The organism is Xanthomonas sp. NCPPB 901 (assembly GCF_056725085.1).
In genome coordinates this window covers 3,936,665-4,047,085 of sequence record NZ_CM161511.1, presented here as the reverse complement: position 1 = coordinate 4,047,085, position 110,421 = coordinate 3,936,665, and the positions used below count along the sequence as shown (strand labels likewise).

Annotated in this window: 104 protein-coding genes (1 of these 104 running past the window's edge); 38 read left to right on the top strand and 66 right to left on the bottom strand. The window is 70.5% G+C overall.

Annotated features, from left to right (window positions below):
- Window positions 1-159 precede the first annotated feature (159 nt).
- From AC1PME_RS17175 to AC1PME_RS17160, 4 genes are all read right to left on the bottom strand, one after another.
- A complete protein-coding gene (locus tag AC1PME_RS17175) occupies window positions 160-2,535 on the bottom strand; it encodes a glycoside hydrolase family 98 domain-containing protein (protein ID WP_481096507.1) in 2,376 nt (791 codons plus the stop codon).
- 596 nt (window positions 2,536-3,131) lie between these two features.
- On the bottom strand, window positions 3,132-5,252 hold the full coding sequence (locus tag AC1PME_RS17170; protein WP_481096506.1) for a TonB-dependent receptor: 2,121 nt from the start codon (window positions 5,250-5,252) through the stop codon (window positions 3,132-3,134).
- A gap of 171 nt (window positions 5,253-5,423) precedes the next feature.
- Window positions 5,424-6,380, bottom strand: a complete 957-nt coding sequence (locus AC1PME_RS17165; RefSeq protein ID WP_481098137.1) for a ribokinase — start codon at window positions 6,378-6,380, stop codon at window positions 5,424-5,426.
- Window positions 6,381-6,447: 67 nt separating this feature from the next.
- The gene (locus AC1PME_RS17160) at window positions 6,448-7,746 is read right to left on the bottom strand and encodes a NupC/NupG family nucleoside CNT transporter (protein ID WP_254459066.1); all 1,299 of its coding nucleotides are present in this window, start codon (window positions 7,744-7,746) and stop codon (window positions 6,448-6,450) included.
- A gap of 214 nt (window positions 7,747-7,960) precedes the next feature.
- On the opposite strand from AC1PME_RS17160, the gene AC1PME_RS17155 reads away from it, so the two are divergent.
- From AC1PME_RS17155 to AC1PME_RS17135, 5 genes are all read left to right on the top strand, one after another.
- A complete protein-coding gene (locus tag AC1PME_RS17155) occupies window positions 7,961-8,932 on the top strand; it encodes an aldo/keto reductase (RefSeq protein ID WP_254459065.1) in 972 nt (323 codons plus the stop codon).
- A 194-nt stretch (window positions 8,933-9,126) separates the two neighbouring features.
- Window positions 9,127-9,327 (top strand): hemin uptake protein HemP, encoded by a 201-nt coding sequence (gene hemP / locus AC1PME_RS17150; protein WP_254459064.1) that lies wholly within the window; start codon window positions 9,127-9,129, stop codon window positions 9,325-9,327.
- A 178-nt stretch (window positions 9,328-9,505) separates the two neighbouring features.
- Window positions 9,506-11,719: a TonB-dependent hemoglobin/transferrin/lactoferrin family receptor gene (locus AC1PME_RS17145; RefSeq protein WP_481096505.1), complete on the top strand. Its 2,214-nt coding sequence runs from the start codon at window positions 9,506-9,508 to the stop codon at window positions 11,717-11,719.
- 6 nt (window positions 11,720-11,725) lie between these two features.
- Window positions 11,726-12,319 (top strand): Hemin transport protein, encoded by a 594-nt coding sequence (locus AC1PME_RS17140; RefSeq protein WP_254459062.1) that lies wholly within the window; start codon window positions 11,726-11,728, stop codon window positions 12,317-12,319.
- Window positions 12,320-12,371: 52 nt separating this feature from the next.
- On the top strand, window positions 12,372-13,310 hold the full coding sequence (locus AC1PME_RS17135) for a DUF6607 family protein (protein WP_481096504.1): 939 nt from the start codon (window positions 12,372-12,374) through the stop codon (window positions 13,308-13,310).
- 130 nt (window positions 13,311-13,440) lie between these two features.
- Here the strand turns inward: AC1PME_RS17135 and AC1PME_RS17130 are convergent, their stop codons facing one another.
- The 6 genes from AC1PME_RS17130 to AC1PME_RS17105 all read right to left on the bottom strand — a co-directional run bounded on the left by AC1PME_RS17130 (window position 13,441) and on the right by AC1PME_RS17105 (window position 20,597).
- Complete coding sequence (locus AC1PME_RS17130) at window positions 13,441-14,310, bottom strand: ABC transporter permease (RefSeq protein ID WP_254459060.1); 870 nt, start codon at window positions 14,308-14,310, stop codon at window positions 13,441-13,443.
- Window positions 14,307-15,188: an ABC transporter ATP-binding protein gene (locus AC1PME_RS17125; protein ID WP_481096503.1), complete on the bottom strand. Its 882-nt coding sequence runs from the start codon at window positions 15,186-15,188 to the stop codon at window positions 14,307-14,309. Before AC1PME_RS17125 ends, AC1PME_RS17130 begins: the two co-directional genes overlap by 4 nt.
- Before the next feature lies 1 nt (window position 15,189).
- Window positions 15,190-16,248, bottom strand: coding sequence for an ABC transporter substrate-binding protein (locus AC1PME_RS17120; protein ID WP_481096502.1), 1,059 nt, complete (start codon window positions 16,246-16,248; stop codon window positions 15,190-15,192).
- Between the two features lie 70 nt (window positions 16,249-16,318).
- Window positions 16,319-17,215, bottom strand: a complete 897-nt coding sequence (locus AC1PME_RS17115) for a TauD/TfdA dioxygenase family protein (RefSeq protein WP_481096501.1) — start codon at window positions 17,213-17,215, stop codon at window positions 16,319-16,321.
- Window positions 17,216-17,514: 299 nt separating this feature from the next.
- Window positions 17,515-19,998, bottom strand: coding sequence for an ABC transporter permease (locus tag AC1PME_RS17110; protein WP_481096500.1), 2,484 nt, complete (start codon window positions 19,996-19,998; stop codon window positions 17,515-17,517).
- A complete protein-coding gene (locus AC1PME_RS17105) occupies window positions 19,995-20,597 on the bottom strand; it encodes an ABC transporter ATP-binding protein (RefSeq protein ID WP_481096499.1) in 603 nt (200 codons plus the stop codon). The genes AC1PME_RS17110 and AC1PME_RS17105 overlap by 4 nt, the downstream gene beginning before the upstream one ends.
- 125 nt (window positions 20,598-20,722) lie before the next feature.
- Here AC1PME_RS17105 and AC1PME_RS17100 point away from each other — a divergent pair, with 125 nt between their 5' ends.
- From AC1PME_RS17100 to AC1PME_RS17090, 3 genes are all read left to right on the top strand, one after another.
- Window positions 20,723-21,382, top strand: coding sequence for an arylesterase (locus AC1PME_RS17100; protein WP_307552257.1), 660 nt, complete (start codon window positions 20,723-20,725; stop codon window positions 21,380-21,382).
- Window positions 21,383-21,474: 92 nt separating this feature from the next.
- Window positions 21,475-22,188 carry a response regulator transcription factor gene (locus AC1PME_RS17095; RefSeq protein WP_003481607.1) on the top strand — a complete coding sequence of 238 codons (714 nt, stop codon included), beginning with the start codon at window positions 21,475-21,477 and terminating at the stop codon, window positions 22,186-22,188.
- A gap of 107 nt (window positions 22,189-22,295) precedes the next feature.
- Complete coding sequence (locus AC1PME_RS17090; protein WP_254459052.1) at window positions 22,296-23,576, top strand: sensor histidine kinase; 1,281 nt, start codon at window positions 22,296-22,298, stop codon at window positions 23,574-23,576.
- Window positions 23,577-23,711: 135 nt separating this feature from the next.
- Here the strand turns inward: AC1PME_RS17090 and AC1PME_RS17085 are convergent, their stop codons facing one another.
- From AC1PME_RS17085 to AC1PME_RS17065, 5 genes are all read right to left on the bottom strand, one after another.
- A complete protein-coding gene (locus AC1PME_RS17085; RefSeq protein WP_481096498.1) occupies window positions 23,712-24,881 on the bottom strand; it encodes an efflux RND transporter periplasmic adaptor subunit in 1,170 nt (389 codons plus the stop codon).
- Window positions 24,871-28,083: an efflux RND transporter permease subunit gene (locus AC1PME_RS17080; RefSeq protein ID WP_481096497.1), complete on the bottom strand. Its 3,213-nt coding sequence runs from the start codon at window positions 28,081-28,083 to the stop codon at window positions 24,871-24,873. Before AC1PME_RS17080 ends, AC1PME_RS17085 begins: the two co-directional genes overlap by 11 nt.
- 186 nt (window positions 28,084-28,269) lie before the next feature.
- On the bottom strand, window positions 28,270-29,679 hold the full coding sequence (locus tag AC1PME_RS17075) for a sensor histidine kinase (RefSeq protein ID WP_481096496.1): 1,410 nt from the start codon (window positions 29,677-29,679) through the stop codon (window positions 28,270-28,272).
- Window positions 29,657-30,343, bottom strand: a complete 687-nt coding sequence (locus AC1PME_RS17070) for a response regulator transcription factor (RefSeq protein WP_254459048.1) — start codon at window positions 30,341-30,343, stop codon at window positions 29,657-29,659. The genes AC1PME_RS17075 and AC1PME_RS17070 overlap by 23 nt, the downstream gene beginning before the upstream one ends.
- Window positions 30,344-30,451: 108 nt before the next feature.
- Entirely contained in the window at window positions 30,452-31,168 is a 717-nt protein-coding gene (locus AC1PME_RS17065) for an SGNH/GDSL hydrolase family protein (protein ID WP_307552225.1), read from the bottom strand.
- A 189-nt stretch (window positions 31,169-31,357) separates the two neighbouring features.
- On the opposite strand from AC1PME_RS17065, the gene AC1PME_RS17060 reads away from it, so the two are divergent.
- The 8 genes from AC1PME_RS17060 (at window position 31,358) to AC1PME_RS17025 (ending at window position 37,942) form a co-directional block, all read left to right on the top strand.
- On the top strand, window positions 31,358-31,738 hold the full coding sequence (locus AC1PME_RS17060; protein WP_254459046.1) for a diacylglycerol kinase: 381 nt from the start codon (window positions 31,358-31,360) through the stop codon (window positions 31,736-31,738).
- Window positions 31,739-31,777: 39 nt separating this feature from the next.
- Entirely contained in the window at window positions 31,778-32,527 is a 750-nt protein-coding gene (locus AC1PME_RS17055) for a TerC family protein (protein ID WP_254459045.1), read from the top strand.
- Between the two features lie 74 nt (window positions 32,528-32,601).
- Window positions 32,602-33,234, top strand: a complete 633-nt coding sequence (locus tag AC1PME_RS17050) for a LemA family protein (RefSeq protein WP_307552222.1) — start codon at window positions 32,602-32,604, stop codon at window positions 33,232-33,234.
- Between the two features lie 117 nt (window positions 33,235-33,351).
- Window positions 33,352-34,254, top strand: a complete 903-nt coding sequence (locus tag AC1PME_RS17045; RefSeq protein WP_307552220.1) for a TPM domain-containing protein — start codon at window positions 33,352-33,354, stop codon at window positions 34,252-34,254.
- Window positions 34,254-34,745, top strand: a complete 492-nt coding sequence (locus AC1PME_RS17040) for a TPM domain-containing protein (protein WP_254459042.1) — start codon at window positions 34,254-34,256, stop codon at window positions 34,743-34,745. Before AC1PME_RS17045 ends, AC1PME_RS17040 begins: the two co-directional genes overlap by 1 nt.
- Before the next feature lie 898 nt (window positions 34,746-35,643).
- A complete protein-coding gene (gene lgt / locus AC1PME_RS17035; RefSeq protein WP_307552217.1) occupies window positions 35,644-36,552 on the top strand; it encodes a prolipoprotein diacylglyceryl transferase in 909 nt (302 codons plus the stop codon).
- Window positions 36,549-37,343 (top strand): thymidylate synthase, encoded by a 795-nt coding sequence (locus AC1PME_RS17030; RefSeq protein WP_254459040.1) that lies wholly within the window; start codon window positions 36,549-36,551, stop codon window positions 37,341-37,343. The genes lgt and AC1PME_RS17030 overlap by 4 nt, the downstream gene beginning before the upstream one ends.
- A gap of 92 nt (window positions 37,344-37,435) precedes the next feature.
- Window positions 37,436-37,942, top strand: coding sequence for a dihydrofolate reductase (locus AC1PME_RS17025; RefSeq protein ID WP_307553035.1), 507 nt, complete (start codon window positions 37,436-37,438; stop codon window positions 37,940-37,942).
- A 40-nt stretch (window positions 37,943-37,982) separates the two neighbouring features.
- Here the strand turns inward: AC1PME_RS17025 and AC1PME_RS17020 are convergent, their stop codons facing one another.
- From AC1PME_RS17020 to AC1PME_RS16975, 10 genes are all read right to left on the bottom strand, one after another.
- Complete coding sequence (locus tag AC1PME_RS17020) at window positions 37,983-38,906, bottom strand: IS110 family transposase (protein ID WP_254460678.1); 924 nt, start codon at window positions 38,904-38,906, stop codon at window positions 37,983-37,985.
- Window positions 38,907-39,207: 301 nt separating this feature from the next.
- Window positions 39,208-40,131 (bottom strand): symmetrical bis(5'-nucleosyl)-tetraphosphatase, encoded by a 924-nt coding sequence (locus AC1PME_RS17015; RefSeq protein ID WP_254459039.1) that lies wholly within the window; start codon window positions 40,129-40,131, stop codon window positions 39,208-39,210.
- Window positions 40,131-40,514 (bottom strand): Co2+/Mg2+ efflux protein ApaG, encoded by a 384-nt coding sequence (gene apaG, locus AC1PME_RS17010; protein ID WP_254459038.1) that lies wholly within the window; start codon window positions 40,512-40,514, stop codon window positions 40,131-40,133. Before apaG ends, AC1PME_RS17015 begins: the two co-directional genes overlap by 1 nt.
- A 310-nt stretch (window positions 40,515-40,824) precedes the next feature.
- Window positions 40,825-41,619: a 16S rRNA (adenine(1518)-N(6)/adenine(1519)-N(6))-dimethyltransferase RsmA gene (gene rsmA, locus AC1PME_RS17005; protein WP_307552214.1), complete on the bottom strand. Its 795-nt coding sequence runs from the start codon at window positions 41,617-41,619 to the stop codon at window positions 40,825-40,827.
- Between the two features lie 125 nt (window positions 41,620-41,744).
- Window positions 41,745-42,725 (bottom strand): 4-hydroxythreonine-4-phosphate dehydrogenase PdxA, encoded by a 981-nt coding sequence (pdxA, locus tag AC1PME_RS17000; RefSeq protein WP_481096495.1) that lies wholly within the window; start codon window positions 42,723-42,725, stop codon window positions 41,745-41,747.
- Window positions 42,726-42,728: 3 nt separating this feature from the next.
- Window positions 42,729-44,090, bottom strand: coding sequence for a peptidylprolyl isomerase (locus AC1PME_RS16995; RefSeq protein WP_481096494.1), 1,362 nt, complete (start codon window positions 44,088-44,090; stop codon window positions 42,729-42,731).
- Window positions 44,087-46,432, bottom strand: coding sequence for an LPS-assembly protein LptD (lptD, locus tag AC1PME_RS16990; RefSeq protein ID WP_254459034.1), 2,346 nt, complete (start codon window positions 46,430-46,432; stop codon window positions 44,087-44,089). The genes AC1PME_RS16995 and lptD overlap by 4 nt, the downstream gene beginning before the upstream one ends.
- Window positions 46,433-46,662: 230 nt before the next feature.
- The gene (locus AC1PME_RS16985; RefSeq protein ID WP_254459033.1) at window positions 46,663-47,568 is read right to left on the bottom strand and encodes a histone deacetylase family protein; all 906 of its coding nucleotides are present in this window, start codon (window positions 47,566-47,568) and stop codon (window positions 46,663-46,665) included.
- A 24-nt stretch (window positions 47,569-47,592) separates the two neighbouring features.
- The gene (locus AC1PME_RS16980; protein ID WP_254459032.1) at window positions 47,593-48,147 is read right to left on the bottom strand and encodes a cob(I)yrinic acid a,c-diamide adenosyltransferase; all 555 of its coding nucleotides are present in this window, start codon (window positions 48,145-48,147) and stop codon (window positions 47,593-47,595) included.
- 5 nt (window positions 48,148-48,152) lie between these two features.
- Window positions 48,153-48,737, bottom strand: coding sequence for a hypothetical protein (locus AC1PME_RS16975; RefSeq protein WP_481096493.1), 585 nt, complete (start codon window positions 48,735-48,737; stop codon window positions 48,153-48,155).
- Between the two features lie 145 nt (window positions 48,738-48,882).
- On the opposite strand from AC1PME_RS16975, the gene ubiH reads away from it, so the two are divergent.
- The 3 genes from ubiH to comJ all read left to right on the top strand — a co-directional run bounded on the left by ubiH (window position 48,883) and on the right by comJ (window position 51,854).
- Window positions 48,883-50,097 carry a 2-octaprenyl-6-methoxyphenyl hydroxylase gene (gene ubiH / locus AC1PME_RS16970; protein WP_481096492.1) on the top strand — a complete coding sequence of 405 codons (1,215 nt, stop codon included), beginning with the start codon at window positions 48,883-48,885 and terminating at the stop codon, window positions 50,095-50,097.
- The gene (locus AC1PME_RS16965) at window positions 50,094-51,272 is read left to right on the top strand and encodes a UbiH/UbiF family hydroxylase (RefSeq protein WP_481096491.1); all 1,179 of its coding nucleotides are present in this window, start codon (window positions 50,094-50,096) and stop codon (window positions 51,270-51,272) included. The genes ubiH and AC1PME_RS16965 overlap by 4 nt, the downstream gene beginning before the upstream one ends.
- Before the next feature lie 96 nt (window positions 51,273-51,368).
- The gene (gene comJ / locus AC1PME_RS16960; protein ID WP_481096490.1) at window positions 51,369-51,854 is read left to right on the top strand and encodes a competence protein ComJ; all 486 of its coding nucleotides are present in this window, start codon (window positions 51,369-51,371) and stop codon (window positions 51,852-51,854) included.
- A 228-nt stretch (window positions 51,855-52,082) separates the two neighbouring features.
- On the opposite strand, the gene AC1PME_RS16955 is transcribed toward comJ, so the two are convergent.
- The 4 genes from AC1PME_RS16955 to AC1PME_RS16940 all read right to left on the bottom strand — a co-directional run bounded on the left by AC1PME_RS16955 (window position 52,083) and on the right by AC1PME_RS16940 (window position 54,889).
- The gene (locus AC1PME_RS16955; protein ID WP_254459027.1) at window positions 52,083-52,403 is read right to left on the bottom strand and encodes an EF-hand domain-containing protein; all 321 of its coding nucleotides are present in this window, start codon (window positions 52,401-52,403) and stop codon (window positions 52,083-52,085) included.
- A gap of 340 nt (window positions 52,404-52,743) precedes the next feature.
- Window positions 52,744-53,139 (bottom strand): EF-hand domain-containing protein, encoded by a 396-nt coding sequence (locus AC1PME_RS16950; RefSeq protein ID WP_481098136.1) that lies wholly within the window; start codon window positions 53,137-53,139, stop codon window positions 52,744-52,746.
- A gap of 46 nt (window positions 53,140-53,185) precedes the next feature.
- A complete protein-coding gene (locus AC1PME_RS16945; protein WP_481096489.1) occupies window positions 53,186-53,908 on the bottom strand; it encodes a hypothetical protein in 723 nt (240 codons plus the stop codon).
- Between the two features lie 81 nt (window positions 53,909-53,989).
- Window positions 53,990-54,889 (bottom strand): SMP-30/gluconolactonase/LRE family protein, encoded by a 900-nt coding sequence (locus tag AC1PME_RS16940; protein WP_481096488.1) that lies wholly within the window; start codon window positions 54,887-54,889, stop codon window positions 53,990-53,992.
- 125 nt (window positions 54,890-55,014) lie between these two features.
- Here AC1PME_RS16940 and AC1PME_RS16935 point away from each other — a divergent pair, with 125 nt between their 5' ends.
- On the top strand, window positions 55,015-56,136 hold the full coding sequence (locus tag AC1PME_RS16935) for a Gfo/Idh/MocA family protein (protein WP_481096487.1): 1,122 nt from the start codon (window positions 55,015-55,017) through the stop codon (window positions 56,134-56,136).
- Window positions 56,137-56,261: 125 nt separating this feature from the next.
- Here the strand turns inward: AC1PME_RS16935 and rlmM are convergent, their stop codons facing one another.
- From rlmM to AC1PME_RS16895, 8 genes are all read right to left on the bottom strand, one after another.
- Window positions 56,262-57,308, bottom strand: coding sequence for a 23S rRNA (cytidine(2498)-2'-O)-methyltransferase RlmM (gene rlmM, locus AC1PME_RS16930; protein ID WP_254459022.1), 1,047 nt, complete (start codon window positions 57,306-57,308; stop codon window positions 56,262-56,264).
- Window positions 57,309-57,357: 49 nt separating this feature from the next.
- Entirely contained in the window at window positions 57,358-57,906 is a 549-nt protein-coding gene (locus AC1PME_RS16925) for an N-acetyltransferase family protein (RefSeq protein ID WP_481096486.1), read from the bottom strand.
- 14 nt (window positions 57,907-57,920) lie between these two features.
- Window positions 57,921-58,478, bottom strand: a complete 558-nt coding sequence (locus AC1PME_RS16920; RefSeq protein ID WP_481096485.1) for a nucleoside deaminase — start codon at window positions 58,476-58,478, stop codon at window positions 57,921-57,923.
- Complete coding sequence (locus tag AC1PME_RS16915; RefSeq protein WP_481096484.1) at window positions 58,478-58,885, bottom strand: hypothetical protein; 408 nt, start codon at window positions 58,883-58,885, stop codon at window positions 58,478-58,480. Before AC1PME_RS16915 ends, AC1PME_RS16920 begins: the two co-directional genes overlap by 1 nt.
- Before the next feature lie 59 nt (window positions 58,886-58,944).
- Complete coding sequence (locus AC1PME_RS16910) at window positions 58,945-59,325, bottom strand: STN domain-containing protein (protein WP_254459018.1); 381 nt, start codon at window positions 59,323-59,325, stop codon at window positions 58,945-58,947.
- A 46-nt stretch (window positions 59,326-59,371) separates the two neighbouring features.
- Window positions 59,372-60,331, bottom strand: coding sequence for a DMT family transporter (locus tag AC1PME_RS16905; RefSeq protein ID WP_481096483.1), 960 nt, complete (start codon window positions 60,329-60,331; stop codon window positions 59,372-59,374).
- A 26-nt stretch (window positions 60,332-60,357) separates the two neighbouring features.
- Window positions 60,358-61,137, bottom strand: a complete 780-nt coding sequence (locus tag AC1PME_RS16900; RefSeq protein WP_481096482.1) for a helix-turn-helix transcriptional regulator — start codon at window positions 61,135-61,137, stop codon at window positions 60,358-60,360.
- Between the two features lie 282 nt (window positions 61,138-61,419).
- Complete coding sequence (locus tag AC1PME_RS16895; RefSeq protein ID WP_481096481.1) at window positions 61,420-63,174, bottom strand: glutamine--tRNA ligase/YqeY domain fusion protein; 1,755 nt, start codon at window positions 63,172-63,174, stop codon at window positions 61,420-61,422.
- Window positions 63,175-63,431: 257 nt separating this feature from the next.
- Between AC1PME_RS16895 and AC1PME_RS16890 the strand changes: the two genes are divergently transcribed.
- Window positions 63,432-63,659 (top strand): putative signal transducing protein, encoded by a 228-nt coding sequence (locus AC1PME_RS16890; protein ID WP_017915895.1) that lies wholly within the window; start codon window positions 63,432-63,434, stop codon window positions 63,657-63,659.
- 75 nt (window positions 63,660-63,734) lie between these two features.
- Here AC1PME_RS16890 and AC1PME_RS16885 read toward each other — a convergent pair whose 3' ends face one another.
- From AC1PME_RS16885 to AC1PME_RS16875, 3 genes are read right to left on the bottom strand one after another with little or no spacing between them, the layout of a single operon-like run.
- Window positions 63,735-64,208, bottom strand: a complete 474-nt coding sequence (locus AC1PME_RS16885) for a response regulator (protein WP_481096480.1) — start codon at window positions 64,206-64,208, stop codon at window positions 63,735-63,737.
- Window positions 64,205-66,115 (bottom strand): hybrid sensor histidine kinase/response regulator, encoded by a 1,911-nt coding sequence (locus tag AC1PME_RS16880; RefSeq protein WP_481096479.1) that lies wholly within the window; start codon window positions 66,113-66,115, stop codon window positions 64,205-64,207. The genes AC1PME_RS16885 and AC1PME_RS16880 overlap by 4 nt, the downstream gene beginning before the upstream one ends.
- Window positions 66,112-66,816 carry a helix-turn-helix transcriptional regulator gene (locus tag AC1PME_RS16875; RefSeq protein ID WP_481096478.1) on the bottom strand — a complete coding sequence of 235 codons (705 nt, stop codon included), beginning with the start codon at window positions 66,814-66,816 and terminating at the stop codon, window positions 66,112-66,114. The genes AC1PME_RS16880 and AC1PME_RS16875 overlap by 4 nt, the downstream gene beginning before the upstream one ends.
- A 127-nt stretch (window positions 66,817-66,943) precedes the next feature.
- On the opposite strand from AC1PME_RS16875, the gene AC1PME_RS16870 reads away from it, so the two are divergent.
- Complete coding sequence (locus AC1PME_RS16870; RefSeq protein ID WP_481096477.1) at window positions 66,944-67,468, top strand: SgcJ/EcaC family oxidoreductase; 525 nt, start codon at window positions 66,944-66,946, stop codon at window positions 67,466-67,468.
- A 104-nt stretch (window positions 67,469-67,572) separates the two neighbouring features.
- The gene (gene msrA / locus AC1PME_RS16865) at window positions 67,573-68,223 is read left to right on the top strand and encodes a peptide-methionine (S)-S-oxide reductase MsrA (protein WP_481096476.1); all 651 of its coding nucleotides are present in this window, start codon (window positions 67,573-67,575) and stop codon (window positions 68,221-68,223) included.
- A gap of 86 nt (window positions 68,224-68,309) precedes the next feature.
- Here msrA and AC1PME_RS16860 read toward each other — a convergent pair whose 3' ends face one another.
- From AC1PME_RS16860 to ahpC, 7 genes are all read right to left on the bottom strand, one after another.
- The gene (locus AC1PME_RS16860; RefSeq protein WP_481096475.1) at window positions 68,310-69,539 is read right to left on the bottom strand and encodes a hypothetical protein; all 1,230 of its coding nucleotides are present in this window, start codon (window positions 69,537-69,539) and stop codon (window positions 68,310-68,312) included.
- Between the two features lie 212 nt (window positions 69,540-69,751).
- Window positions 69,752-70,321, bottom strand: coding sequence for a type 1 glutamine amidotransferase family protein (locus AC1PME_RS16855; RefSeq protein WP_481096474.1), 570 nt, complete (start codon window positions 70,319-70,321; stop codon window positions 69,752-69,754).
- Between the two features lie 294 nt (window positions 70,322-70,615).
- Window positions 70,616-71,584, bottom strand: coding sequence for a transaldolase (gene tal, locus AC1PME_RS16850; RefSeq protein ID WP_481096473.1), 969 nt, complete (start codon window positions 71,582-71,584; stop codon window positions 70,616-70,618).
- Between the two features lie 46 nt (window positions 71,585-71,630).
- Complete coding sequence (rnk, locus tag AC1PME_RS16845) at window positions 71,631-72,062, bottom strand: nucleoside diphosphate kinase regulator (protein ID WP_254459005.1); 432 nt, start codon at window positions 72,060-72,062, stop codon at window positions 71,631-71,633.
- Window positions 72,063-72,175: 113 nt separating this feature from the next.
- The gene (locus tag AC1PME_RS16840; RefSeq protein WP_254459004.1) at window positions 72,176-73,129 is read right to left on the bottom strand and encodes a LysR substrate-binding domain-containing protein; all 954 of its coding nucleotides are present in this window, start codon (window positions 73,127-73,129) and stop codon (window positions 72,176-72,178) included.
- A 154-nt stretch (window positions 73,130-73,283) separates the two neighbouring features.
- Complete coding sequence (gene ahpF / locus AC1PME_RS16835) at window positions 73,284-74,876, bottom strand: alkyl hydroperoxide reductase subunit F (RefSeq protein WP_307552171.1); 1,593 nt, start codon at window positions 74,874-74,876, stop codon at window positions 73,284-73,286.
- A gap of 163 nt (window positions 74,877-75,039) precedes the next feature.
- Entirely contained in the window at window positions 75,040-75,606 is a 567-nt protein-coding gene (ahpC, locus tag AC1PME_RS16830) for an alkyl hydroperoxide reductase subunit C (RefSeq protein ID WP_010341941.1), read from the bottom strand.
- 238 nt (window positions 75,607-75,844) lie between these two features.
- Between ahpC and prmC the strand changes: the two genes are divergently transcribed.
- The 5 genes from prmC to pip all read left to right on the top strand — a co-directional run bounded on the left by prmC (window position 75,845) and on the right by pip (window position 81,561).
- Entirely contained in the window at window positions 75,845-76,678 is an 834-nt protein-coding gene (prmC, locus tag AC1PME_RS16825; protein ID WP_481096472.1) for a peptide chain release factor N(5)-glutamine methyltransferase, read from the top strand.
- 262 nt (window positions 76,679-76,940) lie between these two features.
- Window positions 76,941-77,270: a hypothetical protein gene (locus AC1PME_RS16820; protein WP_481096471.1), complete on the top strand. Its 330-nt coding sequence runs from the start codon at window positions 76,941-76,943 to the stop codon at window positions 77,268-77,270.
- Window positions 77,267-78,124: a hypothetical protein gene (locus tag AC1PME_RS16815; RefSeq protein ID WP_481096470.1), complete on the top strand. Its 858-nt coding sequence runs from the start codon at window positions 77,267-77,269 to the stop codon at window positions 78,122-78,124. Before AC1PME_RS16820 ends, AC1PME_RS16815 begins: the two co-directional genes overlap by 4 nt.
- Window positions 78,121-80,499: a lipase family protein gene (locus tag AC1PME_RS16810; protein ID WP_481096469.1), complete on the top strand. Its 2,379-nt coding sequence runs from the start codon at window positions 78,121-78,123 to the stop codon at window positions 80,497-80,499. The genes AC1PME_RS16815 and AC1PME_RS16810 overlap by 4 nt, the downstream gene beginning before the upstream one ends.
- Window positions 80,500-80,619: 120 nt before the next feature.
- Window positions 80,620-81,561 carry a prolyl aminopeptidase gene (pip, locus tag AC1PME_RS16805; protein ID WP_254458998.1) on the top strand — a complete coding sequence of 314 codons (942 nt, stop codon included), beginning with the start codon at window positions 80,620-80,622 and terminating at the stop codon, window positions 81,559-81,561.
- A 63-nt stretch (window positions 81,562-81,624) separates the two neighbouring features.
- On the opposite strand, the gene AC1PME_RS16800 is transcribed toward pip, so the two are convergent.
- The 5 genes from AC1PME_RS16800 to AC1PME_RS16780 form a co-directional block, all read right to left on the bottom strand.
- On the bottom strand, window positions 81,625-82,503 hold the full coding sequence (locus AC1PME_RS16800) for a transglutaminase family protein (protein ID WP_254458997.1): 879 nt from the start codon (window positions 82,501-82,503) through the stop codon (window positions 81,625-81,627).
- Between the two features lie 247 nt (window positions 82,504-82,750).
- Window positions 82,751-83,548, bottom strand: coding sequence for an N-formylglutamate amidohydrolase (locus tag AC1PME_RS16795; RefSeq protein WP_481096468.1), 798 nt, complete (start codon window positions 83,546-83,548; stop codon window positions 82,751-82,753).
- Entirely contained in the window at window positions 83,541-84,092 is a 552-nt protein-coding gene (locus AC1PME_RS16790) for an NUDIX hydrolase (RefSeq protein ID WP_481096467.1), read from the bottom strand. The genes AC1PME_RS16795 and AC1PME_RS16790 overlap by 8 nt, the downstream gene beginning before the upstream one ends.
- A 241-nt stretch (window positions 84,093-84,333) precedes the next feature.
- On the bottom strand, window positions 84,334-85,257 hold the full coding sequence (locus AC1PME_RS16785) for a 5'-3' exonuclease (RefSeq protein WP_481096466.1): 924 nt from the start codon (window positions 85,255-85,257) through the stop codon (window positions 84,334-84,336).
- Entirely contained in the window at window positions 85,254-85,829 is a 576-nt protein-coding gene (locus AC1PME_RS16780) for a nitroreductase family protein (protein ID WP_481096465.1), read from the bottom strand. The genes AC1PME_RS16785 and AC1PME_RS16780 overlap by 4 nt, the downstream gene beginning before the upstream one ends.
- A 155-nt stretch (window positions 85,830-85,984) precedes the next feature.
- Between AC1PME_RS16780 and AC1PME_RS16775 the strand changes: the two genes are divergently transcribed.
- From AC1PME_RS16775 to AC1PME_RS16765, 3 genes are all read left to right on the top strand, one after another.
- A complete protein-coding gene (locus AC1PME_RS16775) occupies window positions 85,985-88,216 on the top strand; it encodes a DUF1631 family protein (protein ID WP_481096464.1) in 2,232 nt (743 codons plus the stop codon).
- A gap of 223 nt (window positions 88,217-88,439) precedes the next feature.
- Entirely contained in the window at window positions 88,440-90,746 is a 2,307-nt protein-coding gene (locus AC1PME_RS16770) for a DUF1631 domain-containing protein (RefSeq protein ID WP_254458991.1), read from the top strand.
- A 387-nt stretch (window positions 90,747-91,133) separates the two neighbouring features.
- The gene (locus AC1PME_RS16765; protein ID WP_481096463.1) at window positions 91,134-92,213 is read left to right on the top strand and encodes an NAD(P) transhydrogenase subunit alpha; all 1,080 of its coding nucleotides are present in this window, start codon (window positions 91,134-91,136) and stop codon (window positions 92,211-92,213) included.
- Window positions 92,214-92,532: 319 nt separating this feature from the next.
- Here the strand turns inward: AC1PME_RS16765 and AC1PME_RS16760 are convergent, their stop codons facing one another.
- Genes AC1PME_RS16760 through AC1PME_RS16750 form a run of 3 tightly spaced genes read right to left on the bottom strand, consistent with a single transcriptional unit; the run spans window position 92,533 to window position 94,006 of the window.
- Window positions 92,533-93,030 (bottom strand): DUF3106 domain-containing protein, encoded by a 498-nt coding sequence (locus tag AC1PME_RS16760; RefSeq protein ID WP_481096462.1) that lies wholly within the window; start codon window positions 93,028-93,030, stop codon window positions 92,533-92,535.
- 5 nt (window positions 93,031-93,035) lie between these two features.
- The gene (locus tag AC1PME_RS16755) at window positions 93,036-93,434 is read right to left on the bottom strand and encodes a hypothetical protein (protein WP_481096461.1); all 399 of its coding nucleotides are present in this window, start codon (window positions 93,432-93,434) and stop codon (window positions 93,036-93,038) included.
- Entirely contained in the window at window positions 93,431-94,006 is a 576-nt protein-coding gene (locus AC1PME_RS16750; RefSeq protein WP_307552147.1) for an RNA polymerase sigma factor, read from the bottom strand. The genes AC1PME_RS16755 and AC1PME_RS16750 overlap by 4 nt, the downstream gene beginning before the upstream one ends.
- Before the next feature lie 156 nt (window positions 94,007-94,162).
- On the opposite strand from AC1PME_RS16750, the gene AC1PME_RS16745 reads away from it, so the two are divergent.
- Together AC1PME_RS16745 and AC1PME_RS16740 are read left to right on the top strand one after the other, a co-directional pair.
- Window positions 94,163-94,474 (top strand): NAD(P) transhydrogenase subunit alpha part 2, encoded by a 312-nt coding sequence (locus AC1PME_RS16745; protein WP_481096460.1) that lies wholly within the window; start codon window positions 94,163-94,165, stop codon window positions 94,472-94,474.
- 134 nt (window positions 94,475-94,608) lie between these two features.
- Window positions 94,609-96,051, top strand: coding sequence for an NAD(P)(+) transhydrogenase (Re/Si-specific) subunit beta (locus AC1PME_RS16740; RefSeq protein WP_481098135.1), 1,443 nt, complete (start codon window positions 94,609-94,611; stop codon window positions 96,049-96,051).
- 247 nt (window positions 96,052-96,298) lie between these two features.
- Here the strand turns inward: AC1PME_RS16740 and AC1PME_RS16735 are convergent, their stop codons facing one another.
- Window positions 96,299-96,718: a hypothetical protein gene (locus AC1PME_RS16735; protein WP_254458983.1), complete on the bottom strand. Its 420-nt coding sequence runs from the start codon at window positions 96,716-96,718 to the stop codon at window positions 96,299-96,301.
- A gap of 105 nt (window positions 96,719-96,823) precedes the next feature.
- Here AC1PME_RS16735 and sufT point away from each other — a divergent pair, with 105 nt between their 5' ends.
- The 3 genes from sufT to AC1PME_RS16720 all read left to right on the top strand — a co-directional run bounded on the left by sufT (window position 96,824) and on the right by AC1PME_RS16720 (window position 100,952).
- On the top strand, window positions 96,824-97,375 hold the full coding sequence (gene sufT, locus AC1PME_RS16730) for a putative Fe-S cluster assembly protein SufT (RefSeq protein WP_254458982.1): 552 nt from the start codon (window positions 96,824-96,826) through the stop codon (window positions 97,373-97,375).
- Window positions 97,376-97,517: 142 nt separating this feature from the next.
- The gene (locus AC1PME_RS16725; RefSeq protein ID WP_430544018.1) at window positions 97,518-98,585 is read left to right on the top strand and encodes a branched-chain amino acid aminotransferase; all 1,068 of its coding nucleotides are present in this window, start codon (window positions 97,518-97,520) and stop codon (window positions 98,583-98,585) included.
- Window positions 98,586-99,179: 594 nt separating this feature from the next.
- Window positions 99,180-100,952: a S8 family peptidase gene (locus AC1PME_RS16720; RefSeq protein ID WP_307553031.1), complete on the top strand. Its 1,773-nt coding sequence runs from the start codon at window positions 99,180-99,182 to the stop codon at window positions 100,950-100,952.
- Between the two features lie 270 nt (window positions 100,953-101,222).
- On the opposite strand, the gene ybaK is transcribed toward AC1PME_RS16720, so the two are convergent.
- From ybaK to wrbA, 4 genes are all read right to left on the bottom strand, one after another.
- Complete coding sequence (ybaK, locus tag AC1PME_RS16715) at window positions 101,223-101,696, bottom strand: Cys-tRNA(Pro) deacylase (RefSeq protein ID WP_254458978.1); 474 nt, start codon at window positions 101,694-101,696, stop codon at window positions 101,223-101,225.
- A 9-nt stretch (window positions 101,697-101,705) separates the two neighbouring features.
- A complete protein-coding gene (locus tag AC1PME_RS16710; protein ID WP_307552138.1) occupies window positions 101,706-102,191 on the bottom strand; it encodes an asparaginase domain-containing protein in 486 nt (161 codons plus the stop codon).
- Window positions 102,192-102,269: 78 nt separating this feature from the next.
- The gene (locus AC1PME_RS16705; protein ID WP_254458976.1) at window positions 102,270-102,626 is read right to left on the bottom strand and encodes a DUF2069 domain-containing protein; all 357 of its coding nucleotides are present in this window, start codon (window positions 102,624-102,626) and stop codon (window positions 102,270-102,272) included.
- A complete protein-coding gene (gene wrbA / locus AC1PME_RS16700; RefSeq protein WP_160959182.1) occupies window positions 102,623-103,219 on the bottom strand; it encodes an NAD(P)H:quinone oxidoreductase in 597 nt (198 codons plus the stop codon). Before wrbA ends, AC1PME_RS16705 begins: the two co-directional genes overlap by 4 nt.
- A gap of 76 nt (window positions 103,220-103,295) precedes the next feature.
- Between wrbA and AC1PME_RS16695 the strand changes: the two genes are divergently transcribed.
- Entirely contained in the window at window positions 103,296-104,570 is a 1,275-nt protein-coding gene (locus AC1PME_RS16695; RefSeq protein ID WP_481098134.1) for a YihY family inner membrane protein, read from the top strand.
- Window positions 104,567-105,199: a TlpA family protein disulfide reductase gene (locus AC1PME_RS16690; protein ID WP_481096459.1), complete on the top strand. Its 633-nt coding sequence runs from the start codon at window positions 104,567-104,569 to the stop codon at window positions 105,197-105,199. Before AC1PME_RS16695 ends, AC1PME_RS16690 begins: the two co-directional genes overlap by 4 nt.
- Before the next feature lie 430 nt (window positions 105,200-105,629).
- Here the strand turns inward: AC1PME_RS16690 and ppk2 are convergent, their stop codons facing one another.
- The 6 genes from ppk2 to AC1PME_RS16660 all read right to left on the bottom strand — a co-directional run.
- On the bottom strand, window positions 105,630-106,418 hold the full coding sequence (gene ppk2 / locus AC1PME_RS16685; protein WP_209032069.1) for a polyphosphate kinase 2: 789 nt from the start codon (window positions 106,416-106,418) through the stop codon (window positions 105,630-105,632).
- On the bottom strand, window positions 106,415-106,759 hold the full coding sequence (locus AC1PME_RS16680) for a helix-turn-helix domain-containing protein (protein WP_307552132.1): 345 nt from the start codon (window positions 106,757-106,759) through the stop codon (window positions 106,415-106,417). The genes ppk2 and AC1PME_RS16680 overlap by 4 nt, the downstream gene beginning before the upstream one ends.
- Before the next feature lie 13 nt (window positions 106,760-106,772).
- Window positions 106,773-107,291: a molybdenum cofactor biosynthesis protein B gene (gene moaB, locus AC1PME_RS16675; RefSeq protein ID WP_307552130.1), complete on the bottom strand. Its 519-nt coding sequence runs from the start codon at window positions 107,289-107,291 to the stop codon at window positions 106,773-106,775.
- Between the two features lie 221 nt (window positions 107,292-107,512).
- Window positions 107,513-108,145, bottom strand: a complete 633-nt coding sequence (locus tag AC1PME_RS16670) for a hypothetical protein (RefSeq protein WP_481096458.1) — start codon at window positions 108,143-108,145, stop codon at window positions 107,513-107,515.
- A 305-nt stretch (window positions 108,146-108,450) separates the two neighbouring features.
- Entirely contained in the window at window positions 108,451-110,166 is a 1,716-nt protein-coding gene (locus AC1PME_RS16665) for an O-linked N-acetylglucosamine transferase, SPINDLY family protein (protein ID WP_481096457.1), read from the bottom strand.
- 40 nt (window positions 110,167-110,206) lie between these two features.
- A protein-coding gene (locus AC1PME_RS16660) for an N-acetyltransferase family protein (protein WP_481096456.1) crosses the window boundary here: on the bottom strand, window positions 110,207-110,421 show its end. The gene runs 238 nt beyond the window's last position; the window shows 215 of its 453 coding nt (coding positions 239-453); its start codon lies beyond the right edge, outside the window; the stop codon is at window positions 110,207-110,209.

The window sequence follows — 110,421 nt, the reverse complement described above, 5'->3', positions numbered from 1 at the left end:
GCTGGCGGGACACCGTCCGCCGGGTGGACGCGCCGCGGGAGGACGACCGCGGCGCGGCCGCTGCGGCGGCTGCCTGCCGCCGCGAACGCGGTCCTCACGGTCGGCGTCATCGGCCGGCCGCTGCACGTGCCGCTGTCGCGCGACAGCGGCACGTCGGGCTCATTGCGAGATGCGGATGTTGTCCAGGTACAGCGATGCCGGCCGTGTCGCGCTGGCACGGAACTCGATGCGGTTGCTGCCGGCATTGAGCGTGATCGGCTGCTGCAGCGTCGCCCAGTCGCTGGCCGAGGCGGTCTGCGCGAACAGCGGCGTACCGACCTTGACTCCGTTGACGTAGAGATCGACGTTGCCCACGCTCGCGCCGGCACTCGAGTAGCGGGTCTGCACCTGATAGGTGCCGGCGCTGGCGACGCGGACGTCGGTACGGATGCTGGCGGCAGCGCCGGTGCCGAAATCCACGTAGCCCAGGCCCTGGTAGTTGCGTATCGGGCCGGAGACGCCGTTCTCGACCTGGCTGCGGATGTTGCGGAAATCGAAGTTCTCCGCCTCGTACTGCTGCACGCCGGTATATGCGGGCGGTGCCGACGGCGCCTGCACGGTCGCCTCGGGCGCCCCGCTCAGGCGTCCCCCGCTGGCGTTGCCGGTGCAGTGCACGGTGATGTCCAGCGGCCCGTTGTGGGCCACGCGCAGGGTCAGTCCGTCGGCGGTCGCGGTGCTGGTCACCGTGCTGGGTTGGTGGTCGCCGCGATCGACGAAGCTGAAGGTCGGCGTGGTGCTGGCGCCGTCGATGTCGATCGTGTCGGTCTTCAGCGCCCCGTCCGGGGAGTCGAAGTTGGTCAGGTAGATCGACAGCGTGTCCGCGAACTCCTTGATCACCCCGCTGGTGTAGGGCGCGTAGTTCACGCTGACCGCGGCGCAACTGTTGTACTTGAGCGGAATGGTGCCGCTCGCGTTCTGGTTGGCCTTGGAGGGGTTGTAGGTCACCCAGGTGTTGTCCTGGCGCCCGGCATAGATGTTGCCGCTGTACTCCTGCGGGAACAGCGCATTGAGTTCGGCGAGCTTGGCGTCCAGGGTCGGCCAGCGCGCCGCGTAGCCGGTCTTGGCGATCTGCACCTTGAACGAGCGCGCGGTCGCGTCGGTCAGCTGCCACACGGTCGGAATGGCCGGGTAGCGCCCGGTCTTCTTGTACCAGCTGTGCTGGTTGAGGTAGGTGCCATCGCCGTCGAGCAGGTACAACCCGGAGAACAGGCTTTCCGGCGAGGAGTACAGGTTCCTGTCGTCGCCGGTGGTGGTGTCGTTGACGATCACGACCTTGGAGCGGTCGATCACCTCCTGGCGGTTGAGGATGCGCAGCGTGCCGTCCAGGATCTTGCGGTAGATGTCCAGCTGGATGTTGCGGAAATGCGGGTAGAACTCCCAGCGCCGGCTGCTGTAGCCGTCGGCGGTGGTCGCGTTCGGCAGGGTGTGCACCGCGTCCAGCCGGATCTGTTCCGGGCCGTCGAACACGGTCTCGCCGGTGAAGGCCAGATGTTCGATCAGGTGCGGCGAGCCGGCCTGGACCGGATAGTCGCTGTTGTCGCTGCTGTACCAGCCGGTGCGGTCGGGGCGGATGCCGTAGTGGCCGGCGAAGCCGGACAGGTACATGCCCAGGCTCACGCTCTCGATGTCGTGGAAGCCGTAGTTGCTGGTGAACTTCTCTTCGATGATGAAGTTCTTGGCATAGGCGCCGAGCGCGCTGCGCAGGCGTTCGTTGCGCTTGACCATCGCCAGCGGGTTGATGTTCGCCCCCCAGAAGCCGCCGGTGAAGCTGACCGTCAGATAGCCGCCATACTTGTTGGTGAGTTTGAGCAGGTTGGACCAGTGCTCCCAGCGCTGCGCTGCCGAACCCGAGCAGGGTTGGTCGAAGCCCCAGAACTGCTCGGCGTAGTTGAAGCCGATGAAGTTGGGATAGTCGCGGAAGAACTCGCCGTAGACGGTCGATTCCAGATCCGCATCCGGCGCGTAGTCCGGAAAGTGGCTGAAGCCGCCGCTGGATGGCTGGATCATCGCCCAGATGCCGTTGGCGGCCGCGGTCTTCATCCAGGACCGCGCGGTTTCCACTCCATTCTCGACCTGCAGCCAGTTGCACTGGTTGCCGGTGGCGCCCTGATGGTTGATCGACAGGGAAATCAGCAACACCGCGTACGGGCGCAGGTCCGCCGGGATCAGGTCGATGATCTTCTGCGGATCGGCCGAATTCCAGGTGTCCGCATGGATCAGGAACATCGGCTGGCTCGGCGACAGCGGACGGCGCAAGGCGACGCTGTCGTTGTCGCCGCCGTCGCCCGCGTCGGCGGCGGTGGCGTCGGTCTGCGGTGCAGTGGCCGGTGACTGCGCGCGCGACGTCGCCGACCACGCCGTGGGAATGGGGGCGGCTGCGCCCTGCTGCGCGGTCGAGGCGCTGCGGTCGTCGTTGTCACCGCCGCATGCGCTCAACAGCAGGCTCAAGCATATGCCCAGCACGGCGCATTTGTTCCATTCTCGCTGCGTCTTCATCGGGGGAATCCATCTCTTGGGGGGAGGGATGCATGGCCGCGCACGCGCACGCGGTCGCGCGATGCGACCAGGCGAACCGGCGTTGCCGAAGCGGCGGCGAATCTAGCAAGCGTGCGCGGATCACGAATGCGAACGGCCGCACGTTGCGCGCCGGTGTTTACGGAAATCGACGGCGCTGCGCTGCGTAACGGCCGGCGCACGCGTCATGCCCAGCGCGAGCGAGGCCGGCGCCTCGCTGCGAGGGTGTGGAGGGACACGGCGCGTGCGTGATGCAGGCCGCAGCGCGTGTTGGCGATGCGTGCCTGTGCGTCCCGCCGGTGCGCGAGACGCAACAAGGGCCACGTGACGACAGCGCGGCACGGAGCAGTCGCAGGCCGACGCGGCGGCCTGCGGGCAAGGACATCGCCCGCGCCTTTGGCGCGGGGGCATGTGCGGTTCAGCGGATCCGTTTGCATCGCGCGGAACCCGCGCCGCTGCCGTCGCGGATCGGTGGCGGTGCGTGCGCCCTCAGCGTGACCAGGCGGCCGGCGGGGTTGCCTCGGGCCGCCAGAGACATGGCCGGGTGCTTCCGATGCGGCCCTGGCCGAGCCGGCGCCTCAGAAGCGCACGTTCCAGCCGACCGTCAGCACCCGCCCGCGACCGGCGGTGTAGGTATCGTTGCGCGGCGTGGTCTGCGCGTAATAGCTCAGGTACTGGCGATCGAACAGGTTCTCCACGCCCACGCTCAGTTGTCCCCGCGGCAGCGCGATGCTGGTCTGCAGGTCGAACGTGGTATAGCCATCGAACTGCGCCACCTGCGTGCCGCGCAGGTCGAAGCGGCGGCTGACCGCGCGACTGCCCTGCAGGCGCGTGGAGATGCCCGGCGTCCACTGCTGCTGCCAGAACGCGGTCACGCGGTCCGGGCTGACGCTGGCACCGGGCATGTCGCTGTCGACGCGGCCATCGCCGTTGCTGTCGTAGCGCGCATCGGCGGTGGCGTAGCCCACCCCCAGGCGGGTGCCTTCTGCGGCCTGCCAGGTGGCGGTGCCCTCGAAGCCCTGGATCTCGGTGCGCTCGCGCGCCACGCGATAGCTCTGGGTGGTGGGGTCGTAGTCCAGGCGGGTGCCACGCTTGGCATCGGACCAGTAGTAGGCGGCGTGGATCAGCCAGCGCCCATCCTCGTAGTCCGCGCCGATCTCGCGGTTGTCGGAAATTACCGGGCGCAGGTCCACCAGGGTGTCCACGCGCTGGTTCGGCACGTTGATGGAGCGCAACACGCGGCCGATGTCGGCCACGGTGTAGCCTTCGGAATAGGACGCGTACAGCTTCAGCGCCTCGGTGGCGTCCCAGACCAGGCCCACGTTGGGCAGGGTCTCGGTGGTGGTGGGTTTGCCGCCGCGCACGAACTGGCCGCCGTTGTTGCTGGGAATGGTGGTGAAGTCGTTCACCTCCAGCGTGCCGCGCTCGTAGCGCAGGCCGGCGCTGAGCGTCCACTGCGGCGCGAGGCGATACTCGGCCTGCACGAACGGCGACAGCGAGCGGTAGGTCGTCGCCGGCACCCACTTCAGGCCGCTGCGCACCAGTTCCTGGTAAGTGCGGTCGCTGGCCAGGTCCAGGCCGAGCGTGGCGCGCAGCGGCAGCCCGAACAGGTCGCCGCGCGACCAACTGGTCTTGGCGCCGACCTTGCGCGAGGTGTTCTGCGACTGGTCGAGCACGCTGCGGCCGTCGTTGAGCAGGTTGGCGAAGGTGGTGCCGCCGTAGCGCCCGGCGAAGTCCACCCAGTACGCCTGCGCTTGCAGGTAGCCGCCGGCCAGCGCGTTGTCGGTGTAGTCCAGGCTCACCGAGGTGGAGCGGTTGCGCGGCGCCTCGGTGATCTTCTCGCCGCGCCGCGAGGTGGCCGGGCGGCCGCTGGCGATGTCGCCGGGAACGGTGAGGTAGTCGTTGTCGCCCTGCAGCGTGTAGCGGTTGGCGTTGAGTTGCAGCCGGCGCTGCGGATCGAGGTTCCAGCCGAGCTTGGCGAACAGGTCGTGGCTGCTGGCGTCCATCAGGTCGCCCTGGATGTCCTGCACGCCGACCGCCTGGCCGTTGCCGTCGTAGTACAGGCCTTCGCGCGCATAGGACACGCCGGCGACCGCATCGAACGCGCCCTGGCGGGTGCCGAACAGATACGAGGCGCGCTCGCCGGTACTGTCGCTGCGGTGCGGCAGCGCACTGCTGCCGGCCACGGCGATGTCCTGGAAGCTCTGCCCATCCTGGCGCGGCGCGCGCTTGGTGATGATGTTGATGATGCCGCCGGAGGCGCCCAGGCCCTGCAGCGCATTGGCGCCGTGGATCACCTCGATGCGCTCGATCATCGCCGGGTCGATGGTGTGTCCGTCGCGGCCGCCCTCGCGCAGCGGGGTGGACTGCGGGATGCCGTCGATCAGGTACAGCGGCTTGCGTCCGCGCAGCGTCTCGCCGCTGGTGGTCAGCTTCTGCCGCGAGGGCGAGAACGAGGGGATCAGGTTGGCCAGCACCTGCGACAGGTCCTGGGTCAGCGCCAGTTGCTGGCGCAGCTGCGCCTGGTCGATCACGGTGATGGTGTTCGGCAGCGCCGCCGCCGACTCCGGCATGCGGCTGGTGCTGGCCGACACGCTGACCCGGTCGAGGTCGACCACCGTCTGCGCATGGGCGGCGGGCAGGGCACAGCTGCCGAGCAGGCTCAGGGCGAGCGCGGTGGAGAGCGGGTGTGGGGACATCGGTTCAGCCAGGTGGCGAAGTGGCTGCGGATGTTAATGAGAATTATTATTGTGTCAACGCCGGACATTGCGTGCCGCATCCCGGCACGTAATGTGATGTGGTGCGCGATTGCGCGATTGCGCGATTGCGCGATTGCGCGGCGGCGCTGGATCGGGGGAGGCGCCGACGCCTCAGCCGGCGCTGTCCGGGGTCAACCGCGGCATCGACGCCGCCGCGCCTTCGGCTTCGGTGGAGCGCGCCGCGTAATGGTTGGCGAAGCGCACGTGGGTGGCGAACGTGGCGTTCGGCGATTGCGCCAGCGAGGCCACCAGGGCGCCGTTGAAGGCATCGCCGGCACCGGTGGTGTCCACGGTGTGCGCGGCTTCGGCGCCGATCCGGTAGTAGGGCTGGGTGTCGCCGAGCAGGCGCTCCTCCGGATGCGAGATGAACGCGCCGACCGCGCCCAGCGTCACCACCACGGAGCCGCCCGGCAGCAGCTTGCGGCACAGCGCGTGCAGGCTGCCGCCATCGGTGGCGGCGACGTCGTCGGCGTCCACGCGCACGCCGACGTGACGCGCCAGCAGGGCGGCGAACTCGGTCTCGTTGGGGGTCAGCACGTCGGCCAGCTTGAGCAGGCCGATGCTGGTCTGCGCGTTGGCCGGGGCGGCGTTGAGCACCGTGGTCAGGCCGGCTTCGCGCGCCAGCGCCAGGGTGGCCTCGATGGTCTCGATCGGCGACTCCAGCTGCGCCAGCAGTACCCGCGCCGAGCCCAGCAGCGGGCGCTGCGCCTGCACGAAGTCCAGGCTCAGCGCGGCGTTGGCGCCGGCGCCGATGACGATGGTGTTGCGGCCGTGGCCGTCGACGTAGATGCCGCCGGTACCGGTCGGCTCGGTGCTGGCCTCGGCGACCAGGGCGATGCCGTCCTGCGCCGCCAGGCCGCGCGCCATCGCGCCGCCGGCATCGTCGCCGAGCGCGCAGACGAAGCTGGTGCGCGCGCCGGCGCGGGCCGCCGCCACCGCCTGGTTGAAGCCCTTGCCGCCGGGGCCGGTGCTGTAGCGGCCGGCGATGGTCGCCCCCGCTGCGGGCAGATTCTCGCACCGCCACACATGGTCGACATTGAACGAACCGACGACGATGACCGAACTCATAGGCATGTACTACTTCTCGACTGGAACTGAAAAAAGGAAAAACGATATAGCGAACGCAGCGACCGGCTCAGGCGAAATGCGACAGCACCCCGGCGATGGTCGCGGTCATGAAGGTGGCGATCGAGCCGCCCAGTACCGCGCGCAGGCCGAAGCGGGCCAGGTCGTGGCGGCGCTCCGGGGCCAGGCCGCCGATGCCGCCGATCTGGATCGCGATCGAGCTGAAGTTGGCGAAGCCGCACAGCGCGTAGGTGGCGACCAGCCGGCCTTCCGCGCTCAGGCTCACGCCCGGCACCTGGCCCTGGACGATGCGCGACAGCTCGGTATACGCGACGAACTCGTTGATGACCACCTTCTGGCCGATCAGCGAACCGACCGTGGTCGCATCCGGCCACGGCGTGCCGATCACCCAGGCCACCGGCGCCAGCACGTAGCCGAAGATGGTGGACAGGTTGGTCGGGCGGCCGAGCACGGCGGCCAGGCCGGTGACGTCGCCGAGCCAGGTCAGCGGCGCGTTGACCAGCGCGATCAGGGCGATGAAGGCCAGCAGCATCGCGCCGATGTTCAGCGCCAGGCGCAGGCCGTCGCCGGCGCCGGCGGCGGCGGCGTCGATCACGTTGCTGGTGGTCTTCTCCACTTCCATCTTGACCGTGCCGCGGGTCAGCGGCGTACCGGTCTCCGGGATCAGCAGCTTGGCTACCACCAGCGTCGCCGGCGCGGCCATGATGCTGGCCGCCAGCAGATGCTTGGCGTAGAACGCCTGCTGCGCCGGATCGCCGCCGCCGAGCATGCCCACGTAGGCCGCCAGCACGCCGCCGGCGATGTGCGCCATGCCGCCGATCATCATCGTCAGCAGCTCGGACTCGGTCATGCGCGGGATGTACGGGCGCACCGTCAGCGGCGCCTCGGTCTGGCCGATGAACACGCTGGCGCAGACGCTGGTGGTCTCGGCGCCGGACACGCGCATCACCTTGGTGATCGCCCAGGCCATCACCCGCACCACCGCCTGCATCACCCCCAGGTGGTACAGCACGCCCATCAGCGCGGAGAAGAAGATGATGGTCGGCAGCACCTGGAAGGCGAAGATGAAGCCGTAGGTCTTGGTGTCGAGCAGGTTGCCGAAGATGAAGCTGGAGCCTTCGTTGACGAAGCTCAGCACCTTCACGAACACCTGGCCGAGCCAGTCGAACACCTCGCGCCCGCCCGGCACCAGCAGCACCAGCGAGGCGAAGCCGATCTGCAGGACCAGGCCGGTCGCGACCAGCTTCCAGTCCACCGCCCGGCGGTTGTTGGAGAACAGCCAGGTGATCCCGATCAACACCGCCAACCCGAACAGGCCGAAGCCGATCCTTCCCAATCCTTCGACCATCTGCGTCCCCGGGTCCCCGACCAAAGACGGGAAGCCTAGTGCAGGGGGTGACGGCCGGCAAGGCGAGGCGTGTTCAGTCGGGGATTGGGGATTCGGGATTGGGGATTCGCAAGAGCGGGGGCCCTGCCGCTGGCGGGGCGATGCCGGGCGGCGCCGCTACACTGTGTGGCCGTCCCCGGCCATGCCGCGGGTCCGCTCAGCAGGAGGAGTTGCCATGCATTACCGTCGCCTCGGGACCACCGGGTTGCAGCTGTCGGCGCTGTCGTTCGGTGCCTGGATCAACTTCGGCGGGCAGACCGGCCGCGACGAAGCGCGCAACCTGATCGCCGCCGCCTGGGACCACGGCATCAACTTCTTCGACAACGCCGAGGTCTACGCGCACGGCCGCGCCGAGCAGGTGATGGGCGACGTGATCGCCGACCTGCGCCTGCCGCGCGACGGCTTCTGCGTGTCCAGCAAGGTCTACTTCGGCGCCGTGGAGTCGCCGCGCCCGACCCAGCGCGGGCTCTCGCGCAAGCACGTCACCGACGCCTGCCACGCGGCGCTCAAGCGCCTGCGGGTGGATTACCTGGACCTGTACTACTGCCACCGCCCCGATCCGGACACGCCGGTGGAGGAAACCGTGCGCGCGATGGACGCGTTGATCCGCCAGGGCAAGGTGCTGTACTGGGGCACCTCCGAGTGGCCGGCCGAGCGCATCCGCGAGGCGGCGCAGGTGGCGCGCGCGCTGGGCCTGCACGGCCCGTCGATGGAGCAGCCGCAGTACAACCTGCTGCACCGCGAGCGCGTGGAGCAGGAGTACGCGCCGCTGTACGCCGAACTGGGCCTGGGCACCACCATCTGGTCGCCGCTGGCCTCGGGCCTGCTCACCGGCAAGTACAACGACGGCATCGATCCGGCCTCGCGGCTGGGCCAGGAGCGCAATGCCTGGCTGCAGCAGGAGGTGATCGGACCGCCCGCGCAGCGCCGGGTCGAGCGCGCGCGCGCCTTCACCGCGCTGGCCGCGGCCGAGGGCGTGGCGCCGGCGGCGCTGGCGATCGCCTGGTGCCTGCGCAACCCGCACGTGTCCACGGTGATCCTCGGCGCCAGCCGGGTCGCGCAGTTGCTGGAGAACCTGGCCGCGCTGGAACTGGCCGAGCGCGACGATGCGGCATGGTGGGGCCGGGTCGAGTCCGCGCTGGAGTGAGGGCGGCAGAGGCGCCGCCGCCGCGCCAACCGGCGGTGGTGCGGCGGCCGAGTGGGGAAGATGCTTTCGATTTTTTGCATCTTTTGATCTCGCGATCTTGATCGCAACCGCGAATCGAAATGGGCGAGAATGGGTCTTGATTAAGTATTGAGAATCATTATCATCTTCATGCACCCTGTGGATGGAGTTCGACCATGACCGCTCAACCCGTGCTGTTGCGTCACCCCGAAACCCTGAGCCTGCGCGAGCGTACGGCGCCGCGCGCGGTGCCTGCCGAAGAAACCATCAGCAGCCAGGCGCTGCTCAAGGGCCGCCGCGAAGTGCTGATCCAGCACGGCGACCGCGTGTATCGCCTGCGCCATACCAGCAACGACAAGCTGATCCTGACCAAGTAACGCCGTCCGGCCGCCGCGCGCGGCCGGCGTACCGCTCGACACTGCCGCCACCTGGCCGACGCCCTTGCGCGCCGGCCGCGGCCGCCTCGCAGTCGCGATCCTTCTCTCCCCCCTCGGCCAGGCGCGCGGCCTGCGCGCCGTGCCGGTCGAGGGTCTTGCGCGACCACCGATGCTCTCCATGTTCCGTACCGCTCCGCTGACCGGCGCGCTGTGGCTGGCCCTGACCGCCAGCGCGCATGCCGCTCCCGCATCCCCCGCCGACACCGACGCCGGTGCGGCGGCCGCCATCCGCGATTTCGATCGCCTGCAGGTCACCGCCACCCGCACCCAGCGGGCCATCGTCGACGTGCCCGGCAGCGTCGATGTGATCGACCGCGAACAGATGGACCGCACACTGGTCCACGACCTGAAGGATCTGCTGCGCTACACGCCCGGCGTCTCCGCCACCGGCAACAGCGGCCGCTTCAGCGGCATCGGCGGCATCCGCATCCGCGGCCTGGACGGCAACCGCGTGCTGATCCAGACCGACGGCATCCCGGTCTCGGACGGCTTCAGCTTCGGCAGCTACCTTAACGCCAACCGCAACTTCGTCGACATGGACACGCTCAAGCGCGTGGAGATCGTGCGCGGCCCGGCCAGCGCGCTGTACGGCTCCGATGCGCTCGGCGGCGTGGTCGCCTACGTCACCAAGGATCCGTCCGACTACCTGGCGCCGGGCAAGGACAGCTACGTCGGCCTGAAGTTCGGCTACGAGAGCGAGTGGAAGGGCCTGTTCGCCGGCGCGCTGGTCGCCTTCGGCGGCGCGCGCTGGAGCGGCATGGCCGCGCTCAGCCATCGCCAGGGCCAGGAAAGCGAGACCCAGGGCGACAACCGCAGCATCGGCGCGGCGCGCACCGCGCCCAACCCGCTCAACAGCGATGGCCGCAGCCTGCTCAGCAAGCTGGTCTACGCGCCCAGCGCGAACCAGCGCTTCAAGCTGACCGTGGAAGGCAACGAGTACTACGCCCGCATCGACGCGCTGAGCAACGTCACTGCCAGCATCCTGTCCCAGCGCGGCCGCGACCACCAGACCCGCGCCCGCGTCTCGCTGGCCCACGAGGCGGACCAGCTCGACACGCTGCTCGCCGACGACCTGCAGTGGCAGCTGTATCGCCAGGACAGCCAGAGCCTGCAGCGCACCGACGAACGCCGCAGCAACGGCACGCTGCGGCATATGGAGCACGACTTCGACCAGCGCCTGTACGGCCTGCAGGCCAATCTGCACAAGCGGGTGGACCAGGGCCGCGTCGTGCACGACATCAGCTACGGCATCGACCTGTCGCACACCGACACCCATGAGAAGCGCGACGGCCACACGCTGAACCTGCGCACCGGGGCGATCAGCAAGACCGTGGGCATGGAGACCTTCCCGGTTCGCGATTTCCCGGTCACCGAGACGATCAAGGCCGGTGCCTACCTGCAGGACGAGATCGCGCTGGCCGACGGCCGCTTCCGCCTGATCCCGGCCCTGCGTGCCGATTACTACCGGTTGTCGCCGCAGGTCGACGCGATCTTCGCCACCGACAATCCCGGCGTGGTGGCGAAGAAGATCAGCGACCGCAACGTCTCGCCCAAGCTGGGCGCGATCTGGCGCCTGGACGACGCCTGGTCGCTGTACGCCAACTATGCGCACGGCTTCCGCGCGCCGCCCTACAACGACGTCAATATCGGCTTCACCAACCTGCTGATCGGCTACACCGCGATCGCCAATCCCGACCTGAAGCCGGAGACCAGCCGCGGTGCGGAGCTCGGCATGCGCTATGCCGGCCCCGCCGTCTACGCCGGCCTGAGCGCCTACCGCAACGCCTACCGCGACTTCATCGAGTCCTACCGCTTCGTCGGCTTCAACGCCGACGGCCTGATGCTGTACCAGTCGCGCAACGTGGATCGGGTCGTCATCCGCGGCGTGGAGGCCAAGGCCGGCATCGACATCGGCGCGCTCGATGCGCGCTGGGCCGGTTGGTCGCTGCAGGCCAGCGCCGCCTATGCGCGCGGCGACAACCGCACCGACGGCACGCCGCTCAATTCGGTGGATCCGCTGCGCGGCGTGCTCGGGCTGGGCTACGACCGCAGCACCTGGGGCGCGCAACTGGTCGCCACCGCGGTGGCGAAGAAGCGCCGCCCGGAACTGCCGACCTACTACACGCCGGCCGGCTACGCGACGCTGGACCTGCTCGCGCACTGGCGCTTCACCGAAGGCGCGCGGCTCGACGTGGGCGTGTTCAACCTGGCCGACCGCCGCTACATCGACTGGAACATGCTGCCCGGCGCGACCCTGGCCAGCAGCGCCGTGCTCGACCGCTATACCGGCGCCGGGCGCAACGTCTCGGTCAGCCTGGCGCTGGACTGGTAGCGGCGCATGCGCACCGCCGCGCCAGCGCGTACCGGCCCGGAGCGGATCGCCGCCACCGCGCCGCTGCCGCGCCCGGCGCAGCTGGCCGCGCTGGGCACCGTGCTGTGCCTGTACCGCGCCCGCACCGGCGCCGAACTGATCGGCTGGCGCCATGCCCGCAGCGTGGCCGCGCACCTGGACGTGGACAGCGACGGGGTGCTGGAGAGCCTGCGCTTCTACGATTGCCAACAGCAGTGCTGCTGGCGCCTGTACCTGCTGCCGGACAGCGATTTCGTCGCCTGGGACACGCTGTTGTCGGCCTTGCCCGCGGCGCAGGATGCCGCCGACGGCGGCGTCGCCGAGCGGCTGTGGCGGCGCGTCGCCGGCCGCCTGCGCGGCGATGGCTGGCAGGCACGGGCGCTGCGCCTGCACGCGGCCGATGGCGTGCTGGCGGCCAGCGTGGCCGGCGTGTCGCCGCTCGGCGCCAGCATCGCCCGGCGCATCGCGCGCCTGGAGGCGGCCGAAGGCGATGTGCTGGTCGACGATTGCTGCTGCGCCCGCGCCGGGCGCCCTGCGCCGCGCCCCGATCCCGACCGGCCGTGGCCGCTGCTGCGGTTGTGAGCGGCCGATGGCGGTTCCCCGTTTCCCATCAACAACAACTACACCCTTTTCGATGATGAAAGCCCCTCCGCTGTTGTTTGCCCTGCTGCTTGCCGGCAGTCTTCCCGCCCACGCCGAGAACGCCGATCCGGCGCGCGACCGCGCCAGCATCCTGGCGATGCAGGGCGAGTACACGGTGACGTTCGCCTTCGACGAGACCGTGCTGCTGCAACCCGGCTACGCGCGTGCCGCACCGCTGCGCAGCGGCGGCGACGAAGTGGTGATCGTGGTCGAGGACAGCCCGCGCAAGGTGGTGCTGCAGCATCTGCTGGTGGAGCCCAAGAGCGGCCACGTGACCAAGCACTGGCGCCAGGACTGGATCTACGAGGCGCCGCAGCGCTTCGAGTTCAGTGCCGACCAGACCTGGCAGGTGCGCCCGCTCGATGCGGCGGCCACCCGCGGCGCCTGGACCCAGTGCGTGTACGAGGTCAGCGACGCGCCGCGCTACTGCGGCACCGGGCGCTGGGACTACGCCGACGGCCATCCGACCTGGACCAGCGACCTGACCTGGCGGCCGCTGCCGCGCCGCGAGTACACCAAGCGCAGCGACTACAACGCGCTGGCGGCGATCAACCGGCACACGCTGACCCCGGCCGGCTGGACTCACGAACAGTTCAACACCAAGGTGCTGCGCAAGCCCGACGGCAGCCAGCAGGCGATCGCCCGCGAGTTCGGCTTCAACGACTACGTCAAGACCCAACAGGTCGACTTCGCGCCGGCCTATGCCTACTGGAAGGCCACCCAAGGCTATTGGGCGAAGGTGCGCGCGCGCTGGGACCGGTTCCTCGGCACGCCGCCGGGCGTGCACCTGAAGACCAAGGTCGATGGCATGGCGATGATCGTGCCGCTGTTCGAACAGGCCGAGGCGGTGCAGGCCGGCAAGCCGGTCGGCGATGCGCAACTCGATGCGGTGTTCGCGCAGTGGGTGGAGCCGGCCGCGGCCGCGCGCTGAGCGCAGCGCCGCCGTCGCGACACCGCCAGGGTGGGAAGGCGGCCGGGATGGCGCCTTCCCTTTTGGGCGTTCGTCGATGCGCAGCGGGGAGCGGCCGGTGCCGGCCGGTGGCGGAGGTGGCCCGCGCCGCTCAGCGCTGCATGCCCCAGCGACGCACGGTGAGCCGTTCCAGGACGCGGAAGCCGGCGCCTTCCACCAGCAGGCCGAGCAGGATCACCATCGCCAGCCCGGCGAAGACGCGGTCGGTGTAGAGCTCGTTGCGATTCTGGAAGATGTACCATCCCAGGCCGCCCTGGCCGGAGGTGGCGCCGAACACCAGTTCGGCGGCGATCAGCGTGCGCCAGGCGAAGGCCCAGGCGATCTTCAGGCCGGACAGGATCGCCGGCAGCGCGGCCGGGACCAGGATCGCGACCACGTAGCGCAGGCCGTGCAGGCCGTAGTTGCGCGCGGCCATGCGCAGCGTCTCCGGCACGCCCTGGAAACCGGCGTAGGTGTTCAGCGCCAGCGGCCACAGCACCGCGTGCACCAGCACGAACACCAGGCTGCCGTTGCCCAGGCCGAACCACAACAGGGCCAGCGGCAGCAGGGCGATCGCCGGCAGCGGATTGAACATCGCCGTCAGCGTGCTCAGCAGGTCGCGGCCGATCCGGGTCGAGACCGCCAGCGCGGTCAGGCCGAACGCCAGGGCCACGCCGAGCGCATAGCCTTGCGCGAGCATGCGCAGCGAGGCGCCGACCCGGCCCAGCAATTCGCCCGTCCACAGCCCGTCGGCGAAGGCGCGCGCGGTCTGCAGGAAGCTCGGCAGCAGCAGGTCGTCGTCGAGCCAGCGCGCCGCCGCTTCCCACAGCGCCGCCAGCACGACCAGCACCAGCGCCTGGCGCAGCCAGTCCGGGAACTGCCGGCGTCGCGCCACGGTCGCCGGCGCGGCGGCGGCGTAGGGCAACACCGGGTTCTCGTACTCGGCGCGGATCGGCGGCCGCAGCGGCGCGGCGGCGCTCATGGCGTGGCCTCGCGTACGCCCGCGCGCCGGCGCAGCGGCGCCACGTTGCTGGCAGCCGCGGCTGTCTCGGCCTCGGTCTCGACCCCGTCTTCGCTGGCGCCGGGCGGGTCGAACAGCAGCCGGTGGATGCGCTGGGCGGCGTGCTGGAACGCCGGGCTGCCGACGCTGGCGGGACCGAAGCCATGGCTGTTGAGTTCGGCGCGCACCTGGCCCGGATGCGCCGACAGCAGCACGATGCGGCTGCCGACCAGCAAGGCCTCCTCGATCGAGTGGGTCACGAACAGCAAGGTGAAGCGGGCCTCGTCCCACAACTCCAGCACCTCCTGCTGCATGCGCTGGCGGGTCAGCGCGTCGAGCGCAGCGAACGGCTCGTCCATCAGCAGCACGCGCGGCTGCATCGCCAGCGCCCGCGCGATCGCCACGCGCTGCTTCATGCCACCGGACAAGGTGTGCGGGTAGGCATCGGCGAACGCCGACAACCCGACCTTGTGCAGGAAATGATCGGCGCGCTCGCCCGCCTCGCGCCGCCCCAGCTTGCGCGCCGCGCGCAGGCCGAAGGCGACGTTCTGGCGGACCGTCTTCCACGGCGCCAACTGGTCGAATTCCTGGAACACCACCACCCGGTCCGGTCCCGGGGCGCGCAGCACCTGCCCGTCCAGGCGGATCTGTCCCTCGCTGGGCGCGACGAAACCGGCGATGGCCTTGAGCAGGGTCGACTTGCCACAACCCGACGGGCCGAGCAGCACCAGGCGGTCGGCGGCGTACACGTCGAAGCTGACCTGATGCGTGGCGCGGACCACGCGCGCTCCGCTGGCGTAGTCCAGGCTGACCCGCTCGAGCTGCAGCAACGGCGCCGGCGTCAAGGCGAAGGGATTCATCTCAGCTGCCTCCGGCCACTTGCGCGCTGTCGAAGAAATAATCCTTGACCGCAGTCGGCGCCTGCTTGATCGCGCCGATCCGGGACAGGAACTGGCCGAGCTTGAGCGTGTTCTGCGGCGCGGTCTTGAACTGCACCTTCGGGTCCTTGAGGATGCGCAGCACCAGCGCGCGGTCGATCTTGCCGCCATTGCGGCGCACGAACAGGTCCGCCGCCTGTTCCGGCTGGCGCTGCACGAAGACCGCCGCCTCGGCCAGCGCGGCGACGAAGGCCTGGTAGGTCTTGGGATTGTCGCGGCGGAACTTCTCGGTGGCGTACAGCACCGTGGCCGAGGTCGGGCCGCCTTCGATCGCGTAGGAGTCGAGCACGATGTGCGCCTTCGGGTTGCGCGCCAGTTCCTGCTCCTGGAACGGCGGGCTGGCGAAGTGCGCGGTGATCTCGGTGCCGCCGCGGATGATCGCCGCGGCCGCGTCGGGATGCGGCAAGGCCACCTGCTGCGCGTCCAGCCGGTTGTAGGCGCGTTCGCCCCAGCGCTGCGCCGAGGCGTGCTGCAGCAGCCGCGACTGCACCGAGACGCCGACCGCCGGCACCGCGATGCGGTCGCGCGGGCCGAAATCGTCCAGGGTCTTGATCCGCGGATCGTTGCTGATCAGGTAGTAGGGAAAGTTGCCCAGCGAGGCCACGCCGCGCACGTTCTGGCGGCCGCGCGTGCGATCCCACAGCGTGAACAGCGGGCCGACGCCGGCGCCGGCCACGTCGATCGACCCGGACAGCAGCGCATCGTTGGCGGCCGCGCCGCCGGACAACTGCACGGTCTCCACCGCGATGTCGATGCCGGCGGCCTTGCCGTGCTTCTCGATCAGCTTCTGCTCCTGCGCCACGTCCAGCAGCAGGTAGACGATGCCGTATTGCTTGGCGATGCGCAGCCGGCCTTCGGCCTGCGCGGGCTGGGTATGCAGCAGCGCGACGGCGAGCAGCGCGGCGGCGAACCAGCGTAGCCGCCGCGCTGCAGCGGCGGACGGTGCGGCAGGCGGGAAAGCGGGCGAATCGAAAGCGGTCATGCGTCGTTCCAGGGCGGGAGAGGGCTACGCTGGCGGACGGCGGCGGATGCGCCGCGCGGAGGGGCCTGGCTCAGAACGGCACGTCGCCCTCGATGGTGGTGCGGTGCAGGCGCCGGCGCAGGTGGTCCGGGGTGCCGCCGGCCAGGTGGGTGACCGAGCGGTTGTCCCAGAACACCATGTCGTGCGCCTGCCAGCGATGCCGGTAGACCAGCGCATCGGCGCTGCTGTGCGCGAACAGCGCCTGCAGCAGGGCGTCGCTTTCGTCCTGCGGCAGGCCGACGATGCGGGTGGTGAAGTGCTCGCTGACGAACAGCGCGCGGCGCCCGGTCTCGGGATGGGTGCGCACGATCGGATGGCGCACCGGCGGCACCTCGTCGATCTGCGCCTGGGTCAGCGGCGGCCGCCACGGATTGCGCTTGCGCAGGTCCTCGTACTTGGCCAGGTAGCTGTGCTCGGCCAGGCGCCCGTCGACCGCGCGCTGCAGCTCGGGCGGCAGCGTGTCCCAGGCCAGGTGCTGGTTGGCGAACAAGGTATCGCCGCCCTCGGCGGGCAACTCCTGCGCCAGCAGCATCGAGCCCAGGCTCGGGGTCGGCTTGTACGACAGGTCCGAATGCCAGTAGTGGCCGGCATCGCCCAGCCCGATCGGCTGGCCGTGCTCCTTGATGTTGGACACCACCAGCACTTCCGGGTGGTCGCGCAGCTGGAACTGGCGCAGCACATGGATCTGCAGCGGGCCGAAGCGGCGGCTGAAGGCCACCTGCTGCGCCGGGGTGATGCGCTGGTCGCGGAACACCAGCACGTGGTAGTGCAGGTGCGCGCGATGCAGCAGCGCGAACGTGGCCGCGTCCAGCGGCTGGGTCAGGTCCAGCCCCAGCACCTGCGCGCCCAGCGGCGCGGCGAACGGTTCGATGCGGACCGCCGGCGCCGCGGCGGTGGCCGGCCGTGTTGCGATGGATGCGCGCGCCATGCTGCGGTCTCGTCTGCGAAGGATGCGACGCCACGGCTCCGGCATGCGGCGTCCATGCCCACTGTAGGCCGCACCCGGCGCGCGCCGAAGCAACGATTCGGATGGTGCTTATACGCAACCGGCATATGCGTGGTGCCGGGATTGGGGATTGGGGATTGGGGATTGGGGATTCGGGATTCGGGATTCGGGATTGGGCGTTCGTCGTGGTTCGCCGATCGCCGTTGGCGGTGCGCGCCGCCGATGGTTGCACGGCGACGCCCGCGTCTTGCAGCGGCCCGGTGTGCCGGGCCGCCGTGTGCTCAGTTCTCGCGCAAGGCCAGTGCCGGCGGTGTACGCAGGATGCGGCGGGTGCCCGACCAGCCGGCGAGCAGGCTCAGCGCCACGCCGCCGAGGCCGCCGAGCAGCAGCGCCGGCCACGGCGGCGACAGCGCGAGGTCGAAGGCCTGCCTGGCCACCACCACGCCGATGATCGCCGCAGCGCCGACCGCCAGGAGCGCCGCGAGCAGGCCGAGCACGCCGAACTCCACCAGCACCGCGCCGCGCAGTTGCCCGCGCCGCGCGCCCAGCGTGCGCAGCACCGCGCTGTCGTAGCGGCGCTCGCCGGCGGTGGCCTGCAACGCCGCCAGCAACACCAGCGCGCCGGCCAGCAGGCTGAAGCCCATCACCAGTTGCACCGCCTGGGCGACCCGGTCGATGACCTCGCGCACGCGCTGCAGGATCGCGTCGATGTCCAGCAGCGACACGTTCGGATAGGCGCGGCTGAGACCGCTCAGCTGCGCGGCCGAGGCGCGCGGCAGGTGGAAGGCGGAGATCAGGTTGTACGGCGCATCCTGCACCGCGCCGGCGTTGAGCAGCAGGAAGAAGTTGACCCGGAACGAATCCCAGTCGGCCTTGCGCAGGCTGGTCACGGTGAAGCTGCGTTGCTGGTCGCCGAGCAGCAGGGTGATGCGGTCGCCGAGCTTGAGCCCGTAGCGCTGCGCCCAGCCTTCCTCCACCGAAGCTTCGGCGGCGGTGCTGTCGGCGGCCCAGAAGCGTCCGGACAGCAGCCGGTTGGCGGCGGGGAACGTGTGCCGCCAGGAGAAGTTGATCGGCCGGTCGCTGCCGTCGCCGTCGTCGTCCGGGCCCTGCTCGCGGCGCTGCGGCGGCTTGCCGTTGATCGCCACCAGCTTGCCGGTACTGAACGGTTCCACCGCCGCGTCGGCGACGCCCAGCGTGCGCAGGGTGCTCAGCACCTGCTCGGCCTGGTCGGGCTGGATGTTCATCAGGAAGTAGTTCGGCGTGTCCGCCGGCAGCCGGTCGCGCCACTGCCCGAGCAGGCCGGGGCCGATCACCGCCAGCAACAGCAGCGCGCACAACGACAGCGACAGACCCACCAGCTGCACCACGCTCAGCGCACGGCGCCGGGTCAGCGCCGCCAGGCCCAGCTTCCACGGTCCGCGCAGGCGTCCCTGCAGCCGCCGCAACACCGCCAACAGCACGCCGCCGACCGCCGCGGCCAGCGCCGCCAGCAGGGTCAGGCCGCCCAGCACCCAGGCCGCCAGCACGCCGTCGCCGGTGGCGTAGACCGCCAGCACTACGGTGGCGACCAGCGCCGCGGCGTAGACCAGCAGCGAGGTCGGCGGCAGCGCGGCGAAACTGCGGTTGAGCACGCGCATCGGCGGCACGTCGCGCAGGCGCAGCAGTGGCGGCAGGCCGAAGCCGAGCAGCAGCAACAGGCCGATGCCGGCGCCGGCCAGCGCCGGAGTCGCCTGCGGCAGCGGCAGGCGGTTGGGAATCAGGCTGCCCAGCGCCTCGACCAGGCCGACCTGGGCCAGCATGCCCAGGCCCACGCCGAGCGCGCAGGCCGGGATCGCCAGCAGCAGCAACTGCAGGGCCAGCGCGCCGAGGATGTCGCGCTGGCGCGCGCCCAGACAACGCAGGACCGCGACCTGGTCGATGCGACGCAGGGCGAAGCGGTTGGCGGCCAGCGCGGTGGCGACGCCGGCCAGCAGCACCGCCAGCAACGCGGCCAGGGCCAGGAAGCGTCCGGCGCGGTCGAAGGCGCCGCGCACGCCGCGCTGGGTGTCCTCGATGCCGACCAGGCGGAACGCCTTGGCGCGCGGTGCCAGCCACTCGCGCAGGGCGGCGATCTCGCCGGGCGCGCCGGCGAACATCAGCCGGTAGGAGGCACGGCTGCCGGGGCCGAGCAGGCCGGCGGCATCGACGTCGGCGCGGTTGACCAGCAGCGGCGGCGACAACTGCATCAGCTCGCCGGAGGCATCCGGCTCGGCGCGCAGCACCCGGGTCACGCGCAGCGTGCCGGCGCCGAATTCCAGCGCATCGCCGAGCTTCAGGCCCAGGGCCTCGAGCAGGCGTGGATCGGCATAGGCCTCGCCGCGCGGCGGCGGTCCGGCGCGTTCGCTGCCGGCGCCGACGGTGTCGCGGGCGACCAGCAGCTCGCCGCGCAGCGGGTAGCCGGCGCCCACCGCCTTGATGTTGGCCATCTGGCTGGCGTCGCCGTGGAACAGCACGCTGGGGAAACTGACCAGGCGCGTGCTGCGCAGGCCGCGGCGCTGCGCTTCCTCGGCGAAGGCGGCAGGGATGTCCTGGCGTCCGGTCACGCCGAGGTCGCCGCCGATCACCTCGGCGGCGCTGCCGGTCAGCGCCAGGGTCACCCGGTCGACCAGGGTGCCGACCGCGGTCATTACGGCCACGCCCAGCACCAGCGCGGCGAACACGGTCAGCAGGTCGCCGGCGAACAGTTCGCGGCGCAGCGCGCGCGCGGCGTGGCGCAGCACGTTCATGCGGCATCCGCCGCGTCGGCCACGCGCAGGCGGCCGCCGTCGAGCCGGTAGCGGTGTTCGCAGCGCTGCGCCAGGCGCATGTCGTGGGTGACCAGCACCAGGGTGGTATCGCTGCCGGCGTTGAGCGCGAACAGCAGGTCGCTGATCTGTTGCCCGGTGGCCTGGTCGAGGCTGCCGGTGGGTTCGTCGGCGAACAGGATCCGCGGCCGCGCCACGAACGCGCGCGCCAGCGCCACGCGTTGCTGTTCGCCGCCGGACAGTTGCCGCGGGTAGTGCCGCGCACGCGCGCTCAGCCCGACCGCCTCCAGCACCTCGCGTACCCGCGCCGGATCCTCGCGCCCGGCCAGTTCCAGCGGCAATGCGACGTTTTCCGCCGCGGTCAGCGACGGCAGCAGGTGGAAGCTCTGGAACACGAAGCCGACCTCGCGCGCGCGCAGCGCGGCGCGGGCTTCCTCGTCCAGCGTATTGAGCGACTGCCCGGCCAGCACGATCTCGCCGCGCGTGGGCAGGTCCAGGCCGGCCAGCAGACCGAGCAGGGTGGTCTTGCCGGACCCGGACGCGCCGACGATGGCGACGCTGTCGCCTTCACCGATGGTCAATCCGACCTTGTCGAGAATGTGAACCGTACCCTCCGGTCCGTTGACGGATTTGCCGACATCGCGCACGTCGATGGCGATGCCGGCGCGAAGCGTGGGGGCCTGACTGTCGATAAGGGGATCTCCGGATGCGTGGCGACGAGACGAGAAGCAAGCGGGCCTGGACGCGCCGCGCCTGGCTGCTGCTGGCATGGTGGGTGCTGCTGCCCGCCATCGCCTGTGCCAAAGGTGCGACGGGGCCGGTGCTGGTGCTCGGCGACAGCCTCAGCGCGGCGCACAACATCCCGCTGCAGTCCGGCTGGGTGGCCTTGCTGGACAAGCGCCTGCAGCAACAGATGCGGGCGCCGCCGGCGGTGGTCAATGCCAGCATCAGCGGCGAGACCTCCTCCGGCGCGCTGACCCGCCTGCCGGCGCTGCTGCAGAAGCATCGGCCATCGGTGGTGGTCATCGAACTGGGCGGCAACGACGCGTTGCGCGGGCTGAGCCCGGCCGAACTACGCGGCAACCTGGAGAAGATGATCGTGCTCAGCCGTGACGCCGGCGCGAAGGTGCTGTTGCTGGGCATCGATGTGCCGCCGAACTACGGACCGGGCTACCGGCAGCGCCTGCGCGCGGTCTATGCGGACCTGGCGAAGCAGTACCGGACCGGCCTGCTGCCGTTCCTGCTGGAGGGCGTGGCGCTGAACCCGGCACTGATGCAGAGCGACGGCCTACACCCCACCGCCGCGGCCCAGCCCAAGGTGCTGGACAACGTCTGGCCGCAGCTCAAGCCGTTGATCGCGCAGTAGTTTTTTTCAGGGTCAGGCACATGAAGCGGTCTTCACGCCGCCACCACCGCCCATCCGGCATGTTTCACAAAGCTGAAGACTGAGGAAGCGTTATGCGTCAGACCAAGGAAACATCCGGGCTCGTGCTGGTCGTGGAAGACAACCGCAATATTTCCGAGATGATCGGCGAGTATCTGGAAGGCCGTGGGTTCGAAGTGGATTACGCCTGCGATGGCCTGGATGGCTACCGCCTGGCGGCGGAAAACAGCTACGACGTGGTGGTGCTGGACCTGATGCTGCCGCGCCTGGACGGCATCGAAGTGTGCCGGCGCCTGCGCAACGATGCGCGCAAGTCCACCCCGGTGCTGATGCTGACCGCGCGCGACACGCTGGACGACAAGCTCACCGGCCTGGGCTTCGGCGCCGACGACTACCTGACCAAGCCATTCGCGATCCAGGAACTGGAAGCGCGCCTGCGCGCGCTGATCCGTCGCGAGCGCCGCCAGGTCGGCTCGGAAGTGCTGAAGGTGGCCGACCTGGTGCTGGACCCGGTGAGCATGCGCGCCACCCGTGCCGGCACCGAACTGCAGCTGTCGCCGATCGGCCTGCGCCTGCTGACCATCCTGATGCGCGAATCGCCGCGCGTGGTCACCCGCCAGGAGATCGAGCGCGAGATCTGGGGCAACGGCCTGCCCGACTCGGACACCCTGCGCAGCCATCTCTACAACCTGCGCAAGATCATCGACAAGCCGTTCGACCGTCCGCTGCTGCACACCGTGCAGAGTGCCGGCTACCGCATCGCCGACATCGCCCAGCCGATGAGCTGAGCCGCGCCCGATCGTGGACACCGGAGCGGCTCCGCTGAGCGGGGCCGCTTGCACGAAAGACTCACGATCGGCCTTCCTATAATCGCGGCAACGATCACGGATGCCGTATGCCGCACGGGTTGCCGCGTAAACTCCGCCTTGCCCTGATCGCCCGCATCGTGTTTGCGGGCTGCGTGGTCACGCTTGCCAGTTATCTGGTGGTGGCGATCGTGCAGCATTCGCTGGTCGGCTCGATCCTGCAGCAGGAGGCGCGCTACTACTGGCGCCTGCGTGCGCAGCTGCCGCAACAGCCGCCACCCAACAGCCATAGCCTGCGCGGCTATCTGGTGCCGGCCGGGCAATCCGATGCGACGTTGCCCGCCGACTTGCGCGGGCTGGCCCCCGGCCTGCACGAGGACCGTCCCGGTGGCGAGATGGTACTGGTCGACCAGACCCAGGCCGGACGCCTGTACCTGGTGTTCCTGCGCGCGCCGGCGCAACGACTGGCGTTCTGGTTCGGCGTGGTGCCGACCCTGCTGACCCTGATCGCGGTGCTGGTGGTGGCCTGGCTGACCTGGCGGGTGTCGCGGCGCCTGCTGTCGCCGATGAACTGGCTGGCGCGGCGGGTCTCGCGCTGGGATCCGCGGCACCCGGCCGCCGCCGAACTGGCCCCGGAGAACCTGCCGGCCGACGTGCAGGGCGAGGCGCGGCAGCTGGCCGCCGCCCTGCACGCGCTGGCCCTGCGCGTCACCGACCACGTCGCCCGCGAGCGCAACTTCACTCGCGATGCCAGCCACGAACTGCGCACCCCGCTGACGGTGATCCGCGTCGCCACCGACATCGCGATGACCGAGCAGGACCTGCCGCCGCGCCTGCACCGCAGCCTGCAGCGGATCCAGCGCGCCGGTCGCGACATGGAGGCGGTGATCGACGCCTTCCTGATCCTGGCGCGGGAAGCGGACGTGGTGCCGCAGAGCGAGACCTTCGAGGTCGCCGACGTGGTCGAGTACGAGGCCGAGAACGCGCGCGAGCTGCTGGTCGGCAAGCCGGTGACCCTGAGCGTGCGCGTGCTGGCCGCGGCGACGCTGCATGCGCCGCCGCGGGTGCTGCACGTGGTGGTCAGCAACCTGCTGCGCAATGCCTGCAGCTACACCGATACCGGGCGCATCGAGGTCGAGGTCGAGGCCGACTGCATCCGCATCCGCGACACCGGCATCGGCATGTCCCAGGAGGCGCTGCGGCACGCCTTCGAGCCGTTCTTCCGTGCCGAGCCGGAGCGCCCGCAGGGCACCGGGCTGGGCCTGTCGATCGTGCGCCGGTTGTGCGAGCGCTTTGGCTGGCAGGTGGCGCTGGAAAGCGCCGAGGGCGGCGGTATCGTCGCCACGGTGCGGTTCGTTCCGGCAACGTAAGCGCCGGCGCCGGGTGGGCGCTGCGTCTCCTGCGAAGGCCGGTGCGAAGGCAGGCGGCCGGGCGGCTGTCGACGCCGGGCAGGCGCCCGCGCATGGCCGGATTGTCCCGCGGCGCCTCGGCGCCGCTGCGCGGGGTCACGCCTTGGCGTGTGCGCCTTCCGCCTTCGGCGCGCTGATGCGCACCTTGTCGCCATCGGCCAGGCCGTCCGGCGGACTCTCGATCAGGCGGTCGCCGGCGGCCACGCCGGACCCCAGTTCCACGGTCTTGCCGTAGTCGCGCGCGATGGTCACCGGCTTGAAGACGACCGTGTCGTGCGCGTCGACCACCGCCACGCGCAGGTCCTTGTCGTCGAACACCAGCGCGCTGGCCGGTACCCGCAGCAGCGCGGCGTCGGCCGGAAGATCGAAACGGACGCTGGCGTAGCCGCCCGGCAGCAGCTTGCCGTCCTGGTTGTCCACGGCGACCTGGACCAGCGTGGTGCCGGAGGCGGCGTTGACCGCCCCCGATGCGCTGTCGACGACGCCGCTGAAGGTCTGCCCAGGGTATTCCGGCACCGTCAGCGTCACCCGGCTGCCTGTGTGCACCGATGGCGCATCGCTCTGCGGCACGTTCACGTACATGCGCAGCTTGCGCGTGTCCGAGACCACGAACAGTTCCTGGCCGCCGCCGGCGTTGATCAGCGCGCCGACGTCGGTCTCGCGCGCGGTGACGGTGCCGTCGAACGGCGCCACCAGTTTGGCGAAGCCCTTCAGCGCTTCGAGGCGTTCGAGATTGGCCTGTGCGGATTGGGCGAGGGCGCGCTTGGCGTCGTAGTCGCCGGTCTTCTCGTCCACGGCCTGCTTGGACACGACCTCGGTCTGGCCCATGGCCTGCCAGCGCCTGGCTGTGGTCTGCGCCAGCGCGGCGGTGACGCGCGCGTTGGCGAGGTCGGCCTTGGCCTGGAGCAACTGCTGATCCAGGTCGGGCGTCTGGATCTCGGCGAGCACATCGCCGGCCTTCACCTTGGCGCCGATGTCGGTCTTCCACCATTTCAGGTAGCCGCTGGTGCGGGCGAAGATCGGTGCGCGGGCATACGCCTCCAGGCGGCCGGGGAGGTTGAGGACCCCGCTGCCCTGGCTGGTGTCCGGGGCCACCACGGCCACCGTCGGTACCGCCTGGTCCTCGGTCCACGCGCGCAACCGGCGCGCGTCGCCGGCGCGGGTGGCGACCCCGGCGACGACGATGGCCAGGACCACGATCGAGGCGATGAGCGCGGCCAGGCGGAGCCGGCGCGGCGGGATGGGGGAGGACTGGTCAGGCAACATGCGGGGACGCTCCGGGGGCGTGCGCCGTCGGGGAGGACGGCTGGGAAGCACGGCGGTGGATGAGGCTGAAGACGATCGGCACGAAGAACAGCGTGCTCACTGTGGCGAAGATCAGGCCGCCGATGACGGCGCGGCCCAGCGGCGCGTTCTGTTCGCCGCCTTCGCCCATGCCCAGGGCCATCGGCGCCATGCCGATGATCATCGCCAGCGCGGTCATTAGCACCGGGCGGAAGCGGACGAAGCCGCCTTCCAGCGCCGCCTTCGCCGCGTCGCCATGCGCGGCGAGGCGCTCGCGGCAGAAGCTCACCACCAGGATCGAGTTGGCGGTGGCCACGCCCATGCACATGATGGCCCCGGTCAGCGCGGGAACCGACAGGCTGGTGTGCGTGGCGAACAGCATCCAGACGATGCCGGCGATCGCCGCGGGCAATGCGCTCACGATCACGAACGGATCGCTCCACGACTGGAAGTTCACCACGATCAGCAGGTAGATCAGCACGATCGCGCCGAGCAGGCCGAAGATCAGCCCGGAGAACGCCTTGTTCATCGTCTGCACCTGGCCGAGCAGGACCGTGCTGGAGCCCTTGGGCAGGAACTTCTGGTTGGCGTCGAGGATCTTCTGGATGTCGGCGGCGACCGCGCCGAGGTCGCGGTCCTGCGGGGAGGCGAAGATCTCCACCATCGAATTGATGTTGTATTGGCTGACCACCGCATCGCTCGCGGTCCGCGACAGCGTCGCCAGCCCGCCCAGACGCTGCGCGCCGTCCTGGCCCGTACTTGGGGTGATCGGCACGTTCTGCAGGTCGGGCAGGGTGTCGAGGCTGTACTGCGGCGTCTGCATCACGATGGGATAGGAGACGCCGTTCTGCGGATTCAGCCAGAACGTCGGGGCGATCTGGCTGGAACCGGCCAGGTTCACGCCCAGGCTGCTGGTCACGTCGCGCTCGGTGACGCCCACCTGTTGCGCAAGGCTGCGGTCCACGTTCACCGCGAAGCCGGGGCTGGCCTGCGACTGCTGGATGCGCGCGTCGGCCACGCCGGGAACGCGGCGGATCTCGCGCAGCAGGCGGTTGGCGTAGCCGAAGTTGGCGGCGAGGTTGGGGCCGCGGATCTGCAGGTCCACCGGCGCCGGCGCGCCGAAGTTCAGGATCTGGCTGATGATGTCGGCCGGCGGGAACGAGAACACCACGGAGGGGAATTGCCGCGGCAGGGTCTGGCGCAGCATGCGCACGTAGTCGGCGGTGGGCGCGTGGCCTTCGCTCAGCGCGATCTGGAGGTCGCCGTCCTGCGAGCCGATGGTGCCGGTGTTGTTGTAGGTGTTGTTGATGCCGGAGGACGACAGGCCGATGTTGTCGACCACGCTGGCCAGATCGTGCGGCGGAATGAGCCTGCGCACGGCGCCGGTCACGTCGGCGAACAGGTGCGCGGTCTCCTCCACGCGGGTGCCGACCGGGGCGCGCACGTGCATCAGGATCTGGCCCGAGTCCACCGACGGGAAGAAGTTGCGGCCGAGCATCGGCAGCAGCAGGAACGACAGCGCCACGCACAGCAGGAAGCCGGGCACGAACGCCGTGCGGTGCAGCAGCGCGGTTTCCAGCAGGGCGTAGTAGCCGGCGCGCAGCCGCTCGAAGCGCTTCTCGAAACCGCGCTGGAAGCGCACCAGCGGATTGCGCGACGGCGGCTGGCCATGGCCGTCGCCGTGCATGTCGGTATGCGGGGCGTGCGGACGCAGCAGGTACTTGGCCATGGTCGGCACCAGCGTGCGCGACAGCAGGAACGACGCGATCATCGCGAACATCACCGCCTCGGCCATCGGCACGAACAGGAAGCGCGCCACGCCTTCGAGGAAGAACATCGGCACGAACACGATGCAGATGCACAGCAGCGAGACGAAGGCGGGCGTCACGATCTGCGACGCGCCGTCCATGATCGCCGTCTCCACCGACTTGCCCTGCTCCAGGTGCCAGTTGATGTTCTCGATGGTCACCGTGGCATCGTCCACCAGGATGCCCACCGCGAGCGCCAGGCCGCCCAGGGTCATGATGTTCATCGTTTCGCCGACCGCCGACAGCGCGGCGATCGAGCCGAGGATCGCCAGCGGGATCGAGATGGCGATGATCAGCGTCGAGCGCCAGCTGCCCAGGAACAGCAGGATCATCAGGCTGGTGAGCGCCGCGGCGATCACCCCTTCGCGCGCCACGCCCTCGATCGCGCCGCTCACGAACAGCGACTGGTCGCCGATGGGAACGATCCGCAGGTCCGGCGGCAGGGCGTCCTTCATTGCCGCCACGCGCTCCTTGATGCCGGCGATGATCGCCAGCGTCGAGGCCGAGCCGTTCTTCATCACCGTCATCAGCACCGAGCGATTGCCGTTGACGTGCACGATGTTGGTCTGCGGCGGCGCGCCGTCGCGGACATGCGCCACGTCGCGGATGAACACCGTGGCGCCGTCGACCGTCTTCACCGGCAGGTCGCCGAGTTCCGCGATGTCCGATGGCGCGTTGTTGAGCTGCAGCGTGTATTCGTACTTGCCGATCTTCTGCGTTCCCACCGGCGTGATGAGGTTCTGCGCCGCCAGCGCGTTGGCCACGTCCTGCGCCGACAGGCCGCGCGCCTGCAGCGCCGACGGGTCGATGTCGATCTGGACCTGACGGGTCTTGCCGCCGAACGGGTACGGGATCGCCGCGCCGGCCACCGAGGTCAGCTGCGGGCGGATGATGTTGAGCCCGAGGTCGGCCAGGTTCTGCTCGGTGAGCCCTTTGCCGGACAGCGCCAACTGGATGATCGGCACCGTGGAGGCGTTGTAGTTGAGGATCAGCGGCGGCGTGGTGCCCTGCGGCAGCTGCCGCAGCATGGTCTGCGCGACGGCGGTGACCTGCGCGTTGGCGGTACGGATGTCGACGGTGGGCTGGAAAAAGATCTTGACGATGCCGAAGCCCTGGATCGAATTGGCCTCGATGTGCTCGACGTCGTTCACGGTGGTGGTGAGCACGCGTTCGAACGGCGAGGTGACGCGGCCGGCCATCTGGTCCGGCGGCAGACCGTTGTACTGCCACACCACGGCGATCACCGGGATCTTGATGTCCGGAAAGATGTCGGTGGGCGTGCGCAACGCGGCGAGCGGGCCTACGATCAGGATCAGCAGGGCCAGGACGACGAAGGTATACGGGCGCGTCAGTGCGATCCGGACGAGGCCAATCATGGAGAAGCGGTTCCCTGCGCGAATGTTGCGTCGCGGCAGATTTTGCCTCTGGACCGTTCCTGGGCGTCATTAAGATTTATTTAGATATCCCGGCCGTGGCCGCAAACGCTCCCTCGTTCAACGGCTTGGGCGCAGCCGCGGATGCGTGCGTGCGTGCGGGCGCCGCGTCGGCACGGGCGCTCGGTGTCAGGCCGGGCCGGGCGCGCCGCGGGCGAGCGGTGCCGAGGTGGCGGGCGGGCAGAGGATCGAGAACACCGCCCCGCGAGCGTCGCCGCCGACCTGCAGCACGAAGCCATGCAGGCGGACGATGGCGCTGACGATCGCCAGCCCCAGCCCGCAGCCGGGCTGGGAGCGGGTCTGGTCGGCGCGATAGAAGCGGCGAAAGATCGCCTGGCGCTCGTCGGGGGCGATGCCGGGTCCGGTATCGGCGACATCGATGCGGGCGTTGCCGTCCTGGTCGGTCGCTGCCAGCAGGCGGATCGTCCCGCCGTCGGGGGTGAACTTGATCGCATTGCCGACCATGTTGGCCAGCGCCTCGAACAGCAGGTGCGGATCGCCGTGCACGGCGGGCAGGGGCTGCAGCGCGAGTTCGAAGGCCTGCCCGCGGTCCTCGGCCAACGGCGCGTAGAACGCGTGGACGTCTCGCAGCAGTGCGTCCAGGTCGATCGCCGAGAAGCAGGCGCTGCGTTGCCGATCTTCCAGTTCCGACACGCGCAGCAGCGCGCGGAACCGGGTCAGCACGGTGTCGATTTCGCTCACGCATGCGTCCAGTTGCGCGCCTTCCGGGCGCTGCTCGAACTGCTGCTGCAGCCGGTGCAGGCGCGTGCGCATGCGCGTCAGCGGGGTGCGCAGGTCGTGGGCGATGTTGTCGGTGACGCCCTTGACCTCGCCGAGCAGGCGCTCGACCTCGTCCAGGGTCCTGTTCACGGTGGCCGCCAGCAGGTCCACCTCGTCGCCGCGCCGCGACACCGGCAGGCGCACGCTGAGGTCGCCGCGGTGGATGGGCTGCATGGCCTGCTGGATGGCACGGATGCGCCGCGCCGGGCCGCGCGCCAGGAGGATGCCGCCGAGCAGCCCCGGCAGCAGGGTCAGGGACAGTCCCCACAACAGGCCCCGGTAGATGATCGCGGTCAGCCCGTCGATCACGGTGCTGGCCTTCACCACCACCAGGCGGCGTCCGTCCGGCAGTTCCCTGGCGATGCCGCGGGCCTGGGTCAGGCTGCCGTTCCCGGCGCCGACCAGCCTGGCGTTGACCAGGCCGACGCTGCCGTCGCTGGCCACGTCCTTGGGGACCTCGGCGATATTGCCGGCGATGCGGCGCCCCTGCGGATCGAACAGGCCGACCCACATGAAGCCCTGGATGTCGATGGCGTTGGCTTCGCCCACCGTGTGGGCCAGGCGCCTGGGATCGGTGTTCTCCAGGTAATGGATGCGCGCGGTGAGCATCTGGTCGATCACGTGCGACAGGTAGCGCGTGGACTCCCATTGCACGATGCCGAGCAGCACGATGCACCAGATCGCGAACAGCGACCCGTAGATCAGGATCAGCCGCGTCGTGGCCGAGCGCCAGGCGTCACTCAGCGGGGGCAAGGACATATCCCGAGCCGCGCATCGTGCGGATGAGCGGTGGCTGGCCGTTGCCGTCGATCTTGCGGCGCAGGCGCCCGATATGGACATCGATCACGTTGGTGCCGGGGTCGAAATGGAAGCCCCAGACGTGTTCGAAGATCATCTGCCGGGTCACCACCTGGCCGGCGTTGCGCATCAGGAACTCGAGCAGGCGGAATTCGGTGGGCAGCAGGGCCAGCGGCTGGCCGGCGCGCAATGCGTTGTGGCGGACCAGGTCGAGTTCGAGGTCGGCCACGCGCAGGCGGGTTTCGGGCGTGGTGGCCGCGTTGCGATGGCGGCGCACCAGCACCTCGGCGCGCGCCACCAGTTCGTCGGGCGAGAACGGCTTGGTCAGGTAGTCGTCGCCGCCCGCGCGCAGGCCGCGCACGCGCTCGTCCACCTCCGAGAGCGCGCTGATCATCAGCACCGGCGTCTGTACCGCGCGCTTGCGCAGTTCGGAGACGACGTCGATGCCGTCCATGCCGGGCAGCAGGCGGTCGAGGGTGATGATGTCGTAGCCATCGGTCAGCGCGCGCTGCAGGCCATCGCGCCCGTCGGCGATCCAGTCGGTGCTGAAGCCATGCGCGCCGAGTTCCGCGACGATGTCGCGGGCGGTCACTTCGTCGTCTTCGATGACCAGGGCTCTGGGCATCCTCGCTTACTCCGTGCCGCGCACAGCGGCACGCGCTTGCCGACCGCCGCCGACCTTGCCGGCCGGCAGCCGCCGTTGCGCCGCGCGCGCGAGGCCGTTCATCGCCGGTCAGGGCGCCAGGTAAGGCCGCAGCGTGTCGCGCCACAGCGCGTAGCCGGCCGCGTTCATGTGCAACTTGTCCGGGCCGAACAACTCGGCGCGCGGCTGCCCGTCGGCGCCCAGCATCGGCGTGTACACATCGACGAACTGGACCTGCTTGAGGCCGGCGGCGGCCTTGCGGATCAGCGCGTTGGCCTCGGCCATCTTCGGCATCAGCGCCGCGCGCGACGGGCTGGGCTTGATCGACAGGTAGACGATGCGGGTCTTGGGCAGGTCACGGCGCACGCGGGTCACGAAGGCCACGAAGTCGTCGCGCACCTGCTGCGGGCTGCGGCCGCTGTTGAGATCGTTGTCGCCGGCGTAGAACACGATCAGGCGCGGCTTGTACGGCACCACGATGCGGTCGGCGTACCAGGTGCTGTCGCGGATCTCGGAACCGCCGAAGCCGCGGTTGAGCGTCTGCACGCCGGGAAAATCCGTGGCCAGCGAGGTCCAGAAGCGGATCGAGGAGCTGCCGACGAACAGCACGCCGCCGGGTTTGACCGGATGCGCGGCATCGTCCTTGGCGAAGCGCGCCATGTCCTCTTCCCAGGCGGCATTGGAGACCTGGTCGGGCACGCTGGGCGGCGGCGGCGGGACAATGGCCCGTGCCGGCGACAGGCCGAGCAGGGACAGGCTGAACAGACTTAGGGCGAGCAGCGGGGCGCGCAGCGGCGAACGGGACATGACGCCTCCTCCAAGCAAGGGGATCGGCGATGGTGCCGCAGGCGCCGCATGCAGGCAAATCCGCGGCGATACCGGCGATGCCGCGGGGCTTGTGGCAAAATTGCGGTCTAGCCCGCTGCGCCCTTGCCCATGACCGATTCCTTCCGGCCGTCGTCGTCGCGTCCCCATTGCACGGGGCGGGGCTGAGCCGTGGCCGACCAGTTCGGGCACCTGCCGCGCGGCCCGCGCCGCATGTTGATGGCGGCACGCTGGTCGTGGCAGGGGCTGCGCGCGGCCTGGCTGCACGAGTCCTCGTTCCGCCTGGAAGTGTGCCTGTTCCTGGTCCTGGCGCCGCTGGCGCTGTGGCTGGGGCAGGGGCCGGTGCAGCAGGTGCTGATGATCGGCTCGCTGCTGCTGGTGCTGGCGGTGGAGCTGCTCAATTCGGCGATCGAAGCGGTGATCGAGCGCTACGGCCCCGAGCATCACGAGCTGGCCGGCCGCGCCAAGGACATGGGCTCGGCCGCGGTCTTTGTGATGCTGGCCAACGTGGTGCTGTGCTGGGGCCTGATCCTGCTGCCGCGCGTGCTGTGATCGCCGCCCGTTTCTTCTTCTGTTAAAGGATCCAACCCCATGGCTCTCGAGTTTCTCGCCGACCCCAACACCTGGCTGACGCTGTTGACGCTGAGTGCGTTGGAGATCGTGCTGGGCATCGACAACCTGGTGTTCATCTCCATCGCGGTGGGCAAGCTGCCGGAAGCGCAGCGCCCGGCCGCGCGCAGGTTCGGCATCGCGGTGGCGTGCCTGACCCGCATCGCGCTGCTGGTGTCGCTGGCGTTCCTGGCGCGCATGCAGGGCGAGCTGTTCAGCGTCGCCGGCATGGGCATCTCGATCCGCGACCTGGTGCTGATCATCGGCGGCCTGTTCCTGCTGGTGAAGGGCACCATGGAGATCCGCGAGCTGATCACCGGCGGCGACGATGCCGATCCCACCACCAGCAAGGCCTCGGGCGTGTTCTGGATGGTGATCGCGCAGATCGCGGTGATCGACATCGTGTTCTCGCTGGATTCGGTGATCACCGCGGTGGGCATGGCCCAGCACATCCCGGTGATGATCGCCGCGGTGCTGCTGGCGGTGGCGGTGATGCTGCTGGCGGCCAATCCGCTGGGCCGCTTCATCGACGCCAACCCGACGGTGAAGATGCTGGCGCTGGCCTTCATCCTGATGATCGGCGTGGTGCTGATCCTGGACGGCCTGGACGTGCACGTGCCCAAGCCCTACATCTACGCGGCGATGGGCTTCTCGGTGCTGGTGGAGTGGCTGAACCTGCTGATGCGCCGGCGCGCGGCCGCGCACCAGGTGCCCGGCGCCGGGAAGTGGTGAGCCGCCGCTGAGGCTGGCTGCGTTTTCACCGGTGGCGTGGCAAGCTGCGCCCAGTCACCCGCCGGAGTCATCGCATGCGCCTGTTGTCCCGCTCCCTGTTCCTGGCCGCGCTGGCCGTGTTGCTGTCCGGCTGCGGCTACAACGCCATCCAGCAGAAGGACCAGGCGGTCAAGGCCGGCTGGTCGGAAGTGCTGAACCAGTACAAGCGCCGCGCCGACCTGGTGCCGAACCTGGTCAACACGGTCAAGGGCTATGCCGACCAGGAGCGGCAGGTACTGACCGACGTGACCAACGCCCGCGCCCGCGTCGGCCAGGTGCAGGTCAACGCCGACGACGCCGCCTCGCTGCAGCAGTTCCAGCAGGCCCAGGGCCAGCTCTCCAGCGCGCTGTCGCGGCTGCTGGTGGTCAGCGAGAACTACCCGAACCTGAAATCCGACCAGGCCTTCCGCGACCTGCAGGCGCAGCTGGAAGGCACCGAAAACCGCATCACCGTGGCGCGCGGCCGCTACATCCAGGCGGTGCAGGACTACAACACCTACATCCTGTCGTTCCCGCAGGTGATCACCGCCAAGCTGTTCGGCTACAAGGAAAAGCCCAACTTCTCGGTGGAGAACGAGGCGCAGATCTCCGAGGCGCCGGCGGTGAACTTCGGCGGCCAGCCGGCGCCCGCGCCGCGGCAGACGCAACCACCGGCGCCGGCGCAGTAAGCGCCGCCGCAGGCCGGCCCGACCGTGCGTTTCACCTCCGTGGCGGCTGAAGGCGCTGCCGCAGCGACGGCGTCGTGCTGCCTCGCCCGCCTTGCGCGTGGCCGGCGGCATGCCTGCGTGTGGCTGCTGCTGTTGGCACTGCTGCCCTGGCTGGCCTGGGCGCAGGCCGCCGAAGCGCCGATCCCGCCACTGGATGCGCCGGTGGTCGACACCACCGGCACGCTGACGCCGAACCAGCGTCTGGAACTGGACCGGCAGGCGGTGCAGTTGCAGCAGCGCAAGGGCAGCCAGTTGCAGGTGTTGGTGGTGCCCAGCACCGCCCCGGAGAGCATCGAGCAGTACACCCAGCGCGTGTTCGACCAGTGGAAGCTCGGCCGCAAGGGCGTGGACGACGGCGTGCTGCTGGTGGTGGCCAAGGACGACCGGCGCGTGCGCATCCAGCCTGGCTATGGTTTGGAAGGCGCGATTCCCGACGCCACCGCCAACCGCATCATCCAGGAGTACCTGGTGCCGCGCTTCCGCGCCGGCGATTACAGCGGCGGTATCGCCGAGGCGACCGCGATGCTGGTCAAGCTGATCGACGGCGAGGCGCTGCCGGCCCCGGTCAGTGCGCATGCCCCGGCGTCGCGCGGCGGCGGTCTGGGATTCGGATTCTTCGCCGGTCTGTTCGCGGCGCTGGTCGCGCAGGTGCTGTTCGCGCGGCTGTCGCGCCCGGTGCGCGGCGTGCTGAGCGGGGTGGTCGGCGGTGGCGTCGGCCTGGTGCTGAGCCTGTCGCTGCTCGTCGGTGCGCTGACCGGTGCGATCGGCCTGATCCTGGGCCTGTTCGTCGGGATTTCGCCGGGCCGCTCGGCCGGCGGTGGCGGATGGGGCGGTGGAGGGTGGGGCGGCGGCGGCTTCGGCGGTGGCTGGGGCGGCGGTGGCGGCAGTTGGGGGGGCGGTGGAGGTGGCGGCTTCGGCGGAGGCGGCTGGGGTGGAGGCGGTGGCAGTTCCGGAGGCGGCGGCGCCTCGGGGAGCTGGTGATGCGCCTGCTCCGGCACCTGTTCGCGCCCTCGGCGCAGCGGCTGTTCCCGGCGGCCAGCCTGGAGCGCATCGGCGCGGCGATCGCCGCGGGCGAGCGGCTGCATCGCGGGCAGGTGATGTTTGCGGTGGAATCGGGCCTGGCGCCGGCGCAGGTGCTGCGCGGCATGGCGCCGCGGTTGCGTGCCGAACAGGCCTTCGCGCAGTTGCGCACCTGGGACACCGAAGCCAACAACGGCGTGCTGATCTACCTGCTGCTGGCCGACCACCATATCGAGATCGTGGCCGACCGCGGTCTGCACGGGCGCGTGGACGCGGCGCAGTGGCGCCAGGTCTGCGCACTGATCGAGCGCGACATGCGCGCGGGCCAGCCTGAGCAGGCGGTGATCGCCGGCGTCGGCGCGGTCTCGGCGCTGCTGGCCGCGCACTTCCCGGCGCAGCCGGGACAGCAGGGCGAGAACGAGCTGCCGAACCTGCCGCAGGTGCTGGATTGAGGTAAGCGGCGACGCTGGGTTCGCCTGGCCGGCAGATGGGATGCAGCGTCTTGCCGAGGTCGAGGCTGTGGACACCGGAGGCGCTGCTCCCGCATCGGTGCGATGCGGTGGCGTTGTGGGAGGGACTTCAGTCCCGACGCGAGCGTGCTGGGTTGGGGCCTGATGGCAGTGCGCGTCGCGGCTGAAGCCGCTCCCACATTGGGGCAATGGCCGCTCCTGCATTGGCGCGATGCGGTGGCGTTGTGGGAGGGACTTCAGTCCCGACGCGATAGGGCCGGGTTGGGGCCTGATGGCGGTGCGCGTCGCGGCTGAAGCCGCTCCCACATTGGGGCAGTGGCGGCTTCTGCATCGGTGCGATGCGGTGGGGTTGTGGGAGGGACTTCAGTCCCGACGCGAGCGTGCCGGGTTGGGGCCTGATGGCAGTGCGCGTCGCGGCTGAAGCCGCTCCCACATTGGGGCAGTGGCCCCTCCTGCATTGGCGCGATGCGGTGGCATTGTGGGAGGGACTTCAGTCCCGACGCGATAGGGCCGGGTTGGGGCCTGATGGCGGTGCGCGTCGCGGCTGAAGCCGCTCCCACATTGGGGCAGTGGCGGCTTCTGCATCGGTGCGATGCGGTGGGGTTGTGGGAGGGACTTCAGTCCCGACGCGATAGTGCCCGGTTGGGCCATATGGCGCTGCGCGCCGCGGCTCATGGACCGGAGGTCACCTGCGCCGCTTCCGCAAGTGAAGCGCCATGCCGCACAAGGGCCCGCAATCGCGGTAATCGGCGGAGTCTGCCGCAGGCGCGTGCGCCTGCCAGCAGATGAAGCGCTATGCCGTGGGAGGGGCCGCAATCGCGGTAATCGGTGGAGTCGGTGGCAGAATAGGCGACCTTCGCCCCCCGGCCGACGCTCCCGCATGACCTATCTCCACCAGATCGATCCCATCGCCTTCTCGTTCGGGCCGGTGAAGGTGCATTGGTACGGGCTGATGTACCTGGCGGGCTTCGTGTCGGCCTGGTGGCTGGGCCGCCGCCGCATCCGCGCCGGTCGCCTGCCCGGGGTGAACGAGGAGGGCTTCTCCGACCTGCTGTTCTACGCGATGCTCGGCGTGGTGTTGGGCGGACGCATCGGCTACATGCTGTTCTACGCGTTGTCCGATTTCCTGGCCAACCCGCTGCTGATCTTCAAGGTGTGGGACGGCGGCATGAGCTTCCACGGCGGCCTGCTGGGCGTGCTGGCGGCCTGCCTGTGGTGGACGCGCAAGGCGCGCCTGCATTTCTTCGACACCGTTGATTTCGTCGCGCCGCTGGTGCCACTGGGCTTGGGCTTCGGCCGCATCGGCAATTTCGTCGGCGGCGAGTTGTGGGGTAAGTTGACCCACGCCGGCTGGGGCGTGATCTTCCCGCACGCACCGGTGCAGGACGGCGTGGCCAACGCGCCGGCGCTGGAGAGCCTGATGAGCACTGCGCAACTGCAGCAGCAGTACGCCGCGGGGCTGCTGGACCGCTACGCCCGCCATCCGTCGCAGCTGTACGAAGCGGCGTTGGAAGGATTGGTGATGTTCGTGGTGCTGTGGACCTTCTCGATGAAGCCGCGGGCGCGCTATGCGGTGTCCGGCCTGTTCGCGCTGCTGTACGGCGTGTTCCGCTTCGCGGTGGAGTTCGTGCGCGTGCCGGATGCGCAGCTGGGCTATCTGGCCTTCCACTGGCTGACCCGCGGCCAGCAGCTGAGCATCCCGCTGATCCTGCTGGGCGTGTTCCTGCTGTGGCGCTCGCGCAGCGCGCCGGTGCTGCAGCCGGTGCCGCCGGTGGAGGTGGCCAAGTGAAGCAATACCTGGAGCTGCTGCAGCACGTGCTCGAGCACGGTGCGCAGAAAGCCGACCGCACCGGCACCGGCACGCGCAGCGTGTTCGGCTGGCAGATGCGCTTCGACCTCAACGACGGCTTCCCCTTGGTCACCACCAAGAAGCTGCACCTGCGCTCGATCGTGCACGAGCTGCTGTGGTTCCTGAAGGGCGAGACCAACATCGCCTATCTCAAGGACAACAAGGTCAGCATCTGGGACGAGTGGGCCGATGCGCAGGGCGAACTCGGCCCGGTGTACGGCAAGCAGTGGCGGCGCTGGACCGGCGCGGACGGGCGCGAGATCGACCAGATGCAGTGGCTGGTGGACGAGATCAAGCGCAACCCGGACTCGCGGCGGCTGGTGGTCAGCGCCTGGAACGTGGCCGAGTTGCCGCAGATGGCGCTGATGCCGTGCCACAGCCTGTTCCAGTTCTACGTGGTCGACGGCAAGCTCAGTTGCCAGCTGTACCAGCGCAGCGGCGACATCTTCCTCGGCGTGCCGTTCAACATCGCCAGCTACGCGCTGCTGACGCACATGGTGGCGCAGGCGACCGGCCTGGGCGTGGGCGATTTCGTGCACACGCTGGGCGATGCGCACCTGTATTCCAACCACTTCGCACAGGCGCGCGAGCAGCTGGCGCGCGCGCCGCGGCCGTTGCCGCGGTTGCGGCTGAACCCGGCGGTCACCGATCTGTTCGCCTTCACCTACGACGACATCGCCATCGAGGGCTACGACCCGCATCCGGCGATCAAGGCGCCGGTGGCGGTGTGAGTGGCAGCCGGGAATCGGGAATGGGGAATCGGGAATCGGCAAGCGCCGCCGTCGCGGCGCGGACGGATGCGTCGCCGTCTACGCGCCCCGCGCTGCGGTTGAGCCTGATCGCGGCGCTGGACCGGGCCAATGCCATCGGCCGCGACAACGACCTGCCGTGGCGCTTGCCGGACGATCTCAAACGGTTCAAGGCGCTGACCCTGGGCAAGCCGGTGCTGATGGGGCGCAAGACCGCGCAGTCGCTGGGGCGGGCGCTGCCCGGGCGCTTGAACCTGGTGATGACCCGCTCGGGGCAGGTGCCGTTCGCGGACATGCGGCCGGTGGCGTCGCTGCCGGCGGCGATCGACGCGGCGCGCGAGGCCGGCGCCACGGAGCTGGCGGTGATCGGTGGTGGTGACATCTTCGCCTTGGCCCTGCCGCTGGCCGAGCTGCTGTATCTGACCCACGTCGAGACCGTGGTCGAGGGCGCCGATGCGCATTTCCCCGTGTTCGATCCGGCGCAGTGGGACGTGGTGGCGCGGCAAGCGCATCCGGCCGATGCGCGGCATGCGCTGGCGTTCGAATTCGTGGATTACCGCCGCCGTTCTGGCGCGGCGTAGGCCGGCGGCTTAGCGTCTGGCCAATCGTAGGAGTCAACTGTCATGCCCCAGCGATAACCGGAGGAGCGTACGGTGCCTGATCGCGCGCGATGGCATTGAGCCAGCGCAGGAACTTGTGCATGCAGGCGACGATGGCGACCTTGGCCGGCTTGCCGGCCGCGCGCAAGCGCGCGTAGGTGTTGGCCAAGGGGGATTTGGCGCGGATGCTGGCCCAGGTGGCCATGTACAGCACGCCTCGCACGTCGGCACGGCCGCCTTTGATGCGACGTTGGCCTTTCCAGCAGCCGCTGTCGTGATTGAACGGGGCCAGCCCGACCAGGGCGGCGAGCTTGCGTGGCGGCAGCGTGCCCAGCTCTGGCAACCGCGCGGCCAGCACTGCGCGCAGGATCGTGCCGAGCCCAGGTACCTTGGGCAAGCTCGAGCAGGTCTTGCCCTGCTGCTCGATCTCCTGCGTCAATGTCTGGATCTGCTGGTTCAGCAGGGCGATCACCTCTCGGCAGCGGTGTTGCACCTTGGCGCTGGTGATGTGTTCCAGGCGCCGCCGATGGGCATCGCGCTGGCCCACCAGGGTGGCACGCAGGTCCAACAGTTCGCGAAGAGACTGCTGGTGCTCGGGCACCACGGTCGTGGGCGTGGTCGGGATGTGCTGGGCGGCGATGGCCAGCAGGCGCGCGTCCAGGGCGTCGGTCTTGGCCTGCAGGCCCAAGGCTTGGGCTAGCTTGCGCGGACGATCGGCGGCCATCCGCACTGCCGGCAGGGCCGCCTCTCGGAGCACCCGCAGCACGGCATGTTCGTAGCCGCCACTGGCTTCCAGCAAGATCCGCTCGCAGCCCAGCTCCACCAGGCGTTGGGCCAGCACACGCTGCCCCTGTGGCGTATTGGGTTGGGTCCAGGCCTGCTCGTCCGGCAGGACATGAATGACCAGTTCGGCCTTGGATACATCGATCCCGACATAGCGCCGCATAGACGTTCTCCGCAGTAGACTCAGGAACGAGAGCACTCCTGCCGATGCCCATGCTTGTGGAGTTCGAGCTCGCGACTCGGGCAACTGTTCGGGCTGATGAGGCAGGAGATACGGGGTGCGGCGGCGCTGACTCCTACTCGTGCTTGCTGGCACTGCGGCTAAACGGCCTGCCGCACTCCGCTCTCACCTACAACGATAGACCCTCATTTGACACAAGCGGCTTTAGCCGCGACAGGCATTGCCGAGGACGCCTGTCGCGGCTAAAGCCGCTCCTACGACGTCGCACCGTCTCGCCGGAGCTTCACTCCTGCTCCTGCTCCGGCGCGGATGCAGCGGGCGTCTGTCCACGGTTTGGCGTGCCGCGCCGCCGCGGCGTGCCGCTGCGCGCGGCCGGCGGCGGTCCCTGCACCGGCCGGCCCGGCACCTGCACCACCTGCAGGTCCTCGCTGTCCAGGCGCAGCGCGGTCAGCTTGCCGCCCCAGACCGCGCCGGTGTCGATCGCGTGCACGCCCTGGGTGATGGTCAGGCCCAGCGTCGACCAATGCCCGCAGACGATCTTCAGGTCGCGCTCGACCCGCCCCGGCACCTCGAACCACGGATACAGGCCTTGCGCCTGGGTGCCGGGCGTGCCCTTTTCCTCGATCGCGATGCGCCCGCGCGGAGTGCAGTAGCGGGCGCGGGTGAACAGGTTGATGATCGCGCGCGACCGGTCGTAGCCGGTCAGGCCCGGCGACCACGCCGGGCGGTCGCCGTACATGTTGCGGAACAGCTTGCGGTAGCCGTTGCCGTGCAGTTGCTGCTCGACCTCGCGCGCGTGCTTCTCGGCCAGCGCGGTGGTCCATTTCGGCGCCAGGCCGGCGTGGATCATCATCCAGCCGAGTTGGCGGTCGGCGTGCAGCAGCTTCTGCATGCGCAGCCAGGTCAGCAGTTCGTCGCGGTCTTCGGCCAGCACGATGCGCTGCAGGTCCGGATTGACCTTGCGCTGTTCGTCCGGGCTGCGCTCGCCGATCGCCAGCAGCGACAGATCGTGATTGCCCAGCACCACCACGCTGTGGTCGCGCAACGAGTGCACCAGCCGCAGCGTCTCCAGCGACTGTCCGCCGCGGTTGACCAGGTCGCCGCAGAACCACAGCCGGTCCACCGCGGGATCGAAGCGGATCTTCTCCAGCAACTGCTGCGTGATGTCGTAGCAACCCTGCAGGTCGCCGATCGCCCAGACCGCCATCAGTGCAGGGTCCGCGGCACGGACAGCACGAACGGCGCGATCGGGGCGACGAACTGGGTGCCGTCGTCGGCCTCCATGTCGTAGTGGCCGCGCATCGTGCCGTGTTCGGTCTCCAGCACCAGCCCGGAGGTGTAGCGGAAATCCTCGCCCGGCCGCAGCCGTGGCTGTTCGCCGACCACGCCGTCGCCGTCCACGCGCTCGATGCGACCGTTGCCGTCGGTGATCTCCCAGTGCCGGGCGATCAGGCGCGCGGCGACGCGGCCGCGGTTGTGGATGCGGATCGTGTAGGCGAACGTGTAGCGTCCGTCCTCCGGCGCCGATTGGTCGTCGAGGAATCGGGGCGACACTTCGACCTCGATCCGATAGGGGGCGTCATCGTTCATCCCCACAGTTTAGAGCGTGTTTTGCCGTTTGAGGCGAGATGCGTCAATGGCGGGTGCGACGAAGCGCGCGCGGCGTCGCAGCGGCCTGTTCCGCGGCCAGGACGCGCCGCGTGGTCCGGCTGCGTGGCAGCCCGCGGGAACGCGGATCATGATGTGTAAGGTCGGCGTCGTGCGTCTTGCCATCAGACGGTACGGGCGGACGTGCTGTCGTGGCTACGTCCAAGCGTGGCGCTGAGCCGTGGCGGCGCCGGCGGCATGCAGGCCACGCCGCCACGCGCGTGCAGCGCACGCGTCGCGCGCGGTAGGAGCGTCAGGCCGGGGTGAGGTTGGCCAGGCGCACGAAGTCGGCGACCTCGAGTTGTTCGGCGCGGGCATCCGGGCGCACGCCCGCGGCCTCGAACTGCGCGGCATCGCAGACGCCGTTCAAGGCGTTGCGCAGGGTCTTGCGACGCTGCCCGAACGCGGCGCGGACCACATCGGCGAAGCGCTTCGGGTCGGCGATGCCCACCGTCTGCGGCGGCCGCGGCACCAGCCGTACCACCGCCGAATCCACCTTCGGCGGCGGCCGGAACGCGCCCGGCGGTACCACGAACAGCGAGGTCACTTCGCAGTAGGCCTGCAGCATCACGCTGAGCCGGCCGTAGACCTTGCTGCCGGGGCCGGCGGCCATGCGGTCGACCACTTCCTTCTGCAGCATGAAGTGCATGTCCGCGATCGCCGCGGCGTGGTCCAGCGCATGGAACAGGATCGGCGAGGAAATGTTGTAGGGCAGGTTGCCGACCAGGCGGATGCGCGCGCCGTCGGCCAGGGCGGCGAAATCCACCGACAGCACGTCGCGGTTGAGGATGGTCAGTTCGCCGACGTCGGCCGCCGCCGCGGTCAGCGGCGCGACCAGGTCACGGTCGAACTCGATCACGGTCAGCTGGCCATGTCGGCGCAGCAACGGGAAGGTGATCGCACCCTGGCCGGGACCGATCTCGACCAGCCGATCGCCCGGCTTGGGGTCGACCGCGCGGACGATGCTGTCGATGTAGTGGCGGTCGCTGAGGAAGTGCTGGCCGAGGGATTTCTTGGCCGGGGCGCCGAAGCCGGGAGAGGAGGTCATGGGGGCATTTTATCGGCATGCGCCGGGCGGCGCGCGCGGAGGTAGGGGGCGGGCGCGGGGATGCGGGAGCGGCGTCAGCCGCGACGGGGCTGCCTCGGGACTGCCCGTCGCGGCTGAAGCCGCTCCTATGGCGCCTGCGCGCGGCGTGCGGCCAGTTGCGCGCACAGCGCGGTGGCGGCGAACAGGCTGGACGGGTCGGCCACGCCGCGGCCGGCCAGGTCCAGCGCGGTGCCGTGGTCGACCGCCACGCGCGGGTAGGGCAGGCCCAAGGTCAGGTTCACCGCCTGCTCGAACCCGCTGTACTTGAGCACCGGCAGGCCCTGGTCGTGGTACATCGCCAGCACCGCGTCCACGCCCGCCAGCTTCTGCGGCAGGAACGCGGTATCGGCCGGCAGCGGGCCGAGCAGACGCATGCCTTCCGCGCGCAAGGCGTCCAGCACCGGTTGCATCACCTGGATTTCTTCGTGGCCCAGGTGGCCGTCCTCGCCGGCATGCGGGTTCAGCCCCAGCACCGCGATGGTCGGCGCGGCGATGCTGAAGTCGTGACGCAGCGTGGCGTCGGTGATGCGCAGGCTGCGTTCCAGCAGGGCCGGCGTGAGCGCATCGGCGACCGCGCGCAGCGGCAGATGGGTGGTGACCAGGGCCACCCGCACGATGGCGTTGGCCAGCATCATCACCACGTCGCGGCCGGCATGCTGCGCCAGCAATTCGGTGGTGCCGGTGTAGGCGATGCCGCCGGCGTTGATCGCGGCCTTGTGCACCGGGCCGGTGACCATGCCGGCCAGTTCGCCGCGCAGGCAGGCGTCGGCGGCCTGGGTCAGCGCGGCGATCACCGCCGCGGCATTGGCCGGTTCGGTCGCGCCGAAGCGGCTGGGCACGGCATTGGCGACCGTGCGTAGGCGCAGGTCGCCAGGGGCGAGGGCGGGACTGGATTCGGGCAGCAGCCGCAGCGGCAGCGACAGCGCCGCGGCAGCGGCGCGCAAGGTGTCGGGATCGGCGAAGGCCAGGAGCTGGCAGTCGTGCCGCGGCTGTTGCGCCAGCCGCACGCACAGCTCCGGGCCGATCCCGCCCGGCTCGCCCGGCACCAGCGCGAGCGAGGGGCGCATGGATCAGGGCTTGGCGGCGGGCGCCGGCGCGGGCGTGGCCGCCGGCGCAGTCGCGGCGTCGGTATTGCCCACGCGCAGGTCGACGTAGGCTTCGCCGCGCATTTCCTGCAGGAAGCGGTTGTATTCCTCTTCCAGCTTGCGGCGGCCGATGGTCTCGCGGACCTGGGCACGCTGGGTGTCGCTGGTCACGTCGGTCTGGCGCTCGCCGACGCGCTGCACGATGTGCCAGCCGGCCTCGGTGCGGAACGGCTCGGAGATCTGGCCGTCCCGCAGGCTCGCGACATGCTGGCCGAAGTCCGGGCCGAACGCGTCAGCCGGGAACCAGCCCAGGTCGCCGCCCTGGCTGCGGCTGTTGGTGTCCTCGGACGCTTCCTTGGCCACGGTCTGGAAGTCGGCGCCGCCGGCGATGCGCGCACGCAGGGTCTCGATCTTGGCCTTGGCGGCGGCATCGGGCTGCGCGTCGTTGACCCGGATCAGGATGTGGCGGGCGTGGTACTCGGTGACGGTCTTCTTTTCCGGGTTGGCCGAGGCATCGCGCACCTCGACCAGCTTCAGCAGCTGGAAGCCGCTGGGGCCGCGCAGCGGGCCGACCACCTGGCCCGGCTTCATGTCGCGGATCAGCTGCGCGAACGCGTTGGGGATTTCGTCGAGGCTGCGCCAGCCCAGGTCGCCGCCTTCCAGCGCGTTGGGGCTGTCGGAGTAACGCACGGCCGCGGCGTTGAAGTCGATCTCGCCCTTGTCGATCAGGTTCTTGACCCCGTCGATCTTGCCCTGGGCGGTCTTGATCTGCTCGGCGGTGGCGCCTTCCGGCAGGCCGACCAGGATGTGCGCCAGGTGGTACTGGGCGCCGGTGGTGGCCTGCTGCGCCAGCGCCGCGTCGACTTCGGCCTCGCTGACGTTGATGCGGCTCTGCGCGAAGCTCTGGCGCAGGCGCTGCACGGTGATCTCGTCGCGCACCGAGTTGCGGAAGTCGGTGTAGGACATGCCGTCGGCGGCCAGCTTCTTGCGCAGGCCGTCCACGTCGGTGCCGTTCTGCTGGGCGATGCTGGCGATGGCGCGGTTCAGCTCGTCGTCGCCGACGCGGATGCCGGTGCTGTTGGCGCGCGCGACCTGCAGCTTGACCAGGATCAGGCGCTCCAGCACCTGCCGCTGCAGCACGTTATCCGGCGGCAGCTGCGCCTCGCGGCCGGCATACTGCGCCTTCACGTTGCGCACGGCACGATCCAGCTCGCTCTGCAGCACGACATCCTCGTCGACCACCGCGGCGATGCGGTCCAGCGGTTGGGTTTGTTGCGCGGCGGCCGGAGCGGACACGCCGGCGACCGCCATCAGGGCGGCGAGAAAAACAGAAAGGGTCTTGGTCATGGAATCTGGTTCGGATCGTAAGCGTCCGGATCGGTCGTGGTGTTGCTGGGCGGGACCAAGTACAGGTCGTCGCGGTTGTAGCCGAGAATAGCACGGCGCAGAACGCGGTCCGTGTCCTGGCCCAGGGACGACAGCCCCTTGAGCACGAACTCGACCTGGAAGGCGGTATCCAGCGCGCCGGTGCGGTTGCGCACGTAGCGCCGCGCCAGCGCCCGCACCGCCAGACAGCAGCTGTCCCACTGCACGCCGAGGATGCTTTCCAGCGGCTTCTTGTCCATCAGCGAGTAGTAATGCCGGCCGACCAGGCTCCAGGTCGGATTGATCGGGTACAGGAACGAGACGTCGGCCTGCTCCAGCAGGTCGCGGCGGTAGCGGTACGCGAGGTTGACGATGCCGTCGCCGGGCAGCAGATAGCGCGCGCGGAAGCTGGCCAGGTCCTTGCGCCGGTACTTGGGGTCCCACTGGTAGGTGGCGCCCAGGTTCCAGCGGTCGTTGACCATGTAGTTGGCGTCCGCCACCCAGGCCGACTTGCCTTGCTCGATGGTGGTGTCGCTGTTGGGCAGGCTGACCCGCGAATCGCTGAAATACAGGATCTGGCCGAGGCTGACCGACAGCTTCTCCTTGCCGTCGTCCTGGCGCAGCAGGCGCGAGCTCAGCGCCATGGTCAGCTGGTTGGCGTCGTTCTGGCGGTCGGCACCGGTGTAGCGCGAGTCGCGGAACAGCTGGCCCCAACTGAAGGTGAACTCGCGGGTATCGAAGATCGGCAGGTCGTTCTGGTCGCGGTACGGCGTGTACAGGTAGAACAGCCGCGGTTCCAGGGTCTGCAGATAGTTGGTGTTGCCCCACTTGGTATCGCGGTCGAAGTACACGCCCGCATCGACGGTGGCGATCGGCAGGCTGCGCGAGGGCGTGGTGTCGCCGCCGAGCGTGGCCGCCAGATCCTTGTCGAGTTGGTAGGCGGTGTAGCGCCAGGCCAGGGTCGGCTTGAGGAACCAGGCGGCGCCGGCCAGCGGCATCGAGATGTAGGGCTTCAGGTCCAGGCGGCTGCCGCCCGGGCGCGGGGTGACCACGCCGGTGCGCTCGTACAGCCCGTCCTTGGCGTGGACATCGTCGTGCACGAAGCGCACCGCCTCGCTGTACAGGCCGGCCTCGAAGTAGTTGCCGAACGACTGGTCCCAGTTGAAGAAGGCGCGCGGCTGGCGGTTGTACGGCAGCGCGTCCTCGGTCAGGGTGTAGTCGGTCAGCTGCCAGCGGTCGGCCATCAGGCCCGCGGTCCAGGTGTCGCCGGTGCCGTAGACGCCGATCGTGCTCTGGATGTTGGACACCGCGTTGCCGAGCAGGCGGTTGGAGAAATCCTCGGTGTAGCGCTCGTCGCTGACCCAGGCCAGCGAGGCGCGCGCCTGCCACTGCGCATTGATGTTGTGGTAGCCCTGGTAACTGAAGCGACCACGGTCCTTGTCGCGCAGCTTGTCGTCGGGCAGGTAGGCGGCCTGCAGCTCGCCCTTGCCGCCGTCGTAGAGATAGCGGAATTCGCTGCCCAGCATCAGGCCGCGCCGGGCCATGAAACGCGGATACAGGGTGGCGTCGTAGTTGGGGGCCAGATTCAGGTAGTACGGCTGGGTGTAGTCGAAGCCGTTGCGGCTGGACATGCCGATCGCGGGGAACAGGAAGCCGCTGGTACGGCGATCGTCGATCGGGAACTTGAACCAGGGCGCGTACAGGATCGGGACGTTGTAGACCTTCAGGATCGCGTTGCGCGCGGTGCCGAAGCCTTCGTCGTTGTCGACGTCGATCTCCGGCGCATGCAGTTCCCACACCCGCTGCGAGGGATCGCAGGTGGTGTAGGTGGATCGGTGCATCTGCCCCAGCGCGCCCTGCAGGTCGACCGAGTCGGCCTTGCCGTTGCCGCGGCGCGCAAGCAACTGGTAGCGGATGTTGGTGATCTTGTGGGTGTCGGTGTCCTGGTTGCCTTCGGCGCGGTCGGCGATCATGCGGATCGACGAATCCTGGTAGCGCACGTGGCCTTCGGCGATGTAGTTGCCGGTCTCGGTGTCCACCCGCAGGCTGTCGGTGCCCATGAACTGGTCGCCGCGCTTGAGCGCGACGTTGCCGGTGTAGTTGGGCACGGTGGTGGTGCCCGACAGCTGGTCGCCTTCGATATTGGTCGGCTGCTGGTCGCGGTTCTGCGCGAGCTTGGGGTCCGGCTGCTGCGCGTCGTCGAACTTGGGCAGCACGTCCGGCGTCGGGCACAGGCCCCAGTTCGGCGGCTTTTCAGCGGCCACCGCCGGCAGGCAGAGGGCGATACTGAACGGAAGAGGTAGCAGGCGGAGGGCTCGGCGCACGCGCGTCAGGTATCGGGCTAAAACGGCCGCTAGCTTGCCCCATCCGGTGCATAGGGGCAATGAAGGCCTCCGGCGGGCAGGGGACGGGGTTCATCGGGGGCCTGGGCGTGTCATCCCGCCTCGAGGACGCCGCGTGTGCCTGGCCGGCGCTGCTGGCCAGGCACATTCCGAAGGACCGTGGTGGCGCGCATCGGTGGCGGCGTCGGTGCCGGGAACCGGAAGAGGCGGCCTCAGCGCAGCGCGTCGACGTGGGCGACGCTGCCCTCGCGCAGCGCCTGCAGGTCGTAGCCGCCTTCCAGCAGGGACACCACCCGGCCGCGGGCGTGCCGCTGCGCCACCGCGCGCAGTTCGGCGGTGATCCAGGCGAAGTCCTCGGTGTCCAGCATCAGGTCGGCCAGCGGGTCGCGCATGTGCGCGTCGAAACCGGCCGAGATCAGCAGCAGTTGCGGCTTGAACGCGTCCAGCAGCGGCAGCATCTGGTCGGCCCAGGTGTTGCGGAAGCGGAAGCCGCCGCTGCCCGGCGGCAGCAGCGCGTTGTGCAGGTTGCCGACGCCGCGGTCGTGGACCCCGCCGGTGTGCGGGAACAGCCCGGACTGGTGGGTGCTGAGGTACTGCACCCGGGGTTCGCGTTCGAAGATCGCCTGGGTGCCGTTGCCGTGATGCACGTCGAAATCGACGATGGCGATCCGCTCCAGGCCGTGCGCGTCGCGGGCGTGGGCGGCGGCCACGGCGACATTGTTGAACAGGCAGAAGCCCATCGCGGTGTCGGCGGTGGCGTGATGGCCGGGCGGGCGGACCGCGCAGAACACGGTATCGCTGGCGCCGCGCATCACCGCGTCCACCGCGGCGACGCCGGCGCCGGCGGCGCGCAACGCGGCGGCGCGCGAGCCGGGCGAAATCACCGTGTCCACGTCGAGCATCTGCGGGCCGTCGAGATCGGCCAGGACGCGATCGATCAGCTCGCGCTCATGGACCCGGGCCAGGTCGCCGAGCTTGGCCAGCGGCGCCTCGCGCCATTCCAGCGCGGGGAAGGCTTCGCGCAGCGCCGTCGTCACCGCGTCCAGCCGCTCCGGCCGTTCCGGGTGTTCCGGTCCTGGCGCGTGGCCCAGGCAGGCGGGATGGGTGTAGATCAGCATGCGCGGCCGCGGCCCGGGCGTCGCTCAGGCCTGGCGCCGGTCGTGGCGCCACAGCACTTCGCCGTGGCCGTCGGCCCGCGCCAGCACCCGCGCCAGCACGAACAGCAGGTCCGAGAGCCGGTTGAGGTAGCGAACCGCTTCCGGGCGCACGGCGTCCTGGCGCGACAGCGCCACCGTCTCGCGTTCGGCGCGGCGCACGATGGTGCGGGCCAGGTGGCAGCGCGCCGCGGCCTCGCCGCCGGCGGGCAGGATGAAGTCCTGCAGCGGCGGCAGGGTGTCGTTGTAGCGGTCCAGGTGCCGTTCCAGCGCATCGATGTCGGCGGCATGGATCGCGGCATGGCCGGGGATGCACAGTTCGCCGCCGAGGTCGAACAACTGGTGCTGGATCGCGGTCAGCAGCTGCTGCACGTCCTCGGCCAGCGGGCAGGCCAGGACCACGCCGATCGCCGAGTTGGCCTCGTCCACCGTGCCGTAGGCGGCGACCCGCGCCGAGTCCTTGCCGACCCGGTTGCCGTCGCCCAGGCCGGTGCTGCCGTCGTCGCCGGTGCGGGTGTAGATCTTGGAGAGGCGGTTGCCCATCCCGATCAGTGGCCGACCGGCTGGCCGCGCTGGCCCAGCCGCGCCAGTTGCTCGACGCCGACCTGGATCGCCGCGGCCAGCGCCACGTACAGGCTGGCGCTGCCCAGATACGGCAGCAGCCAATCGCTGTAGTTCTGCCACCAGCCGGCCAGGGTCGGGTTGGGCACGCTGCGGCTGACCCAGTAGAAGCTGCCCTGCGCCAGCAGGTGGCACAGCGCCACCGACACCAGCAGGCTGGCCGCGGCCAGGCCCAGCGCGCGCCAGTCGGCGCCGCGGTAGCGCCGCGCCAGCCAGGCACCGCCGGCCCACAGCACGAAGTAGGCCGGGATCAGGCACCAGTAGGCCGGCGACACGCAATAGTGCTGCCAGAAATCCAGGCCCTGGCCGCGGATCACCAGGTAGTCGATCAGCACCGCCAGCGCCATCAGCAGCGGGAACGCCCAGCGGGTCCAGCTGCGCAGGTAGAAGCCGCCGACGAAGAACACCGCCCACGAGGCGTCCGGGATCGCCCCGAAGTGGTTGATGCGGGTCGCGGCCAGCAGCGCGGTCAACAGCAGCAGGGCGGGGAGGCGGTGGACGGAAGGCGTCATGGCGGCGGGCACCGGGGCACGTAAGACCCCGGATTCTACTGGAAGCGCGGCGCGCGCGAGCGCCACCTGCCGGGACCCGGCGGCGCGGCGCAAGGCGGGCGGCGGCGCTCACCGGCCAGACGGGTGCGGGTCGTATCATGGCCGGATGAGTAAACGACATGACGTAGTGATCGTCGGCGGCGGCCTGGTCGGCGCCAGCCTGGCCATCGCCCTGGACCGGCTGGGGGTGGACGTGGGCCTGGTCGAGGCCGCGCCGCCGGGCGCGTTGCCGCCGGTGTTCGACCAGCGCAACCTCAGTTTCGCCGCCGCCACGGTCAACGCGCTGGGCGCGCTGGGGGTGATGCAGCGACTGCGCGCACCGACCGGCCCGATCCGCCGCATCCACGTCAGCCGCGCCGGGGATTTCGGCCGCGTGCGGCTGGAGGCCGCCGACTACGGACGCGAGGCCTTCGGCCAGGTGGTGGTCGCACGCGACTTCGGCGAGGCGCTGGAGGCCAGCCTGGCGGCGACGCTGCGGCTCACCCGCTACCGCCCGGCGCAGTTCGTGGCGCTGGACGCCGACACCGAGGACGGCGTGCGTCGGCTGCGGATCGTGCGCGAGGGCAGCGAGCAGGTCCTGCACACACGCCTGCTGGTCGGGGCCGACGGTAGCGCCAGCGCGGTGCGCGAGGCCCTGGGCATCGCCGCGGCGCGCCACGATTTCCAGCAGACCCTGTTCGTGGCGCGGGTGCGCGGCAGCCGCCAGCCCGACGGGACCGCCTACGAGCGCTTCCGCGACGACGGCCCGACCGCCTTGTTGCCGCGCGGCGACCGCCATTACGGCGCGATCCATGCGGTCGCCGCCGAAGACGCCGCGGCGGTGGCCGCGCTCGACGAGGGCGCCTGGCTGCAACGCCTGCAGGACGCGCTGGGCTGGCGCGTCGGCCGCCTGCTGGGCAGCGGCGAGCGCAGCGCCTACCCGATCGCGCAGGTGCTGGCCGAGCGCCTCACCGATGCGCGCGCGGTGCTGCTGGGCAATGCCGCGCAGACCCTGCACCCGCTGGGCGCGCAGGGCTTCAACCTGGGCCTGCGCGATGCGCTGACCCTGGCCGAGCTGATCGAGCGCGACGGCACCGACCCGGGCGCGCCGGCGTTGCTGCAGCAGTACGCGCAGCGCCGCGAACAGGATCGCCAGCGCACGGTGGCGTTCTCCGGCGGGCTGGCGCGCTTGACCGCCAATCCCACCCCGCTGCTGCGCCCGCTGCGCAGCCTGGGCCTGCTGGCGGCGGCGCAGGCCGCGCCGCTGCAGTCGTTCCTGGTCGGCGGCGCGATGGGGTTCCGCGGCGACGTGCCGCAGCTGTGCCGGGAGGCGCGCGCATGAGCCGGCGCGGTGTGCTGGACGTGGTGGTGGTGGGCGGCGGCGTGGTTGGCGCGGCCTGCGCGCTGGCCCTGGCCGGCGAAGGCCTGGCGGTGGCCCTGGTCGAGGGCCGCGAGCCGCCGCGCTGGTCGGCGGACACGCCGGACCTGCGCGTGTACGCCTTCGCCCCCGACAACGCGGCCCTGCTGCAGGGCCTGGGCGTGTGGCCGCAGGTGCTGGCGCAGCGCGCCAGCGCCTACCGGCGCATGCGCGTGTGGGATGCCGGCGGCGGCGGCGAGCTGGCCTTCGACGCCGACACCCTGGGCCGCGACCAGCTCGGCTGGATCGTCGAACACACCCTGTTGGTCGAGCAGTTGTGGGCGGCGCTGCCGGCGGCCGGCGTGCAGGTGCATTGCCCGGCGCGGGTGGAGGCGTTGGAGCCCTCGGCCGAGCGCGCGCGCCTGCGCCTGGACGACGGCAGCCGCCTGGACGCGCGCCTGGCGATCGCCGCCGACGGCGCCGATTCCACCCTGCGCGGCCTGGCCGGGCTGGACGCGCCGGCGCACGACTACGGCCAGCGCGGCGTGGTCGCCTTCGTGCAGACCGAACAGCCGCACCAGGACACCGCCTGGCAGCGTTTCCTGCCGGGCGGCCCGCTGGCGTTCCTGCCGTTCGCCGACGGCCGCAGCTCGATCGTGTGGACCCTGCCCGAGGCCGAGGCGGCGCGGGTGCTGGCGCTGGACGACGCGGCGTTCGGCGCCGAACTGACCCAGGCCTTCGGCGCGCGCCTGGGCGCGGTGCGCGCGCTGTCGCCACGGCTCGGCTTCCCGCTGCGCCGGCAGCTGGTGGAGGCGTACCAGCGCGGCCGCCTGCTGGTGCTGGGCGACGCCGCGCACGTGGTGCATCCGCTGGCCGGGCAGGGCGTCAACCTCGGCCTGCGCGACGTCGCCGCGCTGGCGGCGCTGGTGCGGCAGGCGCAGGCGCAGCGGGTCGACTGGGCGGCGCCGCAGCGGCTGGCGCGCTGGGCGCGCGGCCGCCGCAGCGACAACACCGTCGCCGCCTATGGCTTCGACGCGATCAACCGGCTGTTCTCCAACGACGATCTGCACCTGACCCTGCTGCGCGGCCCGCTGCTGGGGCTGGCCGGCAAGTTGCCGCTGCTGATGCACGGCTTCTGGAAGCGCGCTTCCGGGGTGTGAGCGCACGTTCCGGCCGGACGCGGCGGCCGCAGGATCCGATGCGCGCGCCGAGCAGCGCGCCGCCCACAGGCCGCGTCCCTGCGATGGAGGACGACGATGCAGGCCGCAGTACAGACGCAGACCGTGGATCTGCTGATTTCGCACAGCCAGGTGCAACTGCGCGCCCGCGCCTTCGACGCCGCCGCCTGCCGCTGGGGGCCGCGCAACCTGCAGCAGGGGGCGATCCTGCACCGCGAGTACGTGGTGTTCGACCCGTTGCCCGAGGACGCGTTCGGCGCGCAGGTGCATCTGCTGCTGAGCGCCGCATTCGCGTCCGATCCGAGTGCGCAGCGGCGCATGCGGGTGCCGTTCCGGGTGGACCCGGGGGCGCAGGTGCAGGTGGCGTCGGCCGCCGAGGCCTTCGATGTGACGCTGGCGCTGCAGCCCGGCGACTACGCACTGTATTACGAAGTCTGCGAAGGCGACGAGGTGTATTACCGGCTCACCCTGGTGCCGGCAGCGGCGCCGGTCATGGCGTGCTATCTGCTGGACGATCCCTGGGGCGGGGTGCGGGATGCGCCGTTGCAGCACGGGACGCTGTAAAGGTCGTCAGCGCGGCGGGCGAGGAAGGGCGTTGGGTCTGCGTGACGCGGGATGCAGCGGCGCTGGTGGCCGCAGTTGCACTCGAGCGGTTGCGCGACGCGTTGGCTGCCGTGTTGCCGGTGTTTGCGCTGTTGCGGTTTCAGAAAACAGCTGCGCCGCCTGCGGCGGGAAGGCCGCAGGCGGCGCGTGTGGTGGAAAGGGCGCGGATGCAGCGGTGCGGGTGACGCGTCACGTCGCCATCCAGCCTTGCAGATCGGCCTTGCTCAGGCGGCCGTGGTGATGCACGTCGACGGCGTCGAACTCGGCGTACAGGGTCGGATCGGCCTTGGCCTCGGCGCGGCTGATGTAGCCGTCATGGTTGCGGTCGAGCTTGGCGAAATCGATGTGGTAGTCGCCGACGATCGAGTTCGGTTCGACCGAGGTGACGTTGATGATCTGGCCGTTCTGGTGCAGGGTCACTTCGTCCGGCGCCGCCTGCGCCATGGCCAGCGCCGGCGCGGCAAGCAGCGCGAACGCGAACGGGACGAGACGAGGAACGATGCGGTTCATGGCACGACTCCTGTTGCTGGGAAGGAGTCAAGAACATAGGCCCGATCGAATTAATCGACGCTAAAAAATCGGGCTTGCGCACGTCTGCGCCGGCGCCGTTTAGCAAGCGTTTCCACTACGCCCCCCAACGCGGCCGACGCTGCCCCGGTGCCGGCCATGGCGGTGCCGGCCGCATGTCGGCGCGATACAGCGCACGTCGCATCACCTGCTCCCGCGGCACGCAAGCCGGATGCAGCTTGCCTCGTAGGAGCGGCTTCAGCCGCGACGGGTTTACCGGTGACGCCCCCGTCGCGGCTGAAGCCGCTCCTACAGAACGTGTCCGGGCGTGACGAGAGAGGCCCTACAGCCAGCCGGCCAGCTGCGCGCGGCTGAGGCGGCCGCTGCGGGAGGTGTCCAACGCATCGAACTCGTCGGCCAGCGACGGGTTGGCCTGCGCTTCGCTGCGGCTGATGTAGCCGTCGTGGTCGGTGTCCAAGGCCTCGAAGTCGATGCGGTAGCTGCCGGCGACGCGGTCGGGCTGGATGCTGCGCACGGTCACCGGCGCTTCGCCGGGCGTCACCGGCAACTGCACCTGGTGGGTGACCACACCGCTGCTGAGCGGCTGCGCGCGCACGTTGACCGGCGCATCGTGCAGCGGTTCGGTCGTGGCGCTGGAGGTGGCGGTGAGGTTCTGCGCCGCGGCCGGCGCGGCGCAGGCGCACAGGCAGCAGAGCAGGGCAAGGGAACGGCAGGGCATGGACACGACGAAACTCCGGAACGGCGATGGAAGGCGGCCCCGGCGCTCAGCCGGGGATGAACGGAAACGCGAGCTTCAACAGGCCCTTCAGCCCGCCCTCGGCGGTGCTGGCGACGGCCTTGGCGCCGAGGCTGTTGAGCGCGCGGCGCACGTCCTCCCAGCGTAGCTTGCTCACGTCCTTCTTCAACAGATCGGCGACCTCTTCGGCGGTGGGCGCCAGCGTCTGCAGTGCCTGCGCCACCTTCTCCGGCTCCGGCTGCAGGTAGCCCCAGCGCTCGGCGATCTTCAGCAGCGTGTCGAAGCGCACCGCCATCACGTCGCGGTTGCGCTCGTACACGGGCATGGCGCCGACCTCGACGATGGCCTGTTCGAAGCGCTGCTGGTCGTCGGGGTGTTCGATGCGGATCGCCAGGAAGCCGTCCTTCTTGCTGCGCTCGCTGACGTGCTTGGCCCCAGCGCGCAGGTTGTCCTCGGTGAGCACGGTAGCGACGATGCGCTGCAGCGCCGCCTCGTTGTCCTCCGGCACCAGCGCGCGCCAGCGCGCATAGCCGTCGCGGCGCAGGCCCTTGACCTTGGCCGGGGTCACCCGCAGGCGCATCGCCACCGCGTTGTTGGAATCGCTGCGCGAGATCGCGCCATCGCGTTCCAGCAACACGAAGATCAGCAGTTCCAGGTCGCGCTTGGTCAGCGACTGGAAGCCCTGCAGCAGGGTCAGGCGCAGAAATTCGTCGGCGAAGCCGGCCGGGTTGTTCAGTTCGATCGGCTGCATGTGCGCGCCCCTCCAGTCAGTGCAGCCAGGATGCCAGGCGGCCATTGCGCGGACTGAGACGCCGCTGCGATACGCATCCCATCAGCGTCCGTGCTCGCGTCCGGGGCGGTCGCTGCGGAAGGTTTCGATCGCGCCGCGGTCCTGCAGGGTCACGTCGACATCGCGTCCGTCGGCGCCGCCGAAGGCCAGGTTGGTGGGCTTGCGGCCCTTGGTCGCGACCTCGTGCAGCAGCGTGCCGTCGGGCGCCAGCACGATCACCTTGCCGGCGTCGTAGCGGGCCACGTACAGGTTGCCGTCGACGTCGCAGCGCATGCCGTCCAGGCCGGCGTCGGCGAAGCTGGCGAACAGCCGCTTGTGCGACAGGCTGCCGTCGGCGGCACGGTCGTAGACCCAGATTCGCCGCTGCACGCTCTCGTTGACGTACAGGCGCTTGCCGTCGGGACTAACCTCGATGCCGTTGGTGGTGCCCATGCCGGTCTCGATCAGATGCGCGCTGCGGTCGCGGTCGATGCGCCACAGCTGGCCGCCGTTGTGCTTCCAGTCCGGGTCGCTGGCATACAGGGTGCCGTCCGGCGCCATCGCGATGTCGTTGGGCTGGAACGCGCCCGGCAGCGTGGCATAGACCTCGATGCGCTTGCTCGGCAACGCGATGCGCAGGATGCGGTGCCGGCCATAGTCGGCCACGTACATGCGCCCGCGGCGGTCGAAGCGGATGCCGTTGCCGATGCTGCCGTCAGGAAGATCCACGAACAGGCTCGCCTGTGCGTGGCCGTCGGCATCGCGCTGGACCCGGCCGATGCTGCCGTCGTGGGCGAAATTGACCACGTACAGCGCGCCATCGGGGCCGGTCGCAGGACCTTCGATCTTGTCGGTGAACACGCCGTCGCCGACCAGGTCGCGGGCGCGGAACAGGGCGTCCTGCGCGCCGGCCGGGGAGGCCAGCAGCAGGGCGAGGGCGGCGAGCAAGGGGCGGCAGCGCATCGGGTGTCCGGACGGCGGGGGAGGCGGCAGTGTGCCAGAGGCCCCGGCGCATCGCGCGATAGCGCTCACAGTGCCGATGCCGCGCGAGCGGTTAGGGTGGGGAACCCTTCCGGTCGGAGTTGCGCATGAAGCCGTCCTCGCCGAATCGCCGTCGCCTGTTGCTGGCCGGCCTGTCCGCCGGTGCCGCCGGCCTGTTGGGATCGCCCGCCTGGGCCGCCGTGCCGGCACGGCGCCGCAAGCCGCTGGGCGTGGCCCTGGTCGGGCTGGGCCAGTACGCCAGCGATCGGCTGGCCCCGGGCCTCACCCTGACCAAGCACTGCCGCCTGGCCGGCATCGTCACCGGCTCGCCGCAGAAGATCCCGCAGTGGCAGGCGCGCTATCGCATCCCGGATCGCAACGTCTACAGCTACGACGACCTGGAGCGCATCGCCGACAACCCGGACATCGACGTGGTCTACGTGGTCACGCCGCCGCACCTGCACGCGCCGCTGAGCCTGCGCGCCGCGGCCGCCGGCAAGCACGTGTGGTGCGAGAAGCCGATGGCGCCGCACGCCGAGCAGGCGCGGGCGATGATCGCCGCCTGCGCGCGCAACAAGGTGCGGCTGAGCATCGGCTACCGCATGCAGCACGAGCCCAACACCCGGCGCCTCATCGCCCTGGCCGGCGAACGCCCGTTCGGCGCGATGCGCAGCGTGCGCGCGGAGGCGGGATACGCCGGCTACGGCTACGGCGACACCGACCCGGCGCAGCGGCCATGGCGGCTGCGCGCGCAGTACGGCGGCGGCGCGATGTACGACATGGGCGTGTATCCGCTCAACGCGGCGCGCTACACGATCGGCGCCGAGCCGCTGGCGGTCAGCGCGCGGCGTTCCACGGATCGGCCGGCGCTGTTCGACGAGGTCGACGAGCACATGCACTTCACCCTGGAGTTCCCGCACGAGGTGATCGCCACCTGCGCGGCCAGTTTCGGTCGCACCATGAACCTGCTGCGTGCCGAGTGCGCGAACGGCTGGTACGAACTGGCGCCGTTCCAGGCCTACGACGGTGTGCGCGGCCGGGCCAGCGATGGCCGCCTGTTCGACGCGCTGGTGCGGCACCAGCAGGCGCTGCAGATGGACGAGGACGCGCTGGCGATCCTGCAGGGCACGCCGCTGCGCGTACCCGGCGAGGAAGGCCTACGCGACATCCGCATCGTCGAGGCGATCCAGCGCTCGGCGCGCGCGGATGGGGCGCGGATCGTGCTGTAGCGGGCGGTGGCAATGTGCTGCGCGTAGGAGCGGCTTCAGCCGCCACAGGCATTCCCAGGAAAGCCGTCGCGGCTGAAGCCGTTCCTACCGAAAACCGGAAAGACCGGAGGTGTGCGTGCGGCCGTTCAGCCCGGTATCGCCAGCACGGTGATCTCTTCGCGGTCGTGGTAGAGCTGCTTGGCGCGCAGTTGCAGCGGGCGCTCGGCGCGTTCGGCGAACAGGTCCAGGCACAGCCGGGTCTCGTCCCAGCGCTTCTTCATCGGCAGCTTCAGATTGAAGATCGCGTGCCGGCACCAGCCCTCGCGGAACCAGGTGGCCATCCGCTCGGCGACGCGGCGCGGTTGCTCGACCATGTCGCAGACCATCCAATCCAGCGGTTGAGCAGGCTTCCAGTGGAAGCCGTCGGCGCGCAGGTGGGTGACCAGGCCGCTGTCGAGCACGTGCTGGCGCAGCGGGCCGTTGTCCACGCTGGTGACGTGCAGGTGCTGGCGGGTCAGCACCCAGGTCCAGCCGCCGGGGGCGGCACCGAGGTCGGCGGCGCGCATGCCCGGGCGCAGCAGCGTCTCGCGCTCGTGCGGGGTCAGCAGCGCCAGCAGCGCTTCCTCCAGTTTCAGGGCCGAACGCGAGGGCGCCTCGGGCAGCAGGCGCAGGCGCGGGATGCCCAGCGGCCAGGGCGCGGCATCGTCGGGCTGGGCCAGGCCCAGCAACGCATGATCGCCAGCGACGAACAGCACGTGCAGGCGCGGCAGTCGCGGGTCTTCCTTGGGCGTGAGCAGGCCGGCCTTGCGCAGCGCCGGGCGCAGCGCGTTGCCGAAACTGCGCGCCAGCCCGGCCAGCGGCTTGGCCGTGTCCGAATCCGGATGCTCCACCCACACATCGCCGAGCCTGGGCAGACCCTGCAGCGCCTCCAGCATCGGCGCGATGCGATCGGCCGGATCCAGCCCGGGCAACTCGGCGATCAGCGCCAGCGTCTGGCGGGCGAACACCAGCGTGCGCCAAGGCAGCGCCGCGGCCAGCTGCGGGTCCTCGCAGGCGAACACCGCGTAGCCCTGGTTGCGCTGGGTGCGGGCATAGCCGGCCAGCCCGGCGTCGGCCGCGCGCTGGGTCAGTTCGGCCGCCAGCTCCGGCTCGAAGCCCTGGCGGCAATAGCACAGCAGGCCGGCGCTCTTCATGGGCGCCTCCGCTCTGCAAGGCGGCGCGACACGGCTGGTGCGTGGGTACTCATCGGCCCGGCGCCTGCAATGCCAGGCGCATGAGGATCTGATCGTGGTATCGGCCGTCGCGGCGGATTGCGAGCGGCTCGATCCCGTAGACGCTGAAGCCGGCCATCTCGTACAGGCGGCGGGCCGGCAGATTGTCGGCGATCACGGTCAGCAGCAAGGCTTCGATACCGCTGCCGTGCGCCTGTTCGATCAGCTGCGAGAGCAGGCGGCCGGCGATGCCCTGCCGGCGATGCGACGCCATCACCACCACGCTGCGCACTTCGGCCACGTGGCGCCGCGCGCGTCGCAAGAAACGCACGCTGCGCACGAAGCCCACCAGCCGCTCGCCATCGAACGCGCCGGCATAGTGGATGTCGGTATCGGCCAGCTCGGCTTCGAACTGCGCCAGCGGCGTCGCCTCGACCTCGGCAGCGGTCGTCATGAAGGCCTCGGGCGCTTCCTGCAACCCGGCCAGACGGCAGGCCTTCAGTGCGGAGGCATCGGCAAGGGCCAGGCGCCGGATCGTCACGTTCGGGGTGAGGACGGCGGGCGTCGTGGTCGCGTGCATCGAAGCGGGGGCCTTCAGTACTGCGGGCCGTGCTGGCCGTAGTGGGCGAGTACCGCGCGCGCGTCGTCGCGGTGCAGGTCGCGCACGACGGCGATGCCGCGCTTGTTGAGTTCGCCGACCCAGTCGGCCGGCAGCGGGCCTTCGTCGAAATCGGTCAGCGATTCGACATCCTCGGCGCGGGCGCCGATCAGCAGCCGGTCGATGCCGGCCCACACGGTGGCGCCGAAGCACTGGCAACAGGGCTGGGCCGAGGTGGCCAGCGCGACCGGGCCGGGCAGGGCCGCGTTGAGGCGGAAGCTCTGCGTCCGCTGCTGGGCCAGCATGTAGGCCATGTTCTCGGCATGGGCCAGCGAGGTGTTGTGCGGCACCACGCGGTTGACGCCGACCGCGACGATGCGGTCGCCGTCGAACACCGCCGCCCCGAACGGGCCGCCACTGCCGTGCTCGACATTCAGTCGCGACAGCGCGATGGCCAGCGCCACCTTGTCGGCGTCGCTGGCGTAGACGGCCTGCGGATCGATCGTCTCGTGGATCCAGGCGGGCAGGGTGAGGTGGACTTGCGCGTAGAGCATCAGCGGACGGGTTCGGCAGGCAGGGGCGCGCGCAGTGTATCGGCTTGGGCGGGGCGCGCGCTGCATTGCCCGGACACGCAGGCGCAGCCGGCGATGGCGGGCGAGCCGCATACGCTCATGCGCCCGCTGGCCTGGCACTGCGCCATCACCCCTTGCGGGTCGGTGGGGCTGTCGCGGTTGACGCAGGCCGGCATCGCGCCGCAGCAGTTGCCGACGTTCTTGACCGTGCAATCGGCGTCGGTGCGGCAACTGCTGTCGACCTTGACCGGCAGGCCCGATGCGGATGCCGTCGGGGCCGGGGCCGGCACCGCCGGCTTGGCGGTTTCGCTACGTGCGCAGGCGCTGGACAGCAGCATGCCGGCGAGCAGGCACAGGGAACACAGCAGCGACGCGAAATGGCGGGGCATGGCAACCTTCCGTGCGGTGGATTGCGGTCATGGTAGCAATCCACCGCGCCGCCGCCGGGTCAGCGGCGCACGACGGTCAGCGTGTCCGCGTTTTCCTGCGCGATCCGCAGTGCGGTGCCGTCCAGCGCCTGATGCAGCGCCTGGCGGATGCTGACCTGCCCCTTCACTGCATTGACGTGCAGCGATGCCAGGCCGGGATCGCGGTACACGACCATGCAGCCGGTGGCATGGGCCAACTGCTGGGCGGTTTCGTCGAAGCGCCCGGCCGGCAGGTCGTAGGCGTGGTCGGGGACGGCGTCGCACTTGCCGGTCGCCGCAGGCGCGCTGGCGCTGGCGGCCGAATCCGCCGCTGTGCCGGATGGAGCGGTGGAGGAGCTGCAGCCGGCCAGTGCGGCAGCCAGGACGAGGGCGGGGCAGCAACGGCGCAGGACGGTAGGCATGGCGCGATTCCCGTGGAGGACCTGCGCAAAGTCTAGGCAGCGCCGCTTAACCAGGCTTGGCTTCCTGTGCGGGCGGCTGCGGCCGTGCATGCACCAGGGTGCACCACAGCACGCCGCCGAGCAGGCAGGCGATCGCCAGCAGCTCCAGCACGCTCGGCCAACGCTGTTCCCACAGGAAGCCGTACAGCAGCGCGAACACGGTCTCGAACACGATCATCTGCCCGACCAGGGTCAGCGGCAGCAGCCGGCTGGCGTGGTTCCAGCAGGCGTTGCCGATCACCGAGGCGAACAGCGCCAGCACCAGCGCCATGCTCCAGAAGCGCACCCAGTCGGCACCGGCATGGGCCGTGCCGGCCACGGCGAAGGCCGGCAACGCCAGCGCCAGGGCCAGCGCACCGGTGACCACGCCGGTGAGCAGCGACCAGTCGCGTCCGGACAGGTCCGGGCGCCGCCGCAGCCAGCGCGCGTTCTTGATCGAGTAGGCGGTCCAGCACGCCAGCGCGCCGATCGCGCAGGCCAGTCCCGCCGCGCGCAGGCCGAGGCTAGCGGGAATGTGCGGCCGCGCGACGGCCAGGGTCTGCACCGCGACCAGCGCCACCCCGAGCACGCACAGCGCACAGGGCGCGGCGAGCCGGCGCAAGCGGACCGCGCCGGCCGCGCGCGAGCCGATCACGGTGACCGTTGCCGGCAGCAAGCCGATGATCAGCGCGGTGGCGGCGCTGCCGGCCCACTGCACCGCGCAGCCCAGCAGCACGTAGTAGACGATGTTGCCGAGCAGACTCAGGCGCAGCAGCGCCCACCACTCGGCCGCGCCCAGCGGCGCGGTCGCGGCGCGCCAGCGCGGCAGCAGCACCACCGCCGCGATGGCGCCATAGGCCAGGTAGCGGGAGACGGCCAGTTGCAACGGGGAAAATGCGCTCAGCAGCTGCGGTACCAGGAACACCAGGCCCCACAGCGCGCCCGCGGCGATGCCGCTGCCGACCCCTGCCCATAGCCGTTCGCGCATTGCGTTTCGCTTCCGTGGCGGCCGTATCAGCCGTGTCTGCCCAGCATGCCGCTGTCGGCGCCGGCCGGCTTGTCCCAGACTCCTGTCCTGGCGCGCCGGCGGTAGGCGGCCGGGGTCTGCCCGGTGGCGCGCTTCAGTGCGCGGGTCAGCGCGCTCTGGTCGGCATAGCCGCTGTCCTGGGCCAGGGCGGCGATCGGCCGGGTGCCGTGCGCCAGCTGCCGGCGGACCCAGTCCAACCGCCGCGCCGCCACCCAGTCCTGCGGCGTGCGTCCCAGCGTGGCGCGGAACAGCGCGTGCAGGCGGCTCGGGCTCAGGTGCGCCAGTTGCGCCATGCGTCGCACCGGCCAGTCCTGGCCGGGCGCGGCTTCGATGCGGCGGCACAGCGTCTGCAGCCGCTGCCAGCCGCGGGGCGCGGTGCCCGCCTGCAGCCAGGCCAGCACGGCGGCACCGGCCCGGGCATGGGCGATAGCGAGGTCTGGATGCGGCGTCCGGGCGGCGAGCAGCGCCTGCAACGGTGGCGGCAGATCGAGGAAGGGCTGTTGCCGCAGACGCTCCAGCGCCGCGTCGCCGAAGGCATCGCTGGCGCAATCGACGATCAGGAAGCGGTTGGCGTCCAGCGCGCACTGCGCATGCCGGGTCTGCGGCGCGACCACGGCGGCGCGGTACCGGTCCAGATAGGCGCCGCGGCCGTCCACTTCCAGTTCCAGCGTGCCGTGCAGCGGCAGCACCAATTGCACGTGGTCATGCTGATGGGCGGTACCGTCGCGGCCGTAGCTGCGCAGGCTCAGGGTGGGGGCGGTCGACATGCCCGCTACGCTAGCGCGCGGGTGGCGGCGGAGGGAAGCGCCGGGATTGGGAGCTGGGGCGGGTCCCCGGACGTCAGCATGGTGTCCGGAGCCAGATCGCTGTCAAACGATCCGATGAAAACAGTGGCTGTTGTTTGTGGGAAGGGCTTCAGCCCCAACGCGACTTATCGGGAAAGCCCGTCGGGGCTGAAGCCCCTCCCACAGTGCAATTGCAACCGTCCAGCACTCGCTGAGAATCCCGAGTCCCGAGTCCCGAGTCCCGGCTTTTGCACCCTCCCTGGCTCAGGCGCCGCCCTGGCCGCCGCTCCAGGTGTCGCGCAGGGTCACGCTGCGGTTGAACACCGGCGCGTCGGCGCGATGGTCGTAGCGGTCGGCGACGAAATAGCCGGTGCGCTCGAACTGGAACGCCTGCTCCGGCGCGGCCTGCGCGGCGGCGGGTTCGACGTAGCCGCGCACGCTGCGCTTGGAGGCGGGATTGAGGTGGTCGCGGTAGGTCTTGCCGTCGGACTCGTCGTCGGGCTTCTCCACCGAGAACAGGCGGTCGTAGAGGCGGATCTCCGCCTCCACCGCGTGCGCGGCGCTGACCCAGTGGATGGTGCCCTTGACCTTGCGGTTGGCGCCTTCCATGCCCGGGCGCGATTCCGGGTCGAGCCAGCCGCGCAGTTCCACGATCTCGCCGGCCGCGTTCTTGATCACCTCGTCGACGCGGGCGATGCCGGCGCCGCGCAGGCGCACTTCGCCGCCCGGGACCAGGCGCTTCCAACCCTTGGGCGGGACTTCGGCGAAGTCCTCGCGTTCGATCCACAGCTCGCGCGAGAACGGCACCTCGCGCGTGCCGAAGCTCTCGTCCTTGGGATGGTTGGAGAAGGTCAGGGTCTCGCTGTGGCCTTCCGGCAAATTGCTCAGCACCAGCTTCAGCGGCTCGATCACCGCCATGCGCCGCGCGGCGTGCGCGTCCAGGTCTTCGCGCAGGCAGCCTTCCAGCACCGAGAAGTCGATCACCGAGTTCTGCTTGCTGATGCCGACGCGGTCGACCAGCAGGCGCAGCGCGGCCGGCGTGTAGCCGCGGCGGCGCAGGCCCTGCAGGGTGTACATGCGCGGATCGTCCCAGCCGTCGACCAGGCCTTCGGCGACGAGCTGGGTCAGCTTGCGCTTGCTCATCACCGTGTAGTTGATGTTGAGCCGCGAGAACTCGATCTGCCGCGGCTTGGCCGCCTCGCGCGGCAGGCCCTTGTCCAGCAGCGGCTGCAGCAGCTCCGGGTGGCCGGCGAGGTCGACCTTGTCCACGCACCAGTCGTACAGCGGGCGGTGGTCCTCGAACTCCAGCGTGCACAGCGAGTGGGTGATGCCTTCCACGGCATCGCCCAGCGAATGCGCGAAGTCGTACATCGGGTAGATCGGCCAGGCGTTGCCGGTGTTCTGGTGCTCGACGTGCTTGATCCGGTACAGCGCCGGGTCGCGCAGGTTGATGTTGCCGCTGCTCATGTCGATCTTGGCGCGCAGGGTGCGCGCGCCGTCCGGGAACTCGCCGGCGCGCATGCGCCGGAACAGGTCCAGGTTCTCCTCGACGCTGCGGGTGCGGTACGGCGAGTCGCGGCCCGGTTCGGTGAGGGTGCCGCGGTACTCGCGCACCTGCTCGGCGGAGAGGTCGCAGACGAAGGCGTGGCCGTCGCGGATCAGCTTCTCGGCGGCCAGGTAGTACACCTCGAAATAGTCCGAGGCGTGGCGCAGCTCGGCCCAGTCGAAGCCCAGCCAGCGCACGTCGTCCTGGATCGCGGCGACGAACTCGGGGTCTTCCTTGGCCGGGTTGGTGTCGTCGAAGCGCAGGTTGCAGCGCCCGGCGAACTCGGCGGCGATGCCGAAGTCCAGGCAGATCGCCTTGGCGTGGCCGATGTGCAGATAGCCGTTGGGCTCGGGCGGGAAGCGGGTGCGGATGGCCGTGTGCTTGCCGCTGGCCAGGTCCTCGCGGACGATCTGGCGGATGAAGTCTTTCTTCTCGGCCGGGGCGGAGGCGTCGGTGGCGGGGGTGTCGGACATGCGCGCGTCGGAGACTAAGTAAAGCGCAAGTTTATAGTAAGTAAAGCGCTGCTTTAGCTTGGCCGGACTGGTCGGCGGCCGTCCTGGCGCGTAGGCTGCGGAGCAATTCACCCAAGAGAAGCCCGGATGCAGGCGTTCCGTCTTGCCCTTTGCGTCATGCGTCCTTCTCAATTGACGTGCCCGTGTGCGGGCCTGTGTTGCCTGCCCTCGTCCCAGGTCATGCCTGGGTCCGCGGCTCACGGCTGAGGGGCGCGACCATGCAGATCGCCTACCGCGCCCAGCACCTGATCGATGCGCACCTGGCCAAGCACGCGCTGGAGGACGCCGGCATCACCGCCTTCGTGTTCGGCGAGGCCCTGCTCGGCGGCGCCGGCGAACTGCCGTTCGGTGTGGTCCAGGTCTGCGTGGCCGACGAACTGCTGGAAAAGGCCCAGGAAGTGCTGATGGCATTGGGCCTGGGCGGGCAGGTGACGCGGGCGATGTAGCTTGGGGGCCGGGATTGGGGAGTCGGGATTGGGGATTCGCAACGGCAGCGCTCCGCTTTTGCCAATCCCCAATCCCTAATCCCCAATCCCGGCCCTCAACCACCCAGGCGGCACGGCATCCGCCACGGCCAGGGCGCGCAGGCGCTTGAACAGCACCACGGTCTCGGCCACGTTCCAGACCCGCAGGGCCACCTCGAAGGTGTCCAGCGGCTTGGTCAGGAAGTCCTTGGCGCCCAGGCCGAGGGCGCGGTGGCGGGCGCTGCGGCTGGGGTCGGCGGTGAGCACGATCACCGGCAGGAAGCTGGACGGGCCGGCCAGGCGCGCCAGTTGCTCCAGGATCGCGTAGCCGTCCAGCTCCGGCATCATCAGGTCGAGCAGGATCAGGTCCGGCGCGAATGCGGCGACCAGGCCCAACACCCGCTGCGGGTCGGTGGTCGCCACCACCTGGCGGAAGCCTTCGCGCTGCAGCAGTTCCTCCAGCAGGCGGACGTTGGCGGGTTCGTCGTCGACGATCAGGATGCGCGCGGCGAGGACATCGTTGCGGGTCATGCGAGGTGTCGGTCCAGAACGGAGAAGAAGTCGGCCACGTCCAGCGGCTTGGTCAGGTAGGCGCGCACGGGCTCGCCCTGCACCCGGGCCAGCGTGGTCGCGGTGGCATCGGCGCTGATCACCACCACCGGGATCGCGGCGGTATGCGGCTGCGCGCGCAGCGCCTGCAGCAGCTCCTCGCCGTTGCCGTCGCTCAGGTGCAGGTCGAGCAGGATCAGGTCGGGCGTGGCGTGCTGCAGATGCGCGTGCGCCTGGGCCATGCTGGCGGCCTCGTGCAACCGCCAGTGCGGGCGGCGTTCGACCAGGGTGCGGATCAGCGCCTGGTTGGAGGGGTTGTCCTCCACGCTCAGCAACTGGCGATGTCCCCCGCCCACCGTTGTCGTCGCCACGGCCGTGTCTGGCAGTGCCGCTGCCTGTGGGCGGTCCAGCGGCAGCGCGATGGTGAACCGCGATCCGTCCGGGCCGCTGTCCACGGCGATGCGTCCGCCCATCGCCTCGGTCAGGCGCTTGCTCAGCGCCAGGCCCAGGCCGGTGCCCTCGATCGCCGAGCGCTCGGCGCCGAGCCGCTCGAACGGCGTGAACAATCGTTCCACCTGCGCCGGCGTCAGGCCATGGCCCTGGTCGTGCACGGCCAGCGCCAGGGATTGGCCTTCGGGCACGGCACTCACCCACACCGCGCCACCCGGGCGGTTGAACTTGATCGCGTTGGACAACAGGTTGATCAGCACCTGGCGCAGCCGCTGCGGATCGGCGCGCACGGTCCACTCCGGCGGCACCTGCGGGGGCCGCAGCACGATGCCGCGCGCCTGCGCTTCCGGCGCGACCAGGCCCAGCGCCTCCTCCAGCGCGCTGCGCACCGGCACCGGGCGCGGGCTCAGGTCGAGCTGGTCGGCCTCGATGCGGGCGATGTCCAGCAGTTCGGTGATCAGCCCCAGCAGGTGCCGGCCGGCGCCGAGGATGTGCTGCAGGTGATCGCGCTGCGCCGCGCCCGGCAGGTCCATCTCCAGCACCTGCGCATAGCCGAGGATGGCGTTGAGCGGGGTGCGCAGTTCGTGGCTGCTGCGCGAGAGGAATTCGGTCTTGGCGCGGTTGGCGCTCTCGGCCTCGCGGCGCGCCGACTGCGCTTCCTCGGCGCGCGCGGCAAGCAGGGTGCTGGCCTGCTGCAGGCGTTGCGCGACCTGGCCCAGTTCGTCGCCGGCCGGCGGCTGCGGCGCCAGTGGCCGGCCGTCGCCGAGGCGATCGGCGTTGGCCGAGAGCTGGCGCAGGCGCCGCGACAGCGACGAGGCGAACCAGGCCACCGCGAGCACGGCGCCGAGTCCGCCCAGCATCGCCGCGCACAGGGTGATCAGCAGATTGCGCTGGCGCAGTGCCTGCGCCTTGGCGGTACGCACCTGCAGTTGCGCGGTCTCGTAGTTGCGCAGTTCGCGCAGTTCCGCGCGCAGGATGTCGAGGGTGACCTTGCCCTCGCGCAACTGGCGGATTTCTTCCTCGCGGCTCAGGTCCGGCGCCAGCAGCCGTCGCCAGCCCTGCATCTTCTCCTCGAACAGCGGCTGGATGCGGGCGAAACGCTGTGCCTGTCGCGGGTCGGTGATGCGTCGCGACAGGCGTTGCACCACGGTCTTGAGCCGCGGCTCGGCGTCGCGGTACGGGGTCAGGAAGGCGTCCTGGCGCACCAGCCGGTAGCCGCGCACGCCGGCGGCGGTCTCGGCCAGCAGCGCATGCGCTTCATGCAGGTCGCTGAGCAACTGCAGGGTGCGGCGCACGTCGTTCTCGGCGGCGATGTTCTGCCGTTCGACGCTGTAGATCGCCACCAGCGCCGCCACCAGCAGCAACAGCGGCAGCGCCACCAGCGCCAGACTCTTGCGGGTCAGCGGCCAGTCGTTCCAGCGCCGCGCCAGCGCCCTCACAGCGCCACCCCCGCCTGCACCGCGACCACCGCGGCCTGGGTGCGGTCGGCCACCTGCAGCTTGTGCAGGATGCGCTCGACGTGGACCTTGGCGGTGCCGGCGCTGATGCCAAGTTCGGCGCCGAGCGCGGCATTGGTGAGCCCGCGCGACAACAGCGCCAGCACCTGCCGCTCGCGCGCGCTGAGCACGGCCAGGCGGTCGACCTGCGCCGGTCTGCGCCGCCGCGGCGCACGCGGCGGTTCGGCCGCCAGCGGCGCCAGCAGCGCGGCGATCGCGGACAGGGCCTGCACGTCCTCCGGCGCCGGCACGGTGCGGACGTCGTCCCAGCCCAGGCACAGCGTGCCCAGCGGCACGCCCAGCGTGGCGATCGGCAGGCACAGTTCGCCTGCCGCGGTGGCGGTCGTGCCGCGCAGGCGCCAGGCGTGGGCGGGCGCCTCGATGGCGACGCTGGCGCCCGGCGGCAAGGCGTCGCCCTGGCTGGCCAGCACCAGGCAGCGGCCGCCGCGCAAGGCCAGCACCGCGGCGTGCGGGGCCGCGACCAGGGCGCTGGCGGGTGCGAGCGCGTGGGCGGTGGCCCGCGCGGCATCGCCGGCCTCGCGCAGCGCCGCGGCGGCGGCGGCCACGGCCTGCCAGCGCGCGGCGTCGGCGGCGTCGCGGCGCAGTGACTCACGCCACTGGCCTGCATTGGAGGGGCTGTGCACGGGCGCGTCTCCGGTATGCCGAACGGCATATTCGAGGATATGCCGCCCGGCGGATTTTTCGCAAGCCGCGGCTGCCAATACTCGCTTCGCCCCGAGACGGCATCCCCTCAGCACACGGAGACTTCCCATGCGTCGCATCCTGTTCGCCCTGGCACTGGGCCTGATCACCACCACCTCCACCGCGCTGGCCGCGCCGGCGATGCACTACGACGGCCAGCCGGCGGCGCCGGCCAGCAGCGCCGAACGCGAGATCGCCGGCCTGTTCGATCGCTGGAACGCGGCGCTGGCCACCGGCAATCCGCAGCGCGTGGCCGACCTGTACGCCCGCGACGGCGTGCTGCTGCCGACGGTGTCCAACCAGGTCCGCGCCAGCCGCGCCGAGATCGAGGACTACTTCAGCCACTTCCTCGCCGCCAAGCCGCGCGGTGCCATCAACTACCGCCAGGTGCGCCTGCTCGACGACGACAGCGCGGTCGACGCCGGCGTCTACACCTTCACCCTCGACAATCCCGATGGCAGCACCCGCCAGGTGCAGGCGCGCTACACCTTCGTCTACGAAAAGCGCGACGGGCGCTGGCTGATCATCAACCACCACAGCTCGGCGATGCCGGAGCCGGTCGCCGCCGCCACGGCCAGCACCGCGACGAAGTGAACGTCGCGCCCGCCGCCGCCGCCGCGGCGGCCGGGCGCACTTGAAAGCGGACGCCGGCAGCGCCATCCACGAAGACATCGCCGTCGCTGCCAGGAGTCCATGCCATGTTGGGAATCGGTGCCTTCAAGCAGCGCCTGCCGCGCCCGGGCGAGAGCCTGCCGGGACGCGCGCAGCCGCTGCCGCTGCACAACCGTCACTTCGTCAACGGCCATCCGTTGCGCGACGCCTTCGCCGGCCTGGAGCAGGTGCAGTTCGGCCTGGGCTGCTTCTGGGGCGCCGAACGCGCGTTCTGGTCGCTGCCGGGTGTGTTCAGTACGGCGGTCGGCTACGCCGGCGGCGAGACGCCCAACGCCACCTATCGCGAGGTGTGTTCCGGCCAGACCGGCCACACCGAGGCGGTGCTGGTGGCGTTCGACCCGCAGGCCGTGCGCTTCGAGCAGTTGCTGCAGACCTTCTGGGAAAGCCACGACCCGACCCAGGGCATGCGCCAGGGCAACGACACCGGCACCCAGTACCGCTCGGCGATCTACTGCACCACTCAGGCCCAGTACGACGCCGCGCTGGCCAGCCGCGACGCCTACCAGCAGCGCCTGCACGCCGCCGGCTATGGCCCCATCACCACCGAGATCCGCTTCCCGGCGCCGCCGTTCTACTACGCCGAGGACGAGCACCAGCAATACCTGGCCAAGAATCCGGGCGGCTACTGCGGCCTCGGCGGTACGGGTGTGAGTTGCCCGGTCGGGCTGGAGGCCTGAGTCAGCGTGCCTGCGCGTGGGTTGCGCAGGATGCTGTCGCCAGCAAGGGTCACAGCGATCGCGCGTGACCATTCGACGCGACGTCGTTACTGGGCGACGCGCGAATCGTGCCGGTTCGCGGCCACGGGGCGCAGCCGCGCCGCATAGCCGGACAGCTGCAGCGCCTTGCGCGGCGACAGGTCGGCCTTGAGCCGCTCGATCGCCGCATCGCCGTCGCGGTCGCGGCCGAGCGCGTAGTCGGTCCGCGCCAGTTCCAGCGTCGCGCGCTGGCGCACCGTCAGGTTGCCGAACGGGTCGAAGAACGAATCCACGCGGGCGCGATCCTGTACGCCGGTCCAGCCGAACGCCAGCTCGGCCGGCGCTTCCTCGGCGAGCTGCGCGTAGTGGCGCCGCGCCTCCGCCGGCGCGATCTGGCCGCTCAGCAGGGCCAGGCGGGTCCGCAACAGCGCCGTTTCGGCAGCCGGCGCCGCGGTTGCGTACGTATCCAGAACGCGCGTCATCCATGCCCAGTCGACGTTGCCGGTGTCGGCCTGGGTGCCGAGCAGGTTGAAGGCCAGGATCGCCGCGCGCTGCGACGCGGTGGTGGCGCGCTCGATCGCGTCGGCCGTGGGGCGGCCCAGCGTCGACGGCTGCACCAGTGCGATCGCCGGATCGTGCGCGAGGATCGCTTCGAGGTCCGGCTTGTGGAAGTAGCCGACCACCACCAGTACGGTCTTGCCCGGATGCGCCAACGCCGCGGCGCGGATGCGCTGGGCTTGCAGGAAGGTGCGGTACAGGTACAGGCGCCGCGGCAGGTCCTGGTCGGCACGTGGCGCCGGGGTTTGCGCCCACTTGCGCACCGCGGCCACGTTCTCGGCCGCATCCGCCGCGAAGAAGTCGCGCTGCAGGGCGGCCTTGTCGGGGAACGACAGAAAGCCCTGGAACCCCTGCTCACGGCGCAGTTCCAGCGGGGTGTCCAGATCCACGCCGAAGCCGAGCCTGGCGTCCTCCACCGGCGGCATCCAGTCGATCGGGCACACGGCCACTGCGTGCGTCGCGGCGTAGGGCAGGATCACGCCCTGCACCTCGTAGGTGTACTCGTAGTAATCGTTGCGTGCCGCCTGCTCCGGCGGGCGTTCGATGCACACCGCGTCCGGCGCGAGTTGCTCCAGGAACGCCGCGAGCACACCCGGCTGGTCGCGTTCGGAGACCAGCTGTGCGGCGTGCTCCACGCCCAGGATCGCGACCCGGGTCGGTGTCGGCGCGGCCGCCACGCCGGCGGCACTGGTGCCAGCAAGCGCCAGCGAAAACAGACAACGCGCCATCCGTCCGCGCATGCACCCTCTCCTGTCGAAGTCGTCGGAAACACCCACCCGCCGCACCTGGGTGCGTGCCCGCCGCTGCGTCGAGCGCGCCACGGATCGGCCGTGGCGCCGCGCTCAGCCGCCGATGGCGGACTGCAGGGTGCGGCTGGCGTGCCGCAGGGTGTGGCGACAACTGTAGTCAGGCAGCGTCGCCGCTGTCTGCATGACAGGTGGCACTGGTCGCGCTAGACGAACTCGGCCGCGAACATCTGCCGCATCTGCGCGATCTGCTCCTCGCGCTCGGGATGCAGCAGGCGCAGGCATTCCTCGGCGAAGCTGACCGGGCTGGTGCCGGGGGCGGTGATCAGGCCGCCGGCGCTGACCACGCGGCGCTCCTGGTAGTGCGCGCTGCCGGCATAGACGCTGGCATGCTCGCGCAGGAAGGCTTCGGAATTGCTGGTGTGCGGACGGGTATCGAGCAGGCCGGCGTAGGCCAGCGCCAGGGTCGCGCCGCAGATCGCCGCCACGCCGCGGCCGGCGTCCAGGCGCTGCTGCAGCAACGCGCTTAGCCCGGGAATCTCGCCGGCCTGCCAGCGGTCGCTGCCGGGCAGCAGCCATAGGTCGGCGTCCAGCGGCGCCAGGTCCGATAGCGCATAGGCAGGGTGCAGGTCCAGTCCGCCGATCGAGCCGACCGGCTTGCCGTCGATGCTGGCGATCTGCAGCGTGTCGCCGAACCAGGCCCGCGCCGCCGGCAGGATGGTGCCGATTTCCCAGTCCGCCACGCCGTCCACCATCACCACTGCGATCGTTGCCATTGCTGTTCCTCTGCTGTGTAACACGCAGCATAGCGGGCGAAGAGGTGCGGCGGCGCCAATGCGCTGTCGAAAGCGCCGCAGGCGATGTGCGCCGTGGCTGCGCCCGTTCTCGGCGTTACGTGTGTCGTGCATGCGGCTTCGCGCTCGCGCGATGCAACGGCCTGCACCGACAGCACCCGATCGAGCGGAAGATGGCAGCGAGACGGCCCCCGCTCCGCCGATTCCCCATTCCCTTTTCCCCATTCCCACCCCCAAGCGCGGCATCACCGCGCTTGGGGAGGGACTGCACAGGGCTCAGCCGATCAGCTTGTGCCGGATCGTGTCGCGCAGCGTCTGCAGGTCCTTGGCGAAGGTGTCGATGCCGCCGGCCAGCTTCTCGGTGGCCATCGGATCGGCGGCCAGGTCGGCGGCGAAGCGCTTGGCGTCGATCGGCTCCACCTTGGCGCCGTCGGCCTGGCCGGGCGAGAGCTTGCGCGGCAGCGGGCCATGGTCGGCGTCGAGCTTCTCCAGCAGGTCCGGCGAGATGGTCAGGCGGTCGCAGCCGGCCAGCGCCTCGATCTGCGCGGTGGAACGGAACGAGGCGCCCATCACCACGGTCGGCGAACCGCGACGCTTGAACTCGTCGTAGACGCCGCGCACGAACTGCACGCCCGGGTCCTCGTCGATGCTCGCCGGGGTCTGGCCATGGGCCACGTACCAGTCGAGGATGCGGCCGACGAACGGCGAGATCAGGAACACCCCGGCCTCGGCGCAGGCCAGCGCCTGGGTGCGGTTGAAGATCAGGGTCAGGTTGCAGTCGATGCCGTCCTGCTGCAGCTGCCGCGCGGCCTCGATGCCTTCCCAGGTCGCGGCGACCTTGATCAGGATGCGGTCCTTGGCGATGCCGCGCTCGGCGTACATGGCGATGAACTTGTGCGCCTTGGCGATGGTCGCGGCGGTGTCGTGGGCCAGGTCGGCGTCCACTTCGGTGGACACGCGGCCGGGCACCAGCGCGCTGAGCTTGGCGCCGACGCCGATGGTCAGGCGGTCGGCGATCTCGTCGACCAGGGCGGCGTGGTCGCCGTCCTGGCCGCGCGCCCAGGCCAGCGCCTCGTCGATCAGGTCGGCGTAGACCGGCAGGTCCAGCGCCTTCTTCACCAGGGTCGGATTGGTGGTGCAGTCCACCGGCTTGAGCCGCTTGATCGCGTCGTAATCGCCGGTATCGGCCACGACCACGGACAACTCGCGCAACTGGGCGAGCTTGGAGGGGGCGGAAGAGGTCATCGGTATCTCTCGGGAACGAGTGGAAACAAGGATAGGGCCGCGCACGTTAACGCGCTGCGCGCGCGTTGTCGTCGTCGGCGCGCTGCACCGCGGTCACGCGCAGGCGCAGCGGGCGTCCGCCGGGCGCCTGCCAGTCGATGGACTGGCCCACGGCCAGGCCGAGCAGGGCGCTGCCGACCGGGGCCAGCACCGAGATGCGCGCATGCGCGGCATCGGCTTCGTGCGGGTAGACCAGGGTCAGCTGGTGGCGTTCGCCGTGCAGTTCGTCTTCGCACTCCACGCGGGCGTGCATGGTGACGATGCCGGGAGGAATCTGGTCGGGCGCCATCACGGTGGCGCGGTCGAGTTCTGCGCCCAGCGCGAGCGCGGCCGGGTGCTGGTGCAAGGCAGGGGTGTCGAGCAGGGCTTCCAGGCGCGCCAGGTCGCGGCTGGAGACGATCAACGAGGGCGGCAGGCCGCTGCGGTGTTGCGAGGTCATGGACAGGCTCCGGTTGGATGACACAACGAACGGGGGCGGCACCGTGCCGCCCCCTGTCGCCATTGTGCAAGCAAGCCGGCGCCGATGCGACGCCGCGGCCGCAGCGGTCCCGTTCAGGCCACCTGGCGCGGTGCCGGGCTCGGCAGCGGTGCCTGCGCCGGCAGCGTGAATAGGTCTTCGGGCAGCGCGCCGAACAGGTGCGCCAGTTGCTGCAGGAACGCGCCCATCGCCGAGCTGCGCCGCCACAGCATGGCGATGCGCCGGCTCGGGCCGCCGTCGGGCGCGAACGGCAGCAGCCGCAGGTTCGGCGGATTGGCCACCGGCGGCTGCACCGCCAGCAGCGGCAGCAGGGTCACGCCGACGTTGGCGGCGACCATCTGCCGCAGCGTCTCCAGGCTGGTGGCCTGGAACTCGGCCTTCTCCAGCGCGCCGGACAGATGGCACACGTCCAGCGCCTGGTCGCGCAGGCAGTGCCCGTCCTCGAGCAGCAGCAGGCGTTGCGCGTGCAGTTCCGCCATGGTCAGCGGGGTCGGCCGCCGCGCCAGCGGATGCTGTTCGGGCACCGCCAGCACGAACGGTTCCTCGAACAGGAATTCGGCGTGCAACTGCTCGTCGTGCAGCGGCAGCGCCAGCAACGCCGCGTCCAGCCGGCCCTCGCGCAGGCGGGTCAGCAGCACGTCGCTCTTCTCTTCGATCAGCAACAGTTCCAGCTGCGGGAAGCGCTCGCGGATGCGCGGGATCACGTGCGGCAGCAGGTACGGGCCGAGCGTGGGGAAGATGCCCAGGCGCACGGTGCCGGCTTCCGGGTCCTGGCTGCGCCGCGCCGCCTCCTTCATCTGTTCGATCTCGGCGACGATGCCGCGCGCGCGGCTGGCCGCCTCGCGCCCGGCCGGGGTCAGCATGACCTTGCGCGGGGCGCGTTCGACCAGCGGCACGCCCAGTTCGTCCTCGAGCTTCTTGATCTGCGTGGACAGCGTCGGCTGGCTGACGAAGCACGCCGCGGCGGCGCGCCCGAAATGCTTGTGATCGGCCAGCGCCACCAGATATTTCAGATCACGCAGGTTCATCGGCGGGTTCCTCGGGACGCAGCGGCGGGGAGGGGACGCAGGGTCACAGCATAGAGCGTGTGACGCAGGTGGCGGCGAGACAGATGGGGCGTGCGCGGTGGAGGCCGCACGCCCTGGTCCCGCGCCGGCGTCGCCACGCCGGACGCGGCGCGGATCAGGCCGCTTCGGCGACGCTGCCGCTGGCGACCGGCGCGCTGTGGCGGATCAGGTGGTCGAACGCGCTCAGCGCCGCCTTGGAGCCTTCGCCCATGGCGATGATGATCTGCTTGTACGGCACCGTGGTCGCGTCGCCGGCGGCGAACACGCCCGGCAGCGAGGTCTGGCCGCGGTCGTCGACCACGATCTCGCCGCGCGGCGACAGCGCCACCGCGCCCTGCAGCCACTCGGTGTTCGGCAGCAGCCCGATCTGCACGAAGATGCCTTCCAGGCTCAGGCGATGCACGTCGCCGCCGACCCGGTCCTTGTACACCAGGCCGGTGACCTTCTGGCCGTCGCCCAGCACCTCGGTGCTCTGCGCGTTGACCAGGATGTCGACGTTGCGCAGGCTGCGCAGCTTGCGCTGCAGCACGTCGTCGGCGCGCAGCTTGCCGTCGAACTCGACCAGGGTGACGTGGCTGACGATGCCGGCCAGGTCGATCGCCGCTTCCACGCCGGAGTTGCCGCCGCCGATCACCGCCACGCGCTTGCCCTTGAACAGCGGGCCGTCGCAGTGCGGGCAGTAGGCCACGCCCTTGTTGCGGTACTGCTCCTCGCCGGGCACGTTCATCTGCCGCCAGCGCGCGCCGGTGGACAGGATCACGGTGCGGCTCTTCAGCGAGGCGCCGTTGGCCAGCTTGACCTCGACCAGCCCGTCGGCCCCGGCCGGCAGCAGCTGTTCGGCGCGCTGCAGGTTCATGATGTCCACGTCGTACTGGCGCACGTGCTGCTCCAGCGCCGCGGCCATCTTCGGGCCTTCGGTCTCCTGCACCGAGATGAAGTTCTCGATCGCCATGGTGTCCAGCACCTGGCCGCCGAAGCGCTCGGCCGCCACGCCGGTGCGGATGCCCTTGCGCGCGGCGTAGATCGCCGCCGCCGCGCCGGCCGGGCCGCCGCCGACCACCAGCACGTCGAACGGCGCCTTGGCCGCGATCGCCGCCGCGTCGCGCTTGGCCGCGCCGGTGTCGAGCTTGGCCACGATCTGCTCCAGGGTCATGCGGCCCTGGTCGAACACCTCGCCGTTGAGGTAGACGGTGGGCACCGACATGATCTGCCGCGCCTCGACCTCGTCGGGGAACAGCGCGCCGTCGATCGCCACGTGCTGGATGTTCGGGTTCAGCACCGCGGCCAGGTTCAGCGCCTGCACCACGTCCGGGCAGTTCTGGCAGGACAGCGAGAAATAGGTTTCGAAACGGTACTCGCCCGGCAGGTTGCGCACCTGCTCGATCAGCTCGGCGGTGGCCTTGGACGGGTGCCCGCCGACCTGCAGCAGCGCCAGCACCAGCGAGGTGAACTCGTGGCCCATCGGCAGGCCGGCGAAGCGCAGGTGGATGTCGTGGCCGGGGCTGTTCAGCGCGAACGACGGGGCGCGCTCGCCGCTGTCGCGGTGCACGTCCAGGGTGATCTGGTCCGACAGCAGCACCAGGTCCTCGAGCAGGTCGAGCATCTCGCGCGACTTGGCGCCATCGTCCACCGACGCGGTGATGTGGATGGGCCGGACGACCCGCTCCAGGTAGGCCTTCAACTGGGTTTTCAGATCGGCATCCAACATGGCGGACTCCTGACGTTGGGCAAAGCGAGGGGGAAGCGAACTGCCAGGGCAGTGCGCCGCGAACAAGGGAGGAGGGATGAACCGCAGCCGGCGCCGGCGCGCGATGCCGGCTGCGGTTCACCCCCACCCCCGCCACCAGGCGGAGATGGGAGCGAGGCGCGGCTTAGATCTTGCCGACCAGGTCCAGCGACGGCTTCAGGGTCTTCTCGCCCTCCTTCCACTTGGCCGGGCACACCTCGCCCGGGTGCGAGGCGACGAACTGCGCGGCCTTGAGCTTGCGCAGGGTCTCGGTGACGTCGCGGGCGATGGCGTTGTCGTGGATCTCGAGGGTCTTGATCACGCCTTCCGGGTTGATCACGAAGGTGCCGCGCAGGGCCAGCCCTTCTTCCTCGATGTGCACGCCGAAGGCGCGGGTCAGCTGGTGGGTCGGGTCGCCGACCAGCGGGAACTGGGCCTTGCCCACCGCCGGCGAGGTCTCGTGCCACACCTTGTGCGAGAAATGGGTGTCGGTGGTGACGATGTAGACCTCGGCGCCGATCTTCTGGAACTCGGCGTAGTGCTCGGCGGCGTCTTCCACTTCGGTGGGGCAGTTGAAGGTGAAGGCGGCCGGCATGAAGATCAGCACCGACCACTTGCCCTTCAGGTCCGCGTCGGTGACTTCGATGAATTCGCCGTTGCGGTAGGCATTGGCCTTGAACGGCTGAACCTGGGTGTTGATCAAAGACGACATGGAGTTTCCTCGTGGTTGCAATAGGGGGCGGGGGATGGAACGAGGCTCATGATAGGGGGTGCCAATAGATACCTCAAATCGATTGATGGAATTGAATAGATAGGTTTCATCTATCACTTCCCAAGCCTGGCTCTTTGCTGCACTGCCGCGCGATGGCGGCGGCCGCCCACGGGCGCGTGGGCGTCGGTCCCTTCTACCACGTTGGCTTTTCCGCGCTCGCTGCGTCATCGTGACAGCGATGAATGCGCCCACTCCCGAGTCCCTGCTGCGCGCCGCCTGCACCCAGGTCGAGCGCGGCGATGCCGAGGCCCTGCTGCTGCACGCCCTGCAACGCGATCGCGCGTGGCTGTTCGCGCACGCCCGCGAGCCGCTGCCCGACGACGTAGTGGGCGGGTTCCAGGCGCTGCTGGCGCGGCGTGCACAGGGCGAGCCGGTGGCCTACCTGACCGGCCGGCGCGGCTTCTGGACCCTGGATCTGGCGGTCGGGCCGGCCACGCTGATCCCGCGCGCGGACACCGAGCGGCTGGTGGAACTGGCGCTGGAGCGGCTGGATGGGGCGCCGGGCCGGCGCGTCGCCGACCTCGGTACCGGCAGCGGCGCCATCGCCCTGGCCCTGGCCAGCGAGCGCCCGCAGGCGCAGGTGCTGGCCACCGACCTCAGTGCGGCGGCGCTGGCGGTGGCCGAGGCCAACGCGCAGGCGCACGGCCTGCGCAACGTCGCTTTCGTCCAGGGGACCTGGCTGCTGCCGCTGGCCGGACAGCGCTTCGACCTGATCGCCAGCAACCCGCCGTACATCGCCGATGGCGACCCACACCTGCAGCAGGGCGACCTGCGCTACGAACCGGCCAGCGCGCTGGCGTCCGGCCCCGATGGCCTGGACGATCTGCGCCGGATCGCCGCCGATGCGCCGGCGCATCTGCTGCCCGGTGGCTGGCTGCTGCTGGAACACGGCTGGGACCAGGGCCCGGCGGTGCGCGCGCTGCTGGAGGCGAGCGGCTTCCTGGAGGTGGCGACCCACCAGGATCTGGAAGCGCGGGATCGGGTCACGCTGGGGCGTCAGCCGCTGGACTGACCCGCCGGCGCCTGACGTATAGTCGGCGGGTAAACGATGCCGGACATGGATGACCCGCAATGTTCACCCTCAGTCGCCGTTCGAATGCGCCTGGCGTGTTCCCCGCTCCTGCCGTGCCGCAGACGCATGGAGGGGCTGCGCAGGGTTCATGGGGCGCCGCCGCCGCAACACCTCGGCGCAGATCCAGTGCCAAGATCCTGTGCTCTCTCGCTGCCGCGGCCGGCACAGGGTGCCGCAAAGGCCTGGTAGGAAATGCGCGCCCATGATCCCGTTCATTGGCGAACAGAATGTGCCTAATGCCGGGCTTGAAGTTCCGATGGTTCGCGTGGAGAACCACGCCTGGAATGGGCACTTCCATCGCGATGCCTTTGCCGGCGGCTTGTACGCCAATTATTCAGGGACGATGCGCGGTGCCAATCCACTATGGCGCCATCAGGCGCTGCCTGCGATTCATCTGGAGAAACCAGGTCCCAGCCGTTGGCCGCCATCTCGCCGGCACTGCTGGCGCGATGAACAATGGCGGCATGGTTTCCGGAGAGTAATATCGCAAGCGATACGTGGAGTCTTGACAAAAGGAGAGGTGGCGCGATGAGCGATGAAAAGGACAGGTGCAGCGACAATCCCTATCGTCCACGCGCGCGCGCGACGCGCGACCCGCTTCACGATGCGCAACTCCTGCGCGACCTGGGCAGCATCAATGCGGCCGTCTACGCCAGACTCGGCGCGCTGCCGCGTGGCGGATTGCCGATAGAACCCTGGCGCAAGCCGATATTGCCATTGCCACCAGCCCCCACCGCCGCGGTATCCGCGGCCTATCCCCCTGAGGACGATTCGATGAAACTGCACCACCTGGCCGCTGCCGCCATCATGCCTCTAGCCGCGACCGCCGCCGGTTGTTCGAACGACATCGATATCGGCAACGATGGTGCGGCCGGGCATCTGAATCCGCATCCGGTCAAGCGCTACGAGGTCATCGCGACGTCCCATGCGCCGGGACTCTGGGATTCGTTCAAGGGCGCTTACATCGGGTATGACGTCATCAATAGGAAGTGTGTGCCGATGATTCCGGTTATTGGCGAGCAGCACGTGCCCAACACTGGACTTGATATTCCCATGGTGCAGGTGGATGACCACACATGGAAGGGCTATTTTTATCGCGACGCCTTGCTGGATGAGGATTATTTCAATCTCGGGGTTTGCCACTGGGACGTGACGAGCGTGGGCGTTAGCGCGATTGGTAAGGGAGTGAAGTTCGGTTGGGGAGGGTTGTTGGAGAAAATCTTGCGCGAGGGTGGCGGGAAAAGCTACTTCAAAAAGAGCTCTTACGGAGATCCTGCGTTGGTTCCCTATGGCGCGCTAGAGTTCCATGCTGACGATCCCGAAGTTCTTCAAGATCCTGATGCTTATTTCCCAGTGACGATCACTGTTAAGGAAGTCAAGTCATGAAGGCCATTGATCAGGCGTTGGCTGATGCGAGTAATGACTCGTATGCAAATCGGTCGCAACGTGATGTGAGCGACAGTAACAAGTATGTTTCTCTAAATGGCCAGGATTACAAGATCTTTGGCTATGCCGCCGATCCGGCTACCGGCTTTCACGCAACTGCGTATCAAAGCGTTGCGTCGCCTCATAACGTCATTGTCGCGTATCGCGGTACCGATCCTGGTTTGTTTTCCGGTAAAAACGGTGCAGAAAAAGCAGACCACGCGCTGACCACGCTGCAAGACATCGCCGTCGATGCAAAGATGGTGCGAGACACCGTCAACGCGCAAAAGTCCGCGGCCGATGCGTTCACCGCGCAGATGATCGCCAAAGCGGCTGCGCAGGGCATCCCGAAGACGCAGGTATTCGCTGCCGGCCATTCCCTAGGTGGTGCATTGGCGCAACTCGAGGCCGCCAAATATGGCCTGCGCGGCGCCACCTACAACGGTTTCGGCGCGGCGGACATGATCGATGGCCCGCCGCAGCCCGGTTTCCAGCTCACCAACTACCGCATGGCGGGCGACGTGGTGAGCGCGGCCAGTCCGCATGTCGGCCAGGTAGTGTCGCTGGCCAGCGAAGAGGACATCCAGAGCCTGCGGGCCGGCCGCTATCTGGATGCGCCGCCTGGGTCGGCGCCGCCCAACGCGCTGATCGCGATGCGGCTGAGCGACCATGGCGGCCAGCAGCACTTCAGCAGCGACAGTCCGGACAACATCCTGCAACCCCAACGCTTCCAGGAAGCTACACAACGCTACGCAGCGAACAAGGACGCCATCGACCGATTCGGTCGCGACGTGTACCTCGCACGCGCCGAACTGTCCGAGTCGCTGCGGCAGATGCGCGGGAACGATGGGCAGGGCCAGCTGTCGCCGAATCTGCAACGGCAACTCGACGAATACCTCGTTCTCAATGCCGATCCCGCCATTCGCGACAACATCGCGCGTGGCGCGCCCGTGCGTGGGGTCGCGGACGGCTTGCAGTACGGCGCCGATGCCGTGCGCGCCGGCGGTCGCTACGTGCAGGCGCTGGACGAGCGCGTCGCACTAGTGGCGCGGGAGGGGGGACGCTTTACCGCACCCTTCATCCCGGTCGGGCCGCTGGCCGGGCATGTGGTGGGCGAAGCCGCCCGTCTGCACGGCCAGGGCACGGACGCGGCGGCGCGTTTGCTGGGTGGCGGGCTGGAATCGGCCAAAGGCGCGGTGGAGCGAGGCGCGCACGCGGCGGCCGAAGCGGTGGTGCAGCGGATCCATGATCCTCGCTTGCACGCGCGCATGGCCAACGTCGCCAATCACATAGTCGATGCCTACGACGGTGCGCGGGTCGCGGCGCAAACCGCCACGCAGACATATCAGCTCGGCAAGCAGGCGGTTTCCGATGGGGTCGACCGGGCCGAACGTGCGGTGACGCAAACCTACGCCGCGACCAAGCACGTGGTGACGGAAGGCGCGGAGCAGGTGGGGCACGCCGCCGCCCAGACCTACGCCGCGGCGAAGCACACGGTGACCGAGGGCGCGGAGCACGTTGGGCGCGCCGCCACGCAAACCTACAACGCGACCAGGCACGCGGTGACCGAAGGCATGGAGCAAGCTGGGCGCGCGGCCAGCAGGACCTATGACGCGGCGAAGCACGCGGTCGCCGACGGCGTGGGGCGGGCCGAACATGCCGCCAGCCAGGCCTACGACGCGTCCAGGCACGCAGTCTCGCAGGCAGCCGACAGCGCCGCGCGGGTCGGTACGCAGGCGTACGAAACCGCAAGACAGACCGCCGCGCAGGGGATCGATGCGGCCAAGCACGCGGCGGGCCAGGCCTACGACACGCTGACCCATCCTGGGCAGTGGTTCCAGCGCAGCGCGCCGGCCCCTGCGCCCGCGCAGCCGCACCCCCAGGCGCCTGCCGCGACGCATCCGCATGGCGCGGCGGCGACGCCTGCTTCCGGAGCCCATTCGGCACCATCGGCGGGACACGCCGCCGAGCGCGTGCAGAACCTGGGCGCGCTGTCTGCGGCCGATCAGGCCATGTTCGCGCGCATCCGCAAGGACGTGCCGGCGCGTATCGACGATGCGCACGTCGCGCAGGCGATGCTCGGCGCCAAGCAGGCCGGCATCGCCGGCGCGGACAAGATCGGCCGGGTGCAGATGGCCGGCGACACGCTGTGGGTGTCCGGTACCACGCCGGGGTTCCGCGCCGCCACGGACGTGGCGCAGGCGGCCGCACCGATGCACGAGACGGTGCAGCAGACGCAGGCGTTCAACCAGCAGCGCGAGCGGCACTTGGCCATGGAGGCGCAGCAGCGGTCGCAAGAAGCCCCTGGTGGCAGAGGCGCGCCGGTCCTCGGTTGATCCCGACTCCTGTGGGCCGATCGGCGTGGTGCCCGGTCCGTTCGCGGTCGGCGTTGCTGGCCGGCGCCGCTCTTTGTGGCGGGCATGGGTAGAATCGCGGTTTCCCCCGCAGGAGGCGCCATGCGCACGCTGTATCCCGAGATCGAGCCGTTCGACAGCGGCATGTTGCCGGTGGACGCACGGCATACCCTGTCCTACGAACAGTGCGGCAACCCGCACGGCAAGCCGGTGGTGCTGCTGCATGGCGGCCCGGGCGGCGGCTGCAATGCGAAGATGCGCCGCTTCCACGACCCGGCCAAGTACCGCATCGTGCTGTTCGATCAGCGCGGTTCCGGCCGCTCCACGCCGCATGCCGACCTGGTCGACAACACCACCTGGGACCTGGTCGCCGACATCGAGCGGCTGCGCACGCATCTGGGCATCGAGCGCTGGCAGGTGTTCGGCGGCAGTTGGGGCTCGACCCTGGCGCTGGCCTACGCGCAGACGCACCCGGAGCGCGTCACCGAACTGGTGCTGCGCGGCATCTTCATGCTGCGCCGCTGGGAACTGGAGTGGTTCTACCAGGAAGGTGCCAGCCGCCTGTTCCCGGATGCATGGGAACACTACATCGCGGCGATCCCGCCGGTGGAGCGCGCCGACCTGATCTCCGCGTTCCACCGGCGCCTGACCAGCGACGACGAGGCCACCCGCCTGGCCGCGGCCAAGGCCTGGAGCGTGTGGGAAGGCGCGACCAGCTTCCTGCACGTGGACACCGATTTCGTCGACAGCCACGAGGATCCGCACTTCGCGCTGGCCTTCGCCCGCATCGAGAACCACTACTTCGTCAACGGCGGCTTCTTCGAGGTCGAGGACCAGTTGCTGCGCGACGCGCACCGCATCGCCGACATCCCCGGGGTGATCGTGCACGGCCGCTACGACGTGGTCTGCCCGCTGGCCAATGCCTGGGACCTGGCCAAGGCCTGGCCGAAGGCGACGCTGCAGATCACGCCGGCGTCGGGCCATTCCGCGTTCGAGGCCGAGAACGTCGACGCGCTGGTGCGCGCCACCGACGCCTTCGCCTGAGTCCGCGCGCGCCTGCGCCGCACGTTCATCGAGCGGCGGCGCGCGGCGCGTCCGGCCTCCGGCTCAGCAGGCCAGCGCGTTGCCGGGCTCGCATCCGGCCGCCGCTGGCGATGCGGGCCGCGCGTCGAGCTGCGCCTGCGTGGTCTCCTCGGTCCACACCACGAACGATTCCAGGACGTTGTCGCCGAAGGTGGTGCTGATCGCCACGTCGGCGGCGTCGCGGCCACGCGCGATCAGCACCCGGCCGATACGCGGCAGGTTGTGGCGCGCATCGAAGGTATACCAGCGCCCGTCGAGGAAGGCCTCGAACCAGCCGGAAAAATCCATCGGTGCGGGCGAGGCGGGCACGCCGATGTCGCCGAGGTAGCCGGTGCAGTAGCGCGCCGGGATGTTCATGCAGCGGCACAATGCGATGGCCGCATGTGCGAAGTCGCGGCACACCCCGCGCCCTTCCTGCAGCGCCTGCGCCGCGCTCTTGGTCGCGCGGGCGTGGGCGTAGCCGAAGGTGATCCGCGTATGCACGTAGTCGCAGATCGCCTGTACCCGCGCCCAGCCGGTCGGTGTGCCGCCGAACAGTTCCCAGGCCATGCCGCTGAGCAGGTCGGTCTCGCAGTAGCGGCTGCCGAGCAGGTACACCAGGGTGTCGTCGGGCAACTGCTCCACCGGCGTCTGCACCGCGTCGTAGCGGTACTGGTCCGGCAGTCCGCTGTCGCGCACCACCGCATCGGCACGCAGGGTCAGCGTGCCGGCCGGCGCTTGCAGGCGCGTGCAGCGGTTGCCGAAGCCGTCGCGATAGGTGCGCAACGGCACCGCCGGCTCGCTGTGCAAGTCGGTGGCAACGACGATGTCGTCGTGGCGGCTGTCGTGAAGGTCGAGCATCGCCAGCATCGGCGTGGGATGCGCGAAACGGTAGCGGATCTCGTAACCGAGGCGGATGAGCATGAGGGGTCCGATGCGGGGGGCAGGGGCGTCCGGCGCGGACCGGTCCAGCCCCGAGGGTGCGCAGTCCGCACTCAGCTTGGCGTGAAGACGCCCCGCCTTCGCTTCAGCAGCGCATGCTGAGCGGTGTGGGGCCAGGCCTGCTGCGCGGCCAGCGCGGCGCTCGGGTCTGCGTCTGCAGCAGGCGCACGCGCCCACGTCGGTTGTGTGGATGCCGCTGCCGACGCCGGCCCGAGCCGGCGTGCCGTCCTCACCCCAGCGCCAGCAACTGCGGCTGCAGGGCGGTGAAGATGCGCGCCAGGCACTGCGCCCAGGCCTGCTGGCCGGCGGGGTCGGCGATCAGGTCCTGGCGGATCTCCAGTTCCACGTGCGGCAGGCCGCGGCCCTCGCCGTGCACGGGCACCGCGTAGTCGCTGCTGTCGCTGACCGCGTACGGCGCGTTGTCGCCGACCAGCAGGTCGTCTTCCTCGCGCAGCGCCTGCAGCAGCGCGTGGGCGAAGCGGGTGTCGCGGTGATACAGCACGCCGGCATGCCAGGGCCGCGGCACGCCGTTCAGCGCCGGGGTGAAGCTGTGCATCATCACCAGCACGGTAGGCCGCGCGGCGGCGCGGCGCGCGTCCAGTTCGGCGGCGATGCGCGCGTGGTAGGGCGCATGCACGGCGTCGATGCGCTGCTGCCGCTGCGCCGCCGTCAGCCCGGCGTTGCCCGGCACCACGGTGCGGTCGCTGACCTCGGGAATCAGCGTCGGCGAGGCCAGCGGGCGGTTGCAGTCGATCAGCAGCCGCGAATAGGTCTGTTCGATCGCCCAGGCGTCGAGCAGCGCGGACAGCGCGCGGGTGGTGCCGGCGATGCCGATGTCCCAGCCGATGTGCCGATCCAGTTCCGCCTGCGCCAGCCCGAGGCCGTGCAGCGCGCGCGGCACCGCCTGCCCGGCGTGGTCGGCCAGCAACACGAACGGCGAGGTGCCGTGCGCGCGGTGGATGCCGAACACCGCCGGGTCGTCCGCGCCCAGCAGCGGCGGCAAATCGGAAAGGGGCGCCTCAGCCACGCGGGGTGCCGTCGAGCTGGTGTTCGATCATCCACAGCCCGGCCCACAGCTTGGCGTCCAGCGCGTAGCCTTCGCCCATTTTCTGCACCAGCCACGCGGCGGCGCGCGTGCGCGGCACCGAATGCACGGTGATGTCCTCGCTGGCGTCGCCGCCGCCGTTGCCGACCTTGCGCAGGCCGCTGGCGCGCACGAAGGCGATCTGCTCGTTGCTGGCGCCGGCCGAGGTCGGGCCGATCAGCAGCACCTCGGCGTGGTCGGCGGTCCAGCCCGTTTCCTCTTCCAGTTCGCGCACCGCCGACGCCTCGATCGACTCGCCGGCATCGATGTCGCCGACCAGCCCGGCCGGCATCTCGATGGTGCGCGCCTGCAGCGGCACGCGGAACTGTTCGACGAACAGCACCTCGTCGTCCGGCGTGACCGCCACGATGATCGCGGCCAGGCCGCCGGCATGCACGCGTTCGGAATACTCCCAGGTGCCGCGCACGACCATGCGCTGGTACTTGCCTTCGTAGACGATGCGGGGCGGTGAATCGTGGCGGGACATGGGCGGCTCGCAGATGGCGGAGGAAGAAGGCGCGGTCGCGCGCGGCGCGGTCCGGCGATACGGTGCAGTGTAGAACGTGCGATGGCGATTTGATGTGCGCCAAGCGGCCTGTGGGTTGGCTGGCGCCGCGCGGTTCGCTTGGCGACGGCCAGGACGGCGCCGGGCACGGTCGCCGCCTCTCCGCTTGCCAGGCACGCCCGCTCCGGACCGACGGCCTCGCCGGCGTGCGGCGAGGCGGCGCTCAGCCGGCCGCCACTTCCAGGCCGGCCGCCTGCAGCAGCCGGCGCCGGGTCAGCGGCCCGAAGCGCAGCGCCTCGCACAGGCCCTGCAGCATGCCGGCGTCGGCCGCGCCGCGGGCGAAATCCGCGCTGGCGGTGTGCAGCGGCGCGTCCAGGGCGATGGTGGTCAGTTGCCGCCACAGCAGTGCGTGCTCGCGCTGCTCGCGCAGGCGCACGGCCATCTGCGCGGCGCCGCGCAGGCGCAGGAACGCCACTTCGTCGACCCGCGCCAGCAGCGTGTCCAGGTCGCCGAAATGCGCCAGCAGGATCGCCGCCGACTTGGCGCCGATGCCGGTGACGCCGGGAATGTTGTCGATCGCATCGCCGGTCAGCGCCAGGTAGTCGGCGATCTGGTGCGCGTGCACGCCGTGCCGCGCCTTGACCCCGGCCGCGCCCCAGCGCTGGCCGCGGCCGTAGTCCCACTGTTCGTCGAACTCCAGCAGCAATTGCGACAGGTCCTTGTCGGCGGAGACGATCACGCCGTGGAAGCCATTGCCGCGGGCGCGGTGCAGGGCGCTGCCGATCAGGTCGTCGGCCTCGTAGTCGTGGTGCGCCAGCACGCCCAGGCCCAAGGCCGCGCACAGCGCCTTGCAGTGCGCGAACTGGCGGCGCAGCGCGTCCGGCGCCGGCGCGCGGTTGGCCTTGTAGGCGGCGTACAGGCGATGCCGGAAGCAGCTGTCCAGCGCTTCGTCGAAGGCGATCACGATGTGTTGCGGGCGTTCGCGCTCGAGCAGGTCGAGCAGGAAACGGGCGAAGCCGTGCACCGCGTTGGTCGGCCAGCCCTGCGCGTCCTGGAACTCGTCGGGAATCGAATGCCAGGCGCGGAACACGTACAGGCTGGCGTCGACCAGGTACAGCGGCCGCGACACGGGCAGCGCTGCGTTCACGGCGTCCAGTCGCTGAGCAGCGCGCGCGGATCCGGGCGCTCGCGTTCCGGGGCGTCGATGCGGGCGGTGCCGATGTGGATGAAGCCGGCGACGTGCTCGTGCTCGGCCAGGCCCAGCCGCGCGGTTACGGTTTCGTCGTACGCCATCCAGCCGGTCAGCCATTGCGCGCCGAAGCCGTAGGCCTGCGCCGCCTGCAGCAGTGCGAAGCACACCGAACCGGCGGTCAGCCACTGTTCGATTTCCGGCACCTTGTGCCCACGCTGCAGGCAGGCGATCACCGCGATCACCACCGGCGCATGGGCGAAGCGTTCGCGGTCCTTTTCCACCGCCGCCGGCGCCGCGCCCGGATCGCGCTGCAAGCTGCGCGCGGCGAGGATGTCGCCCAGTGCCAGGCGCGCCGGACCGGCGATGCGCAGGAAGCGGAACGGCACCAGCTTTCCGTGATCGGGAACACGAACCGCCGCTTGCAACATGGCCAGCAGCGTGTCCGTGTCCGGTCCTGGCTCGCCGAGTTGCTTGGAGGGCACCGAACGGCGCGCATCCAGCGCTTGCAGCGAATGAATTGTGCGCATAGTCTCGATTCCGTGGGGCGGGCGCGGAATTATAGTCGGGCACTCGCAGGCGGCAGGGGATGCCGCGGTGACACGGACAATCACGTTGTGTTGTTGATCTGCCGCTAGCTTCCGAATTGACATCGGTCTCACTGTTCACTGCGTATCACATCGCCATGACCCTTGCTGAATACGCTGAAGAGTTGTCGCCCAGCCGCAACGCGGATCTGCTCGAGCAGGTCCGGGATGTGGTGTCGGTTCCGCTCGCCGGCGCGTTCGGCGAGGTGCTGGACGTGCTCGCCGAGGCGCTGTTCCGCATGGCCGAGCGTGCCGGGCCGACCCAGAACGACTATTTCGAGGCGATCCAATTGCTACGCCAGCAGCGCGAGCCGATCGCCGCACGCTTCCGCGCGCACCTGGCCCAGGCCTGGCAGGCGCTGGAGGCTGGCCGCCCGCTGTCGGTGGAGCGCAGTCTGGCGCGCGAGCGCGGCGACCTCAGCCTGGTCTCGGAGCAGGAACTGGACGTGCGCCTGGCGGTGCGCAACCTGGCGGGGGCGATCCAGCACCGCTGGCGGCCGGAGCTGATGCGGCTGAACCGTTACCTCGGCTTCATCGCCGGCGGCCAGCGCATCGATGCCGACAACAATCCGTTCGGCCCCGAGCATGTGGGGGCGGCGGTGTACGCGGCGCTGTACGGGTTGGTGCTGGCGCCGCAGGTGCAACTGGCGATCGTCAAGATCTGCGAGCAGGAGCTGCAGGAGCGGGTCGGCGAGCTGTACGCGCAACTGGAGCAGCGCCTGGACGAGGTGGCGCGCGCCCGTGCGCTGCCGAGCGGGCGCCCACGCCGCCGGGCCATCCCGCGCCTGGGCGCCGGCGACGACGAGGCGGCGCCGGACTGGATCAGCCGTTTCTTCGAACATTGGGAAACCGCCGCGCCGCTGTCGGCGGCGCAGCGCCGCGCGGCGCGCGCGCTCGACGCGCACGCGCGCAACGAGCAGGAGGTGCTGCCGCCGGCGCTGCGCGCGCTGCTGCACGAGGCGCAGCCAGTCACGGGCTCAGGCGATGACCGACGCTGCCTGTCGCCACGCGAAGTGCTGTCGGTGCTGTCGCTGTTGCAGACCATGCCGCTGGCCGGATTCGCCGCCGTCTGCGAGCACGGTGCCCCGCTGGCGCAGGGCTTGCGCCGCCAGGTCGCCAGCGTCGGCGCCTCGCTCGGCCTGGATCCGGCGGGCACCTGCCTGGACCCGGCCGATGCGGACACGCTGGATCTGGTCGGGCTGCTGTTCGACGTGATGCTCGAGGAATGCGTGCTGCAGCCGGCGCAGCGCGACCTGCTGGGCCAGATGCTGGTGCCGATGGCCAAGGTGGCCTTGATCGACGGTCGCCTGTTCGTGCGCGACGGGCATCCGGCGCGGCGCCTGCTCAACCTGCTGGCCGACGCCTGCGACGGCAACACTGGTGGCACCGGCCCGGAGCAGGCGCTGCTGGCGCAGGCGCAGGCGGCGGTGGAACGGGTGGTACGCGATTTCGACGAGCACCTGGCGGTGTTCCTGGCGCTGGAGGCCGAGTTCGGCAGCGCCTACGAGCAGTACCGGCGCCGGGTGGAGATCGCCGAGCGCCGCGCGGCCGAACTGCAGCGCGCCGAGGAGCGCCGCACGGTCGCCCGGCAACGCGCCGCGCAGGCCGTGCACGACCTGCTGCAGCGGGCCGGCGACGACCTCACCCTGCCGCCGCCGATCGAGGCCTTCCTGCGCCAGTCCTGGTGCCAGTACGTGCAGCAGTCGGCCCTGCGCGACGACGGCCAGGGCAATGCGCTCGCCGCGGCGCTGGCCCTGGGCGAGGCGGTGCTGGCGCAATGCCGCCAGGCGCAGTCCGGCGCGGCGCCGCTGGAGGGCTGGCTGCAGCCGCAGCGCGCCGAGCTGACCCGGCTGTGGACCAGCGTCGGCCTGGACGCGGCGGCGGCCGAGGCCGCCTGGCACTCCCTGCACACGGCGCTGGACGACCTGGCGCACGCGCGGCCGTCGCAGGCCGCGCTGCCCGTGGCCAGCGTGGAGCTGCCCGAGCCGCCCGCCGCCGAGACCGTGCCGGCGCTGCCGGAGCCGGCCCAGGCCACCGATTTCGACCACATCACCGCCGATTACTTCCGCACCCTGCCGTTGGGGACCTGGTTGGATTTCGTCGATCGCGAAGGCCGCGTGCAGCCCGGCAAGCTGACCTGGGTGAGCCCGATCTCGGCGCGCCTGTTGTTCGTCAGCCGCCGCGGCGGGCGCTTGTGCGTCGCCTCGGCCGAGGCGCTGGCGGTGATGGTGCGGCTGGACCGGTTGCGCCTGCATCGCGACGACGATGCCTTCTACAGCGCCATGCAGGGCGCCGTCGACCGCCTGGAACGGGTGGCCGCGGCGGCCTGAGCCTGAACCGGTGGGCGCGTCTTCATGACGCAGGCCGCCGCAGCAGCGCCGTCCAAGCTTACGATCCCGCACGAGGTCACGTTCTGGAGAGAGAAATGCGTAGCCCATCACGGTCGGTGTTCAGACACCTTGCCTACCATGCAGGAGCGGAAACAGGGGCCGCGTCCGATCGTCTTCCACCTTCCTCCTATCTGGCGCCGTCCGTGGCGCGGAGCCATCGCGCATGAGTTTCAGCCCCAGCCCGCATGCACACCCGGCGCGTGACCCGCGCCTGTTGACGCAGGCGCGCGAGGGCATGCTGCCGGTGCTGGGCCACGCCTTCGCCTCTGCGCTGGCGCACTTCGACGACGTGCTGTTCGACCGCGCCGAGAGCGCCGGCGCGTCGCAACTGCTGTTCCTGGACGGCATGCGCGAACTGCGGCGCCGCCGCGACGAGATCGCCGCGCGCTTCCGCGCACAGCTGCACACCGCCTGGGAGGCGCTGGAGGCCGGCGCGCCGCTGTCGGCCGAAGTCGCCCTGGCCGGCTATGGGCAGGGCCTGAGCCTGATCTCCGAACACGAACTGGAATCGCGGCTGGCGGTGCGCAACCTGGCCAGCGTGCTGCTGCGCGAATGGAAGCCGGTGCTGACCCGCATCGACCGACGCCTGGGCTGGATCGCCGGCGGCCTGGAGCTGGATGCCGACACCAATCCGATCGGCCCCGAACACATCGGCGTGGCCGTGCATGCGGCGTTCTCCACCAGCGACCTGGCTCCGGAAGTGCGGCTGGTGCTGATCAAGCTGTGCGAGCGCGACTTCACCGCCGGGGTCGGCAAGCTCTATCAGGACCTGGACGACAGCCTGGCCCGGGCCGGGGTGATGCCCGAAATCTCGCGCCCGCGGCCACCGCCGCCGCCACGGCGCGCGCCGGCGCCGGAGCGGCCGCCACGCGAGGCCGCCGAGGCCGGCCTCGGCGCCGAGCTGGGCGAGGACGAGGAACACTATGCGCCGGCCTGGGCCAACCGCTTCGTCAACCGCTGGGCCGAGCGCCGCGGCAGCCTGCAGGCCGGCGAGCGCTACGACGGCGACGAGGCGCACCTGCCCGGCGGCAGCCAGGGCGTGTTGCTGGAGGCCCTGCACGAACTGCTGCAGCAGACCCGCAACGCGCGCGAGAGCGCGACGTCCGCGGCGACCACGGCCGTCGGCCAGCAACGGCCGCTGAGCCAGCGCGAGATGATGTCGGTGCTGTCGCTGCTGCAGGCCACGCCCAGCGCCACGCTGCGCGCGGCGATCGGCGACGACAGCGAGTCGCTGGCGCAGCGGCTCAAGAGCGAGGTGCTGTCCAACGCCACCCAGTTCGGCGTGGACCCGGCGCACGCGCGGCTGGACCCGGTCGACGAGGACGCGATCGACCTGGTCGGCATGCTGTTCGACGTGATGCTCGACGAGCGCGACCTGGAAGGCCGCTCGCGCGAACTGATCGGCCGGCTGGTGGTGCCGTTCGTCAAGGTCGCGCTGCTGGACCGGCGCATGTTCGTGCAGAAGACCCATCCGGCGCGGCGCCTGCTCAACTCCCTGTCCGAGGCCTGCGAGGGCAACACCGGCGAGAGCCAGGCCGAGCGCGTGCTGATGGGCAAGGTCGAGGAAGTCATTGACCGGCTGGTGGCCGAGTTCAACGAGAACCTGGCGATCTTCCTGACCCTGGAAGAGGAATTCCGCGATTTCCTGATGCAGCACCGCCGCCGCATCGAGATCGCCGAGCGCCGCGCCGCCGAGACCCAGCGCGGCCAGGAGAAGCTGGAACTGGCGCGGCAGCGTGCCGAGGCCGAACTGCAGGTGCGCCTGCAGGGCCGGCAATTGCCGCAGGCGCTGCAGGATTTCCTGCGCCAGCCGTGGCAGCACCACCTGACCATGGCGATGCTGCGCGAAGGCGAGGGCGGCCCCGGCGTGCGCGATGCGCTGGCGCTGGCCGACGGCCTGCTCGAGGAAGCCGCCGAGGCGCAGCGGCATATCGTCGGCAAGCCCTGGCTGCAGGCCTGGCAGGGGGCGCTGCAGCGGGTCTTCGCCAGCGTCGGCCTGCATGCCGAGGCGGCCGCGGCGGCGATCGATGCGCTGCACGACACGCTGCAGGCGGTGGCCGAACTGCGCCCGGAACTGGAGCGGCCGCTGCCGGAACTGCCGCAGGTGGCGCTGCCGCAGCCGCCGGTGCAGGAGGCGCAGCCGGTGGAGGTGGCGCCGCCGCAGACCATGGACGATTTCGACAACGCCGATGCCGACCGCTTCCGCGCGATGACCATCGGCACCTGGCTGGACTTCGTCGACCGCGACGGCAAGGTACAGGCCGGCAAGCTGTCGTGGGTGAGCCCGATCTCGTCGCGGCTGCTGTTCGTCAACCGGCGCGGCGCGCGCTTCTGCGTGGCCTCGCCGGAAGAACTGGCGGTGATGGTGCGGCTGGGCCGGCTGCGCGCGCACGTCGACGACGGCGCCTTCGACAGCGCCATGCAGGGCGTCATCGACCGCCTGGATCCGCACAGCGCGACTCTGCACTGAGGTCTGCTGTGGCGGTGCGGACGATCGCTGCCGCCACCTCTTACGTGACGGAGCGCTGCCCGCGTCCGCGTAGAGCGGCTTCAGCCGCGACGAGGCGTTACCGGTAAAAACCGGTCGCGGCTGAAGCCGCTCCTACCGTGATGCCGCGTTGGGAGTCGCATTTCGGCGTTGGGCGTTTCCTTGCACGCCACGTCCTTCCCGGCTCGGCAGAGCATCTGGGTTGGGAGAACCGTGCCCGCACCGACGACGTGGAGTGCGGCGGGCGCGATCGCGTTCGCATCCCCGGCACGCCCGGTCGCCGACGTCCGTCTGCCGGCGCGCAGCCTCCACCTGGCGTGCGGACGCTGTAGGATCGGCGCGGACGACGGGCAAGGCACGGGGAATCGCATGGCAGTGCAGGTGCTGGTGGTGAAGGAGTCGGCGCGGGGCGAACGCCGTGTGGCGGCCACGCCGGAGACGGTCAAGAAACTGGTCGCGCTGGGCGCGCAGGTGCGGGTCGAGCCGCAGGCCGGGGTGTCGGCCGGCTTCGTCGATGCGGCCTATGTGGCCGCCGGTGCCCGTCTGGCCGATGCCGACAGCCCGGCGCAGGCGGATCTGGTGCTGTGCGTGCAGCCGCTGCCGGCGGTGGCGCTGGAACAGCTCAAGGAGGGCACCGGCGTGGTCGGCATCCTGCAGCCGCAGGCCGATCCGGCGCGCGCGGCGGCGCTGCAGGCGCGGCAGCTGGTCGCCTTCCCGCTGGAACGGCTACCGCGCACCACCCGTGCGCAGGCGATGGACGTGCTCAGTTCGCAGGCCGGCATGGCCGGCTACAAGGCGACCCTGATCGCCGCGCAACTGGCGCCGCGCTTCTTTCCGATGCTGACGACCGCGGCCGGCACCATCCGCCCCTCCAAGGTGCTGATCGTCGGCGCCGGCGTGGCCGGGTTGCAGGCCATCGCCACCGCCAAGCGCCTGGGCGCGCAGGTGGAGGGCTTCGACGTGCGCCCGGAAACCCGCGAGCAGATCGAATCGCTGGGCGGCAAGTTCCTCGACCTCGGGGTCAGCGCCGCCGGCGAGGGCGGCTATGCGCGGCAGCTGACCGATGAGGAACGCGCAGAGCAGCAGCGCCGGCTGGCCGAGCACCTGAAGGGCGTCGACGTGGTGGTGTGCACCGCCGCGGTGCCGGGGCGGCCGGCGCCGAAGATCCTCAGCGCGGCGATGGTCGAGGGCATGAAACCGGGCAGCGTGGTGGTGGACCTGGCCGCCGAGACCGGCGGCAACTGCGAGCTGACCCGGCCGGGCGAGACCATCGAGCATGCCGGCGTGACCGTCGCCGGGCCGCTGGACCTGGCCAGCATGGGCGCGGTGCATGCCAGCGAAATGTACGCGCGCAACGTCTACAACTTCGTCGCGCTGTTCCTGAAGGACGGCGCGATCGCCTACGACTGGAACGACGAACTGCTGGCCAAGACGCGCTGGACGGCGTGAATGGGCGTTGCGCGTCGCGGACCTTGTGAGAGCGTGGGCTGGCTGCGACGCTGACGCCTGCTGTCGCCGGTAAGTCCGCTGTAGGGAGGGCGGTCGACTTGCCGACCTACTGCCCATCGGCGTGTGCCCTACAGGAGCGGCGCGACGTGGCCTTCGGCCATCAGTCGCGATCGGCGTTCACGGGAAAGCCCGTCGCGGCTGAAGCCGCTCCTACAGGTTATTTCCGCGCCCGTTGGACGTCATCGCGCGGCGCGGTGGCGAGGCGCCGCGCGGCATGCCCATCAAGCCTCGAGCGACGCCTGCGCAATGCGTCGCCCACTTACTTCGGCTGCGGCGGCGGCAACTCGTCCGGGCCGGCATTGGCGCGGATCCAGGCGGCGCGTTGCGCCGGCGTCATCGCTTCCCAGCGATCGCGCAGCGCCTTGCGCTGGTCCGGCGGCAGTGCGCGCATGCGGTCGAACAGTACCCGCGCCTCCTCGCGCTGCTGCGGGGTCATGTCCTCGTAGCGGCGCGCGCCCTTGCGCGCGCGGTCGCGCTGCTCGGGGGTCATCGCCTGCCAGCGCTGCGCGTGCTCGAACATGCGCCGGCGTTGCTGCGGGACGTCGTTCCAGCGCTGGCGCAGGGGCGCGATCAGCAGGTCGCGCTGCTGCGGACTCAGGTGTTCCCAGTCGGGCAGCGGCGGGCCGCTATCGTCGTCGCGGTCGGCCGCGCTCGGCGGCGGCGGCGGCCCGGGCGGGGGCGGGGCGGCGAAGGCCGCCGGGACGGCGCTGCCGGCCAGCAGCGCCAGCGCCAGGGAAAGAGAGATCAGGCGAGTCATCGGGTTCATTCCATTGCCAGCGAGGTATCGGAGCCCAGCCACAGGTACAGGTCGGGATTTTCGTCCAGCATCGCGGTCGCGGCCTGGTCGGTGTCGGCGGCCGCGCCCGCCGGCGTGGTCGCGACCGCGCTGGTGCCGGCGGCGACGCTGGCGGTGGTGGTGGGCGGTACCGACGCGGCCGGGCGCAGCAGCAGGTGCACGCCCAGCGCCGCACCGAGCAGTGCTGGCACTGCCGCCAGCATCCAGCCCCAGCGGCGGCCCGGTGCCACGTGCGTCTGGCTGGCCTGCTGGCGCGCGGTGCGCAGCCGCGCCAGGGTCGGCGCGGGCAGGGCCCGCAAGCCGGCCTGGTGGACGGCGCGCAGGCGCGCGTCGAAGTCCGCCGAGCGGATGCGATCGGATGTCATCGGACGTCCTCCAGATGTTTCTGTAGCGCCTCGCGGGCGCGTGACAGGTGGGTTTTCACCGAGCCTTCCGAACAGCCCATCGCGCGGGCGGTGGTGGCCACGTCCAGCTCTTCCAGCACGCGCAGGGTGAACGCCTCGCGCTGCCGGGCCGGCAGCGCGCGCAGCGCCGTCACCAGCCGCGCATGGGTCTGCCGGCGCTCGTGCTGCTCGGACGGATTGGGACCGTCGTCGGCCCAGTCCGGCGGGCTGTCCGCCTCGCGCTCGCTGGTCGGTACCCAGAAGCGCAGGCGGAAGTTGCGGCGGCGCTGCAGGTCGATGATGCGCCGGCGCAGGATGCTCCAGAACAGCGGCGTCCATTCCTGCGCCGGGCGCTCGCGGTAGGCCAGCAGCTTGATCATCGCGTCCTGTACCGCATCCAGCGCGTCCTCGCGCTGGCGCAGGCCGGCTTCGGCGAAGCGGAACGCGCGCGGCCCGATCTCGGCCAGGAACGCATCCAGCGACGCCGGCAGCGGGCGCTGTTCGGTGTCGGCATCGGTCGACGGCGGTGCGAGGGCGGGCGTGCTCACCAGCACAGCTTAGCTTCCTGGCGGGGGGATGCCGTGGTAAACGCACCGTGGCCGTCGCGGTTGACCGGCCGCGGCACGCGCGCCGGCGCGACGGCAGCGCACAGCAGTTCAGCAGGCGGTTATGATGCGGCGGACGGGCGCGGCGCCCGGGAGCACAGTGCGATGAGCGACGGGTTCGTGGCCTTGTACATCTTCATGCTGGCGGCCATCGCCGGGCACGTGATCATCTCGCGGGTGCCGGTGATCCTGCATACCCCGTTGATGTCCGGTTCCAACTTCATCCACGGCATCGTCCTGATCGGCGCGATGGTGGTGCTGGGCCATGCCGACACCCCCCTGGAAAAGGCCATCGGCTTCGTCGCGGTGCTGCTGGGTGCCGGCAATGCCGCCGGCGGCTACGTGGTGACCGAGCGCATGCTGGACATGTTCAAGTCCAGCAAGCCGGACGCCGCCAAGACCAAGGCCAAGGATTGAATGCGCGGTCCCCGCGCATCGTCGCGGCACTGGCCGCCGCCGTCCTGCTCGCGCTGCTGCTCGGCGTCGCGTCGGGCGTTCTCTCCCACTTGCTGCCGCTCGGGCAGATGTCCTTTTTCGGAGCACGCCTGCTGATGGAACTGTTGCCGATCCTGATCAAGAGCAGCTACCTGGTCGCCGCCACCCTGTTCCTGCTCGGCCTGCAGCGCATGGCCTCGCCCAGGACCGCGCGCAGCGGCATCCGCTGGGCCGGCTTCGGCATGCTGCTGGCGACCGCCGCCACCTTCCTGCTGCCGGGCCTGCACAACCTGCCGCTGATCGTGCTGGCGATCGTGCTTGGCACCGCCGCGGCGTGGATCTCGGCCAAGAAGGTGGCGATCACCGACATGCCGCAGATGGTCGCGCTGTACAACGGCATGGGCGGCGGCTCGGCGGCGGCGATCGGCGCGGTGGAACTGCTGCGCTTCTCGTTCCTGATGCGCCGCGATACCGCGCACTGGAGCGAGGCCGCGATCGCCGCGCTGGCCGCGCGCCAGCCCGATGCGACGACACTCGCGTTGGCGGTGATCGGCTCGGCGATCGGCGCGGTGTCGCTGTCCGGCTCGATCATCGCCTGGGCCAAGCTCGACGGGCGCCTGGACAAGCGCGTCACCTTCCCCTCTCAGCAGGCGTTCAACCTGCTGGTGTGCGTGGCGATGCTGGGCGTGGGCGCCTGGGCCGCGATCAGCCTGAGTCCGCTGGCGATCGTGCTGTTCTTCGTGCTCGCGCTGGCCCTGGGCGTGCTGATGACGCTGCCGATCGGTGGCGCCGACATGCCGGTGGTGATCTCGCTGTACAACGCCTTCACCGGCCTGGCGGTGGCGTTCGAAGGTTATGTGCTCGGCAACGAGGCGCTGATCATCGCCGGCATGATGGTCGGCGCGGCCGGCATCCTGCTGACCCGGCTGATGGCCAAGGCGATGAACCGGCCGATCCGCGGCGTGCTGTTCTCCAACTTCGGCGGCGGCGGCCAGGCGCAGGCGATCGCCGGCAGCCAGAAGCCGATCGAGGCCGGCGACGTGGCGGCGATGATGGCTTACGCCGAGCGCGTGGTGATCGTGCCGGGCTACGGCATGGCGGTGGCGCAGGCGCAGCACAAGATCTGGGAGCTGGCGCAGCGGCTGATCGAACGCGGGGTCAAGGTCAAGTTCGCGATCCATCCGGTGGCCGGACGCATGCCCGGGCACATGAACGTGCTGCTGGCCGAGGCCGGCGTGCCCTACGACCTGATCGCCGACATGGACGACATCAATCCCGAGTTCGCCAGCACCGACGTATCGCTGGTGATCGGCGCCAACGACGTGGTCAACCCGGTCGCCAAGACCGACCCGGCCAGCCCGATCTACGGCATGCCGATCCTGGACGTGGTCAATTCCCGGAACGTCATCGTCATCAAGCGCGGCAAGGGCACCGGCTTCGCCGGCATCGAGAACGCGCTGTTCTATGCCGACAACACCCGCATGCTCTATGGCGACGGCGCCGAGGCCGCCAGCGCCCTGGTCAGCGAGCTGAAGGCGCTGGACGGCGGCGGGCACTGAGCCGCCGCAGGCGCGGGAATGGCGGGGAAGGAGGCCGCCGTCGCGTCCGAAGGCGGGACGGCAGGCGCATCCGCAAAAACGGTAGGAGCGGCTTCAGCCGCGACGGGCGTTACCGGTAAGGCCCGTCGCGGCTGAAGCCGCTCCTACAGAAACCACGATGTGCTTGGTGGGGAAAGCGGATGACGAGAGGCGCGAAGCGCGGCCGCCATCGTCATGCCAGCGGCGTCAGCAGCACCCCAGGCCGCGCTCAGCGCGCGCTGAAATACGCCGTCGCCACGCCGATGCCCAGCCACAGCAGATCGCCGGGGCTGTTGGCCAGCACGGTCAGGGTCCAGGCGTAGTAGGCGCCCATCTTCAGCGACGAGTCCCACACGTTCAGGCCCAGCCCTGCGCCGATCTGCGCGGCGGCGATGCCCCAGTTGGCGGCCACGATCACCAGCACCGTGGCGATCATCGCCACCGCGATGCGCAGCCGGCCGCGCGGCAGGTTGCCCAGGCGCAGCATCCAGGCGATCTCCAACGCCACCACCACGGCCATCCAGCCGACCTGGCGACCCAGCGACAGCGCCACCAGCAACCAGGCGATCAGCGCAGTGAAACAGCCCATGGCGAGCAGCAGGGGCCACAGCCAGTGCGAGGGCCTGGCCGGCGTGGAGGAAGGCGGCATTCGATGTTCCCGGAGAAGGTGTACAGGATACTTGCGGCGCGCGCGCCGCGCACTCGGATAAACTGCACGACTTGCACCGGCGGGGCCCGTCCCCATATCGCCCCCATGTACTCACGCAGCAGCGAACCTGTCCAATTCGAACGCGATTGCGCCGCGGTGATGGTGCCGCAGGGCGACGCGGTGACCCTGCCGGCCGGCAGCTATGGCTACATCACCCAGGCCCTGGGCGGCAGCTACACGGTGTTCGTGGAGGGCAATCTGTTCCGCATCGCCGGCAAGGATGGCGATGCCATCGGCAAGGAGCCGCCGCCGGGGCTGGAATTGTCCGAGGACGCCGGCGACGAGCAGGTCGAAGCCCTGATCTGGCAGCAGTTGCGCACCTGCTTCGATCCGGAGATTCCGTTCAACATCGTCGATCTGGGGCTGATCTACGACGTGGCGATGCACGCGCGCGAGGATGGCCAGCGCACCGTCGAGGTCAAGATGACCCTGACCGCGCCCGGCTGCGGCATGGGCGAGATCCTGGTCGACGACGTGCGCAGCAAGCTGGAAATGATCCCGACGGTGGCCGAGGCCGACGTCGAGCTGGTGTTCGATCCGCCGTGGGGCCGGCATATGATGTCCGAGGCCGCGCGCCTGGAAACCGGCATGCTCTGAGCTGTGCGCGACGCGTCGCGCGTCGCGCCGGAGCCTGCAGCAGGCGCCGCCGCTGCGGTCGCCGCGCCCGGCGGCCCTGGCCATCCCTCGACTACCACAGGAATCCCCGGTGTCCGCTACCGAGCCGTCCACGCAGTTCCGCCTGATCCCGTCCACCGCCGCGCGCAGCGCCGAGGCGCGCGCGCAGATCCTCGCCGCGCCGGGCTTCGGCAACTATTTCACCGACCACATGGTCGCCATCGAATGGAGCCGCGAGCAGGGCTGGCACGACGCCGAAGTGCGCGCCTACGGCCCGCTGGCGCTGGACCCGGCGGCCTCGGTGCTGCACTACGGGCAGGAGATCTTCGAAGGCATCAAGGCCTATCGCCATGCCGACGGCTCGATCTGGACCTTCCGCCCGGAGGCCAACGGCAAGCGCCTGCAGCGCTCGGCGCAGCGCCTGGCGCTGCCGGAACTGCCGGTGGAGCTGTTCGTGGAATCGCTGCGGCAGCTGATCGCGGTCGACGCGGCATGGGTGCCGTCGGCGCCGGAGACCAGCCTGTATTTCCGTCCGTTCATGATCGCCAACGAGGCCTTCCTGGGCGTGCGCGCCGCGCAGAAGGCCGGCTACTACGTCATCGCCAGCCCGGCCGGCGCCTATTTCGCCAAGGGCGTGGCGCCGGTGGCGATCTGGCTGTCCACCGACTACGCGCGCGCCGCCAAGGGCGGCACCGGCGCGGCCAAGTGCGGCGGCAACTACGCCGCCTCGCTGCTGCCGCAGCAGCAGGCGCAGGCGCAGGGCTGCTCGCAGGTGCTGTTCCTCGACCCGGTCGAAGGCAAGTACATCGAGGAGCTGGGCGGCATGAACGTGTTCCTGGTGATGCGCGACGGCAGCCTGGTCACCCCGGCGCTGTCGGGCAGCATCCTGGAAGGCATCACCCGCGACAGCATCCTGCAACTGGCCCGCGACCGCGGCATGCAGGTGGTGGAGCGCCAGGTGAGCATCGACGAATGGCGCGACGGCGTGGCCTCGGGCGAGATCGCCGAGGTGTTCGCCTGCGGGACCGCCGCGGTGGTGACCCCGATCGGGCAGCTCAAGGGCAAGGACTTCGCGGTGGGCGACCTGACCGCCCCGGCCGGCCCGGTGACGTTGTCGCTGCGCCAGGAACTGACCGACATCCAGTACGGCCGCGTGGCCGACCGCCACGGCTGGCTGGTGCAGCTGGGCTGAGCCTGCGCGTGTCCCGCGCCAGGGCGGCCGCCGGCCGTCCTGGCGGACGGGCCTGGCGCCATTGTGGCGCGGGTCCGAGGTTGTGCTCGGCCATTGCGGGCGGCATCCGCGCTGGTGCGCCGTGGCGTCTGCTGCGTCGGTGCACAGTCTCCGCGATGGCCCCTGCTGACCTTTCCGGGACTGTCCGCTCCCTGGACGTTCCGTGTGCATCCCGATCCGGCGGGTGTCCTGCAGACGGCTCCGGATGTCTGTATCCGCTGTCTCTTTTTCTTGCCGATGTGTCGCGCGAGAGCCAAAAAATTGCTCCGGATTTGCCAAGTTTGGCGTCTTGCCATGTTGCGCTGCAGCAAAAACGAGGCGTAGTTCTCTTTATTACATCGAACTCGATTGCACTTCGCCATTTTGTGCAACGGATTTCCGTCACACCCTGCTCCATACGCGCTTGTACTGAGCTAGCGTCGATGAATGGTCGACAACACGTGGGTCGGCCGGGCTCGCAATGCACGCCAGGTTCAGGTTAGGGCCGGACCGGTGCGGCGCGGAACACCCGCCAGCAGGCGGCTACTCAACCGAAAGGAAGTCCGAATGTCCGAAATGTCGCATCGTGGGTCGCGTCAGCGTCCTTGGCTGGTCGTGCTGGGCGCCTCCGCTCTCACCTCGTTGCTGCTGGCCACCCCAGCGTTCGCCGGTGACGTGAACCTCTCCGGCCTGTCTTCCGAGCCGACCGTGCAGCGCTTCATCGTCAAGACCCGCGACGCCGCGCCGGTCAGCATCTCCAGCGCCTCCACCGCCGCGGCGGCGCCCTCGGCGGCGCTGCGCGCGACGCTGCAATCGGCCGCCGCCGCGCTGCCGGCCAAGAACGGCCGTGCGCTGGGCCTGACCCCCCTGCGCCGCCTGGCGGTCGGGCCGGAAGTGGTCAAGGCCAGCCGCCCGCTGGACCGCGCCGAGGCCGAGACGCTGATGCGGCAGATCGCCGCCGACCCGAACGTCGAGTACGTCGAGGTCGACCAGCGCATGACCATCGCGCTGACCCCGAACGATCCGCGCCTGTCCGACCAGTGGGCCTTCGGCACCAGCGACGCCGGCATCAACGTGCGTCCGGCCTGGGACAAGGCCACCGGCAACGGCGTGGTCGTGGCGGTGATCGACACCGGCATCACCAACCACCCGGATCTCAACGCCAACATCCTGCCCGGCTACGACTTCATCAGCGACGCCGACGGCGCGCGCGACGGCGACGGCCGCGACAGCAACCCGGCCGACGAAGGCGACTGGGCCGCCGCCGGCGAGTGCTACTCCGGCTCGTCCGCGTCGAACTCGAGCTGGCACGGCACCCACGTGGCCGGCACCATCGCCGCCGTCACCAACAACAGCACCGGTGTGGCCGGCACCGCGTTCAACGCCAAGATCGTGCCGGTGCGCGTGCTCGGCAAGTGCGGCGGCTACACCTCCGACATCGCCGATGCGATCACCTGGGCCTCCGGCGGCACCGTCAGCGGCGTGCCGGCCAACCAGAACCCGGCCGAAGTGATCAACATGTCGCTGGGCGGCAGCGGCACCTGCTCGAACACCTACCAGAACGCCATCAACGGCGCGGTCAACCGCGGCACCACCGTGGTGGTGGCGGCGGGCAACAGCTCGACCAACGTGTCCAACGCGGTGCCGGCCAACTGCAACAACGTGATCGCGGTGGCGGCCACCACGTCGTCGCGGGCCAAGGCCAGCTACTCGAACTACGGCTCGGGCATCGACATCTCCGCGCCGGGCTCGAGCATCCTGTCGACCCTCAACGACGGCACCACCACCCCGGGCAACGCCAGCTATGCCTCCTACAGCGGCACCTCGATGGCGACGCCGCACGTGGCTGGCGTAGTCGCGCTGATGCAGTCGGTGGCGCCGACCGCGCTGACCCCCGCGCAGGTGGAAAGCACCATCAAGAACACCGCGGCCAGCTTCTCCTGCTCGCAGGGCTGCGGCGCCGGCCTGCTCGACGCCAACGCAGCGGTCACCGCGGCGAAGAACGGCGGCAGCAGCGGCGGTGGCGGTGGTGGCGGCAGCAGCAACGAGCTGCAGGATGGCGTGGCGGTCACCGGCCTCAGCGCCAACACCGGCTCCTCGCTGAACTACACGGTCAAGGTGCCGTCCGGCTCCAGCAGCCTGGTGGTCACCATCTCCGGCGGCAGCGGCGATGCCGACCTGTACGTGCGCTTCGGCAGCGCGCCGACCGACTCGGCCTACGACTGCCGTCCGTACCGGAACGGCAACAACGAGACCTGCACCTTCAACTCGCCGCAGGCCGGCACCTACTATGTGCGGGTGAAGGCGTACAGCACGTTCTCCGGGGTCAGCCTGAAGGCCGACTACTGAGGCACTCCGTCGCGGCGGCCTTGCGGGCCGCCGCGCACCTCCCGGTGCCGGAACGCAGCGGTCGGCCAGGAGGCCGCCGCTGTCACCCTCGGTCGCCCCGCGCTTCGGCGCGGGGCTTTTTTATGGGCCACCGCGTGCACCTCGCACGCTGGCGCGTGGCGCGCCATCGCACTACGCCAAGCCGGTCATCGCGGCCGCTGTGGTTGTGGGTCCGCCCGATGGCGTGCTGTCGCGGATCCGCGCGCCTGCCAGCGAGACGGAGTGGACGGCTCACTCGCACAGATCGCAGGCGCGCGCCTGCAGCGCGTCGAGCACCTGCGCGGCCTCCATTTCCAGCAGCAGGCCGCGTTGCCCGGCGTTGAACCACACGCTCCCCGCGCCCAGCGCCGATTGCTCGATCAGCACCGGCGCCGGCCGCTGCTGGCCCAGCGGACTGATGCCGCCGACCTTGTAGCCGGTGCGGCGCTCGGCCTCGGCGGCCTCCATCATCCGCGCCGCCTTGCCGCCCGCGGCGGCGGCCAGCTTCTTCAACTGCACGCGGCGGTCGGACGGGACCACCACGCAGACCGCGCGGGTGTCGACCCAGGCCATCAGGCTCTTCAGCACCCGCTCCGGCGGCAGCCCCAGCGCCTGCGCGGCCTGCAGGCCCTTGGCGGCGGCCTCGGCGGCGTAGTCGTAGGGATGCAGCCGATAGGCGATGCCGGCCGCGTCCAATGCTTTGGTTGCGCGTGTGGCCTTGGACATCGTCGTCGCTCAGATCGCTTCGAAGCGGTTCGCCGCCACGTTCTTGCGCACCTGCTGCGGGTCCCAGATCCGCCCGTTCATGGCGATGTAGACGCCCGCCGGCAGCGACTGCACCGCACCGACCGCGCAGCCGATGTTGAACTCGGCGTCGGAGCCGCGGAAGCGCGCCGGGTTCAGCGCGCCGGTCATCACGATGGTCTTGCCCTCGATCGCCTGCAGCACCTTGCCGGTCTGCACCATCGAGTCGGTGCCGTGGGTGATCAGCACATGGCGCGCGGATTGCGCGGCGATGGTGGCGCGGATCAGTTCGCGGTCTTCGTCGGTGATGTGCAGCGAATCTTTGCGGATGATCGGGATCACGGTGAAGCGGAAGGTCACGCCCAGTTCCTTGAGGATCTGGCCGATCTGCGGGTCGCCGATCTGGTAGTCGGACTTGTCGTCGAAGTAGATCTTGTCGATCGTGCCGCCGGTGGTGACGATCAGGAGTTCTTCCATTGCCGTTCCTAGAAGCATGTCGGGGCGCGGCCGTGGCCGCGCAGGCCGCCATGATACCGGGCGCGGCGGGGCGGCCGCTCAGTCGCGCCCGGCCGTGCCGCGGCGGCGGGCGAAGCGCGCGCGGATGCCCGGCGCGCTGGACAACCCCACCACCAGCAGCGCCAGCAGCAGTTCGGCCCAGCCGTAGCCGCGCTGCGGCGGGTGGCTCCAGGCGGTCATCACGCCGTGGCTGAACCATAGCAGCGCGCCGACGCCGCTCCAGAACCGTGCCAGCGCCGAACCGCGCAACACGCCCACGGCGAGCAGCAGCGGCGGCAGCGCGAACACCAGCAGCGCGGCGAGACGGTGGCGATCGTCGTGGAACCAGGCCGCGAACAGCGCCGCCAGCGCCAGCAGCGTCGCCCCCAGCGCCACCTGCGGGCGCGCGCCGCTCATGGCGCCGCCAATCGCTGCGCGATGTCGGCCAGGCGCCGGCCGAGCGCGCGCGCCAGCTGCGCTTCTTCCTCGCTGGGCTGCGGATCGTCATCGGCGCCGGCGACGTGGCTGGCCCCGTACGGGGTGCCGCCGCTGCGGGTGCTGCTGAGCAGGGGTTCGGTGTAGGGAATGCCGACGATCAGGCAGCCGTGGTGCAGCAGCGGCAGGTGCATCGACAGCAGGGTGGCTTCCTGGCCGCCGTGCAGGGAGGCGGTCGAGGTGAACACCGCCGCCGGCTTGCCGGCGAGGGTGGCGCTGGCCCAGTCGGCGCCGAGGCCGTCGATGAAGTGTTTGACCGGCGCGGCCATGTTGCCGAAGCGGGTCGGGCTGCCCAGCGCCAGGCCCACGCACTCGCGCAGGTCGCTGGCATCCACGTACGGCGCGCCGCTGTCGGGCACCGGCGGTGCGCTGGTCTGGGTGACCGCGGCCACCGGCGGCACGGTGCGCAGGCGCGCGGCCATGCCCGGCACCTCGCCGACGCCGCGCGCGATCTGCCGCGCCAGCCGCGCCACCGAGCCGCCGCGGCTGTAGTACAGCACCAGAATCTCGGCCATGCGGCCCCCTCGTGGATCGAAACGGCCGCCAGTATCGACGATGCCGGCGTCCGTGCGCATCGGGTACCCTTGCCCGATGCAGCCGCTGGACACCGTCAATCTCTGGGCCGATCGCCTGCGCGACCGCGCGCGCATGCGCAGCTTCGCCGGTTTCCTGTGGCGGCGTTTCATCGACGACCGCCTGTTCCAGGCCGCGGCCTCGCTGGCCTACACCACCATCTTCGCGCTGGTGCCGCTGGCGGTGGTGGTGTTCGGGGTGCTGTCGGCGTTCCCGGTGTTCGACAAGTGGAGCGACCAGCTCAGCGACTACATCTTCTCCAACTTCGTGCCGGCCGCGGCGCGCTCGGTGGAGTCCTACCTGCGGCAGTTCTCGGCCAGCGCCGGGCAGCTGACCACCGCCGGCGTGATCGCGCTGGTGGTCTCGCTGCTGATCACCCTCAACAGCGTCGAGCAGACCTTCAACCAGATCTGGCGGGTGGTCTCGGCGCGGCCGCAGCTGACCCGCTTCCTGGTGTACTGGACGGTGCTGACCCTGGGCGCGCTGCTGGCCGCGGCGTCGCTGGCGGTGTCGGCGCGCTTTTTCGCGCTGCCGCTGTTCAAGACCAGCGAGGGCCGGCTGCTGGCGCAGGTGGTGCTGAGCGTGGCGCCGGTGCTGATCGAGTTCGTCTGCATCACCCTGGTGTACCGGGTGGTGCCGCACCACCCGGTCAAGCTGCGCCACGCGGTGCCGGGCGCGCTGCTGGCGGTGCTGCTGCTGGAACTGGTGAAGTGGGGGCTGAGCCTGTACCTGGGCAGCTTCCAGTCCTACCAGCGCATCTACGGTACGGTCGCGTTCGTGCCGATCTTCCTGCTGTGGATCTATCTGAGCTGGATCGCGATCCTGCTCGGCGCCTCGGTGTCCTCCTCGATCGCCGCCTTCCGCTACCAGCCGGTCTCGATGCGCCTGCCGGCCGGTTACGAGATCTACGGCCTGCTGCGCCTGCTCGGGCGCTTCGCCCAGGCGCGCCGGCAGGGCAAGGGGCTGCAGGAGGACAGGATCCTGGAGCTGGAGCCGATGCTGACCGACGCGCTGGTGCAGGAACTGCTGTGCGAGCTGGAACGCATCCGCCTGCTCAGCCGCACCGAGCAGGGCGACTGGATGCTGGCCCGCGACCTGGGCGACGTGCCGGTGGCCGAGTTGTACGAGAATTGCCAACTGCGCATCCCCGTCGTCGAAACCTATCTGCCATGCCGCGACGACGCCCTGGGGCAGGCGGCGTGCCGCGCGCTGGACGAACTGCGCCTGCCGTTGCGCGACGTGCTCAAGCGTCGCGTCGGCGACCTCTACACCGAGATCGGAGACCTTGCATGACCGCCATGCGCCTGCTGTTCCCGCTGTTCGCCGCCGTCGCGCTGCTGGCCGGGTGCGACCGCCAGCCCACGCCCAAGCCGGCCGACGGCGCCGCGACCACCGCACCGTCCTCCGCGCCCAAGACCCCGCCCGCCCCGGAGGCGCCCGCCGCCCCGGCGGCCGGCCCGGCGGTGGTGCAGGAGACCCGACCCGAGCCGACCCTGAAGATGAAGGCGGTGGACGGGCGCGAGTACGACCTGGCCGCGCACCGCGGGCAGTGGGTGGTGGTGAATTTCTGGGCGACCTGGTGCGCGCCGTGCCTGAAGGAGATGCCGGAGCTGTCGGCCTTGCACGTGATGCGCGACAACATCGAGGTGGTGGGCCTGGCCTACGAGGACATCGAGCCGGCGGAGATGCAGGCGTTCCTGAAGCAGCATCCGGTCGCCTATCCGATCGTCATCGTCGACACCTATGCGCCGCCGGCCGACTTCGCCACCCCGCGGGGCCTGCCGATGACCTATCTGATCGCGCCCGACGGCAAGCTCGCCAAGCAGTTCCTGGGGCCGGTCACCGCCCGCGACATCGAAGCCGCGATCGCCGCCGCGGGTGGTCCTGCGCCCGGCCAGGGCAAGGGGAAGGCGGCGGGGTGAGAGCGGTGGTTGCCCGGGAGGCGTGGCCGCCGCCCGGGATTGGGGATGCGTGCTTCCCTGCGCGCGTGCGCGCTTTCGCTGCCGGGCCGCGGTAGGAGCGGCTTCAGCCGCGACCCGGAACGCTGACCTGTGGTGGTGCCGCGAGTGAATCCGCGCCTCCATCCGAGCCGTCCTGAATCAGGCGCAGTCCTTGTGGGAGGGCCTTCAGTCCCGACGGCTTGCGCGACGAGAGGAGTGGATGGTTTCGCTCGTCGCGGCTGAAGCCGCTCCTGCACGAGGCAGGCGCCTGCGTTGCACTCCCTTGCCGAGATCCATCGTAGGAGCGGCTTCAGCCGCGACCCGTCTTCTCCGAAGCAGCTGACCGCACGTGCCCAGCAACCTGCTGTCGGACTAGGACTGCACGCCGCATGCCTCACTCAATCCCGATCCCCTAATCCCCGCTCCCGACCTCATACGACGGGATCGGCTGCAGCAGCCCGAACTTTTCCTTGTGCAGCTTGTGCTTCAGCGGCGGCAGGTCCAGGTCCGGTTCGTGCAGGCGAGTTTCCGGCAGCTGGTCGAGCAGGTGTCGGATCAGGGTCAGGCGGCCGCGCTTCTGGTCGTTGAAGTCCACCAGGGTCCATGGCGCGTAGTCGCGGTGGGTCGCCTCCAGCATCGCTTCGCGGGCGCGGGTGTAGTCGGCGTACTGGCTGCGCGACTTCAGGTCCACCGGCGACAGCTTCCAGCCCTTCAACGGGTCGTGCAGGCGTTCGGCGAAGCGCTTTTCCTGCTGCGCCTGGTCCACGCACAGCCAGTACTTGAACAGGCGGATGCCGTCGTCCACCAGCAGCCGTTCGAACAGCGGGGTCTGGCGCAGGAAGGCGTGGTACTCGGCATCGCTGCAGTAGCCCATGACCCGCTCCACGCCGGCGCGGTTGTACCAGCTGCGGTCCATCAGCACGATCTCGCCCGCCGCCGGCAGGTGCGCGATGTGGCGCTGGAAATACCATTGCGTGGCTTCGCGGTCGGTCGGTTTGGGCAGCGCCACCACCCGGCACTGGCGCGGATTGAGGTGTTCGGCGATGGCCTGGATCGCGCCGCCCTTGCCGGCGGTGTCGCGGCCTTCGAACAGCACCAGCACGCGCTCGCCGCTGTGCTGCACCGCCTGCGCCATCGCCGTCAGTTCCAGCTGCAGCGGTTGCATCAGGGCCTTGTACTGCTTGCGCTTCAGATGGCTCATTTGTTGCTCCGCTTGCGGGGGGCGGTGCCGGCCATGCTGCGCGCCACTTCGAGCAGCGCGCCCTGCTGGCGGGTGTCGAGGGCGCGGTAGGCCTGCAGCAGGTCGTGTTCGCCGCGGGTGCGCGCCGGGTCCAGCTGGCTGGCCAGTTCGCCGAGCAGCGCGCCGGCGGGGACGCCGAAGGTGCGCGCCAGCGCGGTGAGCTGGGCGCGGCCGGGCAGTTTCTCGCCCGCCATCCAGGCCTTGACCGTGGCCGCGCCAGCGCGCGGGATGGCCGCGGCGATGTCGGCGGCGCTCATGCCGCTGGCCTTGGCCAGCAGTCGCAACGTGGTGTCCAGGGGCATGCGGGAGTCCAGGTCATTCCTTCAGCCGCGGGCGCAGCGTGGCCAGATTGCAAGGACGGGTGCGGGCATCCAGCTGCGCGGCGATGATCCGCTCCCAGGCGGTACGGCAAGCCGAGGTGGAGCCGGGCAGGCAGAACAGGAAGGTGGCGTTGGCCAGGCCGGCGAAGGCGCGCGACTGCAGCGAGGAGGTGCCGATCTCCTCGACGCTGATCGCGCGGAACAGCTCGCCGAACCCCGGCATTTCCTTGTCCAGCAGCGGCAGCAGCGCCTCGGGCGTGGAATCGCGGCCGGTGAAGCCGGTGCCGCCGGTGACCAGGATGCCGTCCACCTGCGGGTCGGCGATCCAGGCCGAGACCGTGGCGCGCATCCGATAGCGATCGTCCGGCAGCAGTTCCCGCGCATGCAGGCGATGGCCGGCGCCACCGAGGGCGGCGATCAGGTAGTCGCCGGAGCTGTCCTGGTCGAGGGTGCGCGTGTCCGAGACGGTCAGCACGCACAGGTTCAAGGCGATGAAGTCGGCGTTGGCGCTCATGCCGGCAGCCTAGCGGCTCGCCCGGCCGGCGTACAGCCTGCGCGCGCAGGCGCTTCAGCAACGGCTGCACTGGGCAATGCGCCTCGTCGCGGGCCGGGGCGGCATTGCATGGAGCGGAGCGTCGGGCGCAAGCGCCCGGGCACGGTAGCGTGGCGCACCGGGACGTCGTCCCGGGCAGGCGGCGGTGCTCGTGTAGACAGCGGGCACACGCACTCGCCGATTCAGGCGTGGAGATGGACCGGCGGGGCTCCGTCGCATGGCAGGGCCAGGGCACGTGGCCGGAAGCGGCGGACGCTGGCAGTCGGATCGGCGGCCAGCGGCAGGCGCTCGGGCGCGCGCTGCAGTGCGCGTCGCTGCGCGTCGGCGCTGTGCCACGAGGTGCATTCGAGCAGGATGCGGCCATCGTCGGACAGGTACAGGTGCGCGGCGAGCAACCCGCGCAGCGCGTGCGCGCCGTTCTGTAATGCGGCGAAGGCGGCATCGGCGCGCCCCTGCGCCTGCGTCGCATCGCGGGTCCGAACGCGTGTCACCACCACGCAGGATGCCTCACGATGCGGAGCGGACACGCCACTGCGGATGCGCCGGTAGCGGCGCAGCGTCCGCCGCAGCGCCGGCAGGCGTGCGTGCAGCAGCCCGTGCAATGCGGGTGCCGCGTCGCAGCTGCAGCGCGCGTACAGCAGGTCGGGGGTGTCGCCCAGGGATTCCATCCAGGTCAGGGCGTGCAGGCGGTGGTCGCACAGGCCGCGCACGCATTCGAGCAGCGCGGTCCGGTCGGGGATGGGCGCCTCGGCGAGCAGCACGCTGCGCGTGGGGATCGGGGGAGGGGACGTGGGCGAGGAAAACGATGGCGACATCGCGAGGTCTGCACAGGGAGCGTGCGCGCAGTATCAAACCTCAAGTTGACTTTAGGTCAAGTGCTGTGACGGGCCTGCCTGCCGGGGCTGGGCATGAGCGCGATGCGCTCCGCGCTGGTTGCGGTGAGTCGCGTCGCTGCGATCTGTCGCGATGGCGTGTCTGCATCGGGCGGGGCGTTGCGATGCCGCGTGCGGCGCGATCCAACGAGGCGGTACGCAGGCGGTAGCGGCGATGCCGATGACGAAGTCGCCGTCCTTCGCGCCGCGTGATGCGCCGCCGTCGCGTGCGGCGCCGCCGAGCACGGTCAGGTCGGCGCGGCGCCTTGCCAACCGTGGCGGGCCGCGGTGTCGCGTAGCAACGTGGCGAAGTCGTGGGCGAAGCCTTGCATATCGAACAGGCCGCTGTCCGCGCGTCGCGCCTGCAGCCGTGCGCGCAGCGCTTGCAGCGCCGCGGGATCGCGACCCAGGCGGACCGCGGTGGCGATGAATGCCGCATCGTCGGCGGCGTTCATCTCGTCCAGGCCCAGATGATGGTTGAGGCTGCCGGCCACGCGGGCGGCGAAGGTGCTGCCGGGGCAGGTCAGCACCGGGCAGCCGGCCCACAGGGCGTCGGAGGCGGTGGTGTGCGCGTTGTAGGGATGCGTGTCCAGGAACAGATCGGCGTGCCGGTAGCGCGCCAGGTAGTCCGGATGCGCCAGCTTGGGCATGAAGCACAGGCGCGTCGGCGCCACGCCGGCTGCCGCGGCCGCCGCACGCAGCCGGTCGTCGGCCTGGCCCGGGCCGGACAACAGCCACAGCACGCTGTCCGGCACTTGCCGCAGGACCTCCAGCATCCGCGCCACGCTGTGCGGACCGAGCTTGTAGCTGTTGTTGAAACAGCAGAACACGGTGCCGCGCTCGGGCAGGCCGCAATCGCCGCGTGCGGGTGGGGTGCCGATGTGGCGGGTGTCGTCGGAAGGCTGGAACGCGCGCGGCAGCCGCAGCACCTTCTCGCTGTAGTGCGCGGCCAGCGCCGGCGGCAACGCGTAGGCGTCGCCGACGACGTAGTCGATCCAGGGCGCGCCGGAGCTGCCGGGGTAGGCCAGCCAGTTCAACTGCAGCGGCGCCGGACGCAGGGCGAGCACTTCCGGCGCGCCGCCGCCGCCCCAGCCGCGCAGGTCGAACAGCAGGTCGATGCCGGCGTCGCGGATCTGCCGCGCGGTCTGCCGATGCGGCTGCCCGGCCACGGTGTGCCAGGTATGCGCAGCGGCCTGCAGGCGCGCGCGCAGCGCGCTGCGGTCGTCGTGGTTGAGCGCGAACAGGTGCACCTGCAGATCGGCATGCGCGCGCAAATGCTCGAACAGGGCGACGCTCAGCAGGCCGGTGGGGTGCGCGCCGAACCCGTTGGACAGAAAGCCGATGCGCAGCGCACCGTCGCCGCGCACCCGCGCAGCGGGCAGTGGCGCCAGGGTGCGGGCCAGCGCCTGGGCACGGTTGCGCGCGCAGCGCAGCTGTTCGTCCGCGCCCGCGTCCTCGTTGAGGAAGGCGAACGGTTCGATCGCCGGATGCCCCTGCCGCACGGCGCTGCGCACCTGCTGCGACAGCGCGTCCAGCCCGCGCCAGTCGCACAGCTTGCGCCGCCAGTTCAGCAGGTAGGCGGCGATCGACGGTTCCTGCGGCAGCAAGCCGTGCGCGTGCGCATAGGCCTGCGCCGCGGCTTCCGCCTCGCCATTGTCTTCCAGGGCATGGCCCAGCCAGACCGCGATGCCCGGGTGCTGCGGCGCCTGCCGCAGCGCCTCGCGCAGCGCCTGCACGGCCTCGGCATGGCGGCCCTGGGTCCAGCGCACCCGGCCAAGCCGCGCCAGCGCTTCCGGATGGCCCGGGCGCAACTGCAGCGCGCGCACCGCGGCCTGTTCGCCGGCGGCCACCGCGCCGGCACCGAGTTCGGCGTCGGCGAGCATCACCCAGGCCAGGAAATCCTGCGGATCGCGCCGCACCGCGGCGTGCAGCTGCAGGCGTTCGTCTGCGCCGCCGCCGTTCATGCGGCCGCGATGGCCGCGACCGGTCGTGGGCGGCGCACGCTCATGGCACCAGCGCCTTGGCGTAGTGCTGTGCGCTCAGGTCCTGCTGCCAGCCGCAGGCGCTGTACAGCGCCTGCGCGCTGAGATTGTCCTGCGCCGTCTCCAGCACGATGCGCACTGCGCCGTCGTCCGCGGCGTGGCGTTCGGCCGCGTGCAGCAGTGCCTGCGCCACGCCGTGGCGGCGATGGGCGGGCGCCACGTACAGATCGTTGAGGA

What these genes read in the sequence shown, in the direction of transcription:
- AC1PME_RS17175 (WP_481096507.1), bottom strand. Translation starts at nt 2,535, where the DNA reads ATGAAGACGCAGCGAGAATGGAACAAATGCGCCGTGCTGGGCATATGC.
- AC1PME_RS17170 (WP_481096506.1), bottom strand. Translation starts at nt 5,252, where the DNA reads ATGTCCCCACACCCGCTCTCCACCGCGCTCGCCCTGAGCCTGCTCGGC.
- AC1PME_RS17165 (WP_481098137.1), bottom strand. Translation starts at nt 6,380, where the DNA reads ATGAGTTCGGTCATCGTCGTCGGTTCGTTCAATGTCGACCATGTGTGG.
- AC1PME_RS17160 (WP_254459066.1), bottom strand. Translation starts at nt 7,746, where the DNA reads ATGGTCGAAGGATTGGGAAGGATCGGCTTCGGCCTGTTCGGGTTGGCG.
- AC1PME_RS17155 (WP_254459065.1), top strand. Translation starts at nt 7,961, where the DNA reads ATGCATTACCGTCGCCTCGGGACCACCGGGTTGCAGCTGTCGGCGCTG.
- hemP (WP_254459064.1), top strand. Translation starts at nt 9,127, where the DNA reads ATGACCGCTCAACCCGTGCTGTTGCGTCACCCCGAAACCCTGAGCCTG.
- AC1PME_RS17145 (WP_481096505.1), top strand. Translation starts at nt 9,506, where the DNA reads ATGTTCCGTACCGCTCCGCTGACCGGCGCGCTGTGGCTGGCCCTGACC.
- AC1PME_RS17140 (WP_254459062.1), top strand. Translation starts at nt 11,726, where the DNA reads ATGCGCACCGCCGCGCCAGCGCGTACCGGCCCGGAGCGGATCGCCGCC.
- AC1PME_RS17135 (WP_481096504.1), top strand. Translation starts at nt 12,372, where the DNA reads ATGATGAAAGCCCCTCCGCTGTTGTTTGCCCTGCTGCTTGCCGGCAGT.
- AC1PME_RS17130 (WP_254459060.1), bottom strand. Translation starts at nt 14,310, where the DNA reads ATGAGCGCCGCCGCGCCGCTGCGGCCGCCGATCCGCGCCGAGTACGAG.
- AC1PME_RS17125 (WP_481096503.1), bottom strand. Translation starts at nt 15,188, where the DNA reads ATGAATCCCTTCGCCTTGACGCCGGCGCCGTTGCTGCAGCTCGAGCGG.
- AC1PME_RS17120 (WP_481096502.1), bottom strand. Translation starts at nt 16,248, where the DNA reads ATGACCGCTTTCGATTCGCCCGCTTTCCCGCCTGCCGCACCGTCCGCC.
- AC1PME_RS17115 (WP_481096501.1), bottom strand. Translation starts at nt 17,215, where the DNA reads ATGGCGCGCGCATCCATCGCAACACGGCCGGCCACCGCCGCGGCGCCG.
- AC1PME_RS17110 (WP_481096500.1), bottom strand. Translation starts at nt 19,998, where the DNA reads ATGAACGTGCTGCGCCACGCCGCGCGCGCGCTGCGCCGCGAACTGTTC.
- AC1PME_RS17100 (WP_307552257.1), top strand. Translation starts at nt 20,723, where the DNA reads ATGCGTGGCGACGAGACGAGAAGCAAGCGGGCCTGGACGCGCCGCGCC.
- AC1PME_RS17095 (WP_003481607.1), top strand. Translation starts at nt 21,475, where the DNA reads ATGCGTCAGACCAAGGAAACATCCGGGCTCGTGCTGGTCGTGGAAGAC.
- AC1PME_RS17090 (WP_254459052.1), top strand. Translation starts at nt 22,296, where the DNA reads ATGCCGCACGGGTTGCCGCGTAAACTCCGCCTTGCCCTGATCGCCCGC.
- AC1PME_RS17085 (WP_481096498.1), bottom strand. Translation starts at nt 24,881, where the DNA reads ATGTTGCCTGACCAGTCCTCCCCCATCCCGCCGCGCCGGCTCCGCCTG.
- AC1PME_RS17080 (WP_481096497.1), bottom strand. Translation starts at nt 28,083, where the DNA reads ATGATTGGCCTCGTCCGGATCGCACTGACGCGCCCGTATACCTTCGTC.
- AC1PME_RS17075 (WP_481096496.1), bottom strand. Translation starts at nt 29,679, where the DNA reads ATGTCCTTGCCCCCGCTGAGTGACGCCTGGCGCTCGGCCACGACGCGG.
- AC1PME_RS17070 (WP_254459048.1), bottom strand. Translation starts at nt 30,343, where the DNA reads ATGCCCAGAGCCCTGGTCATCGAAGACGACGAAGTGACCGCCCGCGAC.
- AC1PME_RS17065 (WP_307552225.1), bottom strand. Translation starts at nt 31,168, where the DNA reads ATGTCCCGTTCGCCGCTGCGCGCCCCGCTGCTCGCCCTAAGTCTGTTC.
- AC1PME_RS17055 (WP_254459045.1), top strand. Translation starts at nt 31,778, where the DNA reads ATGGCTCTCGAGTTTCTCGCCGACCCCAACACCTGGCTGACGCTGTTG.
- AC1PME_RS17050 (WP_307552222.1), top strand. Translation starts at nt 32,602, where the DNA reads ATGCGCCTGTTGTCCCGCTCCCTGTTCCTGGCCGCGCTGGCCGTGTTG.
- AC1PME_RS17040 (WP_254459042.1), top strand. Translation starts at nt 34,254, where the DNA reads ATGCGCCTGCTCCGGCACCTGTTCGCGCCCTCGGCGCAGCGGCTGTTC.
- lgt (WP_307552217.1), top strand. Translation starts at nt 35,644, where the DNA reads ATGACCTATCTCCACCAGATCGATCCCATCGCCTTCTCGTTCGGGCCG.
- AC1PME_RS17020 (WP_254460678.1), bottom strand. Translation starts at nt 38,906, where the DNA reads ATGCGGCGCTATGTCGGGATCGATGTATCCAAGGCCGAACTGGTCATT.
- AC1PME_RS17015 (WP_254459039.1), bottom strand. Translation starts at nt 40,131, where the DNA reads ATGGCGGTCTGGGCGATCGGCGACCTGCAGGGTTGCTACGACATCACG.
- apaG (WP_254459038.1), bottom strand. Translation starts at nt 40,514, where the DNA reads ATGAACGATGACGCCCCCTATCGGATCGAGGTCGAAGTGTCGCCCCGA.
- rsmA (WP_307552214.1), bottom strand. Translation starts at nt 41,619, where the DNA reads ATGACCTCCTCTCCCGGCTTCGGCGCCCCGGCCAAGAAATCCCTCGGC.
- pdxA (WP_481096495.1), bottom strand. Translation starts at nt 42,725, where the DNA reads ATGCGCCCCTCGCTCGCGCTGGTGCCGGGCGAGCCGGGCGGGATCGGC.
- AC1PME_RS16995 (WP_481096494.1), bottom strand. Translation starts at nt 44,090, where the DNA reads ATGACCAAGACCCTTTCTGTTTTTCTCGCCGCCCTGATGGCGGTCGCC.
- AC1PME_RS16985 (WP_254459033.1), bottom strand. Translation starts at nt 47,568, where the DNA reads ATGCTGATCTACACCCATCCCGCCTGCCTGGGCCACGCGCCAGGACCG.
- AC1PME_RS16980 (WP_254459032.1), bottom strand. Translation starts at nt 48,147, where the DNA reads ATGGGCAACCGCCTCTCCAAGATCTACACCCGCACCGGCGACGACGGC.
- AC1PME_RS16975 (WP_481096493.1), bottom strand. Translation starts at nt 48,737, where the DNA reads ATGACGCCTTCCGTCCACCGCCTCCCCGCCCTGCTGCTGTTGACCGCG.
- ubiH (WP_481096492.1), top strand. Translation starts at nt 48,883, where the DNA reads ATGAGTAAACGACATGACGTAGTGATCGTCGGCGGCGGCCTGGTCGGC.
- AC1PME_RS16965 (WP_481096491.1), top strand. Translation starts at nt 50,094, where the DNA reads ATGAGCCGGCGCGGTGTGCTGGACGTGGTGGTGGTGGGCGGCGGCGTG.
- comJ (WP_481096490.1), top strand. Translation starts at nt 51,369, where the DNA reads ATGCAGGCCGCAGTACAGACGCAGACCGTGGATCTGCTGATTTCGCAC.
- AC1PME_RS16955 (WP_254459027.1), bottom strand. Translation starts at nt 52,403, where the DNA reads ATGAACCGCATCGTTCCTCGTCTCGTCCCGTTCGCGTTCGCGCTGCTT.
- AC1PME_RS16950 (WP_481098136.1), bottom strand. Translation starts at nt 53,139, where the DNA reads ATGCCCTGCCGTTCCCTTGCCCTGCTCTGCTGCCTGTGCGCCTGCGCC.
- AC1PME_RS16945 (WP_481096489.1), bottom strand. Translation starts at nt 53,908, where the DNA reads ATGCAGCCGATCGAACTGAACAACCCGGCCGGCTTCGCCGACGAATTT.
- AC1PME_RS16940 (WP_481096488.1), bottom strand. Translation starts at nt 54,889, where the DNA reads ATGCGCTGCCGCCCCTTGCTCGCCGCCCTCGCCCTGCTGCTGGCCTCC.
- AC1PME_RS16935 (WP_481096487.1), top strand. Translation starts at nt 55,015, where the DNA reads ATGAAGCCGTCCTCGCCGAATCGCCGTCGCCTGTTGCTGGCCGGCCTG.
- rlmM (WP_254459022.1), bottom strand. Translation starts at nt 57,308, where the DNA reads ATGAAGAGCGCCGGCCTGCTGTGCTATTGCCGCCAGGGCTTCGAGCCG.
- AC1PME_RS16925 (WP_481096486.1), bottom strand. Translation starts at nt 57,906, where the DNA reads ATGCACGCGACCACGACGCCCGCCGTCCTCACCCCGAACGTGACGATC.
- AC1PME_RS16920 (WP_481096485.1), bottom strand. Translation starts at nt 58,478, where the DNA reads ATGCTCTACGCGCAAGTCCACCTCACCCTGCCCGCCTGGATCCACGAG.
- AC1PME_RS16915 (WP_481096484.1), bottom strand. Translation starts at nt 58,885, where the DNA reads ATGCCCCGCCATTTCGCGTCGCTGCTGTGTTCCCTGTGCCTGCTCGCC.
- AC1PME_RS16910 (WP_254459018.1), bottom strand. Translation starts at nt 59,325, where the DNA reads ATGCCTACCGTCCTGCGCCGTTGCTGCCCCGCCCTCGTCCTGGCTGCC.
- AC1PME_RS16905 (WP_481096483.1), bottom strand. Translation starts at nt 60,331, where the DNA reads ATGCGCGAACGGCTATGGGCAGGGGTCGGCAGCGGCATCGCCGCGGGC.
- AC1PME_RS16900 (WP_481096482.1), bottom strand. Translation starts at nt 61,137, where the DNA reads ATGTCGACCGCCCCCACCCTGAGCCTGCGCAGCTACGGCCGCGACGGT.
- AC1PME_RS16895 (WP_481096481.1), bottom strand. Translation starts at nt 63,174, where the DNA reads ATGTCCGACACCCCCGCCACCGACGCCTCCGCCCCGGCCGAGAAGAAA.
- AC1PME_RS16890 (WP_017915895.1), top strand. Translation starts at nt 63,432, where the DNA reads ATGCAGATCGCCTACCGCGCCCAGCACCTGATCGATGCGCACCTGGCC.
- AC1PME_RS16885 (WP_481096480.1), bottom strand. Translation starts at nt 64,208, where the DNA reads ATGACCCGCAACGATGTCCTCGCCGCGCGCATCCTGATCGTCGACGAC.
- AC1PME_RS16870 (WP_481096477.1), top strand. Translation starts at nt 66,944, where the DNA reads ATGCGTCGCATCCTGTTCGCCCTGGCACTGGGCCTGATCACCACCACC.
- msrA (WP_481096476.1), top strand. Translation starts at nt 67,573, where the DNA reads ATGTTGGGAATCGGTGCCTTCAAGCAGCGCCTGCCGCGCCCGGGCGAG.
- AC1PME_RS16860 (WP_481096475.1), bottom strand. Translation starts at nt 69,539, where the DNA reads ATGCGCGGACGGATGGCGCGTTGTCTGTTTTCGCTGGCGCTTGCTGGC.
- AC1PME_RS16855 (WP_481096474.1), bottom strand. Translation starts at nt 70,321, where the DNA reads ATGGCAACGATCGCAGTGGTGATGGTGGACGGCGTGGCGGACTGGGAA.
- tal (WP_481096473.1), bottom strand. Translation starts at nt 71,584, where the DNA reads ATGACCTCTTCCGCCCCCTCCAAGCTCGCCCAGTTGCGCGAGTTGTCC.
- rnk (WP_254459005.1), bottom strand. Translation starts at nt 72,062, where the DNA reads ATGACCTCGCAACACCGCAGCGGCCTGCCGCCCTCGTTGATCGTCTCC.
- AC1PME_RS16840 (WP_254459004.1), bottom strand. Translation starts at nt 73,129, where the DNA reads ATGAACCTGCGTGATCTGAAATATCTGGTGGCGCTGGCCGATCACAAG.
- ahpF (WP_307552171.1), bottom strand. Translation starts at nt 74,876, where the DNA reads ATGTTGGATGCCGATCTGAAAACCCAGTTGAAGGCCTACCTGGAGCGG.
- ahpC (WP_010341941.1), bottom strand. Translation starts at nt 75,606, where the DNA reads ATGTCGTCTTTGATCAACACCCAGGTTCAGCCGTTCAAGGCCAATGCC.
- prmC (WP_481096472.1), top strand. Translation starts at nt 75,845, where the DNA reads ATGAATGCGCCCACTCCCGAGTCCCTGCTGCGCGCCGCCTGCACCCAG.
- AC1PME_RS16820 (WP_481096471.1), top strand. Translation starts at nt 76,941, where the DNA reads ATGATCCCGTTCATTGGCGAACAGAATGTGCCTAATGCCGGGCTTGAA.
- AC1PME_RS16815 (WP_481096470.1), top strand. Translation starts at nt 77,267, where the DNA reads ATGAGCGATGAAAAGGACAGGTGCAGCGACAATCCCTATCGTCCACGC.
- AC1PME_RS16810 (WP_481096469.1), top strand. Translation starts at nt 78,121, where the DNA reads ATGAAGGCCATTGATCAGGCGTTGGCTGATGCGAGTAATGACTCGTAT.
- pip (WP_254458998.1), top strand. Translation starts at nt 80,620, where the DNA reads ATGCGCACGCTGTATCCCGAGATCGAGCCGTTCGACAGCGGCATGTTG.
- AC1PME_RS16800 (WP_254458997.1), bottom strand. Translation starts at nt 82,503, where the DNA reads ATGCTCATCCGCCTCGGTTACGAGATCCGCTACCGTTTCGCGCATCCC.
- AC1PME_RS16790 (WP_481096467.1), bottom strand. Translation starts at nt 84,092, where the DNA reads ATGTCCCGCCACGATTCACCGCCCCGCATCGTCTACGAAGGCAAGTAC.
- AC1PME_RS16780 (WP_481096465.1), bottom strand. Translation starts at nt 85,829, where the DNA reads ATGCGCACAATTCATTCGCTGCAAGCGCTGGATGCGCGCCGTTCGGTG.
- AC1PME_RS16775 (WP_481096464.1), top strand. Translation starts at nt 85,985, where the DNA reads ATGACCCTTGCTGAATACGCTGAAGAGTTGTCGCCCAGCCGCAACGCG.
- AC1PME_RS16770 (WP_254458991.1), top strand. Translation starts at nt 88,440, where the DNA reads ATGAGTTTCAGCCCCAGCCCGCATGCACACCCGGCGCGTGACCCGCGC.
- AC1PME_RS16765 (WP_481096463.1), top strand. Translation starts at nt 91,134, where the DNA reads ATGGCAGTGCAGGTGCTGGTGGTGAAGGAGTCGGCGCGGGGCGAACGC.
- AC1PME_RS16760 (WP_481096462.1), bottom strand. Translation starts at nt 93,030, where the DNA reads ATGACTCGCCTGATCTCTCTTTCCCTGGCGCTGGCGCTGCTGGCCGGC.
- AC1PME_RS16755 (WP_481096461.1), bottom strand. Translation starts at nt 93,434, where the DNA reads ATGACATCCGATCGCATCCGCTCGGCGGACTTCGACGCGCGCCTGCGC.
- AC1PME_RS16745 (WP_481096460.1), top strand. Translation starts at nt 94,163, where the DNA reads ATGAGCGACGGGTTCGTGGCCTTGTACATCTTCATGCTGGCGGCCATC.
- AC1PME_RS16740 (WP_481098135.1), top strand. Translation starts at nt 94,609, where the DNA reads ATGGAACTGTTGCCGATCCTGATCAAGAGCAGCTACCTGGTCGCCGCC.
- AC1PME_RS16735 (WP_254458983.1), bottom strand. Translation starts at nt 96,718, where the DNA reads ATGCCGCCTTCCTCCACGCCGGCCAGGCCCTCGCACTGGCTGTGGCCC.
- sufT (WP_254458982.1), top strand. Translation starts at nt 96,824, where the DNA reads ATGTACTCACGCAGCAGCGAACCTGTCCAATTCGAACGCGATTGCGCC.
- AC1PME_RS16720 (WP_307553031.1), top strand. Translation starts at nt 99,180, where the DNA reads ATGTCGCATCGTGGGTCGCGTCAGCGTCCTTGGCTGGTCGTGCTGGGC.
- ybaK (WP_254458978.1), bottom strand. Translation starts at nt 101,696, where the DNA reads ATGTCCAAGGCCACACGCGCAACCAAAGCATTGGACGCGGCCGGCATC.
- AC1PME_RS16710 (WP_307552138.1), bottom strand. Translation starts at nt 102,191, where the DNA reads ATGGAAGAACTCCTGATCGTCACCACCGGCGGCACGATCGACAAGATC.
- AC1PME_RS16705 (WP_254458976.1), bottom strand. Translation starts at nt 102,626, where the DNA reads ATGAGCGGCGCGCGCCCGCAGGTGGCGCTGGGGGCGACGCTGCTGGCG.
- wrbA (WP_160959182.1), bottom strand. Translation starts at nt 103,219, where the DNA reads ATGGCCGAGATTCTGGTGCTGTACTACAGCCGCGGCGGCTCGGTGGCG.
- AC1PME_RS16695 (WP_481098134.1), top strand. Translation starts at nt 103,296, where the DNA reads ATGCAGCCGCTGGACACCGTCAATCTCTGGGCCGATCGCCTGCGCGAC.
- AC1PME_RS16690 (WP_481096459.1), top strand. Translation starts at nt 104,567, where the DNA reads ATGACCGCCATGCGCCTGCTGTTCCCGCTGTTCGCCGCCGTCGCGCTG.
- ppk2 (WP_209032069.1), bottom strand. Translation starts at nt 106,418, where the DNA reads ATGAGCCATCTGAAGCGCAAGCAGTACAAGGCCCTGATGCAACCGCTG.
- AC1PME_RS16680 (WP_307552132.1), bottom strand. Translation starts at nt 106,759, where the DNA reads ATGCCCCTGGACACCACGTTGCGACTGCTGGCCAAGGCCAGCGGCATG.
- moaB (WP_307552130.1), bottom strand. Translation starts at nt 107,291, where the DNA reads ATGAGCGCCAACGCCGACTTCATCGCCTTGAACCTGTGCGTGCTGACC.
- AC1PME_RS16670 (WP_481096458.1), bottom strand. Translation starts at nt 108,145, where the DNA reads ATGTCGCCATCGTTTTCCTCGCCCACGTCCCCTCCCCCGATCCCCACG.
- AC1PME_RS16665 (WP_481096457.1), bottom strand. Translation starts at nt 110,166, where the DNA reads ATGAACGGCGGCGGCGCAGACGAACGCCTGCAGCTGCACGCCGCGGTG.